Raw genomic sequence first — 115,343 nt, forward strand, 5'->3', positions numbered from 1 at the left:
GTTATCCCAGTCTTACAGGTAGGTTGCCCACGTGTTACTCACCCGTCCGCCGCTCGTTCCACAAACTTCACCCCGAAGGGATCCGTCTACTTCCCGCGCTCGACTTGCATGTATTAGGCACGCCGCCAGCGTTCGTCCTGAGCCAAGATCAAACTCTCCATAAAAGTTAGTTTGAATATGATTGACACCAATCAATCATCTATTGTCTTAGCTTTAAAAATTGAAATCAGGGTTTAAAAGTTTAACTTTTAACCTGTTTTCTTGACATACTGGTTGTTTTGTTCAGTTTTCAAGGAGCAAATTTCATTTCCGTCGCTCAAAATGGCGACTTTTTAAATATACCATCTTTCAAAGATAATGTCAATAATATAATTGATTAATTTTTAAAAGATGTTTGCGTTGCCGAATACTTTTAAATGAGCAACGTTATTTAATTTACCACGATTTCTTTTCTTAATCAAGGTTAAATTTTAATGAGTTTTGCCAGCGAAATTCGTTATGAATTTTTGCGACAGAATTAACTTTACCATGGCTATTATTTAAAGTCAATAATTATCTTAAGGCAATGAATCGTGCGTAGTATCAACAATAGAAGAGCTACAGTTCTAAGAAACTGAACCATAGCCCTGTATACCAATTTTTAATTAGAGAATTACTAGATTCATCATTTCCATCACTAATCATTAATACGATACTCCCGTTGATATACTCCTGCACCTTTTGTTTGAATTCTTTCCGCAATAAGAATTCCTTTCTCGGTTAAATAACTAAGCATCGCAGTTAAGTCTAATTGATACGGTGAAACTTTCCCGTTCTGTTTTAGTTCACCATGAGACCAACCATCCTCTTTAGTTTCCATAATACATAATAAATGTTTTGCAGATACTTCTGCTCTCGTACTAATAACAAAGTCAGAAGCGATTATCATGAGTTGCAGTCGTTTAGAAATAGCTTCATCACTTTGTATTAATTCGTCATATAATTTATACACTTCAGGATCTATTTGTCTTACTTGATTCCACAATGTTACTTCTGGATGATACCCCTTTTCAATTACTGCTAGTCTTGCTAAATAATGTAGTGAATGTACCATTCTGCTATAAGCATCTTTATATTGTTCTGATGCATAGAGATCCTTAACTTCACTGTAACTTTTAACTAACTTACCAAATTCCATCGCCTTGCGTAAGTCTCTTTTTTCATGTGGAAAGTTTCTCAGTTGATCTTTTAACTGCGAAAGGTATTCATTCCGATCAAAGATAACTTTTCCATCAATTATCCATTCAACTGCCTTCCGATATCCACTCGTATCAATCCATTCCATTAACAACTTTTCTGTCACTGTGTGCATTGCTGCAATTTTACCATCAAATTCGTAATGCTTTTCCTGCCACTCGCTTTCAGATTCGTCAACTATAATCAGTAATATAACATCAAAATTATCTGTAATCGGACTGTTTGGTTTTGTTTTTTCTATTATAACGATTCCTAATGTACTAGCATTCCCAGCTCGTTCTTGAAATATCGGTCTCAATAAATCTTCCATGTCACAAATCCTCCATTTACTTGGCAGCTAAAGAAGTATAAATACTTTCTTACTGCATAAGTGCATCTAAGGCTTTCACCATTAAAGCTTGGTGATAAGCCAAGTTTTCTAAACTACTATAATATATTTCGTTATAATTTTGTGAAATCCTTTTTTTAAAATCAAAAAAAACATGAAAATATGCTATACTACCCATGTAACATATAAGGAGGACAAACATGGCGCAACAATTAGTCTATTCAAGTAAAATTAATAAAATCCGATCTTTTGCTCTAATTCAGATATTCATCGGATTTGCATTCATGTACGGAGGAATCTTAACGAAGAAAATTGAATGGTTAATGGTAACATTCTTTATAATAGGTGTATTATTTGTGATTTTCAGCTGTGTTGTTTATTTCTGGATTGGTTTGTTATCAACTAAGGCTGTTCCAATCATTTGTCCAAACTGCGAAAATCCAACAAAGATGCTTGGCCGTGTAGATGCTTGTATGCACTGTAAAGAACCGTTAACACTTGATAAGGATTTGGAAGGTAAAGAGTTCGATGAAAAGTACAATACAAGAAAATATCGAAAAGAAGCAAAAGCTAATACGAAGAATAATGAATAAATCCGTCACTATGGCGGATTTTTTTAACAGTTAAGAAATACTTTCTGCTAAATTTGTAATAATACAGGCACATCCTGAAGTAGTCCGTACAGAATACGGGCTTAAACTTTTGGCGAAATTTGATAAAGAAAGTGGGCGATAGCTTATGTGCAGATTAACGTTTGATTTTACTGATCATAATGGAAAGAAAAACCCAATACTTTTCAAGGACCCACTGGAAATTATCGATGCTACATGCATTGAGGAAGTAAAACCAGCACTGAAAAAAATCCAGGAAGCTATTGATTCTGGTTTCTATGCAGCAGGATATTTATCTTATGAAGCTGCACCAGCCTTTGATAACGCCTATCAGGTTAATTCAGATTCAAAAATGCCGTTGCTATGGTTCGGGATTTTTCAGGATGCAATTCATGAAATAGAAAGCAAAAAAGCTTCCTATAATGTTAGTGAATGGAAACCAACTGTAGGTATAGAAGAATATAATTCCAATATTGATAGAATAAAAAATCATATTAAATTAGGCGAGACATATCAAGTGAATTATACAATTCGTATGGAATCTGAATTTGAAGGGGATGCTACCGCTTTTTACAATCACTTAGCCAGTGCACAAACTTCAGATTACAGTGCGTATATGGATATTGGTGATTTCTCCATTTTATCCGCTTCTCCAGAGTTATTTTTTAAAATACGAAATGGAAAAATTACAACAAAGCCAATGAAGGGTACAATCGGGCGAGGAAAATCATACAGTGAAGATCTCAAAAACGCTGAATGGCTTCACCAATCAGAAAAGAACCGGGCTGAAAACGTAATGATTGTTGACTTATTACGCAATGATCTGGGTATGATTGCGAAACCGGGTTCTGTGAAGGTACCAAGACTATATTCAATAGAGAAATATCCCACTGTTTATCAAATGACCTCAACAGTAACTGCAGAAATTAAGGATGGCACAAAAATACTCGATATATTTAACGCATTATTCCCATGCGGATCTATAACTGGCGCCCCAAAAGTAAGTACAATGAAGATTATATCTACTTTAGAACCTTCACCACGTGAGGTTTATTGCGGAACTATGGGTTATATCACCCCTAACCAGGAAGCGATTTTTAACGTGCCAATTCGGACAGTCATAATTGATAACCGCGATGGCAGTGCTCAATACGGCGTAGGCGGCGGAATTACTTGGGACTCCACAAAACAAGGTGAATATGAAGAAATTCTACAAAAAACAAAATTGTTAACGATGGACAAATGTGATTTTCAACTTCTAGAAACGCTAGGATTAATCGATGGAAAGTATATCGTTTTAGATTACCACTTAGAACGATTAGAAAATTCAGCTGCCTACTATAACTTTCAGATTGATTTAGCACAGGTAAGGAAGAGATTGATTAAATTTGCAGAATCACTTCCTAAAGATGAATATCGCGTACGTTTACTCGTATCAGCAGATGGAGAAATCTCTATAGAAAGCAATGTTGCTACTGTCCTTGATAAGCCTGTATATGTAAAATTGGCACCTAATCCCATCAACAAACAGAATGAGTTTTTGTATCATAAAACAACTAACCGTACAGTATATGAAAAGTTCGACAAGACTGGTGTATTTGATGTTTTGCTATGGAACGAGGAACGTGAAATAACGGAATTCACCATTGGTAATGTTGTAATCGAATTGAATGACAAGCTATATACACCACCTGTTGATTGTGGATTATTAGCTGGAACGTATCGGAAATACTTATTAGAAGAAGGCATTATAATGGAACGAAAGATATTATTGGAAGAGATTCATTTATGTTCGAAGGTTTGGCTTATAAATAGTGTGCGAAAATGGGTGGAGGTCAGATTTGAATAATATAAATAAACCCAGTTGCCCTCATCAGGCATCTGGATTTTTTATTTTTAATTAATGCTTTTGTGTTTGTAATTGTTGGCAGTCTTCACATTTACCATATATTTCCATTCGATGATGACTAACATCAAAACCTGTTACCTGCTCAGCCAACGATTCCACTTCATCCAAAGTTGGATAATGGAAATCAACTATCCTGCCACATGCGTCACAAATAATATGGTAGTGTTCCGTTGTATTGCAGTCAAAGCGGCTTGAGGAATCTCCATAAGTAAGTTCACGAACAAGTCCAATCTCACGCAATACACGTAAGTTATTGTAGACTGTAGCAACACTCATGTTTGGGAACTTTCCTTCTAAAGCCTTATAAATATCATCAGCTGTCGGGTGAATAGTCGAGTTAAGAAGATAGTCAAGAACGGCATGACGTTGTGGTGTAATCCGAACGCCAGAGTCTTTCAACGTATTAATGGCTTCATTTAATTTATTTTCAGACACCGTCATGCACCTCACTTTCAATTGTATGGTCGAAACTAATAATATTCTTATATTATAATCTTTATAATTAGTTTACCTGCTCGTGCAGTATTCTGTCAATATAAGTATATTGGAACTTTAAAGTTATTATAACCTGAAAAGAAAAAACGAACGATTCCAATATTTGAAAAGCGCTCGCTTTTATATAAATTAGATGTCTGCATATAATGGTATTTCTTTACCCTTCAAGCTTTGATTAACATACCTGGCGGCGACAAATAAAAAGTCAGATAATCGGTTTAAGTACGATACAACAAGTGGATTAACAGCTTCATCGCCCATTCCAACTGCTGTACGCTCCGCCCTTCTTGCCACAGTTCTTGCCGTGTGTAATGCACTTGATGCACTATGTCCCGACGGTAGAATAAAGTTTCGTAAGGGCTCAAGGGTTTTATCCCATTCATCAATTTGATCCTCAAGCTCCTGAATATGCTCTTTTTTCAGTTTCCAGGTAACTTCCTTATCCTTAGGCGTTGCAAGCTCCGCCCCAACATGAAATAAAATCGTTTGAATGCGGTGCATTTTTTCCAAAAACGCGTCCTTTTCCGACCAATCTTCTTTATCAAGAAAACTTAATGCCAACCCAATCATCGAGTTTGCCTCATCACATGTCCCGTAGGCTTCGACGCGTAAATCATCCTTCGGCACACGTTGTCCATAAATTAACGATGTTGTTCCCTTATCGCCTGATCTAGTATAGATTCGCATATTAATACCCCCTGGTTAGATCAATTTTATTAACATAATCATTGCGATTTTCCAGATATGTTTGAAGATTTGTTTCAAAAATATCCAATGCACGAGTCTGGTAATGTGGTGAAATACCTGATAGATGCGGGGTTACCGTAACATTATCTTCCTCCCAAAGAGGATGATTTTCTGGAAGTGGTTCCGTTTCAAAAACATCCAATACTGCATGAGCTATTTCCTCTTCCTGTATTGCTTTTAATATATCATCTCCACGAACCGCATCTCCACGTCCCATGTTTAGGAACACTGCATGATTAGGCATCATTTGAAAGTGTTCAAACGTAAAAAAGTCCTTCGTCTCAGATGTGCTGGGCAAAACAGACACAACAAAGTCTGCTTCCTGCAACACTTCTTCCATTGATTCATTTGTAAAATTATAATCAAAATACTCTACTGGACTGCCACTTCTGGAAATGCCGTATGTTTTCATTTGAAACGCTTTCGCAAGTCGTGCTACTTCTTGTCCAATAGCACCTGTTCCAGCAATTAGCAACGTTTTCCCGGTGATTTCATTCATTCGAACTGATCTGTCCCATTTATTTTCTGCTTCATTTTGTATTAGCTGTTTTCCCTGACGATATACTTGAAGCAGCGAAAAAATAGCGTACTCAGCCATTGGTTGCTTATGTATTCCTCTGGCGTTTGTAACAAGAATACCTTTTTCATGAATTGCTTTGAATGGCATTTCGTCCATTCCAGCAGAAATTACCATAATCCATTTCAATTGTGTTGCCTGGCTGATTAAATTCGTTGTAAGATCTTCACCATATGTTAGTAAAATTTCTGCTTTGTCTAAGTGCTCTTTAGCCTCATCCATATTCTTACAAAAAATGAACACTTCATCTGGATATTTTTCGTTAAGTTTTGTTTTATGTTTGTCTGATAGTTTTGCTGAAGATAAAATCACCCAGTCCAATACCTCCTATGTCTCTGTCTACTTCTATAGTAACCGTTTTCTTTTAAAATTTCCATTGATGAAAATATGTTTAATAGTACGGTATTTAATAATCATATCAAATTTAAGCGAACAATTCTTAATATAAAAAAGATCGTCCCTAATTTTCTGATCATGATTTTGATTCGTATTGCCATTTACTTGAGCAAATCCGGTAATCCCAGGTTTCACTTGTAACCGTTGTGCCTGATATTCATTATAGTATTCGACAATCTCTACAATTTCCGGACTTGGCCCTACAAGACTCATGTCTCCTTTAAGCACATTATATAGCAGTGGAAGCCGATCAAGGCGATATTTTTTAAGCCATCTTCCAGTGTGTGTCACATTTTGATAAGGATCGCGGTTAAAATTAAACTGATCCGGAACCCCATTGTTCCATGATTTCGGAAATGGATGCGGTGGTAATGATCGAATTACCTTTGATGGATTTGTGAGCGTACGGAACTTTCTAATTAAAAAAGGGCGATTATCTTTTCCCATACGAACTTGTCGAAAAAGTATCGGCCCCCCATCTTTTTTTAATATCCGATAACATATTATCAATAGCCATGGCCACAATATAAGTATCAGTATGAAACTTCCTATTATATCAACAACTCGCTTTACTATAAAAAACATATTGATATCTATATATGACGCAGGTTTAGATCGAACATTTTGACGAATTTCCATGCAACACACCCCGCTTTTATTGTATTCACTACATTTTATTCTGGTAAATGGGCTTGTATTACTATAGATACGAAAATGTAATATTAGAAAACCTGACTTTATGCAGTAAGTAAGAATTTATACGTATTTACTGCTAAAAAGAAGGCAGCCCATTTGAGATGAACTGCCCCCGCATAATTATTTATTTTCACGAATAAACTCCAACGCTTTTTCAACATGACCTTCAACTTTTACTTTACGGTATTCCTGCTGAAGATTGCCTTCTTTATCAATGATGAACGTAGACCGTTCGATACCATAATATTCTTTTCCAAAGTTTTTCTTCAGCTTCCAAACATCATAGTCTTCAGCTACCTTATGATCTTCATCTGCCAATAATAAAAATGGAAGATCATGCTTATCAATAAATTTCTGGTGTCGTTCAACTGGATCAGGACTAACTCCTATAATAACTGCATCAAGTTCGCTAAAGCTCTCTTGTGCATCACGGAAATCGCATGCTTCTGTTGTGCATCCTGGCGTCATATCTTTCGGGTAAAAATAAAGCACAACATGTTTTCCTTTAAAGTCGGATAAGCTAACTTCTTTTCCGTCCTGACTTGGTAATGAGAAATCTGCCGCTTGTTTGCCTATTTCTACACTCATTGTTATATCCCTCCATAAATTTTACGATTATCTTCACTATAGCATATCAGTCTACTCGTCTCTATTTTCTTGATTCGACTGTACAAGACGAAGTACGAAAGCAGTTGGAAGGATATAACCGATTATCGCCTGAACTAAGGCTATGAAACGTCCTACTCCAATTGGTGTAATATCACCATACCCAATTGTTAGCAATGTCACCCCACTAAAGTAAAGCGAATGACTGATAGAACCAATTACACTTACCTTCCTCAGCTCCCCATTCTCGACTAATAAAATATTGTTAATGGATAAAATAAAATAGATTAGACCAAAACCAAGAATAACAATAAGATAAATCACTAATAACGTGTAAAAAATTTCAGCAGAAAAACGGCTCTCACGCATCTGTATATTTACTCGCAATCTTCCTCCACGTATAAAATCGACAAGACTAGCCAGCAGTATAATACATATACCTATTATAATAATCCATAGAAATAAGCCCATAAGATCCCCCGCTCTACGATATACATATGCTTATCCACCTGTTCATTTGTCATTTATTTTTCGAGATTAATAAGATAGGATATAAATAGTTCCATAAAGGGGGTTCTCCCATAGAAAGTGGATTTCCATCCATAATACAGCAAAGCTAAAGAAAGCAATGTAATTTAGGAGGCATTTTAATGGATTTCACAAAATCAAAAGAACTACACGAGGAAGCACTTGAACATATTGTCGGCGGTGTAAACTCACCTTCACGTGCCTATAAAGGTGTTGGTGGTGGCACACCGATTTATATGGAACATGCTAAAGGTGCACACTTCTGGGATGTTGACGATAACAGCTACATCGACTATTTAGCGGCATATGGTCCAATTATCACGGGACATGCCCACCCACATATTGCAGAAGCAATAACACATGCTGCAACAAATGGTGTGCTTTACGGTACGCCTACGAGACTTGAAAATAAATTTGCAAAAATGCTTAAATCCGCTATTCCATCATTAGAAAAAGTGCGTTTTGTTAATTCAGGTACTGAAGCTGTAATGACTACAGTCCGTGTCGCCCGTGCATATACAAACAGGAATAAAGTTATCAAATTTTCAGGCTGCTACCATGGTCATTTTGACTCTGTATTGGTCGAAGCTGGTTCAGGACCAGCTACATTAGGAACGCCTGACTCAGCGGGTATCCCCAAGGCTGTAGCTGAGGATATCATTACAGTTCCATTTAATGATCTCGATGCATTCAAAGAAGCAATAGATCATTGGGGTGACCAAATTGCTGCAGTATTAGTCGAACCGATTGTTGGTAACTTTGGAATCGTAGAACCGCATGCCGGCTTCTTGCAGGCCGTTAATGACATGACACATGATGCAGGTGCATTAGTAATTTACGATGAAGTAATTACAGCATTTCGTTTCACATATGGAAGCGCGCAGCAGGTTTATGGAATTGAACCTGACATGACTGCAATGGGGAAAATTATCGGCGGTGGATTGCCAATCGGTGCATATGGTGGCCGTCAGGATATAATGGAACAAGTGGCGCCGCTTGGACCAGCATACCAAGCCGGGACAATGGCCGGTAATCCTGCATCGATGGCAGCAGGAATCGCTTGCCTGGAAATATTGCAGGAAGTTGGTGTGTATGAAAAATTGGATCAATTAGGAGCTAGATTGGAAACTGGAATATTGCAAAAGGCTTCTGAAGTAAATATCCCCATCTCTGTAAACAGATTATGTGGTGCATTAACCGTCTATTTCGGTGATGGTGTAATCACAAATTATGCTCAAGCTGAAGCAAGTGACGGCGAGGCATTTGCTCAATTCTTTAAATTGATGCTTGACCAGGGTATTAATTTAGCACCATCTAAATTCGAAGCATGGTTCATAACTACAGAACATACTGAGGAAGATATCGACAAAACAATTGAAGCTGTTGGACATGCATTTCGTGTAATGGCTGACAAGTAAATCAATACTAATACACTCTCCATTGGAGGGTGTATTTTTAATTTACTCTTTTTGGTAAGGTAAGTTATTTTAATGCCTCAGTAGATATAAGTTGTGACAAAATATATACCTATCCGGAAATATACTACGCTTTCCTTGGTCAACGCTTCATCTTTCTCGGAAGTAAAACCAGCTGCGTGGTCTCAGAGCCACACTACATACTACGAATTGGTTACACTTAATCTGTGTCGCAATAAATAGAGATAGCATCAGACTATACTAAAAGAGCCTTTACCTAACTAACACTTTAAAATAAAGCCTTCTTTTTACTAGAATCGAAACTCACAAAGAAAAAGTGGCATCAATTGAAAATTTTTTTCAGATGCCACTTTTTGCAGCTGGCGTTCGATAGTAGTTATAGATAATAGAAAAGCGGTTCTTTCACTATTATAAAAAAGTGACCTTTTCGAACTTATCCGGACACAGATGCCTTTATTTTAAATTTATCATGGTTAATATATGATATTTGTGTCAAATAAGGTCTCTGGTGTCCGCAAAATCTCCAATTTATTCAACGATTATTTGTATGAAAAACACATCTCTAATTCGTTTACAACATTTTCATGATAGATGGTGGCTGCGGATTCAGCAGTCATGGTAGTTTCTTAACTTAATAGAGATTAGGCATTCGTTAAGAAGTTCTTATGAAAGTATATTTTGCTATCTTAGAACCCCTTATACTCTTGAGTGCATGCCTTTGGGCGAATTGACTTCATTGCACTTATGCAGTAGAAACTGCGAACCCAAAGTGGCTATTTACCAAAAAACCCCTCCACAATCAAATGTGAAGGAGCTTCCCCGAAATTACGTGCCTATAGATTCATGATCATCCAGGTTTTGAACCTGATACAATTTATAATAATTTCCTTTTCGCTTCATTAATTCAGCGTGGGACCCACTCTCCTGAATTTCACCGTTTTCAATGACGACAATTCGGTCAGCGTGGGTAATTGTTGCTAATCTGTGTGCCACAATAAATGTCGTACGATCAGATGCCAGCTTTTCGACGGCTTCCTGAATGGTGTGTTCACTTTCTAAATCAAGCGCGGAGGTCGCTTCGTCAAAAATTAGGATAGGCGGGTTCTTTAAAAATACACGTGCAATTGCAATGCGTTGTTTTTGCCCGCCAGAAAGTTTAACACCTCGTTCGCCAACAAGTGTATCATATCCATGAACTAATCCTTCAATAAAGTCATGAGCGTTCGCAGCCTTTGCTGCAGCAATAACCTCTTCATCTGTGGCATCAGGGTTTCCCATCCGAATATTCATTGATATAGATTCACTAAACAATGTATTATCTTGTAAAACCATTCCGATGTTATCACGTAATGACCTTGCCTTAACATCTCTGATATCATTACCATCAACTTTTATCGATCCTTTTGTTACATCATAAAACCGTGGAATAAGGCTAATGAGGGTTGATTTACCTCCTCCACTCATCCCTACAAACGCTATCGTCTCACCTTGTTGAACATTTAGAGAAACATTGCGTAATACTTCCTCTTCCTCTTCTTCATACTGGAATGAGACATTTTCGATATCAATTTTTCCATCAACACGACCAAGTTGCTTCGCATTTTCCTTATCGACAATATCATATTTTTCGTTCATTAACTCGAAAACACGGTCAATAGATGCAATTGACTGCGTTAGAACAGTTGAGGAACTAACAAGTCGGCGTAGTGGGCTATATACTCTTTCCATATATCCAACAAACGCAACCATTGTTCCCATTGTCAGACTGCCGCTAATAACCTGATAACCGGCGAATGCAATTACTAATAATGGTGCAAGATCAGTAATTGTATTCATTACCGCAAATGTCTTCGCATTCCAGTCTGTATGATTCAATGCTTTTTGTAAGAAATTATCATTCCGTGAATCAAATTGATCTTGCTCATATTCTTCCAAGGCAAAACTCCGTGTAACTGGAATACCTTGTACGCGCTCATGCAGATGGCCCTGGACTTCTGCAAGCGACTGCGAACGATCCCGTGTTAGACGCCTGAGTTTTCCATAAAAGTACTTAACGGAAAACCCGTATAATGGGAATAACATAATCGATACAAGTGTTAACCATACGTTCATTGTTAACATAATTATAATTGCAATTAAAATAGTAATCATATCTAGCCAAATATTCATTAACCCAGTTATCACGAAGGTTTTTGTTTGTTCGACATCATGTATTACCCGGGAAATAATTTCCCCGGTTTTTGTCTTAGAATAGAACCGAAGACTTAGCTTTTGAATGTGGTCAAACAGCTTATCCCTTACGTCATAAAGGATTGTGTTCCCTATCCATTGAGCCAAATATTGTCGAATGTATTCAATGGGGGGACGTAAAACAAGAAATATTACAAAAGCTCCACCCATTAACCAGAAAAGATCATTGAGTTTCGCAGCATCTGTCATATCTTCTGCATTAATAATATCATCAATAACATATTTTAAAATTAATGGCATTAACAACGGAATACCGAATTTAACGATACCTATGAGCACCGTCCAAAGTATTTTCCATTTATATGGTTTAACAAACTGTAAATATTCTTTAGTACTACTCATATACTTCGCTTCCTTATTTGATTAAGACTTTAATTGAAATGCGTTGTAACAAAGGCTTTTTTACACACTTCCTGCATTATAAGACTTTACTGATACGAATTCAATTAATCGGTTTATCACCTATATGTCAGATACCGTTCATACCACTGATCGATAAAGTCAGGTGAAAAAGGACCTTTGCGTTGTCTAACCCAGTGCAGTAAATATTCAATGTTATTATGCAAAATGCGATCTAGAACAGCGGGGTAATTCATCTGCTGCTTATGCTCTTCATATTCATCTTCATCGAGCAAATCATATGTCATATCAGGGTACACTTTTATATCTAAATCATAATCAATATACTTTAATGCCTCATCATCATATACAAATGGAGAACTAATATTACAATAATAGTGTATCCCATCATTACGCAGCATACCTATAATGTTAAACCAATATTTTGAATGGAAATATGTAATAGCTGGTTCACGTGTGATCCAAGTTCTGCCATCACTCTCTTTTACCATTGTTTTATCATTTGCGCCAATTACAATTAATTCTGTTCCTTTCAAAACAAGACTGTTTTCCCATACACGATGTAGTTGTCCGTTATGTTTATAGCTTTGTATCTCCATTGTTGACCCTGCTTTTGGACAAGACATTCTATCTCTCCTTCTAATCACATCTCTTTATCCTTATATTATAAGGCCAAGAAAAGTATAGATAAAGCAAAGTCTTTTATAAGACTTGGCATTCGTTACAGCGATTCTTATGAAAGCATATTTTGCTTTCTAAGAACCCCTTTTACTTTGGAATGTATTCTTAATGGCAAGCGCCTTATTTGTACTATTTCAGAAAAATGTATTTAATGAAAAAAGAGCTTCCTGAGGCAGGAAGCTCTTTTGTGTCTAAAAATCGGGGATTGGTACGTTATTTTTTCTTTTGCTTAGATTGTTGGTTCTGCTTTCTAACTTCTTGAGCATTTGTTTCAGATGCAAATTCAGTACCGTACTGACCTTGCCCTTGTGCCGCTTTTTGATTTTGCTGTTTTACTTTTTGAACGTTTGTTCCAGCAGCTGATTTGTTAGGTTGTTGTTTCTTAGCCATCAGTATCACCTCCGCAATAATTAATTTCTCCATTTTAAAAATTGTTATCCATAATAACCGTAGTTAAAATTAACTTCAATTGGAATTAAATACCAATATCGAATAAAGGATGTATTTCTACATATAATAAGTAGGACAAGTATTCGTTAACGGAGGTTTTACAAATCGATACACCAAGAGATTTCGCCGAATTATCAATGATAAGCAAAAGACAGTGGAATAATAATGAATTGGATTATTTTCAGCATGCTCTCTCACAGCTTTTACCATATGTAAATGCAGAGGGATTGTCGATATTAAAGGAAATAAATAATGAAATGCATAGAAGAGGATAATCGTTCCATAAGTGAAGCTGCCACAATTAGATGGCAGCTCATTCTTCACGCATATATTTCATCATTTTTTGGTGCGAAACCGGGAAGGGATAATCAGCTAACCTATTTTTATCGACCAACTCAACCCTTTTATCAGTGACCTGTACACTTCCTGTAGTTGCTTCAATAATATCGAGTTGCCATATAAGATGAGAAAATACATGCTTTAATTTTCCTAACTTATTTCCTAAGTCAACCTGTACACCGTATTCCATCTCAACCCAATTTTCGATATGGTCCATCCCAATTTCATCTATAGGCACCATCGGAAATTGCCACATATTAGCAAGAAGACCTGTTTCGGAACGTTTTTCAATAACATATTGGTTCTTTTCATTTCGAATTAATAATGCAACATACGGAATTGTCTTCTGCTTTTTAGCTTTTGATTTTATTGGTAATTCCTGTTCAACACCTTCTTCAAATGCCCTGCATTGCTCTTGAACGGGACACAACATACACATAGGAGATTTTGGTGTACACACTAAGGCACCCAGTTCCATTATCCCTTGATTAAATGCAGATGGATCTTCATCCGAAATCATTTTTTTTGTATAACGCTCAAAATGCTTTTTCACTTTAGGCTGAGCAATATCCTCTTCTATTTTTAAAACACGTGATAATACACGCATTACGTTCCCGTCAACCGCCGGCTCAGGCTGATTGAAAGCAATTGATAGTATAGCCCCTTGTGTATATGGACCAACACCTTTTAAAGCGCCCAATTCTTTTGGATTAGCAGGAACTTTACTTCCATAAGCAGAAACAACTTCTCTGACAGCGTTTTGTAAGTTACGAGCTCGGGAATAATATCCAAGACCTTCCCATGTTTTTAAAACATCTTGTTGGTCAGCATCTGCTAAATCTTGTAACGTTGGATACTTTGTAATAAATCGTTGAAAATAAGGGATAACTGTATCAACTTTTGTTTGCTGCAGCATTATTTCAGAGACCCATACTTTATATGGATCCTGATCTTTGCGCCATGGAAGGTCACGTTTGTTGGCATGATACCAGTTAATTAAATTAGCCTGAAATTTAAAAATGTCGAAATTCTGTAATGTCTTATCAATCATACCTTTACATCCTTTATGTTATAATTATTAAGTGAAAAGTAATTCTCGACAAGTGACAGGCACCACCCGAAATTTGTCGAATTATTTTGTCTAGGAGGGCCTGGTTTTATGGATACTGGTACCCATATTGCTATGGGCGTTGCACTTGGTGGTCTAGCAACGTTAGACCCAGCAGTGCAAAGTGATCCTACATTGTTCAATGCTATACTTGTCGGTACAATTGTAGGTTCACACGCGCCAGATTTTGATACTGTCTTAAAACTTAAAAATAACGCTGTTTATATACGTCATCATCGTGGGGCAACTCACTCTATCCCGGCTGTGTTAATGTGGGGAGTCGTAATCGCTGGTCTTATCCATGCAGTCTTTCCAAGTGTTAATTTCTTACACCTATGGGCTTGGACTGCTCTGGCTGTCATCATCCACGTCCTCGTTGATATTCCAAATGCCTATGGAACACAAGCATATCGGCCATTCACAGATAAGTGGGTTGCAAAAGGGTTTATCAACACGTTTGACCCATATATTTTCCTGCTTCATATTGGAGGAATTGTTGCCTGGATGCTTGGTGCAAACCCTGGATTCACTATGTTAGTCATCTACGCGGTAATTTTATTATATTATATTAAACGTTATATAGATAAAAAAGATATCGTTCAGAAAATCCATGATTATTTTCCAGATACCGAGCAAATCGCAACTTCGCCTACCATAAAGCAAAATGAATGGCGTGTTGCTATTACAACAACAGACAAATTTTATGTAGGTTCAGTAATACACGGACACATTGAGATATTGGAAGAATTTGAAAAAGTCCAATTACCAAATAACAAATTAATGAATTTAGCCAAAAAAGATAAAAATATCTCAGCCTTTTTATCATTTTCACCTGTTTATCGGTGGGAAATTAATGATTACGATGATTTTACCGAAATTCGGTTTATAGATTTGAGATACCGTTCCAATGAGCATTACCCGTTTGTAGCCGTCGTACAAATAGACGATAACATGAGAATAATGACCTCCTATACTGGATGGATCTTCTCCGAACAAAAATTACAGAATAAATTAGATGTGGAAAATAATCCAATTTAAACAACAGCACGGAATACCCCCGCGCTGTTGTTTTACTTTTACTCCACTTTATCGCCTAGTAGTGAAATTGGAATAGCTTCTTCCTTTTCATACGTTTCATTTAGTAAATTAACTCGATGTCCCCAGGCAAACACACCATTTATATAATTTATTTTAAATTTATGACCAGGATCACCATTCAATTGATGTATGTCTGTAGCTTTAAAATCTTCCGGGTTAAGCATATAAGCCATTGCAACTTGTAATTTGCGCTCATAGATTGCCACTTCACTTATATTACCAAGCTGTTCAGCCTTCTGTGCTTTTTCCTTAAACTTACCAATCTCTTCTCGCAATTGTTCAAGCGAGTAATCACTATATCTTACATCCATTTTTGCATACTCCTTTCCTATCAGTTTACATTTTACCAAGAGTTTAAGAAAATAGAAATAATGATACTCACTATTCTAAGGAGGAAACTATATGCCAACTGTTGCAATTACAGGTGCAGGTAGTGGTCTAGGACGTGCACTTGCCTTACAATATGCCAGCCATAATTATAAAGTATTTTTACTGGGAAGAACCGACACAAAATTACATATGGTTCAAAATGACATCCTGAAAGGCGGCGGCCAAGCAGAGGTGATCCTCTGTGATGTTCAAGAACCAGCGTCAGTAAGTATAGCATTTCAACAAATAGGTGAACTAAATGTCTTTATCAATAATGCGGGAATTGGTATTTTCGGTCAGGTAGAGGATTATTCAATTGATGATATCGAATCAACATTAGACACTAATGTTAAAGGCACGATTTTGACAGTACAATCTGCTCTTCCGCAAATTCGTTCTAGTAAAGGACGGATATTAACGATTATTTCAACTGCAGGATTACGAGGGAAAGTAAATGAGTCAATTTATTGTGCGAGTAAGTTTGCTGTTAAAGGGTTCACAGAGAGCCTACAAAAAGAGTGGGAAAATGACTCCATTGCGATCACAGCAGTTTATATGGGTGGTATGAATACACCATTTTGGGATAAATCAACACACGTTGCCGATGCAACAAGCTTAAAAGGACCCGAAGTAGTTGCTGCGCAAATCTTCAGGGAAGATGATGGCAGGAAGGAAATATTTATTGATAAATAATTCCTTCACTTACTTGGATTAGGGGGGAGTTAATGAGCGAACCCCCTATCCTCACTCATCAAGCGAGGCCTCTAGGAATGTATCAATTAAATCGAAAGTAAACCCTTTTCTATACAAAGCTTCTTTCATCTTATTGCGTAATTCATAGCCTTCAAACTTCTGCTGGTGTTTACGAAGAAGCTTTTCACCTTGTTTCACAATCGCATCCCATTCAGCATCGTCATTTTTTTCTTCTTGTACGTCCGCCAGCACGTCCTTGATAACATCTTGTGTGAACCCTTTTTGCATTAATGTTGATTGCAGTTGCTGAACCTGTTGCTTAAATGAGTTGCTTTTACTTGTATTCAGTTTTTTCTCAACCCATTTTGTTGCTTTCACATGCTGTTCCTCATAGGTGAACAAATCAACCGCTTCACTAGCAATTAATTTGGAAACACCTTTATCCATTAATTCTTTTTTTACAAGCATCGGTCCCTTGCTTGCTGTTTGAATTCTTGTTCTGACAAATGAGTCAGCGAACTGCTTATCATCTATTAACCCCTCATCGAGGAGCTTGTCCATAATTTTCGTAATATGCTCTTCATCAACTTCTTTTTTAACAAGATAATCATAAATTTCTTTTTTTGTTCGCATTCGGTAGCTTAAAAAGTTTATTGCAAGGGTATGTGATTTATGTAATGTATCTTTTTGGATAAGTGTGGCGATCGTTGTATCGTCTAAATCAAGGTCTTTACGAAGCTTATGCTCGATTAATACCGCTTCATCTACACTGAAGCCGTATTTTTCACCTTGGCCCTCATCCAGAAAGATATTGAACCGATTCTTACGTTTTTTTTGTGTAGTGATCCGGGTAATTTTTGTCAATGTTTCTCACCCCTTTCCCTAATGATAACATGATTTTTTGCCCGGACACTACTGTAAGAATCGATATACTAAAAGCTCTAAAATAGAATAAACTAATATAGTAGTGATTAATTACTGGAGTGATAAAATGAATATATTAATTACAGGTGGAACCGGTTTTGTTGGCAGCCACCTTACAAAAGCTTTGAACGAGAAAGATCACCACGTTTACATACTCACACGCTCACCAGAAAAACATACAAACAGCGAAAAAACTTCTTTTATAGGTTATGATTATCAAGTTGAAAAACTCCCTACAATTCATGGAGTTATTAATCTTGCCGGAGATTCCTTATTTGGTTACTGGTCTAAGAAGAAAAAGGATGCTATTATAACCAGCCGAATAGAGACCACACAAAAAGTTATTGATATTATGAAACAGATGGACAAAAAACCAGACGTATTTATTACTGGATCAGCAATCGGTTATTATGGAACGTCAGAGGATTCTATTTTTACAGAAAGTACGACAGAACCAGGTGATGACTTTTTAGCTAAAGTAGTAGTGGATTGGGAGAAAACTGCAAAACAGGCTGAACAATTGGATATTCGAACGGTTTACACTCGATTTGGCGTCATTTTGGGTAAGGAAGGTGCCCTCCCTTACATGAAGCTTCCAATTAAAATGTTTGCTGGGGGGAAAATAGGTAATGGAGAGCAGTGGGTATCATGGGTTCATATTGAAGATGTTATCCAACTTATTCAATTCTGCTTATTTAATGCGCATATAAGTGGAGCTGTTAATATCACTTCCCCGTATCCAAAGCGTAATAATGATTTCACTAAAGTATTGGCAAAGGTACTAAAACGCCCATATTGGGTCTCTACCCCATCCCCTATAATCCGGACGGTAATTGGGGAAATGAGCCACCTGATTACAAAGGGACAATTCGTTTTACCACAACAAGCAAAAGATAATAATTATCAATTTTCATATCCATATCTTGAGGAGGCATTACGGGAGACAGAACGTGAATAGGTTGAAATGTATATATTTGTTTGTTGTGGATAATCCTAACACCAAAGCGTAAGCGAGGGGGTTGTCCTATGAAAAGTAAGCCAAAAGACCAGCGTGAAAAGTTTTTGTCCAAAACACAGGAAGTACTTTATCAGAAGGAATTTAAGCAGGCTGACAAGATACATGGTCAGTTATCTCAAAGAGGAAACCAAAGGTAATTCTTTGGTTTCTTTTTTATTTGGCTCTTTTCGTATAAGTCTCGCATATTCCAACTGCTGGTTTAAATGGTTTAATATCTTACTTTATCCATATGTGAATTTTTTTTAGGATCAAACGAGTCAAATCCAGCGCAGGAAATACACGGAGATTCCTGTGGGAACAGCAACAGCTGAAGATCCCGCAGGAAGCGTTTTTTGCTTCCGAGGAATCTGAGGCGTTGGCCACGGAAAGCGAAGTGTATTTCTGGAGCGGTGTCATAGCACTCGAGTTTTTTGGCATTATGTCGCAGTTTATATCTGTAGCAACAATCTTTTATATAACAGCCTCCTATTTATCCACAAATTTAATAACAGTGTTAATAACTCTTCAAAATCCCTCCACATATATGCCACTTATTCACAGTCTAGTTGTGCATAAAATTTTATCATCATGTTTATATTGTGGATATTTCACTAAAACGTTGTGTGTAAGTTGGCTTTAATGTTAATAACCTTGTGTATAATTATTTTCCTATTAAATTGAACCTTTTCACGTCATAATTCGTATATCGACTATCAACAACGATTGGAGTGAAATAACATGGAAGAAGCAACAATAATAGATATATTTAGCGAAATTAATTGGGCCATTATTGCACCTATAATTGTTATTCAGGGAATTTTACTTATTATTTCTGTAATTGATTTAGTGAGAATCGAAAAAACAAACGGACCTAAGTGGCTATGGTTCATTATAGTTATCTTCATAAACATAATTGGACCAATTATCTATTTTATTTTCGGGAGGAGACAGGATTAAATGGCGTTACTTACGGTTAATAATTTAACTAAGAATTATGACGGAAAACCTGCAGTTAATGAGATAAATTTTCAATTTCAGCCTGGTAAATGTATTGCTCTTATTGGACCAAATGGTGCTGGAAAGACAACAACGCTACGCATGTTGTCGGGATTAATTAAACCTTCCAGTGGATCAGTTACGTTTTCTGGTATGAAACAAAATGATGACATTAGAAAATACATTGGCTACCTCCCACAATATCCAGTCTTTTATGCATGGATGACCGGGAAAGAATTTCTGATCTATGTCGGTCGCCTTGCACATTTATCCAAAGAGGAAGCGAACAAGCGCACAGAAATGCTTTTGGAACGTGTTGGTCTGACTGAAGCTAAGAATAGGCGAATCGGTAAATATTCTGGTGGAATGAAGCAACGACTTGGCATAGCCCAAGCTATGATTCATCATCCAAAGCTTCTGATGCTTGATGAACCGGTATCATCATTGGACCCGATTGGGCGCAGGGAAGTCCTAACCTTAATGGAAGAGTTGAAAGAAGACATGACGATTTTATTTTCTACCCACATTCTAGGGGATGCAGATGAAGTAAGTGATGAGCTCTTGCTTCTACATGAAGGAAAAATAGTCGAATCTGGTTCCATGGAAGAACTTCGTCATAAGTATCAGACAGCTAAGATAGAACTAAGATTTCAGGATGATCTAGTAAACTATCGTGCCAAAATAGATAACCTGCCATCGGTCGTAACATGTTCCATGGATCGGAACACAATCCATGTGATGGCAACGGATATTTTAAGTGCGCGCAAAGAAATTCTCGCAGCTGCTTCTAAAGAAGAATGGCCACTAACATCTTTTGCTATTAATCGCGCGTCTCTCGAAGACATGTTTATGAAGGCGGTGAGCAACTAATGCAATGGATGACACTTTTTAAAAAAGAACTTTTAGAAAATATCCGGAATTTCAAATGGATATGGGTACCTTTAGTCATGATTTTAATCGCCACCATGGATCCAGTCTCGAGCTATTACTTACCACAGATTATTGATGCTGTTGGTGGGATGCCAGAGGGAACTGAATTCCAGCTACCCGATTTCACTCCAAGTGATGTTGTTATGATGAGTTTATCGCAAATAAGCAGTATTGGTGTACTTGTTATCGTACTTATGTCCATGGGGACAATAGCAGGTGAACGCAAAAGTGGAGTTTCTGAATTAGTTTTAGTTAAACCAGTATCTTATACAAACTATATTACCGCCAAGTGGGCTGCAGTACTATTATTAACTCTGACTGCCCTGGCATTAGGAATGCTTTCCAGTTGGTATTATGTAAATCTTCTGTTTGGTGAATTATCTTTTGGTGAACTTCTGCAAATTATTTTCTTTTATGGACTATGGCTTGCATTAGTTGTGTCCTTATCCATCTTTTACAACACATTATTAAAAATACCTGGTCTTGTAGCATTTCTTACGATTGCAACGATTCTGGTAATGAAACTGATTACAACTATCTTTTCACATCTACTCGAATGGAGTCCTAATAATATTTCAGGATATATTAACCAGATGCTTGTATCTGGCAATGTTCCATCTGAACTAACAGGTGCCGCAATTGTAACAATAGTTATAATTATTTTGTTAGTAGCAGGCTCGATTTTCACATTCAAGTCAAAGGAAATGGCAAGTTAAAGAAATGAGACAGGGACATAACTAAAACTTTAAAGATGGATAATAACAGGCTAGGATGTTTAGAAAGTTCATTTTCAATGGTTGGATCTATTACGTAGTTGATATAAACTGCGAAGTACATTTAAAAAGTTTGAGTGCTATTATGCCGCTCCGGAAATACACTTCGCGCACCTAGGGCGGCTGATGAGCCTCCTTGCTCCTACGTCGCTGCGTAGTCTCATCTAGGCCTCAGTTCCCACAGGAGGCTCCGTGTATTTCCTCCGCTGGGTTTTGCTCACTTTATCCTGTGAATTAATCAATTCTTATTGTGACAGTGCTTCTTATCCATAGGGAACACTCCAGCCCTATTCAAGATACCTCTTCCAGTTGAGGCTTTCTGATCAATGAGTAGTTATCGTCTATGAGTTCGTTGAGTTGTTCTAAGCTGCGGAAAAATGCGAGACTCCTATGGGAAAAGGAACAGTCTGAAGACCCCGCAACGAGCGTTTTTTGCTCGTGAGGAGGCTGAAGCGTTCCCCATGGAAAGCGAGTATTTTTCCGCAGCGATGGTTTAGCACTCATCTTATAAAGAATGCAAGGAATTAACGATAAAGTTACTGCGCAGTTTATACCTAATCTGCAACAAATATAAATCCGAACTAATTCGAATTCTATTTCAAGAATTTTGAATAATAGTTCGGATTTTACCCTGACTAAAACACCTTAGTTCCAGCCTCTCTATTTTACTTTCACAGTTGTAATCCTTCTTAAGAATAAAAAGGAAACACAATAAACTACGATTCCTAAACCTAACATTTGATAAAAGAATGCCAAATCAATCTCTGAAAATAGGTTAATAAAGAAATCGACAATCCAGCCCTTAGCAATACTTATAAGTAATAAAACTACTAATACTCCTAAAAAGCTTCCGCCTCCTGCAAGCCCATATTTAAAGAATAATAGCCCCACTACAAACATGAGTGCAAGAAAGAAGAACATGACTGATGTATCAATAAGGATTCTCGTATACCATGTGTTATCCACAAAATACGCCAGATGAAGAAATGAAAATGTATCAACGCCGGTCATCTCTGCCAATACTTTTACAATCTCCTGAAGAATACTAGCTGCTGTACCCATAAATAATGAGATAGCCAGAAAAAATATCCCTAAGCTAATAAATACGCTTTTACGAGTTGCTCCCATCTTTATGGAAAATGGAATTGATTCTTTTACCGTTAAGAACCCTAAGATTCCACAATATATATACATTGGTACAGTTAAACTAAACGTCATCATTCCATTCTCTACATCCATTAAAAAATAAGCGAATGCAAGTGAAACTACTAATATGCTTAGTAAAATCGTCCAGAATATTAGAAGTGAATAGCGAATATCAGTAATAAAGAAATAAAGTAGGCCTTTTAATTGTCTGCCCATCGTTATGCCCCCTTCTTTTCCGTTAAATAAATCATCAGTTCCTGAATAGGAATTCCCTCTGCAGATAGGCCTGCTGATTTTGCTTGTTCTATACTTCCATACACATAGGCTGTCATCATCCCAGCAAGATTCTTACTCTGAATTACTTCCTTACCTTTAACAAATTCTTCTACATCCTGAACTGTTCCGGAAACAGCACATGTATTGTTACGCAATTCTTCTGCTTCTTCTTTTAATACTAATTTTCCATCCTGCAGAATAAGAACTTCTTCAAACATTAGACTAACTTCATCAATTAAATGTGTGGAAAAAATAATTGTTCGTTTTTCAGATTCATATTCTTCCAATAAAATTTCATAAAACTTCTTACGTGCTGCAGCATCAAGTCCAATGTATGGCTCATCGAAAATTGTAATTGGTGCTTTACTTGCCAGCCCAACTATTATCCCTAGAGCTGATACCATCCCTTTTGATAAAGCTTTTACTTTGGCATTCAGATTTAAGTTATATTCAGCTATTAATTCATCAGCCAGCTCCTGATCCCATGTTGGATAAAAATATGAGTAAATACGGAGCACATTTTTTACTTTTAAATCTCTTTTAAAGTTGTTTCCTTCTTTAATTAAACAAATCGCTTCTGTTAATCGCTGGTTATCAAAAGGAGGCTCTCCATCTATCAAAATCTGTCCTTTCGATGCTAATATTTGTCCTGATAATATTTCCATAAAAGTTGTTTTTCCTGCCCCATTCCTTCCAAGCAATCCATAAATTTTAGGTTCATTAAGCGTGAAAGAAATATTATCAAGCGCATTTGTATCTTTATATTTTTTAGATACGTCTTTAACTTCAATTTTCATGATTTTCCCCTCTTTCCACCATTTCCAATAATTCTTCCTTACTGATGTTCAATTTGTTCGCTTCATTCTTAAGAGGTAGCATGTAGTTTTCATAAAAAGTTTTCTTCCGTTTCTTAATTAAAATTGTCTTAGCATGTTCTGTCACAAACATCCCAACACCCCTTCGTTTAACTAAAATTCCTTCATTAACAAGTTCATTTATCCCTTTTGCAGCTGTTGCTGGATTGATTTGATAGTAGCCTGCAAATTCATTTGTGGAAGGGACCCGTTCGCCCGGCTTAACCGATTCGTTGATGACTGAGTCTTCCAGCTGTTCTTTAATCTGAAGGAAAATAGGTTTAGTTTCATCTAACTGATTTTTCATAAATAAGCCCCTTAGTTATTTGGTTAATTAGTTATGTAACTAACTATATAACCATGCTGATCATTTGTCAATAAAAATTTCAGAAAACTTTTACAAAACTAAAAGTGAATTGTGATTGCATAAGTAAATTAGATAATTTGTCATTCGCGTTCAAGGGTTTCTTATGAAAGTATATTTCCTAAGGAACCCGGTCCTGTAAGTTGGAGCTGGACATGACTGATTCGGAAGTCTAGCTCCACAGCACTTAAATTTTATAGTTTCTTAAATTACAAAAAAATAGGCCCTGTACATATAAAATGCAGAGCCTATCAATCTTCTCCTATTTTTTTATCTTCCGTTTTTGGCAATCTTCCGGCTTTCATAGCTGATTCGCGAAGTAAGTATTCCACATGACTATTAACACTGCGGAATTCATCCTTGGACCAGGACTGTAAAATGTCATATAACTTGGGGTCTATTCTTAGCGGAAAGTTCTTCTTTTTAGCCATAGAATCCCTCTTTTTCTATTGATAAAGTGAACCTGTATTAACAACCGGCTGTGTACCGTTATCTGAAACGATTGATACTAGTAGATTATTAATCATCGCAGCACGACGTTCTTCATCCAATTCAACAATTCCATCTTTCTCGATCTGTTTAACCGCATCCTGTACCATTCCGACTGCACCTTCAACGATTTGCTTACGCGCAGCGATAATCGCACTCGCTTGTTGGCGTTGCAGCATAGCTTGTGCTATTTCGGTGGAGTATGCAAGGTGTGTTAAGCGTGCTTCGATAACATCAACACCTGCTACTTTTAAGCGTTCCTGCAGTTCTTTCGTTAGCTGGCTTGAAATTTCTTCAGCATTACCACGGAGTGTTAATTCTTCATCAGTAAAAGTATCATAAGGGTATTTGGTTGCAACTGCCCGAATAGCAGTTTCACTCTGGATTTCCACAAATTCCTCGTATTGGTCAACATCAAATACTGCTTTTGCTGCATCGACAACTTTGAATACTATTACTGCTGCAATCTCTATTGGGTTACCATTGACATCATTGACCTTCAATCGTTTACTGTTAAAATTACGTACCCGAAGTGATATTGTACGTCTCAATGAAAATGGAACTGTAACTACAATACCTTCTTTTCGTATACTTCCCATGTATTTTCCGAGAAAAATAACTACTACTGACTGATTGGGCTGTATTAAGGTGATGCCACTGCCCAAAATGATCGCAATAGCTAAACAAATGGCACCAATAACATATAATTCTTGAAAGAAGCTAACTACTGTAACGGCCAGCAGAACTGCAATAGTCAGGATACCAACATAGCCATTCATCATCCATGCATCTTTTTCACGTAACATGTTAACACACCTTCCCCAGAATAGTTGTTTTATTTTAATATTATAATGATATTATAATTGTTTAAAATTGTAAATTTATCCTGTGCTCAAATTACTTGTTGGATGCTTCTCAGTTTCAATCAGGTAACTTTCACCATCTGTACTAATCGTAATGTCGCCGAATATTGCAGTTGAGTATATAGCTGCATTAACATTGATTAAATTTTCGATAACTCGATCAACTGGGTGACCATAGTCATTCTTCTTACTATATGTAAGAATTGCAAGTTCCGGATTTACTTTATCTAAAAAATCCGACGTGGTACTCGTGTTTGAACCATGATGAGCCACTTTTATGATTTCGGACTGCAGATTATATTTTTTCGACAGTTTCTTCTCTTGTTCTTTTTCGACATCGCCCATAAGCAAAAAGTCTATTTCCTTAAAGCTGATTTTTAATGCAATCGATGAATCGTTATTATCTTTATTTCCAGTATGTGTATTTAAAATTCGTACTTTAAAAAATGGATCAATTTGAATCAGAGCATTTTGCTTAGCTATTTCAATAGGGATCCGTTGTTTCAGTATTTGACTGATATACTTGGCATATGTTTTGGTTGAATATAGTTTTCCCGAGTCAATAATCCGATCTACTTCGAATGACTTCATAACATGTGTCAGGCCGCCAATATGATCAATATCAGGATGTGTAGCAATAAGTAAATCAATTTTTTCAACGTTATGGTCTTCTAGGAACCCAACTACTTTTTTCCCAGCTTCAGGAGGTCCACCGTCAATCAGTATATTTTTATCAGAAGGCGTTTGTATCAAAATACTATCCCCCTGGCCAACATCAATGAAGTGGACATCCATTTCGGTTTGTTCCCCATATACGTTATGACCAGAACCGGTTAAAACAAAGAACACCAACAACATGGTCGAAGCACTCACTCGTAAGTATCTCTGCATGAAAGACATCCTTTATCAATTTTTAATCTCTATATAGTTTTTCACCGAAGTGGATTAATAATACGTAGTACCGTGGTTATTGCGGTGTCAATTAACGAAACTTCTTGAGGCAGGATTCGATAGTTGAATAAAGTCCTCTGCACATAAAAAGCCGCTGACACCTTATGTCAGCGGCTTCCTATTGTTAAATGTTATTCACTTTTTACGACAACAATGTCGCCATTTGTTACTTCTACTTGAACAGCCTTAACTATTTCTTCTTCCAAAATCAGATCTGTTAATTGATCTTCAATTTTATCTTGGATAACTCGGCGTAAAGGTCTTGCACCAAAACGGCGGTCATAGCCAAGTCTTGCTAATTCTCTTTTTGCATCATCAGATACTGTTATACTAATATCGTTTTCCTCAATTCTTTCTTCTAGTTCTGCAAGCATTAGATCAACAATCTCAATTAAATGATCCTCAGCTAGTTCATTGAAGTTAACAATACCATCGAAACGGTTTAAGAATTCAGGTTTAAAATAATCACTTAAGTTTTCAAGTGTTGAAACTGATTCATGTTCATCTTTGTTAAATCCAACATTAACTTCCTTCACACCAGTTCCAGCATTACTTGTCATGATAATTACGGTGTCTTTAAAACTTACTGTTCGACCATGTGAATCAGTCAAATGGCCATCTTCCATAATTTGCAGGAACATATTCTGTACATCTGGATGTGCTTTCTCGACTTCATCCAGCAAGATGATTGAATATGGGTTGCGTCGAACACGTTCTGTTAGCTGCCCCGCTTCTTCATGCCCCACATAACCTGGTGGTGACCCAATAATTTTAGACACTGCATGCTTCTCCATATACTCACTCATGTCAAGACGAATTAAGCTTTCACGGGAACCGAATAATTCTTCGGCGAGTGCTTTAGTCAATTCGGTTTTCCCTACACCAGTTGGACCAACAAATAAGAATGATCCAATTGGACGATATTTTGATTTTAAACCTGCACGACTGCGGCGAACTGCTTTGGCTACTTTGTTAACTGCTTCCGGTTGTCCGATAACTTTTGTTCCAATATTTTCTGCGATATTTTTCATTTTCTCTTGCTCGTCAGTTTGCAGCTTTGTTACGGGTATACCAGTTTTTTCTTCAATAATTAATTGAATATCAGCTACATCAACATCGACAACCTGTTCGTCGTTTTTAGCTGTTTCCAGTTGCTTTTGCAATTGAATTTCCTGATAGCGTAAATTCGCTGCTCGTTCATAATCTTCTTTTTCTGCAGCTTGTTCTTTTTCACTGACAATTTCGTCTATCTTTTGCTGAATTGAATTGGAATCTTTTTCTGCATTTGAAAGATTTAAACGTGAACCAACTTCATCCATAAGATCAATAGCTTTGTCTGGTAAGAAGCGGTCCTGAATATAGCGCTGTGATAATGTTACAAACGCCTTAACTGCCTCTTCAGAGTATCGAACTTCATGGAAGCTTTCGTAACGAGATTTTATTCCGTTTAGTATTTGAATTGCCTCATCTGCTGAAGGCTCTTTCACGATAATTGGCTGGAAACGACGCTCAAGTGCCGCATCCTTCTCAATTTTACGATATTCCTTTAATGTTGTAGCACCTATCAATTGCATTTCGCCTCGAGCTAATGCAGGCTTCAGAATATTTCCTGCATCCATCTGCGAGCTTTCTGCAGTACCAGCTCCTACTAATAAATGAATCTCATCAACGAATAAGATTACATTTTTACGTGATTGCAACTCTTGAACAAGTTGCTTCATGCGTTCTTCAAATTGTCCACGAACACCTGTGTTTGCTACAAGTGAAGCAACATCTAATAGATATATTTCCTTGTTCATAAGTTTGGCAGATACATTTCCCTCAGCAATTCGGAGGGCTAGTCCTTCAGCAATAGCTGTTTTACCAACACCAGGTTCACCTATTAGAACAGGATTGTTCTTATTTCGACGATTCAATGTTTCAACGACTCGTTTCACTTCATTGTCACGGCCGACAACTGGGTCAATTAAGCCAGCGCGTGCTGCATCTGTTACGTTTTTACCAAGCTGATCCAATAATCCATCGCCATTACCTGTTTGTTGTTGTGTCTTTGTTCCGGTATAGCTTTGACCATTTCCTTGGAAAAATTTATCCGAAAAACTATCTTGATTATTCTGAGCTGATCCATAACCACCGTTCATTAATTGACCTTGTATCTCTTTGAAACATTCATTACAAACGTGCATATGCATTTTCTCATTGTTGATTTGCATGGCTACATTAATTGATGCTGGGTGAATACCACATTGTTGACACTTCATATGTCACTCCTCCTTGTGATTTCAATTTATTATAAAAAGGTTTGACTTTGACTATATTTGACCTTTAACTTTATTATACTCTGACCAATTTTGACTTTCAAGTATTAAAGATTAATTTTTATTAAAAATCTTGATCATTATTTTGATATATCCGATCACTGATATTCTAAAACATATCTAATTGTTATTTTCCTTTTAATTTACATATAATAATGTTTAAAACATTCGTTAAAGGGTTCTTATGAAATCGTACCCCTTCAACTTTGAGGACAAGCCTTAAAATTGATAAACCTTAGTTGCACTTATGCAGTAAGAAAGTACCTATCAAAAAGACTAACTTTCGTCGGCAGCCTGAAGCGGAGGAATTATTGTGCACGATTTAAGATTGGAACGAAGGAAACAAAAAAGATCAAAAAAGCGAAGGAAACAATTACTGTATTCAGTTATCTTTCTTATAGTAATTATTATTGGAATTGGTAGTTACTTATTACTTCAAACATACAATACTGCTAAAGACTCCTATAGTGGATTAGATCGACCTGGAGGGAAATCCGAACTGCGGAGCGATACAGTAAAAATCGGAGAGGATCCTATTTCAATTTTGTTGATGGGGATTGAAAACTATTCTTCCGGCGGGAAAAATGGACGTGCCGATACGCAAATAGTCGTTACACTCAATCCAGACACGAACAAGATGACAATGACATCGATTCCAAGAGATACCAGAGTTGATTTACCGACAGAAGCTGTGGGACAGGAAAATGCAGGATCTCATAAAATTAATGCGGCATATACTTATGCCTCCCTTTCCGGTTACAGCGCACCAAAACTAACGGTCGAAACAGTGGAAAATTTGCTTGATATTCCAATTGATGAGTATGCTGTAGCCAACTTCGAAGGTTTTCGTGATATTGTTAATGCACTTGGGGGTGTAACACTAGACATTAAGAAAGGTTTTTGGGAGAAAAATATCTATAATAATGATAAGAGAATTTATTTTACGGAAGGTACCACAAATTTAAGTGGTGAAGAAGCACTGGCTTTCGTCCGAATGCGAAAAAGAGCAGTTAATAATACTTACCCTCGCGATGAAAGACAGCGCCAGTTTATTAAAGCAGCTATTAGCGAAGCAATATCAGTTGGTACTATTTTTAAAGTTGGAGAAATAACAGATATACTCGGTGAGCACGTTAAATCCAGCTTAAAACCAGCTGAAATTTATGCTCTAGAAAAGGAATATTCCTCAATAGATGCCACAGCTATTAAAACATTTGAAATATCAGGATCCAATCACCGGATAAATGGGATATCTTTTTTCATCCCTACTGATCAAGACCTTGCCGAGATATCCAGAAAACTAAAGAAGGAGTTGGGGTTGCCTGCTGATAAAGTTCAGGATGAATGATAATGATAAGAATAGAAAGGTCCAAACGTCGATTCCCCTCATTTTTATGACGTTTGACTTTAACTATTTCTTTTACTCACCAGCTCCTAATTAATTTGCATAAATCCATTGACTTGTTTTCTTTTTTCTGTAAAATAATAATTGAAAATGAAATTCATTATCAATTAAGTACATACACTTAAAACCAAAGGAGATTACTATATGAATAACAGATTCTTTATAATCAGCATGATCGGTTTATTATCTATATTTTCATTAGCTGCATGCGGAAATAATTCAGAGGATGGTGATTCTTCTGGGGAGTCTAGTGATGCTAAAGGAGAAATTAATCTTTATACAGGGCGTCATTATGAAACTGACCAAGAATTATATGACCAGTTTACAGAAGAGACAGGAATCCAAGTTAATGTTATTAAAGGTAAAGATGATGAGTTAATAGCACGTTTGGACCGTGAAGGAAAAGCATCTGAGGCTGATCTATTTATTACAGCTGATGCAGGACGTCTGCACATTGCAAAAGAAAAAGGGCTACTGCAGGAAGTAAAAAGTGACAAGGTTAATAAAAATATTCCAGATAAGTATCGTGATGAAGAAAATAATTGGATTGGATTAACGAAGCGAGCTCGTATAATTACTTATCATAAAGACCGTGTTAATCCTGAAGATATTCAAACATACCAAGATCTAACATCCGATACTTTCCAGGATAAAGTTCTAATTCGTTCATCTTCTAACATATATAACCAATCTTTATTAGCATCACTAATTGCTATCAATGGTGAGGAAGGTGCTACAAAATGGGCTTCAGGAATTGTAGATAATATGGCAAGAGACCCAAAAGGTGGAGATCGTGACCAGGCAATTGGAGTTGCTGCAGGTGAAGGTGATGTAGCAGTAATGAACACCTATTATTTAGGTAAAATGCTGAATTCTGAAGAGGAAGAACAAGTAAAAGCAGCTGAACAGCTTGGTATCATTTTTCCAAATCAAGAAACAACTGGCACCCATGTAAACATTAGTGGAATCGGTTTGACAGCAAGTAGTAAGAATAAAGAGAATGCTATTAAATTCATAGAGTTTTTAACAACTAAAAATGCTCAAGAGCAATTTGCCAAAGCTAACTTTGAGTACCCTGCCAATCCAGATGTGGAACCTACTGAGCTATTGAAATCATGGGGTGAATTCAAGGAACAGGATCTTAACCTAACTGAGTTAGGAGAAAATAACGATACAGCAATTAAGATAATGAATAAGGTTGGATGGAAATAACTTAACTTATCACTCATCCTTAATGGTGAAATTATAAATGACTTATGCAGCAAGAAAGTATTTCCTTAGCTGCTTAAAAATACTGCATCAGTATTTGAAAAAGATGCAGTATTTTTATATACATTATAATTGAGAACTGTTATCATTGATATATTAATACCTTTTTTATTATCATGTGTAGAACCTCATCCATGACTAAGGGAAGTGTACGTTTTTGAAGCTGTATCGAAAGTTACCTGGTTATTTGAACTTATGGACATTTTTATCCTTATTTATTGTTATTCTGATTTTGCTACCAAACGTTTCAATTTTATTGAACTTTTTTACGCAAGAAACTTCTAATTGGGAGCATATACAAGAATATATCCTGCCTCTATTGTTAAAAAACACTTCTATCATTATACTATTCACAGGCATACTTACTATTTTAATCGGAACCAGTTTAGCATGGCTTATCTCAGCTTATGATTTCCCGCTAAAACGTTTTTTTAAATGGGGGCTAATTTTACCGTTAGCAATCCCACCGTACATTGCAGCATATACGTATAATGGGATACTAAACTATACAGGAACCCTTCAAACAATATTACGGAATAAGTTTGATGTAACCGTAAATCAGGACTACTTTGATATAATGACATTACCTGGCGCAATTTTTATTTTCACAATATTTCTGTATCCATACGTATACATGATAACCCGTACTTTTTTAGCTAACCAGTCTTCTTCACTGATTGAAAATGCCCGATTACTTGGGGGAAATGCTTATACCGTTTTCTTTCGGATCGTTCTTCCAATTTCCCGAAGTGCAATTGTTGGAGGAGTCAGTCTTGTTTTACTGGAAGTATTGAATGACTACGGTGTTGTCAAATACTTTGGTATTCAAACTTTTAGTACGGCTATTTTTCAAACCTGGTTTGGAATGGGTGATTTAAATGCTGCTATTAAATTATCAGCAACACTTATGTTTATCGTCTTCTCTATTCTAATTATTGAAAAGCTCCTTCGTGCTCGTAAACGGTATAGTCAGACGTCTGCTAAAGTACGCCCGCTTTCCACAATACAATTAAATGGATGGCAACGCTGGATTGCATTTAGTTATTGCTCAATCATATTTGGGCTAGGGTTTTTAATTCCATTTATCCAATTGATTGATTGGATGCTTTTAACTTACAGAAAAATTATTGAACCAGCATTTGTAACATTAATTGGCAATTCAGTATTTGTAGCATTTGTTGGGTCACTTATTATTGTTACATTTGCTGTTATAATTGCTAATTTTGCACGTATGCATCAGAGCTTTGTTGCCAAGACTTCTTCACGTATCACTATACTTGGTTATTCAATTCCTGGCGCTGTAATTGCAGTCGGCATTATTACTGTTTTTATAAAGATTGATAATTTACTTTTTGGTGTTTATGAGTCTATTGGAATGCAACCTTCGCTATTCTTGAGCACTAGTTTGTTTATGCTTATATCTGCATATGTTGTCCGATTTCTGGCGGTTGGATTTAATGCGATTGAATCCGGTTTTGATGAGATCGGGAGTAAATATACAGAGGCATCACGTATATTAGGCATGGGAATAACAAAGACTTTTATTAAGATTGATTTTCCTTTAATAAAAGGTGCGATTCTTAGTGGGTTTTTATTATCTTTTATTGAAATACTAAAAGAACTCCCACTAACTTTAATCTTACGACCATTTAATTTTGATACACTATCGACTAAAGCATTTCAATATGCTAGTAATGAGCAGATACAAGAAGCTTCTTTAGCATCTATTATTATTATTATAATCAGCGGGATTGCGATTTATATATTTCACCAAGTTTTAGAAAAGGGGCCAAGATAACATGTATATTCAAATCAAAGATGTTTCCTTTTGCTACGCAAACTCAAAAGAGAATATTATACATCAATTTAACCTTGATGTTACCAAGGGAGAAATTGTCTCTATTCTTGGTGAAAGTGGTAGTGGAAAAAGTACTGTACTGCGTCTGCTTTCGGGACTTGAAGCTCCATTAAAAGGTTCAATTACAGTAAACAATGAAGTTATGACAGATGATTACCATTTTGTTCTACCAGAAAAAAGAGGCGTCGGTATGGTATTCCAGGACTATGCATTATTTCCTCATATGACTGTATCAGAGAATATTCAATTCGGTTTGAAGGGCCATACCAAGAAGGAAAAGAAGCAGCGTGTTGACGAAGTGCTTGGATTAGTCAACATGGCCAAATATAAAAAGCGCTATCCTCATGAACTCAGTGGTGGTCAGCAGCAGCGTATAGCATTAGCAAGAGCGATAGCTCCTAAACCCTCACTTCTATTGCTCGATGAACCATTCAGTAATTTAGATGCTGATTTACAAATTAGAATTAGGAATGAATTAAAAGATATAATTAAAAAGACGGGTATTACATCTATTTTTGTAACCCATGACAGAAGAGATGCACGTGCAATTGCTGATCGCATCATTACAATGCGTGACGGTGCAGCTTATGAATGGGAATCTATTTGTACCACTCATACTGTCGATAAAAAACGGTTAGAAGCAATTAAATGAATGACGAACTAAAATAACCCAACTGCTCTGATTAATGAGTAGTTGGGTCTTATTAACAGTAAAGCAGTAATCCCAAGTTTTCTGAACTTATTTTTTAATGCTTTCTTTCTTCCTCAACTCTACTCTTCTAATCTTCCCAGAGGTAGTTTTCGGCAATTCGTCAATAAAATCAATTTGTCTTGGATATTTGTATGGTGCTGTTAATTCTTTTACATGATTCTGAAGTTCTTGAACCAGATCAGGACTGGTTGGATCAACACCTGCTTGCAGTACAATAAATGCTTTAACTATATTTCCGCGAATTTCATCTGGACTTGCTACAACGGCACATTCTTGTACAGATGGGTGTTTGACCAAGGCATCTTCCACTTCGAAAGGTCCGATAGTATAGCCGGAACTAATAATGATATCATCACTTCGTCCTTCAAACCAAAAGTACCCGTCTTCGTCCTTCGATGCCTGGTCACCTGTCACATAATACTCTCCACGCTGTGACATTTTTGTTCGTTCTGAATCCTTGTAATATTCTCGGAACAGTGCAGGACAATCCAGTTTAACTGCAATATCACCGATTTCATTAGCTGGTAACGGGTACCCATTTTCATCAACGACTTCTACATCATTCCCTGGGGTTGGTTTACCCATTGATCCAGGTTTTACTTTCATATCCTTCATAAAACCTAACAATAATGTATTCTCAGTTTGCCCATAACCATCACGAACGGTCACGTCAAAATATTTCTGGAACGTATCGATAACTTCCCTGTTTAAAGGTTCGCCTGCTGAAACCGCACTGTGCATTGCAGGCAATTGATATTCAGTTAGATTATCAACCTTCGCCATCAAGCGGTACTCAGTTGGCGTACAGCACAATACATTAATGTCATTATCCTGTAAAAGACTTAAGTATGTTTTCGGATCAAATTTACCATTATAAACGAACCCGGTTGCACCTGTACCTAATACAGATAAGAATGGACTCCAAATCCATTTCTGCCAGCCTGGACCTGCTGTAGCCCATACCTTATCACCTTCATTAATACATAACCAATTATCGGCAGCTGTTTTCAGGTGGGCATATCCCCAGCCGTGTGTATGTACCACTCCCTTTGGATTCCCGGTTGTACCGGATGTATATGGCAGAAATGCGATGTCATCACTTTTGGTATCAGCCATTTCCAATTGATCAGAAGCCTGTTCTTTTAATGAATCCAAATCATGCCAGCCTTCAACTTGTTTCCCAACTGAAAACAATGCTAATTGATCATATTCTTTAATGTCTTTGTACTGATCTACAAATGGATAATAACTTACTACACCACTTACCTCACCATGGCTAATTCGATATTGCAGGTCTTTTGTTTTCAGCATTTCGGAACTCGGTATAATTATAATTCCCGTTTTCAATGCCGCCAAGTATACCTCATACGCTTCTATCATTCTGGGAATCATGATTAGGATTTTATCTCCTTTTTTTAAACCATTTTCCAAGAAGGCGTTTCCAATTTTATTTACATTCTTCATCAACTGTTCATAGGTAATCTCTTTTGATGCACCTTTATCGTCTTTCCAAATCAAAGCTTTTCTAGCTGGATCCGTTGCAAAACGCTCCATTTCAATTACAATGTTATAATCTTTGGGAGCAATTAAATCATCTCTGTTCATCTTATCAACTCCAATACTAGGTTATTGTAATAGTATAGCAAAAATTTAAGAAAATTTTAAATAAATTATAGACACAGCTACAGAATTCGACTTATATCGACAATTTTTTTCAAATACTATTTCAAACATAAAGCTTCTATATTACAATATAGTACATAATGGTAATTTTATACCATTGCGGTGAAGAAGGGATGATTAGTGTGGGAAACAATTCTGGCAAGCATGGGGCAAATCAATTATCATCATTATTCAAGAACAAGAAGGATGAAACAGCAGAAGATAATACAGACAAGAATCTGTTGCAACACTACTCTGTCTCACTAGCAATGTATCACCCGGACCTAATTGTAGTCCTTTCACCAAACGGGGAAATCCTCTCTCAAAATAGGGGCAGTATAAATGAATTCTTTGGGTACACTCCAAGTGAATCATTTGACCATGAAGAATTGTTGAGTAAAAAAGACTATCATCAATTAAAATCGGCACTCTATCAAGCATTAAAAGGCAAAACAATTAGAAATGAAATGACTTTTTTAAATAAATATAAAGAAACGTTACATACAAATCTTACGTTTATTCCTATTAAACATTTAAATGGAAGTATTGAAGGAGTAAGTATCATTGTTCGAGATAACACAACACATCAACAAACACTGGCAGAATTAGAGTTAAACAAAAGTCATCTGGAACATGCCCAGCAAATTGCTAAAATTGGTAGCTGGGAGTACGTAATTGATGATGATGAAATATTCTGTTCTGACTACACCTATGACATTTTTGGATTAGATAAAAGTCAATCTACCGTATCAATGGATACCCCATTTGAATTTATGCATCCGGATGATTACGAAAAGTCAAGAAATATCGTTGAAAGTGCAATCGCAAAAGGAACAAGTTATATTTCTGAGTTTCGAATTTATCATGGGAAGACTAATAAAATACGCTATTTAAGAGTACAAGCTGAAGTGATGTGGAAAAACAATAAACCATATAAGTTTGTAGGAGTTGTAAGAGACTATACAACCCAGCAACTATTAGAAATTAAAATGGACGAATCAAAACGAAACACCAGACGTCTACTTGATTATTTAGCAGTTGGATTTTGGCTGAAAGAATACGATACAGGTAAAGTAGAGTATATTTCAAAAGGAGCAGAAGAGATTCTTCAATATCCATTAAAAGAGTTATACAACGACCCAAAAATCTGGCTAAACATTGTTCACTCTTCAGATAAAGAAAAAGTGATGGAAAAACAAAGCATATTAACCAAGGGTAAATCACTTTCGCATAAATACCGTATTAATTGTGGGGACGGTACTACCAAATGGGTTTATGACCAAACAGTACCTTGGTTTAATGATGAAGGTGAATTAACCCACTTATTTGGAATGCTTGCTGATGCTACTAGTGAAATTGAAATGCAAGAACAGCTGAAACATTTTGCAACGCATGACACATTAACAGCTCTTCCAAATCAGCGCAGCTTATATGAAAAAGTAGATGATTTATGCAAGGATGAACCATCCAATAATTTTGCTTTATTTTACCTCGACTTGGATCGCTTCCAACTTATCAATGATTCACTTGGATATCAGATTGGTGATGAAGTCCTTAAAAAAGTCGCAAGCAGATTATTATCAGCAATACCAGATGGAGGCTATCTTGCCCGTATCAGCAGTAATGACTTTATTGTCCTTTTTGAAAAATACTCTTCAAAGGAGTTCATTTTTAACTTGGCTGAACAAATTATTGAAGCGATTGAAGAGCCAGTCACTGTTGATGGGTACGAAATGTATGTAACAACTAGTATCGGTATTAGCTTTTTTCCAGAGGATGGCGATAACAAGCTCACCTTAATTGAGAGTGCTCATGCTGCTTTATTCCACGCTAAGCAACTAGGAAAAAATAATTACCAGTTGTACTCATTCACACGAGATATTACCTCATATAAGAAATATGTACTTGAAAAAGATATGCGTAAAGCCATTGAAAAAGAAGAGTTTGAAATATATTATCAACCCCAAGTTGCGACCTCAACTGGTGTCATTAAAGGTGCAGAGGCGTTAATTCGGTGGAATCACGAGGAATGGGGAATGGTGTCACCTGGAGAATTTATTCCATTAGCTGAAGAAAATCATCTTATCCATCAAATTGGTGACTGGGTAATCGAAAATGTCTGCAAACAAATACGGATATGGAAAGATAAAGGATATACTGTTCGCCCTATTTCAATCAATGTATCGCCAATCCGGCTCATGAAAAAAGGATTGGTTGAATTTGTGGCAGACCTGCTCAATAAATATGATGTGCCCGCAAAATTCCTCGAGCTTGAAATTACGGAAGGGTCCTTATTGAAGAGCGAAAAGAATGTATTAAACACCCTTGACGGTTTGAGAGAATTGGGCGTTAAAATCGCTATCGATGACTTTGGAACCGGATTTGCATCGCTTACGTATTTAAGGGAATTTAATGCTGATACAATTAAGATTGACCAGGTTTTTGTCCAGAATATAAACGAGGAGAATAAAAAGGACACCGCTATTATTTCTTCCGTTTTACACTTGGCAAAAGGCATGGATATGAAGGTTATAGCTGAAGGCGTGGAAGAATATGAACAGCTTAATTTCCTGAAACAAAAAGAATGCGACGAAATACAAGGTTACTTATTCTCTAAACCAGTTTCATTGGATATATTTGAACAGATGCTGGAAACAGGTTATATTAAACCTACAAAACCTAAAGTAAATAAAATGCCTGAGGATGAACGGAGAAGTTTTTACCGATTGAAATTCCCTACTCCAGCCCTTGGCGAAATGACGATTATGGAAGTAAATGAGAAAAAGGTTAATTTGGGATCCGCTCAGGTATTAGTTGAGGATATTGGTCTTGGTGGGTTAAAAATACTTTCGTCACTTAAGCTGCCTGTTAATTCGACAATCAAACTTACTTTCGATATTGAATTAATGAGTGAGGAGTTTCAGCTTGATGGGTTATTAGTCTGGAAGGACGAGGCTAAGCGAGATACATTCCATTACGGTATAGAATTTAACATTAGCGAACCTGAAGAAGACCGTTTGGCGGGTGTTATAAACAGAATGAGCGTTCTACTCAGGCTTAATAAGCCTATACCTGACACAAACTTTATTAATCAAAATCCTTATACGTATATCCAAAAAAACAATACTTAGTGCCATAGGTCTGTGAATGACAGCTCTATGCACTTTCTATTATTTTGTATATACTTAATTTACTAAACTACTAAAAAGGTTCTGGTAACAAATGTTAAAGTTAGCTAAACTCTTGCTTTTTTATATACTTGGAGTTTTCGGAATTATTTGTATAAGTGTCTTCCCACAGTATTTTCAGACAACAGGTAGGGCTGATTCACAAAATTACTTCATACAATTGGGTTCATTTCTTCACACGTTTGTTCAGCCTGAATCATGGTTTTACAATGTAGCTGGTTCTCCTCGTGATTTTCCATTGTTAGGAACAATATGGGAACCGTTCATTTATTCCATGCAGATCCTTTCCAGTGCGCTGTTGCTCAGATTTGTACTGGCATTGGTGTAATTGTTTCAATCAAGCAAGTGCTCAGCTATACACATCTTGAAGATATGGTGATGTGGGAGAATCAAATTAAATATGTGAATTAGGGGGGCTAGATTATGAAGAAGAATGTTCTATTGTTTATTTCAGTTTCATTATTGTTTATTTTAGTGGCCTGTTCCGGAGAAGAGAAGATGACGAAGCCTCAGTATACGGTGGAGGAAGCGGTGAATGATGGTCATATTGTAGTTCAGCATCTGAGTCAAAATTTCGATGAAGTAAGGTTGGATGGTAAATTAGAGACGAAACAATTAAAGAAGATATTTGAATTTAAGAAGATGGCTGAACAGGGAAAGAAAACAGAAGTTAAGATTACCATTTTCAATAAAAATGGTACTTACGTTACGAGCAAATTGAACTTCAACGGAGAGAAATATGTTTTTGAAAACAACTTCACTGGATACAAATACCCTGAAGGGACATTTACATGTGACTACTTTACCTTAAGGCATGGCACTGCTGGACTACAAACGTGCAAAAATAAAGACGGCAAGCAGTTGAACCGAGTGACGGTACTATTAGGTGAGATAGATAAATTTAAGGAGTTGGAACGAGAGATTCTGCCATAGGATTGTGAAGAACGAAAATATAGGAATGATGCTTTGCGTTCGAATACGGGTGTGGGGTGAAAGCGGACAGCAGTCACTTATTTAAGATTAACTTCCCTCTTCACTTTACCGAAAGTACAATCGCGTTCTTCTTCAAAATTACACCTGATTCAATTTTCAGGTAGCTCTTTTTTACCATACCCGATTATGGTAGACTTATACCATTCATTCGAAAAAAGGTGATTGATGACAAATGATAAAACTAGCAAAAATCGCTGTTTTCTATTTACTAGGAGTTTTCGGAATTATTTGTATAAGTATTTTCCCATTGTACTTCCAGACATCAGGTCTGTCCGATCCATTAAATTATTTCAGGGAGTTATGGGCATTTATTCAAGCATTTGTTCAGCCTGATAAATGGGTCTACACAGTGCCCGGCTCACCTGGTGAGTTTTCGCTGCTGGGAACGTTGTGGGAGCCGCTCATTTATTCCATGCAAATCCTTTTCGGTGCGCTGTTACTCGGATTTTTGCTGGCATTCGTTTTTGCTTTTTTAACAAACTTCCTGCCTAAAAAGGCCATACATATTGTTAAACGGGTGCTTGATTTTCTGGAATCTATACCTGATATCGTCATTGCAGCCATCCTGCAGATACTCGTCATTTATGTATACAAAACGTTCGATTTTCAGTTATTCCAGGTTGCGTCTTACCGGGAGGACAAGGCATACGCCGGACCGATTATCACATTGGCGATTCTGCCGATGGTTTCCCTTTTTAAAATCCTGTTGTTAATGATTGAAGAGGAATTCACCAAAGATTATGTACTGTTCCTGAAAAGTAAAGGGATTAAAAAACTCGGTGTACTCGTAAAACACGTTTTACGAAACATTTTGCCCACGACGTTTCATCATACGAAAGTAATAATCTGGGCCACATTATCGAGTCAGTTTTTAATCGAACGTATTTTTAACGTGCATGGTTTCAGCTTTTTTATTATCGAAAGCTTCAATCCGATGACAATTGCTGTAACCCTCATATTAGTGTTCACCCCGTTCTTCATTATTTTTCAGTTTACTGATCTGTGGATGGGTCAAAATATTGAGGGCATTCAACATGATGCTAAAAATTACAAAGTTTCCTTGCCGTCTACTATCAAATACCAGCTAACAAGACTCGGCAAAATAAACTGGAAGAGATGGAAGCCCTGGAAGCTTATGACCGTACCATTAATGACGTTTATTAGGCATATGAAAAATTGGAAGTTTGCACTTGGCAGTCTGTTTTTTATTGTCATGATCAGTTACAGTGTTATTTATTCCACTACAACAGATAATCATATTGATCAGGCAAGAATTACCTATGAGGAAGATGGTGCCACAATTAAAAGTACACCACCACACCCACCCGGGACACCGTTTTTGCTAGGCTCGGATGATTTAGGCTTCAGTATTCTTGATATGCTCACAATCGGTGCCAAATATACATTAACCTTTGCACTGATTATTGCTTTTCTCCGTGTATTTATTGGTCTGGCCGGTGGTGTACTGTTTGCATTCGGGCTTGGTCTTAAACGTCAAAACTGGATTGAAAAAATAGTCGATTCCATTCATTTTTTACCGTTAAGTTTGATTGCCTATATACTGCTTAGACCAATACTGATGGAACAGGGCTTCGGTTTTTCCTATTCATTAACCCAGCGGATTATTTACGAAATCATTATTTTGACCATTCTTGTTGTACCGCTCACTGCGGTTCTTTCAGGTAATGAAATGAAGCGGGTGTTGAACATGGAATTTATTAAAAGTGCCCGGATTCTTGGAGGAAGCAATTTCCATGTTTTCCGAAAACACGTTATTCCGCATATTGGTCCGAGGATGACCATTCTGTTTGGTCAGCAGTTTATCCAGGTCCTGCTCATCTTTATGCATCTAGGTATCTTTGACCTTTACTTTGGCGGAACAAACAGGACGTTCGGCTTCGTCGGTGACCCACCACGGTCGATGACATATGAATGGTCGGGAATGATTGGATCAACAACCAATGCACTTTCAACAGGAAAGTATTGGATGATTGCCTGGGTGCTGCTCGCTTTTATACTCAGTATTTTTGCCATGCAGTTCATTATTCAGGGTGTCAAAGAGGTACAACAAACAAAAGTTGGTGTAGTTTATAATCTTCGTAAAATCAGAAAAAAATGTGGAAATTACCAGACGGGAACGGATTATGAGGTGTCACCAGAAAGCTTCCGGTTGATGAATGGCGATAGCAATAAAGCAAACGGTGCTCCGTAATTGGAGCACCGTTATTTTTTGGTTAATAGCCATAAATAGCCTCTGGCAACATATCTTTTAATACTAAATGGTCCAAGCTTTTAAACGTATAGCCTTGCTGTTTTAATTCCGTAATTAATTTATCCAATGCCTGTGCATTATCTGATGAAACGGTGTGGAGAAGAATTACTGCACCAGGATGAATTTGTTTCATTATATTTTCATATGCGTATTTCCAGCCTTTTTGCTCACTGGTTTTCCAATCAGTAAATGCCAGTGACCAGAAAATATGGATATACCCTAGCTCATTTGCCCACTTAAGTGTTCTTTCGTTAAAAACTCCTTTTGGCGGGCGCAAGTATTTTAGCTCCTTCTGGTTTGACACCTCAGCCACAGCCTGCTCCAAAGTTTCCAATTCCTTTTTCATCGTTTCTTTTGACACGATAGTGAAATCTGGGTGGTGATACGAGTGATTTCCAATAATATGCCCTTCATCAACCATTCGCTTGACAAGGTCTGGTTGGCTTTTTACATAATGGCCTGTCAAAAAAAATGCAGATGGAACGTTTTCTTTTTGCAGGACATCCAGAACTTCATCGGTATAGCCTTGCTCATAACCATTATCAAACGTTACATACAGCACTTTTTCACCAGAATCATCCGCATAGTAAGATCCGAATTTATCCAATATTTCTTTGTACTTTCCAATATCCGGAATTTTATGTTCTGTATTCTTTTTAAATCCCCATCCATAACTACTACTTGCAAGAATTTGCTCAGTATATGAAAAAAAAGTAAGGAAAGACAAGAAGATAATTAATGCTGAAAAACTACATTTTCGCATAACAACCCACCCATTTTTTCCTTACTTTTTCCATCTTAACCGTTAATTATTCATTTTATAGAATGATTGCACCAATCCATCCGAATATAAACAATGGTATGTTAAAGTGTATAAACGTTGGAACACAAGTATCCCAAATGTGGTGGTGCTTACCATCTGCATTTAGACCTGAAGTAGGTCCAAGTGTACTGTCTGAAGCTGGTGATCCCGCATCACCTAATGCTCCGGCAGTTCCGATTAATGCAGCAGTTGCCATCGGTGAAAATCCTGCGGCAATACAAATTGGTACATAAAGTGCAGCTAAAATTGGAATGGTTCCAAACGATGACCCGATACCAATTGTAACCACTAACCCAACAAGTAATAGAATAAATGCTATTAATGGTTTATTGTTCCCAAGAAACCCAGAAGATACTTCAACTAATGCGTCTACAGCTCCAGTTTCTGTTAAAATCTTTCCAAATCCAGAAGCAACAAGCATAACAAAGGCAATTGTCCCCATCATGGAAATTCCATCGCTAACAACTTTATCTCCATTATTAAATGGTACAACAAGCAGTAAGAACATAAGAACAAGGCCTGTTAATGCGCCGACAATTAAATTCTCAGTTATTAATTGGACAGCTAATGCAGCTACAATAGCAACCAATGTTAAGAGATGGCTTTTATTAAATTTAACTTTTTCCAATTTAGGAGCGTTAAAATCAACTTCCCCGCCACCAGCTTCAGGAACAGACTCACGATTTTTGCGATAGGTAATAAACACAGCAATCAATAAACCAACTATCATACCAAAGCCAGGTACTAACATCGATAAAGCTGATTCTGTAATCGTTATGTCAGCTCCGTTTTGCTTCATTCCATTAACTATTGTTTCGTGAAAAATAAGCCCAAACCCTGCTGGAATCATAACATATGGTGCTTTTAAACCAAATGTCAAGGCAGTTGCAACACCACGCCTGTCCATTTTCATATCATCAAAAAGCTTTAATAATGGTGGAATTAAAATAGGTATAAATGCAATATGAACTGGTACAAGATTTTGTGATAACGAAGCGACACCGGCAATTGCCAGTAGTGTCATTGTTTTCTTTCCAGTTAAAACACGAATTAAATAATTTACTAGAATAGTCGTTATCCCAGTATAACTAATTGCAACGGCAAAAGCTCCAAGCAGGACATAACTTAATGCTGTACTCGCTTGACCACCCATCCCGCTAACTAACATTTCGATTGATTCAATAGTGTTCATTCCAGACATTAAACCTGCTGTAATTGCTGCTGCAATAATTGCAATAATAACATTTACCCGCAGCAAGCTTAGAATGGTCATGACTAACACTGATACAACTACTACCCATTCCATAATCTATTTCCCCTCTCTCTATCTATTACCTTAACTTTTATAATCATTATTTTAACACTTCATCATGATAAAGTAATAAAGTGATAAAATCAACCCCTTTTTTATAAAATTATCAGATTGTGTCGATTCTTTTGCTGACTGTTTTCGTTTTCCGGTTGATATGTTCGTTTTCCGGTTGATATGTTCGTTTTCCGGTTGATATGTTCGTTTTCCGGTTGATATGTTCGTTTTCCGGTTGATATGTTCGTTTTCCGGTTGATATGTTCGTTTTCCGGTTGATATGTTCGTTTTCTGGTTGATATGTTCGTTTTCCGGTTGATATGTTCGTTTTCCGGTTGATATGTTCGTTTTCCGGTTGATATGTTCGTTTTCCGGTTGATAAAAACAACATTGCTCTTATCGTAGCTGAAAAGAAAAGGATACGTAATCCTGAATTGGGATCCATGCCCCAATTCCTTGTTTTGTTACATTTTTAATAACAAGTGATTTATTTGACCCTTTTAATTGGAAGTACACTTCTCCAAAAGTTACCTGCCCTTTCTCGTTGATAGCAGGCGCATACGCTTGCAAGTGACCGTACTTTTGGGCTGGGACATTGTAGGAATTTTCCTTCTTTGTATCTTTTCCGATTATGGTGCTATAGGAGAGCGGCAATTTTGTTCTCTCTTTTGATTTTAATAACATCATTTTTTTTATATCATCAGGGTTTGTGATTTTATTTGTTAATGCACCCTGTATTTCCTTCTTTTCCTTCTGGTTATAATGCATTTCCTGGTTTGATTCGCCACCAATATTATTTAACTCATTTGCATTTATTTTTTGGTATTCCCAGTTTATATTTGTCTCATCCGATTTGTAGTTGAGCGGCCATCGCCCAAGGTAAACCATACCACGATATCCGAATGCAATTGGTGATGGTTTTATAGATGTCTGGTTAAGCATTTTTATTAGGTCCGGATTTTCAACTGGTATATCTAGCTCATCAATCAAATCCTTAGTCAACCCGCTCGGTTCCACCACTTCCTGATCCTCAGTTGAATTCGGGAAGGTATTTTCTTTTGATATATCCAAAACATGACTTGGTATGTCATACTCATTTTCTGACTTTTCCTCTTCCTTTCCTAAGCTATTAAAAGGAAGTAAAAAAACGAAAACAAATATAATTAATGCTGTGATGAAAGATCTTTTTTTCATGTGTCCCATTCCTTTCCTTTTAGCTTAGTTTTTTCAGACACATGAATATTATACCTTTAATATTATTGACTTAGTTCAATTGTTTCTAAATGTTCCTCAATCTTTATACTATCTTCAACAGAGCGAATCATAGAACAGTTTTTTCTTGCTAGCGCTAAATTTTTACTTAGTTTGTCAGGGTCTAAATGGTAGCCCTTAATGGCATAATACAATACAACACGTTCAATTCGATTTGCTTCCTTTGGATTCCGTTCAACTTCTGCATTAATAGATAAATCTTCATATTTTATTCGCTGTTTAGATAAAATTTTCCGTAACACTGATCCACTGCATCCTGCAATTGACGCAATCATTAGCTGAAAAGGTCGAAAACCGTAGTCTTCATTACCTGATACATCCAATGATCCATATTCTAATTCAACCTGCATCCCATTCTCTTTTAAATAAAAATCCATTATAAATCTCTCCTTTATTTTATATGAACAGCTTATTTATATTTAGCCTATTTTGCAACCATCATAACCTATTTTGATTTAAATGTATTTGAATTGACCTTTTTAGCGAAAACAATTACATTGAATGGAACTGAACATGACATTTAATAAGTGAGATTGAAGGAGGAGAAATATGGCTTCAGAGCGAATAAGGTTTTGGATATTAATTTCTCTTGTTTCTATTTCAGGATTCTCCCAAGGTATGATTCTCCCTTTATTAGCAATTATTCTGGAACAAAGTGGTATAGCATCATCTGTTAACGGATTACATGCAACAGGATTATATATTGGCGTGCTTTTAGCATCTCCCTTTATGGAAAAACCAATGCGAAAATATGGGTTTAAACCTATCATTGTTGTTGGCGGAATGCTTGTATTTATCTCATTGGCCCTTTTCCCTTTTTGGGAGTCCTTATGGTTTTGGTTTATTTTACGCGTCACTATCGGTATTGGCGATAACATGCTGCATTTCGGAACACAAACGTGGATTACAACTACTAGCGCAAAAGAAACTAGGGGAAGGAATATCGCTTTCTATGGTTTGTTTTTCGGAGTAGGTTTTACAATAGGGCCACTTATGACACGTTTATTAGAGATCAGCCAAGCACTCCCATTTTTATTATCAGCAGTCCTCAGCATGCTTGTCTGGTCATCCATGTTCTTCGTGCGAAACAAATTCCCGGAAAAGGATGGGTTCACCACAAGCAGTACTGCAAGCTCGTTAGGCCGCTTTATTAAAACTGGCAAAATAGCATGGGTTGCTCTTCTGCCAGCATTCGGCTATGGCTTTTTAGAAGCTACATTACATAGTATTTTTCCAGTTTACGGATTACGGATTGGCCATAATGTGGAAATACTTTCAGTCATTATTCCTTGTTTTGCAGCTGGGAGTGTCATAACGCAAATTCCATTAGGTATGTTGAGCGACCGACTTGGAAGAAGAAATGTCTTATTAGCGGTATTAAGTTTCGGGATTTTTTGCTTCCTTGCTGCCGCATCGTTAGAAGACTCAGTGGCCGCATTGTTTATTACATTTACTTTAGCAGGTATGTTCACTGGTTCTTTGTTTTCTTTAAGTATTACGTTTTTGGCGGATATTTTACCACCTTCACTTTTACCGGCCGGGAATTTAATGACAGGAATTTCGTTTAGCATCGGAAGTATAAGCGGCCCATATTTGGGTGGCCTATTTATTGAATATTTCCCTGGAGTTTCCTTTTTTTATGTGATTGTCATTATGTTGGTACTTATTTTGACTGCAACATACATAAAGAAGAATGTCGAATTTCAATATAGTTAGACTTAACGCCAAGGCCTACTATAGATAAGTCTTAGTTGCGCTTATGCAGTTGGAAAGGACATAGTAAAGACAAAGGACACTCAAACCTCGAGTGTCCTTTGTCTTTTATAGAAATCTGCTATATCTAACTTCTAAACGATCCTGCATAAATGAAATGATTACACATATTGGCCAGTATATTAAGGCAACCAATATATATAATGTCATAGCATCGAATTCCCTGCCCACAACAATCTGCGTTTTTTGAAATAACTCTGGAACAGTTATTACTGCTGCCAGGGAAGTTGCTTTAACAATGTCCATAAACACATTTGTTAACGGAGGAATTGCTGTTCTAGTTGCTTGCGGCAAAATAACTTTCCTTAATGTGTTCCAATAACCTATATTCAGAGCTTTGGATGACTCCCATTGGCCACTGTCAATACTATTCAATGAGGCACGATTAATTTCTGCGATAAAAGCTGCGCTATTCAGTCCAAAGCCAGCTGAGGCAGCAACTAGCGCCGACAATTCTAATCCGACATATGGAAGTCCAAAGTATAATATAAATAGAAAAACCAGAATTGGCGTGCCACGCATAAAGGAAATATACGCCCGGGACGGCCAGCGCAATAAAATCTTATCTGAATTTCGCGCTAATGCCAAAAACAATCCTAGAAACATTCCAATTGCCATACCTGCGATTGCGACACCAAGGGTAGTAGGCAATCCACCTAATACAAAAGGTAAGCTTTCCAGTGCTAACTCAATATCAAACACTCCACCAAAGTCAAAACCATTAAAATTAATCATGTTCTATTATAGTTCCAATCCTTCTATTTCTTTTATTTCGCCTTCTGGCCTTTTGGAAGCATCTTCCTTATAAAACTTCTTGGCTAGTTCTGACAACGTCCCATCTTCCCGCATTTCTTCCAAGACTTTATTAATCTCTTCGGTTAATTTATCTGCTTCATTTGGTAAAATTGCTGCCTGTTCTGTTGGGTGAAACTTTAATTCAGGATGAAGCATAATATCAAAATCCGGAAATGCTGCCACACCAAATTTTGATAAATAGTAGTCATTTACAATTACATCAGTTCTACCATTATGTACGTCACGCAGATATGCTTCATTAGGTGCATTTCCGTATGTTTTAACTTTCGCTCCAAAATGTCTGGCAATCTCACTGTAGACAGTTGTTGCTCCGCCACCGGCTTTTTTACCTTCTAAATCTTCTAATGAATTTATTCCGGAATAATCTCCTTTACGAACAACCATCGTTGAATAAGAATATTTATAAGGATTGCTAAAGTTAAATTCTTCCTTTCTGCTACTCGTTATTTCAATATCGTTTGCAGCTACATCAATTCGTCCACTTTTAATAGCTGGAAGCATGCTATCGATCCCCATAATTTCATAGGAGACGTCTAGATCAAGACGATTTGCTATCTCTCTCATTACTTCAACATCGTAACCTGTTAATTGGTCTTCACTCTCGCCTTCACCCTTGTAATAGGAAGATGCGATAAGAGTTCCAGATGTTCCAACAACCAATTCCCCGGATTCTTGAATTTCAGCCCACTTACTATCTTCAGAATTACTGTTGCCCGTTTCTTGGTTGTCGTCATCACCACATGCTGCTAAGGCGAATACTGTTACTAGTAACATAAATACTAACTTCTTTATATACATAAATCCCACTCCTTTTCATTCACAACATTTAATTGTGTTATATCTAAAAGTTTATAATGATTGTAACAGTATAAGTCTATTGTTTCAACCGAAAACTAAACTGTATTCATGTTATGACGTACCTGTATTAGTATCCTGTATTTGCACTTGACTTTATTTTATCTCATGTTAAAATAATAATAAGTATTTATTTATAATAATTATAATCTGAGGGGTTCATAATAATGACGACCAATTCAAAAACATTACATTCGCCAAGGTCACATACGTTCAAATCTTTTTTTGCAAAAAATCCATTTAGACGCTTCATCGTGCATATAGAATTAATTGCTGCGCTGTTCAGCGGTTTGCTAATTTTGATTACTTGGTCACTAGAGGATACCATTTCAGCTACTGCATGGGTCATCCTGCACTTAATTGCCTTTGTAATTGGCGGCTACGCTAAAGCGAAAGAAGGAATTCAGGAAACAATAGCAAATAGAGATCTAAATGTGGAAATGCTGATGATTTTTGCTGCTATTGGATCGGCCTCCATCGGTTATTGGACAGAGGGTGCCATCCTCATATTTATCTTTGCATTATCTGGGGCTTTAGAAACCTATACATTGAAAAAAAGTGACAAAGCGATATCATCGCTTATGGATTTACAACCAGAACAAGCATTGAGGATTACAAATGGCCAGGAAAAAATTGTTCCCATTTCTGAACTAAAACTTGATGATATCATTTCGGTACGTGCTGGTGAGCGAATTCCTGCAGATGGTGTAATAGTTAAAGGGGAAACGTCAATCGATGAAAGTGCTATTACCGGAGAATCAGTACCCGTCAGTAAAATAAACAGCAATGATGTTTTTGCGGGGACAGTTGCACTGGACGGATCCATATCAATTAAGATCACCAAGCATGCGGATGAAACACTTTTCCAAAAAATCATTCAACTAGTTCAATCAGCCCAGGAAGAAAAATCTCCTTCACAGTTGTTTATAGAACGGTTTGAGGGAACATATGTAAAAGTAGTTCTTGCAGCGGTTGCTATAATGATGTTTTTACCCTACTTTATTTTCGGATGGTCATTATCAGAGAGTATTTACCGAGCAATGATCCTGCTAGTTGTTGCTTCACCTTGTGCCTTGGTAGCTTCGATTATGCCAGCCACACTTTCCGCCATTTCAAATAGCGCTAAAAGTGGCGTTCTATTTAAGGGTGGCGTTCATGTTGAAAATTTGAGTCATATTAAGGCGATAGCCTTTGACAAGACAGGTACGTTAACGAACGGGACGCCTGAAGTAACAGACACATACGTTCACACCGATTGGGAAAAGGAAAAGGTATTTGCTATTGCTGGAGCTATTGAAAAAGAATCCATACATCCATTAGCAAAAGCGATTTATGCCTTTAGCACAGATTATACAAACGTACATGATCTGAATATCCATCATGTTACAACAGTAAGTGGTCATGGTGTTTCTGCCTATGTAAATGATGAGACTTGGGAAATCGGTAAAGCTGGTTTTGTTGGTGAAAAGGATGCTTTCAATTTCCATGGGGGAGTAGCAAAGCAACTTGCTGAACAAGGTAAAACCATCGTATTCGTCAAAGCAAATGATGAAATCGTAGCACTTTACGCACTCAAAGATACAATCAGAAACAATACAAAACAAGCGATAGAAACCTTGAAAAAGCATGGTGTGCATACGATAATGCTGACTGGAGACAACGAAACAACTGCTAAAGCAATTGCTGCTGAAGCCGGTATAGACCATTACATTGCTGAGTGTCTCCCAGATGAAAAAGTAAACCATGTAAAGCAGCTGCGAACCGATTATGAAAATGTAGCGATGGTTGGGGACGGGATAAATGATGCCCCAGCATTGGCAAGTGCTAATTTAGGAATTGCTATGGGTAAAGGAACCGATGTAGCACTGGAAACTGCAGATGTCGTATTAATGAAAAATGATTTATCTAAAATAACAAATGCCATTAACCTGTCAGGCCGTATGAATAGAATTGTAAAACAAAATGTTGTGTTTTCTTTAAGTGTAATTCTATTATTAATAGCGTCAAACTTTTTACAAATAGTAGATTTACCATTAGGTGTAATCGGTCACGAAGGCAGTACTATCTTAGTTATTTTAAATGGGTTGCGGTTGCTAAAATAGCTATCACAAATTTGTAATAGCTATTTTTCTGTTCCCTTCCCTATTCCTTTGTTAAGTATTGCGTTAATCGCGCCACCAATCATAATAATAATTCCGGATAAATAAAACCAAATCATCAAGACGATGACGGTACCCAGGCTACCGTAAGTTGCTGAGTAATCTCCCATTGAACTTACATAAAAAGAAAATGCTAATGAGACTAGCTGCCAGCCAATCGTTGCAAAAAGTGCACCCCATACTGCATTTTTAAAATAAATCCGTTTATTGGGTGCGAGCTTATACAATGCGACTAATACAATGAAAAATACTACAGAAGAAACAACCCAACGCAATGTTTCCCATACACTGAGGAAACCAGCAGACAACCCAAAAAATGTGAAGATGTATACTCCAATCGTTTTCCCAAAAATAGGCAATAAAAATGCCATACCAATTATAAGCACCATAGCAATTGTCAACACAATCGCTATAAGACGGGATACAATAAATGAACGATCCTCATCGACATCATAGGCTCGATTAAACCCCCGCATGATTGCATTTATTGCATTCGATGCTGACCAAAGCGTACCGATAATGCCAATCGAGAGTAATTGTCCATTTTGATCATTCATCAACTCACTCACATTTTGATTTATCAGATCTGTTATTTGTCCAGGTGCGTATGTCTCAATAAAACTTATTACAGTTGCTTGATCAATTGGCAAATAACCAATTAAAGTCATTAAAAACAATAGGAAAGGAAAAAGGGATAGCAAGAAAAAGTAGGCTAACTGAGCTGATAAACCAAATATATCATCTTCCGTAATCCGTTGATAAAGTTCTTTTAAAAATGCCATAATCCTTTTCAATTTCTAACCACCCTTATATCAAAGCTTACAGTGTGTTTTCCAAATCCTTTTGCTCTTTATTTGCAAACTTGTCTAAGGTGTTTTCCACTTGTTCTAAAGCATTAATCGCATTTTCTGCACCGCTTGAAAATTCTTTATTGAACTTATCAAAACTTTCCTTGGCGCTTCGAACTGCCTCTGATGGATGTTTCACATAATAGCCTGACCTGTTTTTAGCGTAATTCATTTTTAGTTTTGTATAATTTCTTGCATCATTATTAAATAATGAAACTAATCCTCCTGCAATTGCACCCATCAAAACTCCAATAAATAAGTTTCGTTTACCCATTTTGTATCGCTCCTTTTATCTTATATGTTATTCTCAGTTCTAATATACCTTAGTAATTCATTACAGCCTTCAGAGATTAATTCGTATGTGTAATCAAAATTGCCTGTATAATAAGGGTCCGGTATATTTTCTTCTTGGGGATCCTGTACAAAATCCATCAGTTTGGCTAATTTTGCATCACCAGCTTTATTACTTAGATTTTGCATGTCTTTTCTATTCTGCTCATCCATCGCAATGATATAATCAAAATCTCCCCAGTCACTAAGATTTACCTGTCTAGCCTTTATTTCCTTATACCCTATTTGATACTTGTCTAACAATTCTCTAGTACCTTTATGAGGAGATTCTCCAGAATGCCAGTCACCAATACCTCCTGAGTCAGCATCAATTCTATCAGTTAAATTTTCTTTATCAACTAAATCACGAAATACTGCTTCAGCCATTGGTGATCGGCAAATGTTACCTAAACATACAAATAAAACACGAATCATATCCACATCCTACCCTTCATAAGTATTATAATCAATTATTATCTGCTGATTAAGTAAAATGTCATAAACGCTTTTCTTTACTCATTGTTCTAATAATATTCCTTTGGTACGCAATGCTTCACAAGCTTCATCAAGCTGACTCTGTGTTTCAGCCTCAATCGTATGTAAGTGAATACCTTCAGTAAGGTGGGATAGCAAAGTAGCCTTTGTTTGTTTCATTTCATCAAGAAAAGCATCAACATCACGGCGGTTTTTTAACATCAGTGATCCAGTAATATCTCCGTAAATAGGGTGCTCCACCATTACATTCTGAACCGATACTCCATGATCAACAAGTGTATACAATTCAATCTCCGTATCTTCTGACAGATGACAAACCGCGATTACCCTCTGGATCTTGGGATTCTTATTATTCTCCTGAAAATAAACATACCCGCGTGAGGTAGCAATTATGGGTTCACCTTTTGCTTTTAAAAGGGAAACATCCTGTACGATAACTTGGCGGCTGACATTCATCCGTTCCGCCAACATTTTGCCGGTCATCGGATCATTACGGTCTTTCAGCCACGTTAAAATTAATTTTCTTCTCTTTTCACCAAGTACCTTATTCCCTTCTTCTGTCATATAGATCCCCCTAGAATTGTCCTTTTACGTATTATATACTTCATTATACCGAACAAGTTTCTATCATGCATTAGACTTCAACTATTTTTTTAAAAGACTTATGATATCACTAAAGGAATGTTTCTGAAAGTGTACCTTACTTTTTTAGAAACCCCTTATATATTCTCCAAACTCATCTATATGAAGGCTGTTATTGTGCTTTTTCAACGTAGGTGATATAAATTGCGTCACAACTTCATCATGGTTTCTTTCCATCCTTTATAAGATGATTACTAATCCAACGCTACGAAAAAATACTCGACCGATGAGTGACCGTTCTTAGCCGATGACCCATTGGAATCTCGCATTTTCTTACAGATTAGAATAACTTCCAATGAAACGTTAATTTTATGGACTATAATCAGTAAATCTCTATCAGTGGAGGCAGAGACCGTGGCTAGTAAGACACTGCAAAAGCGCTAGCTTGAGCAGATGTCGCATTGGTACCCGGAGCGGTGAAAGCAAAGTATTCTGCCGGAACGAATTAAAGGACTCCACCATCATTAGAACGGGATAAAACGTCACAAAAGAGAATTCCCATTGTGTCGCAGTTTAAATCCATTACAAAGTAAAAAAAGTATTGCTTTTTCAGTTTCAATGTGTAAATATAAGTGTAAAGACACATGTAAATGTTATGCCGTTAAAAAATAATCATTTATCATAGTGTTATTAGTTTTGCTCATCATTTCACAAGGAAGGGGATTTACCGTAATGAAACATAATAAATCGAAAGTTGTGTGGGGCGTTCTTATTGTTTTCCTAATATTATTAGCCTATGTCCTTCCCTACACAGTCCTGTCAGGTGTTCAAGCCTGGTATGGAAGTTTCCTTTTATGGGGAATTATCGGATTACTAATCATCATTGCAAATTTCATGGTTACAAAGGATTGGGGGAAGTAAGTTGAATACAAATATGGTAATTTGGGGAATTGCACTTTATATTATACTAGCATTATTTGTTGCGTATAAGTCTCGTCGTGGTGACAGGACGGATATGTCAGGGTATTACCTTGGGGGTCGTCAAATGAACGGCATCCTTTCAGCATTAAGTTATAGCGCAACGACGTACAGCGCATTCATGATGGTTGGTCTGGCCGGACTGACTTATCAGGGTGGTGTTGGCGCACTTGGTTTTGAAATCGTTTATTTTACAGGGGTTTCACTAGTTGCATTGTTCGGGCGGCGTTTCTGGCTAGCCGGTAAAAAGTATGGATATGTAACACCCTCTGAAATGGTCGGCGATCGTTATGAAAGCAAACCTGCTGCATCTGCAATTGCACTCGTTAGTTGTTTATTTCTCATACCGTATTGTGCGGTACAACTTGCTGGAGTAGGATATCTATTACAAGGCATCACCGATAATGCTATTCCGTTTACAGCAGGTGTCGTGATTGCAACAGTGCTGGCAATTCTTTTTTCCTATGTAGCTGGTATTCGTTCTGTTATGTGGACAGATTCGCTGCAGGCTGTGATTATGATTATTACGTCAACAATTGTAGCGTTATTAGTAATCGATGGATTGGGTGGATTCGGACAATTCTTTGATACCTTGCAAACGAACCACTCAGATGCGCTTTCCGTACCTGGTAATGGCTATTTTAATATCCTAACCTTTCTTGGGATGACTCTACCATGGTTTTTCTTTAGCTTGTCTAACCCGCAAGTTAGCCAGCGAATGTTCATGCCATCCTCGTTAAAAGGGTTACGTCAAATGCTGATTGGCTTTCTTGTGTTCGGTCTCATTTACACCTTTGTATCGGTCTTATGGGGTTTTTCCGCGCTTCAGTTATTTCCGGATCTTTCAACGGCAGATCTGGCAACTCCCAAATTGTTGTCATCTGACCTTGTTCCACCTGTACTAGGTGTTATCGTAATGATCGGTATATTAGCTGCCGCTGTCTCAACGATTGATTCAATTATGCTGACATTATCTTCAATGTTTGCTCGAGATGTCTATGGTAATTTGAAAAAGCGTCCAGATGATAAGAAGCAATTGCAAGTTGGAAAAATCGTCATTCCAATAATCGCTATCTTAGCATATGCATTTGCGGAACTAGAATTAAATTTAATTGCTGTATTGTCAGTTGCTGCATCTTCTGGGTTAATAGTTGGCATTCCAGCTTTTTTCGGCACGTTCTTTTGGAAGCGTGGAACTGCTGCTGGTGTCATCTCCAGTGTATCTTTAACTGCAATTCCTGTTCTCATACTTGAATTTACTGGTATAAAACCACTAGGACTTGCTTCTGGTATTTGGGGGCTACTTGTTTCAACAATTCTTTTTATTGGGGTAAGCCTTCTAACAAAGGCACCAAAACAAAAAGCATATGCATTCATCAATATTTTAAAAACAGAATCAGAAAGCACCGAATAAAAGCCAAGGAGCCTCTTTTTATAATGAAAGGAGGCTCCTTTATATATGTGTACTATTCAGCTAAAGGGGCAATACATGCATCATCATTATTCTTAGCAGTATTTACATAGCTGGAAACATTATATGCATTTAATTTCTCCGCTTCAACGGTTTGCAAAAACTGATGTATTTCGTTTGGATGCTGTTTACCAGATGCAATCCATTCATCTTCTTGATTTTCAGGTAAAATAATCGGCATCCGATGATGGATATCCTGCATAAAGTGGTTCGCCTCTTTTGTAAGGATGGTACAAGTGAAAAGCTCTTTATCTTCTTGCTTCCATTTGTCCCATAGGCCTGCAAATGCGAATAATTTACGATCACTAACCTGAATTCGCTTTGGCTGTTTTTCTTTTCCATCACGCTTCCACTCGTAAAAACTATCAGCAACGATCAGGCAACGCTTTTGTGCCATCAACTTTTTAAAGCTTGGCTTTTCATGTGCTGTTTCACTTCTGGCATTAATCATTTTATAACCTATCTTTTCATCATTCGCCCATGAAGGAACCAACCCCCAGCGTAGATATCCTGCTCGCTTTTCATTCCCATCATGAATGATAGCCAATACATTTTGCCCAGGTGCAATATTGTAGCTTGGCTGATATGAATCAATAGCTTGTTCAATACCAAACTCATTCAAAATCTCCAGCTCATCAGCTAATAGCGTATAACGTCCACACATTGATTATCCCCCTTTTAGAAAACTTGCATATCACCACTTTAACGGTGAAAGCTTTAGTTGCACTTATGCAATTAGATAGTATAAATACTTTTCTACCTTCTAAAATATACTTAAATCCCATTGTTTTGCAATATGTCGCAACAGACGGATTCCTGCAATACTGTTCCCTTTGTCATCCAATGCAGGTCCATAAACACCGATACCGCAGCCATCAAGAAATGGTAATTCCTCTTCTCGCACCCTGGGCGGAACCGCAGCAAGTATACCACCGGAAACACCGCTTTTCGCTGGTATACCAACATATGTAGCAAATTTACCAGAGGCATCATACATGCCACATGTCAGCATGAGTGCTTTTGCTATCCGCGCGACTTGTCTTGGTATAATTTCCTCCTGTGTATCAGGATCTTCCCCGTCGTTAGCAAGGATCATACCAATTCGTGCCAAGTCATCCATTGTAACTTCGATCGAACATTGTTTAAAATAAGTCTCTAATGTTATATTCAAATCAGACTCCAGAAAACCAACTTCCAATAAATAGTATCCAATTGCCCTGTTACGCATGGATGAATCTCTCTCTGATTCATATACTTCAACATTTATAGCAGGGCGATAACCTAACATATCTTCTAAGAGTTCGAGTATTGGCTTTAGTTTTTCATCCGAAGTCTTTCCTTCCAATAGTGATGTTACTGTTATCGCACCAGCGTTAATTAGTGGATTAAACGGCTTTTTAACCTGTTTCATTTCCAAATGAATAATCGAATTAAACGCCTCACCTGCTGGCTCAACATCAACTCTATCAAGCATGTAAGCTACTCCGCGCTCCATACAGCCTACGATAAAGCTAAGCACCTTGGATATACTTTGCATAGTAAACGGAATACTATCGTCACCTGACCGTATCGTAATTCCATTTTTTCCGATAATCGTAATACCTAAATTATCCGGATCTGCTTCTTGTAAAACAGGAATATATGATGCTACTTCTCCATCAGTAGTATGTTTCCGATAAAATGCTACCCAATCGTCAACATAGCTCTGAAGCCATTCTTCGGTTTGCTCCGTATTCCAATTCGCTATACCTTGTACCATCTTATCACCTCTCATCTCGTAGTATGCCTATATTAAAGAGAGACTTTTGGCCGGATAAATTATCAGAATATTGCCTATTGTGTCCCTACTTATGCTACCATATATATAATTATTCTGTAAGAAAAGAAAAAATCTCGCCATTCTTATATTTTGGAATGCAATCTTTAATGGAGAGTACCATAGGTGCACCTATGAAGTAAGAAAGTAGGCTTTCTTAAAAATGCTTAACTTAAAATTAAATCTGTATTTCTCTGTTTTTATAAGCATCCCCACCATCTTAATGTGATATGTGATAAAAGCATGAATAATTTAATGATTTATTGCAGTCATCCTTATTTGATTGGTTTCCGCTAATTGGGTTCCTGAAACTGTATTTCATAAAAAAATTGGAGGTTAGCAAAATGAACAAAAGAGAAAGTATTTTGCAAGCATTGAGTGAGATCCAGCAAGAAGATCTTAACCCAAAAGGAGGCAATGTATGGGCGTACGTTTACGATAGTGGATTACGTGAAGCTGAAAGAGTAGCAAAGGAGGCACACAATATGTTTATGAATCATAATGGGCTTGATTTCACCGTTTTCCCTAGTCTTTTAGAACTGGAAAATAATATTGTAGCAGAAATCGCAGAACTCTTTTCAAATGATGCGATGTCGGTAGCAGGCACTTTTACCAGTGGTGGTACAGAAAGTATTATCCTTGCTGTAAAAGCAGCAAGAGACTATGCAAGTGAGCATAAACCAACGATTACAGCTCCAGAAATAATTCTTCCAACCACTGCACATGCGGCATTTCATAAAGCTGCACATTATTTGGGAATTAATACAGTAATCGTACCTGTAGATAATACAACATTTAAAGTTGACTCCTATGAAGTAGAAAAATCAATAACACCAAATACAATCATGCTGATAGGTTCGAGTGTCAATTATTCTCACGGGGTTAGCGATCCCATTTCTGAATTGAGCTTGCTAGCAGAAAAATATGAAGTTTGGCTGCACGTTGATGCATGCATAGGTGGTTTTCTACTAGCTTACTATAAAAAACTGGGACTTCCTGTTATTGATTTTGATTTCAACCTTCCTGGTGTTTCGTCCCTGTCGGTTGACCTGCACAAATACGCTTTCACACCAAAAGGGGCATCGGTGATTTTATATCGGGATAAACAATTACGTAAATATCAATATTATACTTGCACCAATTGGAGTGGCTATCCGGTTATTAACACAACAATCCAGTCGACCAAATCCGGTGGTCCTCTAGCTGCTTGCTGGGCGACACTTAAGTATATTGGTGACGATGGTTATAAGAAATTAGCCGAAACGATATGGCAGGCGAAGCAGGAAATTACCAAGCATTTTATGAGGCTGGATGATTTATATATTTTAGGAGATCCTGAAGGAAGCCTGTTAGCCATTGGTTCTGATACGCTTGATATTTTTCAGTTGGCAGACGAGATGAAAAAATCAGGATGGTATGTTCAAGTCCAGCCAGGTGATATTAATACACAACCCTCTATCCACTTAACAATCACACCTGTTAACCGAATAGATGAATTTTTTCAAGAATTGGAGGAAGCAATTACTCATGTAAAGTTATATCCAAGGAACTCCCTTAAGAATGAAGTAGCCTTACTGGTCAAGGATCATGGTATAACTAGTGAAACTATATCAACCCTCTTGCATGCTGCAGGAGTAAAAGCAGACGGAAGTCTCCCAAGCGAAATGGCATCCATCAATGAACTACTCCATTTATTACCCCACGAAATTACAAGTGAAGCTTTCCTCTATATAACAAATGAATTATTCACACCCAATAAATCCTTTACTAAAGGAGTCGAATAGCATGAATCGTTGGGTACACCTTACCGGCTATGCGCTACTCATATTCAGCTCACAAGTTTTATGGGTTACGTTCTCCCCCATTACAACTGATGTTGCAAAGGATATGGGTACAAGTCTAGGTAATGTGGGTACTTTAGCGGCACTATTCCCTATCATTTATATTATTGTAGCACTTCCCGCAGGGAGATGGCTTGACTCGCATTTTAAAATTGCATTAACTATTGGGGCCGTAACAATAGGATTTGGCGCGCTTGCAAGGTTAGCTGACCCTACAAGTTATTCCTGGCAGCTTGGAATTCAGGTTGTTATGTCAATTGGTCAGCCATTTATCATTAATTCAATTTCAGCGTATGCAAGCCGATACTTTCCGGAGAAAAACCGTTCAATGGCAATATCTATTTCAAGTGCCGCCTTATTTTTCGGTGTGATATTTGCCATGTTATTTAGTCCAATATTATATGTTCTTGGCGGACTTACATTAGTTTTAACAATATTTGCAATTCCATCGGTATTAAGTATGGTTTGGGTATTGTATACACTAGCTGGGGCAAAGACCTATACAGTTACGATTAAAAAGGAAGATACTCCTAAGCTTTCTGCTCTGCTGCGTGATAAATTCTTATGGACCCTCAGTGGATTGCTGGCAATTGGGCTAGGAGTATTCGATGCATTAAGCACCTGGGTCGAACCAATCTTTGACCAATATGGGATAGCCGGATCAACAAGTGGTCCATTATTGGCTTTAATGATTTTTTCAGGAATAATTGGATCTATCTTTATGCCTTCGTTAGTAGCCAAAAAAGATACTAGAAGAGCCTTCATAATAATTGCGGTAATTGTAAATGCAGCAACATTCTCGGCAATAATTATCTGGCAATGGGTACCATGGATTGCATTCTGGCTAATTGCTGACGGTTTCTTCCTACTTGCTGGATTTCCAATTATTATGGATTGGACAGAGAAACAATTCAGGCCGAGTCAACTAGGTACAGCAATAGGATTCGTAATGCTTACAAGTCATGCTGGAGGCATTTTATTAATATACCTTGTAAAAGTACTTTTGTCCCCACCATCATTAGCATTAGGCTTATTGGTTTTCATAAGCATATTGGGAATGCTACTAGCAGTAAAATTGCCAAAACGGCAAAAGCCAATAACAGATGTTCTTGAGAAAGATCAAAAAATAATTTAAAAAAATGAGGCTGCCATTTTCACTAATGGATAGCCTCATTTATTTCATACTTACCAAGATTTGCAGTGTCCTGAGAGCGAATGGTTTCCTGTATTGTCGTTTGGATACTCGCTGCAAGCTCTCCATGTTTCTTGTCCTGATAATCACTTGGATAAATTGGTTCAGTGATAGTCATCGTGATTGTCGATGGCTTTATTTTCCCCTTATCCTCCTCCATCATTTGGTAGGTTCCATTTATTGCTACTGGTACAATCGGGACTTTTGCTTTTGTTGCCAGCCGTAAACTGCCCGATTTAAATTCATTCAGATTGCTTCCCCTGCTTCTCGTACCCTCGGGGAAAACAACAATCGAATGTCCAATTTTAAGATGTGCAATTCCTTGGTTAATTGCCTTAACTGCCTGGCGACGGTCACTTCGATCAATGAATACACAATGAATCAATTCCATCCATGTACTTACTATAGGAAGCTTTTTTGTTTCTTTTTTTGCAATAAATCCAATTGGCTTCCCTAAATAACCAATCAAAACTAAGATATCAAATAGTCCCTGGTGATTAGCAACAAATAAAACAGCTTCGTCCGGTAGTTTTTCCTGTCCGTAAACATGAACGTCCGACTTCGTTTTTTGTATCACCTTCTGTGAAACCATCTTTGGTCCAGCAAATATTTTTTCTTTATTTAACTGATTACTCGATTGTGATGCGAGCTTTTTAGATTTGCGCAGTTTAAAACCGCTCCCAATCACAATGAATATAGCGTATATGTATATTTTCAAGCTACGTATCATTTATACCCCCCTCATCCAACAACTTAATTATACCGTCGAAATATGGAAGCGCAAGTGGTAACTGCTAAAAAAAGAGACCGACCGAAGTCAGTCTCTCAAAAGCTATTTACTTACCAATAAATTGTTGTGTCCAATAGTTACCTTGCTCTACATATCCTACTCCAATGTGCGTGAAGTCAGAATTCATGATATTTTTACGGTGACCCTCACTGTTCATCCAGCCATTCACTACTTCTTGTGGAGTGCGTTGACCTTTTGCAATGTTTTCACCAGCTGTTTGATATGAAATTCCAAATTGTTTCATCATATCAAAAGGAGAACCGTAAGTTGGGCTATTATGTGAGAAGTAGTTGTTTGTAGACATATCACTAGATTTCTCACGCGCAACCTTACTTAGTTCTGTATCAACCTTAAGTGGTTCTAATCCTTGAGCAGTACGCTCTTTGTTTGTTAGTTCAACCACTTGTTGTTCAAATTCATTTAATTGTTGTGATTGTGTTTGTTCTTGTTTCTCTGGTTGTTTAGTTGTTTCTTGCTGTTGTGGTGCTGGAGCTTCTGACTGCTCAATTGGTTGCTCTTGCTCCTGTTTCTCTGTTTGTTCTTGCTTTTGCTTATCTGGCTGTTCTTGCTTTTGTTTATTTGCCTGTGGTTGTTTTTCTTTAGGCTCAGGTTTTTGCTGTTTTTGTTCTTCTTTATTTGACTGTTCTTTAGGCTGTTTTTGTTGTTTTTCTATTTTATTCCGCTCAATTTGGAAATCTTCAAAGTAGTTGTTTAATAGATTATTAAGATTCTCTTTTGAGAATTGCTGCCCATTAATAGAGTAAAATACTTTATGTGATTTATCCTCCGATTGATCTGCGCTTGCAGATGCATCTGCAGAGGTTTGAAAAGCTCCACCAAATAGTAATGCTGCGGATAATGTTGTTACAATTATTTTGTTAAACATGTGTTTTACACCTCTCCTGTGGTTTTTTGTGTTGCAAAATAATCATACCACGTGTTTCTTGTAATAATTTTGGAAGCTATTGCCATACTGACTGATAAGACTCCTATCATTATAAACAATCCTATGATTATAGATTTAAAGATAGGTTACTTCCTAGATTATTAGGAAAAACTTAAAACTACAGGAAAAAATTACTATTTAATCCCTATTGACACTCTTGAAATCCAACCTGTTATATTACAAAAGACAACATTTTGTAATCATACTGTTACTTGATTTATTTTACAGGTTTCTCTGTTGTACTGGCTTTTAAAGGCAATATATGTAAGTTCTTTATCTACCCCCAAAAACTATGATAAAGTATAGAAATGATATAGAGAAAAACTGTCATCATTGGAGGAGCTTATATGTTATCTAATGCAGAGATTGGAATCGATTTAGGTACTGCAAATATACTTTTTTATTCAAAGACTAAGGGAATTGTCTTGAACGAGCCATCAGTTGTGGCTATTGATATGAATACGAAACAGGTCGTAGCTGTTGGATCAGAAGCAAAAGAAATGGTAGGTAAAACCCCACAGAACATAGTCCCAATAAGACCATTAAAAGATGGTGTTATCGCTGACTATGATGTGACTGCACAGATGCTTAAAGAATTTTTGAAAAAAGTAAGCAAAAAAATGGGGCTATCCATGCGTAAACCGACTGTTGTTGTATGCACTCCATCAGGAAGTACAACAGTAGAACGTCGTGCCATTCATAATGCCGTTACGAGTTACGGTGCAAAGCATGTTCATTTAATAGAAGAACCGGTTGCTGCTGCAATTGGTGCTGATTTACCTGTTGATGAACCAATAGCAAATGTTATTGTTGACATTGGTGGCGGCACATCTGAAGTTGGTATTATTTCATTTGGTGGTGTTGTTTCATGTAATTCCATCCGTATCGGTGGAGACAAGATGGACGAAGAAATAACCCATTTCATACGAAAAAAATACAATATTTTAATCGGTGAGCGTACTGCCGAAAATATTAAAATGGATATCGGCCATGCACATGAGGAACATACCGAGGAAAAAATGGAAGTACGTGGTCGAGACATGGTGACAGGTTTACCGAAAACCGTAACTGTTTCTTCGAAGGAAGTTTATTCTGCATTAAAAGAATCTCTTCAGCAAATCCTGGAAACAATTCGTGCCACATTGGAAGAATGTCCACCAGAATTAAGCGGTGATATTGTTGACCGCGGAATAGTGCTTACCGGAGGCGGCGCCTTACTAAATGGCATGAAAGACTGGTTAGCAGACGAAATAATTGTACCTGTCCATATTGCACCAAATCCACTGGAATCAGTTGCAATTGGAACAGGACGAGCACTCAAAATGATAACAAAATTACAAAAAGCAGCAAAATAATGCTAATAAAAGCCGTGTACCCAGCAATGGGCACGGTTTTTTTGAGCAACTAAGAGAGTCGATTTACCCCCCTTCTGTTGATTCACGCTCCTTTTCTGTTGATTCATGCCTCTCTTCTGTTGATTCATCCCCCTCTTCTGCAGATTCACGCCTCGCTTCTGTTGATTCATGCCTCTCTTCTGCAGATTCACGTGCCTCTTCTGCAGATTCACGCCCTTCTTCTGTTGATTCATCCCCCTCTTCTGCAGATTCACGCCTTTCTTCTGTTGATTCATCCCCCTCTTCTGCAGATTCACGCCTCGCTTCTGTTGATTCATGCCTCGCTTCTGCAGATTCACGCGCCTCTTCTGCAGATTCACGCCTCGCTTCTATCGATTCACGCCCCTCTTCTGCAGATTCACGCCCTTCTTCTGTTGATTCACACCTCTCTTCTGCAGATTCACGCGCCTTTTCTGGCACTTTTCCATCAAAATACTAGATAACTATTTACAAATTTTTCTGAATATAATACTATATAGATAGTGAATCATGTAAAAACGTCTCCGCGTTTATGACACATGATCGATAAAGCACGAATCAAATGAATGCTGCCTAATCTGTTTACAGTCCTATTCCAGTTCTGATTCAACAGGTAAAAGCCAGTTCAAATTGACTTACAGGGTAGTCTGTAGTCATTTTGGGGTGGCTTATTTTATTTAAGAAAGGAGTGAGCAAATGGCTGGAGCACTTGAAAATATCAAGGTTCTGGATTTGTCACGTGTACTTGCTGGCCCATACTGTACAATGATTCTTGGTGATCTTGGTGCAGAGGTTATAAAAGTAGAAGCACCCGGTGGAAGTGACGAAACGCGCAAATGGGGTCCTCCCTTTCAGAATGGAGTTAGCGCTTATTACCTTAGTGCCAATCGCAATAAAAAAAGTATAACTGTCGATCTAAAGTCGGAGGAAGGTATTGACGTTATTAAAAAACTCGTAAATGAAAGCGATGTCATCATTAATAACTTTAAATCCGGGAAAATGAAGCAATTTGGTTTGGACTACGAAACACTCGCAGAAATAAACCCTGGTATTGTATATTGTTCCATTACAGGATTTGGTGAAACCGGTCCATACAAGGATATGCCGGGATATGACTTTATTATTCAGGCGATGAGTGGTCTTATGAGCATTACTGGTGACAAGGAATCAGGTCCACAAAAAATGGGAGTAGCGATTACTGATATTTTAACAGGATTATATGCTTGTATAGGAATTCAGGGTGCACTGCTCGAACGTACACAATCAGGTAAAGGACAAAAATTGGATATTTCTCTTTATGACTCTGCCGTCAGTGCTCTCGTAAATATTGGCAGTAACTACTTAATGGCTGAAAAAATTCCGACTGCGCTTGGGAATCATCATGCCAATATTGTACCCTACCAGACTTTTAAAACAGTTGATGGAGAAATGGTCATTGCAGTTGGAAACGACAATCAGTTTAAGAGACTTTGCAATGTTTTAGGGAAACCGGAATATTCATCAGATAAGCGATTTCAAACAAATCCCGATCGTGTTGAACACCGGGATGAGCTTGTTCCGTTATTACAGGATGTTTTTTCAACCAAATCAACAGCATACTGGCAGGAAAATTGTGAAGAAAATAATATCCCATGCGGACCTATCCAGACAATTGATCAAGTAGCAAACGACCCGCAGCTTAATGAACGGGATATGTTTATTGATAGTATTCATCCGACTGCAGGAGCTATTCGAATGATTGGGAGTCCACTTAAACTTTCACGAACACCCTTTCAGCTAAAACACCACCCACCAGATGCTGGTGAACATACTGATGAAATCTTAAATCAATTAGGAATATCAAAAACGAACAATTAGGAGATGATTAGATGGATTTTAATTTTTCAGAAGAACAAACGATGCTGCGTACTACGGTAAGAAACTTTGTTGATAAAGAGATAATGCCTAATATTGCTGACTGGGACCGCGAAGGAAAATTCGACCCTTCCATTATGAAAAAACTCGCCAATCTTGGATTAATGGGAGTTTGTATTCCAGAAAGTTACGGTGGCAGTGGGATGGATTATAATTCACTTGCAATTGTCTGTGAGGAACTGGAGCGTGGCGATACAGCATTTCGTACTTCAGTTTCCGTCCATACCGGCCTTAACAGTATGTCCTTACTTCAATGGGGTACTGAACAGCAAAAAGAAAAGTACTTAATTCCGCAAGCAAAAGGTGAACAGGTTGGCGCCTTTGGATTAACCGAACCTGGTGCTGGATCAGATGTTTCCGCATTACAGTCCACTGCTGTTAAAGATGGTGATCATTATATTTTAAACGGTCAAAAAACATGGATTTCCTTATGTGATACGGCTGATAATTTTCTTGTTTTTGCCTATACCGACAAGGACAGTAAACATCATGGTATTTCTGCTTTTATTGTTGAACGAACATGGGAGGGTTTTTCCTCAAAAGCTACGAAAGGAAAGTTAGGTATTCGAGCAGGTAACACTGGGGAGCTTTTTTTTGACAATGTAAAGGTTCCAAAAGAAAACTTACTCGGTGAAGAAGGAGAAGGATTCAAAATAGCAATGGCATCACTTGATAACGGGCGATTTACAGTTGCTGCTGGTGCAGTCGGGCAAATAAGAGCATGCCTTGAAGCAAGTGTGAAATATTGCCATGAACGCGAAACATTTGGAAAACCAATCGGAAAACATCAGCTTGTTCAACGCATGATTGCTAATATGGAAGCAGGACTGCAAATGAGCAGCCTCCTCGTTTATCGTGCAGGTGAATTGAAAAACGAAGGAAAACGAAACACGCGCGAAACGTCAATCGCAAAATGGCAGGCATGCGATTTCGCCAACAAAGCTGCTGATGACGCTGTTCAAGTTCACGGGGCATATGGCTATTCAGATGAGTATCCTGTTGAACGTTACCTGCGTAACTCGAAAGCACCAGTTATTTATGAAGGAACCCGGGAAGTCCATACTCTAATGCAGGCAGATTATGTATTGGGTTATCGACAGGATAAGCAGTTAAATAAGATGTTGCCAGCTTGGGAAGGAAAATAGTCAAAGGAGGGTCTCACATATGTTCGAAAATGAAACAAAAAGTATTTTTATTAATGGTAAATGGCGAAATGTAGATTCACAGCAAACGGATACTATATACAACCCGGCTACACTGAAACCAATAACAAAAGTGGCTTATGGTGGAGCAAACGAAACTGAAGAAGCAATCAAAGCTGCATCAGAGGCATTTCAACTATGGGGTGAAATGACAGGTCGTGAACGATCACGCATATTATACAAAGCACATGAACTTATGCTTGAAGAAGTCGACCGATTAGGGGAAATTTTAACGATCGAGCAAGGCAAACCAATTAAAGAGGCAAAAGGTGAAATTAAAGGTGCTGCAAGCTTTTTACTTTGGTATGCCGAAGAAGCAAGTCGTGCGTACGGAGAATGGATTCCTTCTTCTAATAAAACTAAGCGACTGCTAGTTATTCCGCAACCTGTTGGCGTGGTCGGTGCTATTACACCGTGGAATTTTCCCGCATCCATGATAACCAGAAAAATAGCACCTGCATTAGCTGCTGGCTGTACGATTGTGTTAAAGCCAGCTCCAGAAACACCATTATCAGCCATCGAAATTGTCAAGATACTTGAACGCGCAGGCATGCCTAATGGTGTTGTAAATTTAGTGACTGGAGATGCAGAAGCAATCGGAAATACAATGCTAACGAGTAAAGAAGTTCGTTTGATAACATTCACTGGTTCAACAGAAGTCGGAAAACATTTAATGCGGGAAAGTGCTGATCACGTTAAAAAACTATCACTTGAGCTTGGCGGTCATGCACCGATTATCGTGTTTGACGATGCAGATATTGATAAAGCAACTACCCTTGCATTAGCAAGCAAATTCCGAAATAATGGCCAAACGTGTATTTGTGCTAATCGGATTTATGTTCATGATTCCGTTAAAGACATCTTTACACAACAGCTTACTAAAAAAGTCGAAAAGCTAAAGATAGGTTATGGGCTTGATGATGATACAGATCTCGGTCCACTAATCAATCAACAAGCATCAGAGAAAGTTCAGAAACATCTTGATGATGCTATTGAAAAAGGGGCAGCAATTGTTACAGGCGGTGATAAATGGTCCGGAGACATGGAGGGTTATTTCTATCAGCCTACTGTTCTATCAAGCATTTCGGATGATATGCTTATCATGAACGAAGAAACTTTTGGCCCCGTCATGCCAATTCAAACGTTTACAGACGAAAAGACAGCACTCCAAAATGCAAATAACACAGATTACGGATTAGCCGCCTATATTTTCACAGAAACAACAAGCCGCGCTATCCGTGTTTCTGAAAAGCTTGAATATGGAATTGTTGGTGTGAATGATGTATTTCCAGCGGTTGCTGAAGCGCCATTTGGAGGTATCAAGCAATCAGGTGTTGGGAAAGAAGGCGGGCATTACGGTATGGATGAATTTCTGGAGATGAAATATGTATCGATGGGGATAGAATAAAGTAGTGCTCCCACCTCGCTCTGGTGGGGGCACTTTAGTTACCCATATAATGCTCATACTGCTTATATAAATCATTCAATGCAGATGCCAACGCATTCCCAGCTTTACCTAAATAATGCTCCTTCACTTCGTCAACAGGCATTTCAATTCCATCCTGCAAGCTATGTCCTCTAAGTAATTGCTGCACAAATTGCCTTCCATGTTCTGTTGCCAGTGTACAATTAGCTGCTACAATCACGCCATATTTTTTGTCAATTTCAGCAGTGATGGTCAATGTTTCATACATATTTTTCGCAGCCATACCAGATGGAAGCCTGGCATGGCCAGCTATAAAGACTGTATTCATAACAATTCAGATCCCTTCGCAATTATAAATCTGGCCCGCGATAACCTAATTGCCTCGAAATAGTTTGAGCAGATTGCTTTGTCTTACTTTTTAGTAGTTTTAGGTTATCTCCTTCAAAATGACTGGATAACCCGCTGACAGCTAATGCGGCGATAACTTGGTTGCGAGAATCAAAAATTGGATAAGAAATTCCTGTCGTATCAGCATCTTGCTCCCCAATACTATATGCATATCCATCCTGGTAGATTGTTTCCAGTTGCTCCATTAATTGCTGTTTATCAATTGGAGTATGATCACCTAACCGATATAGTTCTGAATTACTTAATATTTCTTCCTGCTGTTCACGTGACATATTAGCAAGCAGCATCTTAGGACCAGATCCCACATACAGTGGTGAACTTTTTCCAATTCTAGTATACAATCGCAACGCTCTTGAACTGTCCACTTTTTCAATGTACGTCGCTTCATCCTGACTAGAGATAACCAAATGAATTACTTCATTAATCTCCTGTGCGAGCTCTTCCATATATGGTAAAGCAATCGTTCTTATCTCCAGTTGGTCTGATACGATTTGTCCCAATTCAAGTAACTTTAATCCCAATCGGTAGCGGCTATCATGTTCGTTTTCCTTTGTTTTATATAAAAAATCACTAGATTCCAAAGCGGATAACAGTCTGTATGCGGTTGGTTTTGGGATTTCAGCCTTATTAGCAATCTCTTTCAATGTTAATTCCGGTGTTTCCATTGTAAAGTAATTTAGTAGTTTTAATGCCTTTATCACACTTTGATTCATGGCCGAAGTCTCCTTGTTGCATCTATTTTCACCAAAACGCTGTAATTATAATAAAGAGGTTGCCTCATTTGATGTAGGACAACCTCAACAAATCCATTAAATATTTACATGCTCTTTTTCTGTATTACCTGTTTCCAGTATGTTTACATCTCTTTTTGCCATTTCCTTCATGTAAGTTTCACCCGGGACACACTGTTCTGGAGGGTATACACCTCGTTTAGAAATTGTACCATTTCCAATCATTTGTGCAACTACCGAAATGGTATTGGCTGTAGCACGGGCCATTGCTGTAACATTATTTACTCTATCTTTATAAGTCGTCATTTCGTATTCATATGTTTTTGGTCTTCCATCTTTTTCACCTGAAACTTTTATTCGTAATAAAACTGCATCGTCCTTCTCTTTTAGATCGACAATTGGATCAAGGACCTTTAACAATACCTCTCTTGGATTAATTTTTTGTCCATTGACATCTACTTGATAATCCATCCGCGTCAAATTAAGATCAACAAGTAATTTAAACTTTTCTGCATGACCAGGATAACGAATTGTTTTGTATTCCAGTGTTTTTAAGTTCGGATATGATATCGATAATGTAGATGTCCCACCAGATGTATGGAAAGCCTCCAATGGTCCAAATTTTTCAAAATAAACACGTTCAACCTCAGTCAACGATGAAATTTCCTGCTTCACTCCGTTTCGAACAATAAGGGATGGGTCTGTATAATGATCAAATACACCTTCCATGGAAAATACATGATTATATTCAAATGGTGGCTCTGGTTTAAGCGGGATACCGCCTACATATAGTTTAATTTCCTCTAGTTTATCTAACTTGCTAGCACCATGACCGGATAAAATGTTAATCATACCTGGAGCAACGCCCAAGTCAGGGATTAAAGTAACCCCTGCAGCTGCAGCATCCTCTTTCATCGCCAAAACTTTATCTGTCATGTGGCCAATGTGACCACCCAAATCTACTGAATTAACCCCAACTTTAATTGCTGTCTTTGCAACAATTTCATTAAACGAATAAAACAAGGCGTTTATGATCACATCAAACTGGCGCATATAGTTAGCCAATTCCTGCTCATCACTAGCATTTACCTGATAAGCTGTCAGTTTAGTAGAATTTAATTGATCACAAACCTGCTGGGCTCTCTCCAAATCAATATCTGCTAACCCTACAGCAGTTACACCTTCACTTTCTACTAAATCGCGTGCAGCTTCTTTCCCCATTAATCCAGATCCTAATACACCTATTTTCATACATCCTTCACACTCCCTGTATAAGATTTTATATTTAATTCCACCTTGTATACCTATTTTGAACAGTCGCTTTTGCTTTTCTTTGTCTGGCTGCGGCTCCTACCGACTAGTGGACTTCCTTCTCCTCCTTACGAAAATCAACGTCGTTTCGCTTACGCTCTTCGCGTTTCCTCTATCTCATACGGATCAGTCCACTCCATACGTCGCTGAACAGTCGCCTTCGCTTTTCTTTCTACTCAACGTCTATTTGGGCGCGTTGGAGTTTCCCGCTGAAATCCACATAGACTGCTTTCCATTCAGTGAATACATCAAGCGCCTGAACACCAGAATCGCGATGTCCATTACCGGTTCCTTTTGTACCTCCAAATGGCAGATGGATTTCTGCTCCTGTTGTACCTGCATTGACATAAACGATCCCTGTATCAAGATCACGTTGTGCTTTAAACACACGATTGACATCACCTGTGAAGATCGAGCTTGATAACCCAAATTCCACGCCATTATTTACTTCGATCGCTTCTTCAAAGCTTTTCACGGGTACCAATGAAACAACTGGCCCGAAAATCTCTTCTTGTGAAATACGCATTTCAGCTGTTGCGTCCGTGAACAATGTTGGGGCAAAATAGTGACCCTTTGCATGATCACCCTCATCCATAACATAGCCACCAGCCAGCATTTTAGCTCCTTCATCTTTGCCTATCTGAATATATTTTTTAATTTTTTCAAGACCTGCATTATTAATGATCGGTCCTACTTTTATTGACTCATCAAGACCGTCACCGATTGTTAATTTCTCCATTTCAACAAGCAGACGCTCTTCCAGTCTTTCTTTTACATCTTCATGAACAATTACGCGGCTGCATGCTGTGCAGCGTTGACCACTAGTTCCGAAAGCACTCCATAAAATACCTTCGACGGCAAGGTTAAGGTCCGCATCATCCATGACAATTACGGCATTCTTCCCACCCATTTCTAGTGATACTTTTTTCAGCTGTTCCCCGCATTTACTTGCAATGCTCCGGCCAGTATCGTTTGATCCAGTAAATGATATAACACGAATATCATCATGGTTTACCATTGCATCACCAACCGCTGATCCCTTTCCAAAGACAACATTCACAACACCTTTTGGCAATCCTGCTTCTTCAAATATCTTAGCGAGTTCAAACGCCATAATCGGTGTTTCTGTCGCCGGTTTCCAAACAACTGCATTACCAGAAACAATTGCTGGAAACGACTTCCATGTTGCAATGGCGATTGGAAAATTCCATGGTGTGATAATTCCAACAACACCAACAGGACAACGTTGGCTCATAGCAAATTTATCCTTTAGTTCTGCTGGTGTCGTTTGACCAAACATACGACGACCCTCTCCAGCCATGTAAAATGCCATATCAATTCCCTCTTGCACTTCGCCTCGTGCTTCTTCAATTACTTTTCCATTCTCCATTGTCAGTAATTGTGATAAACGTTCTTTACGTTCTTTCATGATGCTTCCAACACGGAACAGTACCTCCGCACGTTGTGGTGCCGGAACTAGCGCCCATTCCTTTTGAGCTGTTTTAGCAGCTTTAACAGCAGTGTTTACATCCTCACTGCCTGATAAAGGTACGTCAACAACTGTTTTTCCATTTGCTGGATTAATAACCGCGGTCGATTCATTAACATCGATCCAATTACCATTGATAAAGTTTTTAAGTTTTTCTGCCTTGAGTAATGTTTCAGTCATTCTAAATACCTCCTAAAAATTAGTGTGTAATCTATCTTGTAGCACGATCACGAATTTGCGTAATCGTGGATGAAACTGAAATCTGTTCTTTGTCGGTCAAAATCTCAATCACTGCTGGTCTGTTTTTTTCTAAGGCCATTTCAAGAGCTTCAGCAAACGCCTCTATTGTAGTAACCTGATAACCGTCAGCACCAACACTAATCGCTAAATTTTTAAAGGAAACAGTTCCTAAATCAGTACCAACCACTTTCTCCGGGTACTGAATTTCCTGGTGCATGCGAATGGTTCCATACATGTTATTATTAAAAACAAGACATATGACTGGAATATTATTTCTAACTGCTGTTTCCAGCTCCTGAACGGTCATCATAAAACCTCCGTCACCAGATAAAGAAACAACTGTTTTTTCCGGAAAGGCCAATTTCGCCCCAAGCGCTGCTGGCATTCCATAACCCATCGCTCCAGATGTTGGCCCTACATACGTATGTTTTTCGGTAAATGGATAAAAGGCATGCAGCCAACCAGCAAAATTACCCGCATCATTTGTTAATAAAGCATCTTTGGGCAACTTTTTTTCCATCAACGCAATAATATGTTTATTGATTACGTCATTATGAGAAACATTTAAACTGCTTACCTCCTCATGTGCTTGACGACGCTCTTTCACCCAATTAATCCATGAACAATCGACATCTATCTTAGCTAACACTTGTAATGCTTCACCTACATCAGCTACAATTCCTGCATCAGGTGCGTAAACCTTTCCGATTGTGTCATAACTTATATCAATATGGATAAGTTGTTTGTCTGCTGTAATAATTTGATAATCCTGTGTTGTTACCTCTGAAAGACGGGTGCCGAGTGCGATAACCAGATCTGCCTGCTCTACGGTTTGCAGCACTTTTTTATTGGTCCCAAGCCCAAGATGCCCTACATATAATGGATGATTATTCGGAAAAACATCCTGCCTGCGAAACGCTGCCATTACAGGGATTTTATACTTTTCAGCAAAAGCTACCAGATGTTCTTCTGCCTGCGAGCTTTTCACTCCACCTCCAGCTATAATCAATGGTTTCTTTGCTGATGAAAGCAATTCTTCAACATGGTCAATTTCCTGTTGCGCTGGTACTGGTGACGGATTAACGGTTACAGGTCCAAATTGCATAGCAGCTTCAACTGGGAGAACATCCTCCGGCAGCGAAATAATTACTGGTCCCGGTCTTCCAGTTTGAGCAATTCGGAATGCCCTCTGAACAATTTCAGGCATGCGCTCCGCATCCTTAACCTCCACTGCCCACTTGGCAATGTGCTGAAAATAACGGTCAAGATCAACTTCCTGAAATCCCTCTCTGCCTCTAAACTTGCTATGTACCTGTCCTAGAAATACGACCATTGGAGTTGAGTCTTGGTATGCAGTATGCACTCCAATTGATAGGTTTGCCGCCCCAACGCCACGTGTAGCAAGCACAATACCAGGTTTTAAGGTCGACTTTGCATACCCTTCAGCCATAAATGCCGCTCCACTCTCATGTCTTGCACTTAAAACACGAATACTCTTCTCGTCATGCAATGCGTCTAATACAGGCAAATAACTTTCACCAGGAACACAAAACACATTTTTAATCCCCTCTATTTTCAAGCATTCCACGATTGCTTGAGCTGCTGTTATGGTCTTCGTTATTCGTGTTGCTTCTACCGTACTCTTCACTTTTGGACCACCTCCTTAAAATCTAACTTTTGAATCCTTTCAATCACATCATCTAAACGTTCGGTAGTAACTGTCAGCGCTACTCTGATAAAGCCTTCACCACGTGGGCCGAACGCGTTTCCAGGTGTTACGATAACTCCTGCTTCCTCCAGTAATTTATTAGCGAATGACATGGAATTAAAGCCATCAGGAACCTTTGCCCAAAGGAAAATGGTGCCGTTCGGCTTATCAGCATAGATACCAAGTTCCTGGAAAGCATTGTGTAATTTCTCCATTCGTTCCTGATAAATCTTGTTATTCTTGGCTACTTGGGAAAAATTGCTTTTCAACGCAGTAGCAGCCGCTTTTTGAATAGGGAGGAATTGACACGTATCAATGTTGCTTTTAAACGTTGATAATGCCTTAATAACTTCTTTATTTCCAACCATGTAACCAATACGCCAACCAGTCATATTAAAGCTCTTTGACAAGGACCCGAATTCCACAGCATTTTCTTTCGCACCAGGAACTTGCATCACACTAGGCGCCTTGTACCCGTTGTAAGTAACCATGTCATAGGCGGCATCATGAACGAGCAAGAGATTATTTTTTCCAGCAAATGTAATCGCTTTCAAAAATGTGTTATAACCTACAGTTGCCGCCGTTGGGTTACTCGGGTAATTTAAAAGCATTAATTTTGCCCGTTTTACTGCAGCACCCTCAACTTGGTCATATAATGGAATATAGCCATTCTGTATATCCAATGGTAGTGGAACACTTTCTCCTCCAGCTAAATGAACAGCTGTCCGATAGACAGGATAACCAGGATCAGGAACTAATACCATGTCATTATAGTTTAGCGTAGCTTGCATTAAGTTGGCTATTCCTTCCTTTGAGCCAATTACAGCCATAACCTCCGTGAATGGATCTAAGTCAACATTATACTGTTTCTTATAAAAATCAGCTACTGCCTCTTTGTACTCTACGCATCCGCTATATGTCGAATACCGGTGATTTTCAGAAATCCTGGACTCCTCAGTCAATCTATCAATCACAAAATCTGGTGTCGGCAGATCAGGCGCACCAATCCCTAAATCGATTACATCTACTCCACTTGCTTCCAGTTCCTTTTTCTTTCGTTGAAACTCTGAAAATAAATAGGGTGGCAAATTCTTTACTTTGTCAGAAACAAAGTTCATTCTTTCCCCTCCACATTTCATATAGTAAAACGTTGTTTCATATCTAATTTAAGTATAAATCAGTATTTTAAAATTTGCAATTGTTTTTAATATACAGAATTCAAATGATTCAAAAGTCTTGTTTACTTTTCATTCCAATAATCAAAAGATATAAGTTTCAAACCCCCTCATTCATTGTTATTATGAAGGTGGTTAGAAAACTTGGCTTATCGCTAAGCCTTAGTTGTACTTTTACAGTAAGAAAGTATAAATCCTTTCTTAACTGTCAAAAAATTTCTGAACAAATGAGGTATGATAATATGAACACGGAGAAAACATATGCGAACCAATTAGATCAAAAAGATAACTTAAAAGATTTTCGTAAGGAGTTTTATATATCAAATGGGACCATCTATTTAGATGGTAATTCATTAGGGATCTTATCAATGCGAGCTGAACAAGCGGTAGATGACGCCGTTAACGCATGGAAAAAATACGCGATAGATGGATGGACTGAGGGAAAACATCCCTGGTTTTATTTATCCGAAAAATTAGGATCGATGACCGCACCTTTAATAGGAGCAAAAAAGGATGAAGTAATTGTAACGGGATCCACAACGACGAACATGCATCAGCTTGTTGCCAGTTTTTATAAACCGAACAACAAGAAAACCAAAATACTTGCAGATGAGTTAAACTTCCCTTCTGATATTTATGCTCTGAAAAGTCAATTAAAACTAAAAGGGTATGATCCAGATGAGCACCTTATTCAAATAAAAAGCAGAAATGGAAATACACTTGAGACAGAGGATATTGTAAAAGCCATGGCTGATGATGTAGCTTTAATTGTGCTGCCAGGAGTTCTCTACCGGAGCGGACAAATTCTTGATATGGAAAGGTTAACCAAAGAAGCACATAAACGCAATATTACAATCGGCTTTGATTTGTGTCATTCAATTGGTGCAATCCCACATCAACTATCCGAGTGGGGTGTTGATTTTGCATTCTGGTGTACCTATAAACATTTAAATGCTGGTCCTGGAAGTGTTGCCGGCCTGTATGTTAATCAAAAACATTTCGGCAATGAACCGGGACTTGCTGGCTGGTTCAGTTCTTCAAAAGAAAAACAATTCGATATGGAGCATACTTTGACACCGGCTGAGGACGCTGGTGCCTATCAAATTGGTACACCACACTTATTAAGTGCTGCACCATTACTTGGTTCTCTGGAAATGTTCAAGGAAGCAGGGATTAAACAGGTTCGCCAAAAATCTCTTGAGCTTACTCACTATTTAATGGAACTAATCGACAGTGAATTATCCGATTATAATTTTACTGTAGTTAGTCCGACAGATGAGGTTACTCGTGGTGGCCATATTTTCCTTGAGCACAAGGAAGCCGCTCGTATCTGCAAAGCATTGAAAGCCGATGGAATCGTACCGGATTTTCGGACGCCTAACGGAATTCGCCTTGCCCCGGTTGCTTTGTATAATACATTTGAAGAAGTGTGGAAAACTGTTCATATTCTCAAACAAATTATGAAGGAAGAACGCTATAAAAGATATGAAAACAAACGGGGGGTAATTGCATAATGACAGAATCAAAGTGGATTGATATCTCACAACCATTAACAAATGATATGGCACACTTTCCAGGAGACACGCCATTTGACTATTCACTTACCTATTCAATAGAACAAACCGGATCAGTTAATGTCGGGCAAATGACAGGAAGTTTACACACCGGAACACATATTGATGCACCTTTTCACTATGATTCAAAGGGAAAAACGATTGAAGAGCTTGACATAAATCTAGCGATTGGAAAAGCAAAAGTAATTGATGTTAGTGATGCAGAAAAAATTACAGCCGAAACATTTCAGGGTTATGACTTCAAAGGTATCTCGAGAGTGTTGTTGCATACCTCTCTGCCAAATAATCCAAACCGCTTCCCAGATAAAATGCCGGATTTAGACCCTGGTGTTGCTCCTCTTTTAAAGGAAAAAGGCGTAAAACTAATCGGTGTTGACATGCCTTCAGTTGATGCTCCTGATAGTAAAGATTTAGCCACCCATCATGCATTATATGACAATGGGATTTTTATTTTGGAAAACCTCATGCTCGACCATGTAGTACCAGGAGATTACGAGCTAGTTGCTGTCCCGCTCGCTATTACAGGTGCTGATGCTAGTCCAGTCCGCGCTGTATTAAGATCACTTAGTTAAAGGAGGAAATTTTTTGAGCGATAATAAGTTCACTAATGAAGAGGGGATTCATACCGATTTTATGGAAGATATGAACTACGGTGATTACTTGCAGCTAAATCAGTTACTGACTAGCCAGAAACGTTTATCTGGACATCATGATGAAATGTTATTTATCATCATTCATCATGTCAGTGAGCTTTGGCTTAAATTAATTATTCATGAGACGAAAGCTGCTGTGACCTCGATTCAGGAAGATGACCTGCAATCTTCGTTTAAAATGCTTGCACGTGTTTCTAAAATTCAGGAACAAATTATCCAGGCTTGGGATGTGCTATCAACATTAACACCTGCTGAATACATGGAGTTTCGTGACAAACTTGGCAATGCATCCGGTTTCCAATCCTATCAATATCGTTTGGTTGAATTTGTTTTAGGTTATAAAACACCACATGTCCTTAAGATTTACAAAAAGGACCCAGAGATCCATGCAATATTGGAAGATGCCTACTATAAACCAGGGCTTTATGACGTTTCGATTCAGGCATTAGCACGTAACGGTTTTGATATTAATCCAGATGTACTTAATCGCGATTTTTCCAAAACATATGAAAAGGATGACTCAGTTGAACAGGCCTGGATGAAAGTATATCGGAACGTATCCGACCATTGGGAGCTCTATCAGCTTGCAGAGAAATTGGTCGATGTTGAAGATTGGTTCCAGCAATGGCGCTTTCGCCATATGAAAACGGTCGAACGGATTATTGGACATAAAACGGGAACAGGCGGTTCATCTGGAGTCGGTTACCTAAAACAAGTATTGGATCACTACTTCTTTCCTGAATTGTGGGATTTAAGAACTAAAATATAAATCTTTGTCTATTTTTTTGCGCAAAGAGTAAATAATGATATAATACTGTACAACATTAAAGAAAAGGGAGGCAAAATATGAATTCAGAAAGAGATCAATGGTCATCCAGACTTGGCTTTATTTTATCATCAACAGGTGCGGCAATAGGTCTTGGGGCAATATGGAAATTCCCCTATATGACCGGAATGAATGGTGGCGGCGCCTTTTTTCTACTTTTTATTGCGTTTACAGTTATCATCGGCCTTCCTTTATTAATTTCTGAATTTATAATAGGACGCGGGGCACAAAAAGAAGCGATTAGTGCTTTCAAAAAACTTGCACCTGAAAGTGGCTGGTCAATAATTGGTCGTTTGGGTGTATTTGGATCATTTGTCCTTATGTCGTTTTACAGTGTCGTAGGTGGATGGGTACTAATTTATAGTGCATTATCCATCCCAGGTTTAATAATTAAAGACAACGCCAACTATGAGCAATTATTTGGTATGATTACCGGAAATCCTTTGATAACGATTTTAGGTTTAGGATTATTCTTAATCATAAATATTGTTGTTATTACATTTGGTATCAAAGGCGGTATTGAAAAGGCAAGTAAAATATTAATGCCATTATTGTTCATCTTTTTTATTGTATTAGTCATTCGCTCCGTCACATTTGAAGGAGCTTCGGAAGGATTGAGATTCTTTCTTCAGCCTGACTTTTCCAAAATAACCGGCGAAAGTGTTTTGTACGCATTAGGGCAGTCCTTCTTCTCCTTAGCAGTAGGTTTCTCGGTAATGGTTACGTATAGTTCCTACTTAGGGAAAGATGTTAGCTTACCGTTTTCAGCAGGTTCTGTATCAATTATGAATATTTTCGTTTCCCTGTTAGCTGGTTTAGCCATCTTCCCTGTTGTCTTCTCATTTGGACTTGAGCCAACAGCGGGGCCAGGATTATTATTCATGGTTTTACCTGAAGCATTTGCTCAAATGCCTTTTGGGGAAATATTTTTAGGCTTATTTTTATTATTATTCTTATTTGCTATACTAACGTCATCATTTAGTATGCTGGAGATTATTACGTCGGCTTTTACCGCCAATAAACAACGGTCACGTAAAAAAGTAGCATGGATTGCAGGTTTGATTGTCTTTATTGCAGGGATACCAGCTGCACTATCTTCGAGCACTTTAGCTAATTTTAAAATTTTCAACCTGACTGTTTTTGATGCAAGTGATTTTCTTGTGAGTAATATATTATTGCCTGGTGGTTGTTTATTAATTGCATTGTTCATTGGATTTAAGATGGACAAAACGTTGATGAGGCGAGAATTCAATGCAAGCAATAATTTGTCACCAAATATGTATCAGCTATGGTTCCAAATTATGCGATGGTTAGTACCTATTACAATTGTGATTGTATTCTTAGGTTCATTGGGAATATTATGATGAAAAGATGCCGACTATGGCATCTTTTTTTCATTGTTCTTTTGTTGTTGCTGATAGCATTCAAAGGGCCTTTGTTGAAAAACCCATTTATTAACGGAACGAGGATCCGCTTCGACTGTTTGACGGATCCTCATTCCGCTATTTGTCATTTTTGGCTAAAATTCGGCTGATATTTTGCTATTAACGGAACAAGGATCCGTCTCACCCTTCCGAGAGCACCTTTTCTACTATTTAGCGGAACGAGGATCCGCTTAGATTGTTTGGCGGATCCTCATTTCGAGTGGCAATACTTCATCCTTCTATTGTATAATCCTGCCAGTTTGAGTACAAACATACCAATACCCCTAAAACCTTTAAACAGCTTTATTCATAAATGATTAGTAAAATGGATTAAGGGGAATTTTAAAAATAGGAGGAATAAAAATGACAAATCAAATTATTATTGTCGGCGGTGTTGGTGGTGGAGCAACAGCTGCAGCACAAATTCGCCGAGTTGACAAAGAATCAGAAATTATACTTTTTGATAAAGGAAATTACGTAGCTTTCTCCAATTGCGGAATGCCTTATTACATTGGTGGTACCGTTGATGAACGGGATGACTTACTAGTTGATAATCATGAATTTGCCAAAAAGTATGATATAAACCTCAAAACAGATTCAGAAGTTGTTTCAATTAATCGTGAACAAAAGCAAATTGAATATAAAAATAATGGAGCAATCCAACATGAAACATACAATAAACTAGTCCTTTCACCTGGTGCTTCTGCAATTGAACCCAACTTGAAAGGATTAAATCCTAAACAGACATTTACGTTGCATACTATTCCAGATATGGACGACATCTATGCATTTATTAATGAACACAAGCCACGCACCTGTGCGATAATAGGCGCCGGTTTCGTTGGACTTGAAATGGTAGAGAATCTAAAATCCCTAGATATAGAATGTACTGTGGTTGACCGCTCTAAACAAGTAATGAAGCTAGTCGACGAAGACATGGCTACAATAATCCAAGACCACTTAAAAGCGAAAGGAGTTAACCTTATCTTAGAGGATGGTCTCGATTCATTTACCAATAATGGTTCAACTCTACATTTAAACAGTGGAAAAAGCATTCAGGCCGACATGACCATTCTAGCAGTTGGTATAAAACCGAATACCAAAATCGCTGAGGACAGTTCACTCGATATTGGTGAAACTGGGGCAATAAAAGTTAATGAATACATGCAAACAAATGACCCTGATATATATGCATTAGGGGATGTGGTTGAAACACAAGACTATTTGACTGACACGCCACGCCATGTAGCACTGGCTTGGCCAGCGCACAGACAGGCATTTATTATCGCAAACCATTTGCAGGATAACGATTTGGCCTATAAAGGAACACAAGGTTCAGCTATTTTTAAGGTCTTTGATTTGAGCGTTGCAGTATCTGGATACAGTAGTCATGCACTTAATAAACTAGCTATCCCATTTAAAGAAGTAACCCATGAATCGTTGTCACATGCAGGTTATTATCCCGGAGCTGAGAAAATTAGCATGAAAATCCTCTTTGAAGAAAATAATGGTCAAATTCTTGGAGCACAAGTCATTGGTGAAGATGGCGTTCATAAACGTCTAGCTGTAATTGCCACAGCAATGAAAGGGAAAATATCTGTTGAAGATTTGGCAGAACTTGAGCTCGGATATGCACCACCATACTCGTCACCCAAGGATCCTATAAATATAATTGGATACAAGGCAGGTAGTATGATGGATAAATAAAAAATTAAGCACCAGGAAAATTCCTGGTGCTTTTGAATATTATATTAGTTATTTTTTGATTTGTTGGCTTTTTCTTGTTTCTTTTCAGCCTTTTTCTCAGCTTTTTCTTGTGCCTTCTCGGCTTTTTCTTCCGCTTTTTCTAATTTCTTAGCTGCTTTCTCCTGTTTCTTTTCGGATTTCTTGGCAGCTTTCTCCTGAGCTTTTTCTAATTTCTTAGCTGCTTTTTCTTCTGCTTTTTCAGCTTTTTCTTGTGCCTTCTCTAATTTCTTAGCCGCTTTTTCTTCTGCTTTCGCTAACTTCTCAGCAGTTTTATCTGTTTCATTATCGTCATTTTCCACTTCGGATGCTACAACTGTTAACTCGGATTCTTCCTCATTTGTTGGTTCCTCTTCATCTGCTTCAGGTTCAGTAGTATCTTCTTCTGACTCTTCCACATTACCAGCACGCTTTTCAATCTTTTCTGCTAGTTTCGCAAAAGATTTTTGGATGTTTTTCAGAATTGCAGCTTGTGCATTCGGATTATCGATTTTCAGAAGTACAGCTGATAGAGCATCAATGTTATTTGCAAGATTTATTCTTACTTCGTCTGTTTCTTCATCTGTCTCTAGATCTGTGTCCTCTTCAGCGACGACATCATCTGTTTCCGTAGTATCTTCTTCTGGTGCATCGCCTTCTGTTGTAGTACCTTCTTCATTTTCTATTCCGTCTTCTTCTGTATTGGTACCTTCTTCAGTTGACGTATCGCTATCTGAATCTGCATCAGTCTCACTATCAGCAGTTTCATCTGAACCTTCAGAACTATCTAGCATATCTTCTGCCTCTTGCTGTGTTGCAGCTGCTTTTTCTAGAAGTTCAGCCGCTTCTTCTGTTTTTCCAGCGTTAATAAGTTCATTTGCTTCAGCAATACGCTCAGCAGCAAACTCAGCTAGTAATTGGCTTTCCTTATAATCATCAAGCGTAATCGCTAATTGAATATTCTCTTTTACTGCTTTAATAAAATAGAAGAAGTCCCCAGGAATTAAATTTGGTGCTTCAGCTTCCTCTTCACTTCCATCTTCTTCATTTGTGCCTTCTTCTGTTTCTTCTTCCGTTCCTTCTTCTGTTTCACCATCTGCTTCTTTGACAGTAAGTTTGTCGTCTACACTCGCAAACGCCATACCAGGTCCTGCTGTTAATGCGAATGTCACAACTAGCATCGCACTTACTACAATCTTAATAAATTTTTCGGATAATTGCATGAATATATTCCTCCTTTATTTAACTTAATACATCTTTCGAGTTTCTATAGGGGTTTATGTATGTTCCTGTAATATTTTTGTAAAAATACTGAAATATGCCTATAATAAAGTATGTATAAAGTCCCATAAACTGCAGAATCTCCTATAAGAGAATATTAGAGAGCTTGGCATTTGTTAAAGGAATTCTTATAATTATTTATGCATTCTTAACTGGTAAAAAACTCCTGAAAGTATATTTTTACCTTCAGGAGTAATTTCTACAGATCTTCTTCAAATCGATAAACTAATCTATATTTATCTTCATCTAAAACTTCACTAACATGAACCCGAACGCCATGACCGAAAACTATTTCGTTCTCTGTCATTGCAACAATCATTGCCTTTGTATTAGTTTGATTATCCAGATAAATGTCACCCACAACAGGCTTCATCTCACTATCTTTTTCTGCCAGAAACTCTGGAGATTCATCTTCTCGTTGTTGTTCTTCAGATACAAGCGCTTTATCATAATATGATATGTCTTCACTGTCTTCCGTTTTACCTGGTACCATAACAACATATTCACTATGTTTTACCCCATTATCTCTAGTAGTAACTACATTGCCATCTTCTACATTATCGACTTTTTCGATTTCATTTAATGAGTAATGATCAAGAAAATCTGGGGCGGGTTTAACAATTAAAATATAATCCCCTGGTTCAGGCTTTCTATTTTGATCAACTGTGTAGCGTTTACCATAAAAAATAAACGTATCCTTATGTTTTGGTTTATACGGATGTATTTCGCTCGCTTTGGATAATATCTGCTGCATATCTTTTAAACGATATAAGTGGACAGATTGTTTAAACATCGGCTTTACCGAATATACTTTATGAAGTTCATTTTTGTAAAAAACAAACTGACCCTTCCTTACCTGAAATAACTTCACTATAAGTTAACCTCCTTTTGTATATATTATTACATACTTATTTTCCCTTAATACTAACTAAATTAAACATGAGTCAAGAAAACCGACATGTGTTTCTGCCAGATAGAGATTTCTAAGCTACTTTATTGTTTTTGAGATAGCCTGTTAATAATGTTGCAATAGTGAGTCCAGCCATTATAGCATACACGAAAGCACCATGGTGCAAATTAAATAAGTCAATAACGAATGCATCTTCAGTGCTCATCTCCCCGGCAATCCAAGCAAGAATTCCAGCTCCAATTACATGCTATCCACGGCTGCTTTTCGTGAACTCGCACAATTAATGTTTTGGTAAACCCCTTTGTCGCCATAGCGATTACAACCGCATTATCACCGGATAATACAATAATTTTAAGTAAAAGCTATCATCAATTCAAATGTAAATTCAATTCCTGCTTATCGTCAAGCTTTAATGGCGAAAGCCTTAATTGAACTAATGCAGTAAGAAAGTAGTTATCTGCCTAGGAGTTGCCACCTTTCTACAAGACCGATTATATTATACTATGTTCTGTATAATTGTAAAGTGGACTAGAAGATTCTATGTGGTAATTTGGGATATATAATGTATTGTTCATCCAGGAGTGGTGAAGAGGATAGTAAAGGGTGATAATCATAGATTTCTCAGTATGCTTACCCAATATATTCGTGTGCTCGAATTTCCTGCTATGCTAGTCCTGCTAACTCATACTTGTTCAAGCATACCAATTGTCTTATCTCCTATTTGAATAGAACAGATTGTGACAGCTTTATCTTGCGTTTTCATCCATGTGAACAAAAGGTAAATCGGTGTCAACCTCCCCTAAAATACGTTTTGTTGTTATTTTTTCACCACTTAGCCATGCTGCGAAATCAAAGACAACAGGTTCCCGATCACCACCTAAAGCGAACCAGGCCTTTAGGTCTTTCGGGAAATATGCAGCAGTGTGAATTGTTCCCGACCAATTTTTATATTGATTGGAAAAAACACCCTTGTCCGTATCGTTCAGCATACGAAATGCTTTATAGGCATCAGTTGCAGTCTGTTGTTGTGCCCTAATAGCGTCCATTCGTTTGTATGAATCATCCAAGTGATGACGATTCTCATCCTTTATTACTTCAAAGTGATTCGTACAGATATTTGATTGGCGCACTTCCACCCCTCTTGGTGTTGCTTCAACTACAAATGTTTTTTCACTTTTATCCAGCACAATGTAGCTAAAAGAGTGACGATGTGGAATTTCCTTGAGCATCGAAACTGCCTGATTTACATCCGCACAGCTTTCCAAAATAAGCCGTCCAATCATATTGCAAATAAACCCGTCACCAGGCTTTTTACGGTGCATAAAATTATAGCCTAAAGCAAGACCTTTTTCATTCATTCCATCCATCCGACCCGTTATTCGCTGTGATGGACCAATTACAGCATAGCCATGATCACTTGGCTGAAATATAGTGTACCTGCCTTCGTACGTTTTAGGATGATAATCATAATTGCGAATCATATAGTCATTGCCTGTGAAAATGGAACAGCCGCTTTTAACGTATTCCAGCCTGTATCCGCCAAAGTCCTGAAGAATATCCTGCATGTCCCACTCAAGCGCATCCTGCATGCCTACAAGTTCATCCCAAACCCCTGGAGCAAACCTTTTTATAGCCTGCTTTACTTCATTTATGTCAATTATGAAACGTGGTTTTCGCACCCGCCATTGCTTCTTGCGATTCTTAACCGTTAACGTGTTTTTCAAAAGTTCTCCCTGTCTATGTCCGAAATCGTAATGTGTGCCTTTAAATTGCAGAATGTCACTATATATTTTTTTCAAAAATAACGCCCCAATCATGAAACTTATTTCATCTAATTCCGTATCTATATATGTAACATATCACAACATAGGAGCTGAAATCATGACAGGAATCTTAACAACTACTATTTTATCATTCATATTATATGTGGTGCTAGCTGGTATCATTATTGCCAAGAATAATAAATCAAAAGTAGTCACAAGTAAAATCGCAGGAATCGTATTTGTTGTTCTATTTATAATCGGTGGAATCATGAATTACTTTATTCTGCTGCCAATTACCGTGCCAAATATGGTAATTTCTAATATTGCAATAGCTGGTGCAGGGATCTTTTTGGTATTTGGAATGACCTCCACCAAACTTCAAAAGAAGGCAAAAGGAACATATGAAGCTGTATTAGGGCTAATTATTATCCTTGCTGTATTGGCTGTTCCAACCATAATCGTATTAGGAATTCTTACATTGGATGACACGTATGAATCAATTGAAAAGAAAGATGTTGAAGAAGCAAAACCACTGGATGAGGATGCTACGCCAATAGCAGTATCGCCTGAGGTAGCGCGTAATAAAATCCAAAAATCAATGGGCGTTGTTCCCAATACACAATTTTACGATCTAGGTAAATTACAAGTTCAAAAGATCGATGGTCAAGTTAAGTTTGTTGCTCCCCTTGAGTTCACAGGGTTTTGGAAGTATTTCCGCGGAAAAGAAACGGAAGGATTTTTCACCATATCTGCAACCAACATCAATGCTCAGCCTGAATTCATCGATAGTAACATGAAGTACACCAATTCCAGTTACTTAAATCATAATGTTCAACGTACTATATATGGTGCTTTTCCGAACTATATTCCAAGCGGTGAAGCTCAAATCGAAGTAGACGAAGATGGTAAGCCATGGTATGTCCAAACGTTATATCAGCCAATCGGCATAACGAACAAACCGGACATGCAAAATCTGCAGGTTGCTATTGTTGACCCTGTTACAAGTGAAGTTAGTAAATACAAAACAGATGAAGCGCCAGAGTTTGTCGATGGATCAGTTAGTTCTGAAGTTGCTACAGATGAAAATGAGTATTTCGGTAAATATGTCCACGGATGGTTAAATTCTCTCTTTGGTAAAAAAGATGTAAAAATACCGAATGAATCAGGTACTGAAAGCAGTGTAACACCTATTTTTGATGAACAGGGAGATATGTATTACTTTACCGACATGGCGTCGCCGAGGGAAAATATTGACTCTGCTTTAGGTTATACACTAATAAATGCGCGTACAGGTGCACTAACCTATTACAATGGAAAGAAAAACAATGGAATTATGGACAGTAAAGGTGCAAAAGAAATCGTAAACAAACAATATCCGGAGAAAAACTGGACCGGATCTATGCCGATACTCTATAACATTGACGGTAATCCAACATGGGTTGTTAACGTACTGGACCCAAATGGTTTATTCAAACAGTATGCATATATCAAAGCAGGCGATGCAGACTTTGTTGTGTTTGGGGAAACAGCAAGAGAAACATTGGAAGCATATCGGCTGCAGCTTGCTCAGGATCCAAGTAATGTCGAGGCATCCGATGAATCAGCATTTGAGACTATTCGCGGAGAGGTTAACCGTGTATTAGTAACAACAACACAGAAAACAGGTCAAGTCATTCAATTCCTGTTAAAAGATGACCAGACGATTTATACCGTTAATGCTGGAAAGGAACCACTAGCCTTATTCCTGCAAGCAGGAGATAACGTAAAGCTTAAAGCAAACATACGGGATAACGGAACTGGCATTGTTGATACAATAGAAATTGATCAATTGTCGAAGTAAGGAAGTATTTATACTTTCTTAACCGCAAAAAATGTGGCTTGGACAAAATTGTTTTAGTCAAAGTAAAATCCGAACTATGATTCAAAATTCTTGAAATAGAATTCGAATCAGTTCGGATTTTTTTGTTGCTGTTTAGCGTTAAATTGCGACACAATTTGAAAAGTAATTTATGTGCGATGACACCGCTTCGGAAATACATTCCGCTTTCCGCGGGCAACGCTTCAGCTTCCTCGGAAGCAAAAACCGCTTCCTGTGGGATCTTCAGCTGTTGCTGTTCCCGCAGGAGTCTCCATGTATTTCCTACGCTACTATGCTTATTTCACCCTAGAAATTAACAAATAATTATTGTGATGGATAATAACAAAATTTTAAATTTAAACCAGCAGTTGGAATATGCGAGACTCCTGTGGAGCGAGGAGGCTCGTGGTGAGCCCACGGAAAGCGAGTATATTCCAACTGCGTGGTTAGAGAGCCACACTAAATACTACAATCGGTTATCCTAGTATGTGTCGTATTTTATATCACTACGGATTAGATACAACTTATGAAAATCAACGTTCTAAACATCCTATCCTGTTATTATTCGGCTTTAAAGTGGAAAGTTTTAGTTATGTCCTATCTCATTTTTACTTTCCTTTTATTTCTTCCATTAACACCGAAAGTGCTTCCCAGCGTTCCATTTTTTCCTGCAGCTTATCCTCAGCTTCCTGTTGCTGTTCATAGAACTTTTGTACTTTTTCAAGGTCACTCCCTGCATTATCAATACCTTCCTGTAACTCCTCAATTGCAGCTTCCAATTCGGTTATCTCATCCTCAATTGTTTCCCATTCCTTCTGATCTTTATAGGACATCTTTTTCCGATTCTGTTGTCTTCTGGGTTTCTCCTTAACAGAAACGGATGAGTGTGATTCTTTTTGTTCTGTTTCATGCTCCAGAAACTCACTGTAATTCCCCTGATAACGCTCAATGGATTCATTATTTTTAAAAACCAGTAAATGATCAACAACACGATCCAAAAAATACCTATCGTGGGAAACAGTGATTACAACACCAGGGAATTGATCCAAATATTCCTCAAGCACTCCTAACGTTTGGGTATCCAAATCATTTGTTGGCTCATCCAAAAACAATACATTCGGCTCAGTCATTAGTACTTTCAGTAAATAAAGACGTCGTTTCTCCCCGCCGGAAAGTCTGCTAATATAGGTCCATTGCTCGGAACGTGAGAATAAGAACCTTTCTAGCATCTGTTCGGCAGTGATTTCTTCACCGCCTTTTGTATGAACTACTTGTGCAACTTCCTTAATAAAGTCAATTACCCGCTTATTCGTATCGAGTTCTTCCTCACCTTGTGTATAATAGCCGATTTTTACTGTTTCTCCAATTTCGACTTCTCCTTGATCAGGGAGGACGCGTTCAGCCATGATATTCAATAACGTTGTTTTCCCGGAACCATTCGGCCCAATAATACCAAGTCGTTCACCAGGTACAATGAGATAATCAAAGTCAGCTATTAGTTTTTTGCCTTCATATGATTTCTCAATCCCCTGAACTTCAATAACCTTTTTGCCCAGACGGGTAGAGCCTACTTGGAAAGAAACATTTTGTTTACTGGTATTAAAGTTCTTTTCCTGCATGTCATTCACACGATCGATACGTGCCTTTTGCTTGGTTCCCCGTGCTTTAGGTCCACGTTTAAGCCAGGCAAGCTCTCTCCTCAGCGTATTTTGGTGTTTTAACTGATCACTAGCCTCAAGAGCCTCACGCTCTGCCTTTTTCTCGAGAAATAATTCATAATTGCCTTCATATACATATAGATTGCCGTTATCGAGCTCATATATATGATTTGTCACACGGTTTAAAAAGTAACGATCATGGGTGACAAGCAGCAATGCTCCTTTATACGTAACTAAAAACTTCTCAAGCCACTCAACTGTTTCATTATCCAGGTGGTTTGTCGGCTCATCCAAAATCAATAAATCTGCAGGCTGAATAAGTGCTTTTGCTATTGCCACGCGCTTTTTCTGCCCACCGGATAATTCAGTAACATTCTTATGAAAGTCAGTAATTCCCAGCTTTGTCAGAACTGTTTTGGCAGAAGTGTTAGCCTCCCATGCCTCCTGATCATCCATTTGCTGTTGCATGTTGAGCAGATGTGTTTGAGCCTTTTCACTATCTGAGTCTTGTTCCAAGGCCTGAAGAGCTGTTTCATATTCTCGCATAACCTTCATTATTGTTGATTCACCATAATATATTTGTTCTATTACTGTCAGATTCGGATCGAGTTCCGGATCCTGTGCCAAATACTCAATTTGGTAGTCTTTTGCATGTTTTATCGTCCCTTTTTCAGGTTTATCCATTCCTGCAATTACCTTTAAAAAAGTCGACTTCCCAGTGCCGTTTACGCCTATCAGCCCAATCCGGTCATTTTGTGTAATCGTACATGTAACATCCTGAAACAATAATTTATCGCCATATGATTTATATAAATTTTCGATAGTGAGCATAAACATTACCTTCCTATTGTTGAATCCTCGTCACCTTTACGACCTTTCAGTATCTTCTTCAAAAAAATAATGATTAAAAATAATAGCCACGATGTTCCCATATAAAATATAACCTTGCTTACCTCATCCATTTCTGAGAAAAAGAAAGCCATACCTATCCAGATAACACCTAACCCTAAGATTTGGTACCCTAAAAATTTAATATCTATCTCCCCTTACAAAGATATTCAGATGTCGGCTATCAGTCAACTTCAATTTCCCTCACAACATTTGCTGTTTCAATTGCGGCTACTGCTGCATCTGCACCTTTATTCCCTGCTTTTGTACCTGCACGCTCAATAGCTTGTTCAATTGTTTCGGTCGTTAACACACCAAAGATTACAGGCTTACCAGATTGAACTGATGCATTGGATACGCCTTTTGCTGCTTCATTACATACATAATCAAAATGTGGAGTAGAGCCACGAATAACTGTGCCAAGCGTTATAACAGCATCATAATTATTACTCATCGCCATCTTTTGGGCAACTAAAGGGATTTCAAATGCGCCTGGCACCCAAGCAACATCAATATTTTCCTCATGTACACCATGTCTTTGAAGCGTTCCAACAGCCCCATCCAGTAACTTACTTGTTATAAAGTCATTGAAACGTGCGACAACTATTCCTATCTTCAAATCTGTTCCTACTAACTTGCCTTCAAACGTTCTCCCCATTATAATCATCTCCTTTAGTTATTATGAAAGTTGAATAAGTGGCCCATTTTATCAAATTTTGTATGCATGTATCTTTCGTTTTCTTTTCGTGTGCCCGTTTGGATTGGAATACGCGCACCGATTTCTATTCCATACGACGAAAGTGCAGTCATTTTTTTCGGATTGTTGGTTAACAAATCCACCTTTTTCACACCTAAGTCCTTTAAAATCTGTGCACTTAAGTCATATTCCCGTAAGTCTGGTGCAAACCCTAACTGTTCATTTGCCTCAACCGTATCCATTCCAGCATCCTGCAGCTGATATGCTTTAAGTTTATTAATTAGTCCGATTCCCCGGCCCTCCTGGCGCATATATACTAAAACACCTGCACCTGCGTCATTAATCTTATTCAAGGCTTCGTGTAACTGTGGTCCGCAATCACAACGGTAAGAACCAAATATATCGCCAGTCAGACATTCTGAATGAACTCTTGCCATCACCGTCTCATCAGAATGAATATCACCTTTAACAAGCGCAACATGCTCCTTATCATCAAGATCGTTTGTATAGCCGTATACTTTAAATATCCCAAATTCAGTAGGTAAAATTGTTTCAACAGCACGAGTTACATGAACTTCATTCTGCTTTCGGAAAGCCTTCAAATCTTCAATTGTTATGAATTTAAGATCAAATTTCTCAGCCATTTGCTTCAAATCAGGAACGCGTGCCATTGTTCCATCCTCATTGATAATTTCACAGATCACACCTGAAGGAAACGACCCACTTAACGCTGCTAAATCAACCGATGCTTCTGTATGACCAGAACGAGTCAATACGCCTCCGTCCTTAGCAACAAGTGGAAATACATGACCAGGCTGTTTAAAATCAGCAGCACCGACACCCGAATCAAGCAATGCTCTAATTGTCTTGGAACGTTCTGCCGCACTAATACCAGTTGTTGTATCGACATGATCAATACTTACGGTAAAAGCAGTTCCAAATGGATCACTACTCTGACTTGTCATCATAGGCAGGTTGATTTTTTTAGCCAAATCCGCCTTGATTGATGTACACACCAATCCTTTAGCATGGGTTATCATAAAATTGATTACTTCTGGTGTAGCCTTTTCAGATAAGGCAACAAGGTCCCCCTCGTTTTCTCTATCCTCATCATCGACTACGATTACTGGTTTTCCTGCTTGTAGATCTTTTATCGCTTCCTCTATTGTGTTAAACATATTCTCCACTTCCTTCGCTTAAATGAGTCCATTTCTATTTAGGAATGCTTGATTAAAACCATTATTATGATCGTTCAATTGATGATTAAGTAGATTTTGTACATGTTTTGCGAGCATGTCACATTCAATATTTACAACATCACCCTCATCTTTATCACCTAGAATAGTTTCTTCTACTGTATGCGGGATAAGTGATATCGTAAATGTACTTTGCCCAACATCAAATACAGTCAAGCTAATACCATCTACAGCAACAGAGCCTTTCATCATGAAATATTTCGCTAATTCTTCCGGAATCTCTATATCATAATAAATAGCATTTTCCTGCTTTTGTTTCCGAGTGATTTTTCCGATACCATCAACATGGCCAGATACAAAGTGTCCACCAAACCGGCCATTCGCCGCCATTGATCGCTCCAGGTTTACCTTTGAACCTTCTGTTAAAACATTTAATGAAGTAGACTTAATTGTCTCCGGCATGACATCAACTTGGAAATCATTTGAAGAATAATTCGTGACCGTTAAACAAATTCCATTTACTGAAATACTGTCACCAACATGAACATCTTCCATAATTTTAGTTGAACTTAACGTCATTTCCACCGACTGCTCAGAAGCATGTTTCATTTTTTTGACGGTGCCCAGCTCTTCAATTATTCCTGTAAACATCTGCTTCTTCCTTTCGCGGTTCCGCAATAATTTTTATATCCTTATCAATCATTTCTACATGCTTAATCTCAAGTGACAATGTATCTGCCATCGATTGAAATCCATTACCTTCAATGAAAGTTGGAGCTGTTTTACCACCAATAAGCTTCGGCGCCATATAGGTTATCAATTGATTAATTCGCCGTTCTTCCAAAAAAGAACTATTAACCGTAGCTCCACCTTCCACAAACAAAGACATTATTCCTTTAGATCCTAAATCAAGTAGTACATCTTCAATTGTTAATCGTTCCATTTTGATAACATCTATTCCACTTTTCTCTTTAAAAGGTGCCATATCTTGCTCTGTGACATCCTTCCCGGTAAAAAGCCATGTATCTGCTTGCTGATCATTTAAAATAGCAGCATCTAAAGGTGTACGGAGTGATGTGTCCAGAATAACTCGTATTGGGTTCTTCCCACCATTTGGGATACGCGTTGTAAGACTCGGATTATCAGCAATAACAGTTTCTACACCAACAAGAATTGCATCATGTTTATGTCGATAGTGATGTACATCGAGTCTTGCAGCTTCTCCAGTTATCCATTTGCTGCCACCAGTTACAGTGGCCGTTTTGCCATCTAAACTAACAGCGGACTTCATCGTGACATATGGTGTTTTCGTATTAGTATAGTGGAAAAAAACACTGTTTATCTCTGCTGCTTCTTTTTCCGCGACACCAAGTTCGACTTCTATACCAGCTGCTCGCAGCGTTTCAATCCCACGTCCAGCTACTTTTTCATTCGGATCCGTAACAGCTATAACTGCTCGACTGATTCCTTTTTCAACAATAAGGTCCGCACAAGGCGGTGTTCTGCCATGGTGGCTGCAAGGCTCAAGTGTGACATAAATCGTTGCACTCTTTGCTTTATCACCAGCCATGTTCAGCGCATGAACCTCTGCATGTGCCTCACCAGCTTTTACATGTGCACCAAACCCTAACATCTCACCATCTTTTACAACTACAGATCCCACCGGAGGATTAGGACTTGTTTGGCCAGATACTGACCTTGCAAGGTTTAAAGCAAATTTCATATAATATTCATCGTTCATCTCTTGATCCTCCCTATCGTAACCAATTAAAAATGCCCCTGAATAAGCTTCAGAGGCATAAGGGTAGAATTTTTTAGTATAGCGCATCTTCAAAATGTTTGACTAAAAATGAATACACAAATAACAAATAACATTGCCTAGTCATTTTTAGTCAAACATGCGAACTACCTGAAAAATTCCTTCTCCCATCCAGACTATAACTGTCGGCTCTGGAGTTTCACCAGATCCACCGCTTGGTTTTAGTTGCACCATGCAATAAGAAAAAATTCTAACTGCTAAAAACCGCACGGGTCACGGACTAAGAAGTATTCACTTCATCACCGCCGATTGGGAATTTCACCCGACCCCGAAGGAATATTACGTATTTTGTTCAAGAATAGTATAGCACTGAACATTTTGGAAATGCAAAAATATAGCTTACGGTATCCCTCCTACTATTACAATCGAACGCGAACAGCAAAAAGTGTCATGTTATTATTTAAAAAATCATGACACTTTTTTGGGGCTGAGATTCGATTATAGGTGTAGAACCATTAACTTTCTTTTATACGTTTTTTCGAACACTGTAACCATACAATACTACTCCACTTAAAAGCACAATTGCTCCGATTAATAGAAAGTTATACATTGATGTAGCCGTATCAGGTAATAGCTGGCCGACACCTGAAGATATGGTTTCTTCAGATATGTTTGTCATAGAAAATGTGAATTCAAATTTACTGCCTAACCCTTGAAATTCATTGCCAAGCTTATAAGGCATTAAAATTTTAAATCTGATCACTTCTGAATCGCCATCAGTTAAGTTACGTTGCTCCAGCGTAGTAAAATCTTTCAACATACCATCGAATAATACAGACGATTCATCTTTAACGGTCAAATGAAATTCATCATATAGCTTTTTAGATCCATCAATAAAAGTGTTTGTAAATTTATACTGAATCCCCTGATTACCATCATTTGATACGGTTAAATTTTTAATAGCATAATCCCCGGGCTTCATATTATTGAGGTTAAAAAATATACTGCTGGGGCTAGTTGCTAAGTCGATTTCTTCAATTTCATTCACATTACCTTCAGAAGCATAACTATTAATTGGAAAAATCAAAATCAAAACTATTGTAAGAAGCACTATTATCACTTTATTTTTTCTCATAAAATCCCCCCAGCAATGTTTAAAAATTTCACATCATACATTTCTAACTTCTATCTTCGCCGGACATCTGAGTTGCCTCGAATATTAAGTCAAGATTTATACTCTCACCTTGGAATTTATTTTGTTCCATAAAAAGACTATTAGGATATTTTTTCACATTGTTTACAAAGCTAATTTCAATGTCGATACTCATATTAGCACCGGATTCCAACGCTCCCCCTTCTGAACCCATAATCACTTTACCTGAATTTAAATCAGCAAGAGTTCCATTGAATACTTCTGTTTCGCCTTGATTAACTATTACATTAAATTGTTCTAAAAAGTCATCCACGGTGTTCATACCGTTATCTGGTAACTTTTGGTTTGTCTTATCTATCCAACTTCCTTCTATTGCCATCGAGCTCATTAAAATTTCTTTAATTGCCAATGACCCGTTGTTCTTTAAAGTTATGGTTTTAGTAAAGGATTCTCCAGGTTCCAAATTGCTGAATTCAAATGACGTTTTTTCTTGTCCTGTTAAGACCAAATCCAACGTTCCTGCAGTAAATGTGTTATCAATTTTTTCTACGTCATTAAAAGCTGCAAACGTTCCAGATCCTACTAGTGATAATCCTAGAGCTCCTGCTAAAATAACTGTGCCCATCTTCTTCTTAATATTCATTACTTATTCCTCCTAAAATTTCTGCCCGCATGGGTATATTTATTTTTGTAAATCTTCTTATTGTAAATTGATCGATTTTGTTCTTGATTCAATTTCTTTAATCGTTGCACGAAAGGTTAGAATTGCATAACCCAGTAACAACAATCCAGGTACGATTAAGAGAATTGCAACTCCGATTGGTGAACCAGCATAATTAACTAAATAGCCTGCAAACGGAACAGTGAATCCAGTGTATTTTGAAACCACATTCTCTGGTAAAACAAGGTTCATGTCAGCATTTTCGTTATTGTCCCCTTTCGTTCTATATAGGGTTAATCCATCATTCTTTACAGCTTCAACAACTCTATGGGTTACAAAATTATTACCATCTTGGTTAAATGTGATTACGTCACCTTTTATAAGTGTACTTGTGTCATTGATCCGCTTCACCAAGATGATTGAACCTGTACTAAATTCAGGATCCATTGACCCGGAAAGCACTGTCTTAAACTGATAACCGAAAAGCTGTGGTTCATCACCAGAAACCCTAGCTGAAATAACTAATAAAGTCATGCCGATTAACGTTACAATCAGAAGTGTCGAGATTATCCTGCTTATTCGATTCATCTTATTCTTTTTCCACATCTTTTCCCACCCCTTTCACTGCTTCCCTCCAATAGATTAGTGTGCGTTCTTCTCATCATAAAAATCGGCAGTATCCTCTTTACTTACTTGGTTATTTGCTTCTTGTCCCTTATTAGCAGATTCTTTCGCTTCTTCTGCATCAGTCTTATTTGATTTCTTTGTGAGATCTACGTCTTCATCAACTGCTTCCTTGTCCGTGTTATTATTCAATCCCTCATTGCTAGATTTACTGCTTTATTCTGTCTGCGTAGACAAGGCTATGCAACTATTGATTTCCTCTTGCGTAATTGTGATTTCCTTATTACCCCAAATTTCCATCAATGGTCCATCAGGGTTATCATTATTCGGATCCCCGTGTCCTGGTCGTTGATATGCCTTAAACTTATATTTGCCTGGTTCCAAATCATTAAGATTATCAGGTTCAAATTTTAAGATGATTGATTCACCAGTTTCTAATGGTTGTATCACACCTGAATACACAACATCTCCAAGTCTATTTTTGTTAGGGGCTTTGTCTTGATGATAATGAACATCATACGCTGATTCTCCATTCATATCACCGTCACCACCATTTATCACACCTGAAAATAACCCGGATACATCTCGTTCACAAAAACCATATTCAGCGTTTTCGCCCGAAAATTTCAATGAACTTTTATCCCAATATTCTTCCTGAGGTGGATATTTTACATCATCAAGCTCCCAATTAACGTGCAATTCTCCATTAATTTCTTCAATGTCATTAAAACTTGCGTTCGTATGAGAATTGAAATAGGTTCCTGCTATTAAGATGCAGCACCAAATTATAAATACTTGTATGACAGTAGCAGTCTTATTATAGCTAGTAAGATGTTTTCTCGTCCGTTTTTTCCTCATTGTTCTCCCACCTTCCACTACGTTCTTTTTAATGAACGATAACATTAAAAAAATTAGTCTTTGTTTCTACTTAAAGTCAAGGATTCACTATGTAAATTATCAAATCGTTCTATATAATGAACTTTAAATGAAGTATATGTCAAAATACCTAGATTGAAAAACCTCAAATTCACCCGAATATTACGGTTATGAGCATCTATGTATCTTAAATACGCTTTTTCCTCCATTTTTCTTATTATTACGTATTTTTTAAAGAACATATTATATTTTATAAAGAACGAATTAGCAAGAAGTGTATTGGTCATCAAATCGCAGTCCACCATGTTGTTGGTGATTATTATGGAGAGATTTCACTTAATAATGAAGATACGCTGTTGGTTGATGCCCTGCTTGGGTGTATTGCAGAACATAATGCGAAGTGGCAGGAAAGTTCCTATTGATGATTAGGAAAATCACCCTCTTTCCGTGGACGAACAATCAGATCTAACAATAAAAAACTGTTAAAAACTGATTAAATCACGCCGGGAAAGCCTGAATCCGGGCTTTCTGAGCCATGATTGGGGGGGATTATGACTCCTGCGAAAAAATGGGCTGGCGAGCCTCCGTATAGAGGGGGGATACGAACGAGGAGTAGGGGGGACATCCTGAAAATCCGATTACTCGCCCCATCGACCTCATGTCGTGTGTGGCCGAGAAAAGCGAGCACATCCCCATTCCTAACCGAACTACATATGCTCCTTTATGCTAGTGGTAATGTAAACCAGAAAGTGTTTATGTTTTTTTCGGAAATAACTCCGATTTCTCCGCCATGCCGGTCTATTATTTCTTTAGCTATAGCAAGCCCTAAGCCGCTTCCACCTGTTTTGCGGCTTCTGGATGTATCCAGTCTATAAAACCGTTCAAATATATTTTCCCGTTCATGTTCTGGGATGAAATCACTTGGACCACTTACAAGGATTTGATAAACAGAATTTTGCTGTTCGCCAAGTACATGAATTCCACCCTCACCATTGTAATAATGGATAGCGTTCTCTAAGAGGTTACTTATAATTTGCTGAATACCTTCCTCATGAATATGTAACTTACATGAGGATACATTTATAGACAAGCCAATATCTTTTTCCTCCATTTGCAATTTAAACATTGCAACACACTGATCAATCAGATTAGCAATATCGACTTCTCTACTTTGGGAATAGGTTTGGGAAGTTACATAATCCCATTCCTTAAGTTGTTCCAATTGTTCTATCATAACTGTAAGACGTTGCGATTCCTGGTACAACGCCTTGTAAAGCTCCTGATTCCCTTGAATATCGCCTCGTTCCAATGACTGAAGATATCCATTTAAATTAGTTAAAGGCGTACGAAATTCATGTGATAGATCAGATACAAGCTTTTGGCGGTGTTGCTCGTTCGTATGCAGTTGTTGAATAAGAGCATTAAATTGTACAGCAAGCTCGCCTACTTCATCCTGAGATGTCACCTCAACAGGATCGGGATAATTGCCTTTTTTTAATTGCTTAGTGGATTCTATTAAGCTGCGAATTGGTCTGATTAGTTTTTTTGTCATATAAAAATGCAATAAACTCCCCATAACAATCGCTGTAATTATAAAGATCCACAAGTAATTAAATAGCGTTGCATTGAATTGCTGCTGGCGTTGTTCCTCCAACCCACCCATGGCGTCCACTAAAAAACAAGCAGTATTATAAGTCGCCAGTCCACTCACGACAATTGCAGAAGCAACAACAAGGAAATTTAGCGCAGATAAACGCCATAAGAATCCTTTAGGAAATTTTGATATAATCCGTTTACGTATTGACAAACTTATACCCCATTCCCCGAACAGTCTGGATACGCTTGGGTTTGGATGTGTTATCCTCAATCTTTTCCCGCAGCTTTTTGATATGCGCATCAATCGTGCGATCCAGCACTGTATGATCTGCATATGGATATATTTGCATGACTAATTGTTCACGACTAAGCACCATATTCGGATTTTGCATTAAAAAATAAAGAAGATTAAATTCAAATTTCGTTAGCTTAATCGATTTATCGTAAAGAAGCACTTCACCTTTTCGAGGCTTAATACATAACCCGTCATATACAATTTTTTGGCAAAATTGACCTGTACGTCGCAATACTGCTTCGACGTGTGCCATGAGTTCATTTGGATCGAAAGGCTTCGTGACATAATCATCTGCTCCCATTTTCAGCCCATCAATCTTATCTTCAATCTTCGCTTTTGCTGAAAGCATTATAATGGAAACCTCATTACGTTCCTGAGCACGTACCCATGCACAGAAATCTTCGCCACTAACTTTAGGCAACATTAAATCAAGGATGACCAAACAAGGATGATGTTTTAGAAAAATACCTTTTGCTTCCTCACCATCAGCGGCTTCTACCACATCATAATCATTTTTTTCCAAATGTATTTTTATTAGTTCACGAATCATCATATCGTCTTCTACGACTAAAATTGTTTGTTTCATATTGAACACCTCTCTTCTATTTTAAACTAAAAAGAGGATCTATTTCATCTTTTCAAACTCCTGAACCATTAACTCATAATTCATAGCACCTAATGCCTTAAACTGAATTATTCCGTTCGAATCAATCATGTATGATGTGGGAATAGGCTGTATTTGATATTGATTTGCCACTTCCACTGTTTCATCCATTAATATTGGAAATGTCAGTTCAAACTTTTCCACAAAATCGGATACATCACTTTTCGTGCTCTCTGTTTCAGTAAGATTAATCGCTAAAATTGTAATATCTTTATTTTGATGAAATTTCTCCATATCTGGCATCTCCGCGCGACATGGAGGACACCAAGTTGCCCAAAAGTTAACAAGAACTCGCTGACCACGAAAATCGGAAAGCTTGACTGTCTTCCCTTTCAAAGTCGTAAGTTCAAAATCGGGTGCCATATTTCCTATTTCAAGTCCAACTTTATTGTTACCTTCGCTTTCCTCACTTGTACTTTCTTCTTTAGTGTCATCCTCTACAACATAATCTCCACTATCAGCCGTTTCCTCAGAGCTGTTTAGTACATCGTATACTGCCCAGGCAAGCATCCCGGTAATTATGAGGATTATAATTGTTTTTTTCATAATTTAAACCTCCAATTTTTATCCTAAAATAGATAACCACGTATCCTGAACGAGCCTTAATAGAAAAATTGAAATACGTGTCATTTGCATTTGCCAAGCCAAATTGTCAAACCTGCAGCAGCATCAATATGAATTCTTCCTTCTATGGTGATAAGTCAACAGTGCCAAGCTTATTACAAAAATAACTATTAAGAACCAGCGAGCCATCATATAGCCAAATAATGTTGTAAAAGGCAGTATAAAGGATAGAAGCAATTGCCCCAAACTCCACCCGACAAAAAAACCACCTGCTGCCGTACGAGATGATATCCTCTCGTGCACGAATACATAAATGAAAGTCAATACTATGAGTAATAGCAAATGCCCCCATGCTAAGGTGCTTTCGTTCCACATAATATCGATAAATTCATAAACAAACGATGCCCCCAAGAAAACTGGAACAAATGATGCCAGTAAAGGAATTGTATCGATATTTTTTCGTTTTGCCTTATAACCAACGTTTATTATCAGAAATAATACTGCAACGTAAAAGGCGTGTGAATTACTAGGGTACGCTAGTATGGCAAGTGGATCTTTTACAAATACAGATAAGTTTAAGAGAACCTTTCCAATCCATATAAAAATGACAAAATTAATAAGTAATGATATTATTTCTTCCAATTGTTGCTTTTTCATTGTTTTCTTTAATGGACTTATTATGTAAAAAAACAACAGACCAGAAAGAACACTTATTACAATAATCGCAACGTTGGTTAATACCCAAGCTGATGGCATAGTATGACCTCCATGTTCCCATTTCGTTATTCATTATAAAGAAGTTATGTGAAAGTTTAATGAAAGAATTAATTTTCTTTAAAACAATTCTACTTGGAGTTTATACAAATAATTAAGCAATACATATATCTGCTATAATACTGGTAAAATAACAGAAATTTAAGGAGTGATTCAGATGCAGTTACCTAAAGGAAAATCCAATTGCATTACCGATGTTGAGGGGGTGCAGGTTGGACATGTAACTTTGTACGAGAAATTGAATGAACAAGATACGGTTTGTACTGGTGTTACTGCTATATTGCCCCATAAGGGTAATATTTTTTCAAACAAAATACGTGCAGCAAGCTCGGTTATTAATGGATATGGAAAAACTGCAGGCCTTGTCCAAGTAGAGGAGTTAGGCTTACTTGAATCACCAATTATGCTTACCAACACGCTCAGTGTAGGAACTGTCTGGCAAGGAACACTTCAGTATATGCTCAACGAAAATAAAGAAATTGGAGACTCAACAAGTTCACTTAATATCGTTGTTGGTGAATGTAATGACAGCTACCTGAATTCAATACGACTGCAATCCGTGAAGCCTGAGCACGCGATTCAAGCCATAGAGAGTGCTAACAGTAATCCTGTTGAAGAAGGTGCGATTGGCGTAGGAAAAGGGATGGTGTGTTTCGGGTATAAAGGGGGAATCGGCACAGCATCACGACTTGTAGATACGTACACTGTTGGCTGCCTCGTATTAAGTAATTTTGGCAAACGGGATGATGCCTTATTTGCAGATTTCGGAAGCAGCATAAAATTGGATACACCTGATGGATCAATTATGATGGTTGTAGCAACAGATGCACCGCTATATGACCGGCAGCTGAAACGGCTTGCCAAACGATGTGCAGCGGGGTTGGGCAGAACTGGAAGCAATATCGACAATGGCAGCGGCGATATAGCAATCGCTTTTTCAACAGCGAATACATATGATCATAACGCCACTGTACAGCTGGAGTCGATGTCATTTATACGTGATGACCACCCTATTATGAGTAAACTTTTTCAAGCCGTAATTGAAGTGACTGAGGAAGCTGTTATCAGTTCTCTGAAAAATGCCGATACAACAGAAGGACGAAGTGGGCGAGTTGTTGAAAAAGCACCGCTCGGTTTGTAACCTTTATCGATTCTATGTCGAACTTTATCTATTCCGAGTCGATGTTTATCTATTGCGTGTCGAATATTACCGTTTCGTTGTCGATCTTTATCGATTCACCATTTGGCATTCGCTAGCCTTAGCAACACTTATGCATTAATCAAAGAGGTTCTTTTATAAAAGAACCTCTTTGATTAATGCTTTCTTCATGGATTCAGCTGAATAAGTTTCTGGTAATGTCAGCATAACAAATTTATTGTTAAAGCGATTAATTTCATCTAGTTTGTCTTCAATGGTATCTGCTTCATTATTCTCCTGAAAGAATTTAGTTGCACTTATCATTTCATTTATTTGAGAAATAATAGAACGCTCACTTGTTGGAGCATAATTCACGTCATCACATTTTTTCATATATGTTTCCACAACTTTTTCAGCAAATCCCTCAGCCAATAGGTTTTTACGTATTCCTTCTTTAACTAGTGAAGAAAACTGACTAAATTCTTTTTTTCTGAGACTGCCAATAATGAAGTTATAACGTGTGCTGTTATTCATAACGATGCAGTATTTTTTTCGGTTATAGTAAAAAATATGTGCATGCCATGAGTACAGTGGTTCGTTGTCTGCTATCTGTTCATTAGATGTTTTTATTTTTAATTCATCGGCCAGCTTTTTTGTACATTGAATTTGTAAAATATGAAACACACCTCCTATGTAACACTATTTTGATTTTGCAAAAAATGACCCTGGAACATCTGCTTCAAACCGCATTAACTTACCTGACGTAGGGTGATTGAAGGACAATACCTTCGCATGAAGGCCAAGCCTCCTGATTTCATTCGTTTTGGAGCCATATTTTTTATCACCTACAACTGGGTTTCCCAGATCCTGCATATGAACGCGAATTTGATTTTTCCGCCCGGTTTCCAGCTGAATTTCAACTAATGAAAACTTTTTGTTCGATTGGATTACATTATAATGTGTAATTGCATGTTGTCCGTCATTCTTATTGGGGCTGGAATATACCAAATGTGTACTGCTTTCTTTCAGCCACGATGATATGTAGCCTTTCGATTTTTTTACTTCCCCTTCGACAAGTGCAACATATGTACGTTCTTTAACATTTTCCTTCCAGGCATCCTGCAAGGTCCGCTTAACTTTTTCATTTTTAGCGAACATCATAACTCCCGATGTATCCTTATCAAGACGATGTACAACAAATATTCGATTTGCGGGATCTTCACGGCGCACATACTCCATCAATTGATGGTGCGCAGTTCGTTCCTTTTCTTTTTCGGTGGCAATAGAAAGTAAACCAGCCTCTTTGTTGATGACGATGATATCTTCATCTTCATGAACAATATTCATGCCAATTAGTGCACTCTCTTTAACAGAAGCTTTATTTTTTAAGATGGTTACTTCCTGTCCTGGGTTCAGTTCATAATTGTATTGTGTTTCCATATGTTCATCAACTGTTATCTGACCGCGCGCAAGGATTGACTTAACTGAGTTCCGGCTGCGGTTGGGCATGACTTTTATCAGAAATTTTAAAAGCTCAATAGGCTCCTCAACTGTATATACAATTGATTTTCCGTTTTTCGTGGTTTGGTGGTTTTTGGGCATGGACAATTGCTCCTCTATGTAATTTATATCTAATCTTCATCCTTCACATCGGGGTCTTCCGGAAGTGGTTCATTCAGGTAATCTTGAATCATTTTTTTATAATTATCCATTTGCTCTAGATGTGTACTAAATTGATCCTTGTTAATAAGGTATCTATCTCCATCATAAACAGAACGTATACGACCTTGCAGTACAAACGTTTTGACTTTTGATTCTTCAATTGATAAATATTCAGCTGTTTCCTGGATGGTTAAGTACATATTATTAGTTCCCTTTTTTCAGTAGTTTATTTTTGATTAATCTTTTCATAGGGTATATTGAGGTCGTTCATCCAATCGAAAATGGCTTCCTTTGCATCACTTTGTTCAAAGGTATACCATTCAATTCATCTTCAATACCAAGTTCAATAACCTTGTCCTTGAAATTTCGAAATGGCTTTCTACGGTTCAGTACATCAATCAATTTCTCAGCTACAGCGGGTTCCTGTTTTTCTGCAAATCTATCCATTGAATCATATGCTTCATTTGATGTAATTTGTGGAATTGGTAAAAGATTATCAGTTGCGTCCTCGTCATCCCAGTCAATCCCTGGTTCTCCTGTTAATGATTCAGGAGCATCCATTAGAACTTGTCCTTTATTTGTGTCCAATACATAGTTTATTTCAAAGTCGTTATGCAAATACGCATTCGTTGATTAAATCCATGCTCTCTTCTCCTAACCCTCCAGCACATCGTGATATTCAGGCGTTTTCTCCATTTTATCTTTGGCATATGAGCATGTTGGGTCAATTTTCTTTCCCTCTTCTCTAGCATATGTAACAACTTTATCAACTAGCTTCCCTGCGAGACCTTGTCCACGAAGCTCATCTGATACATACGTATGGTCAACTATTAATACATTATCACCTGATGGCTCAAATGTGATTTCACCTAATGGGTTCTGTTCATCTTTGCCAACATAAAATTTGTTATTACCTTTTTTAATTTCAGTCATTAATTAGCCTCCTTTGAATTATGTTCCTGTCGTACCGATTGCTTCTTTTTTTTAAAATTATTAAAAAGTATATCTACCTTATTAAATGCCCACTGAAGTGCTAAACCTTGTATTGCAATCCCTATTATAGATATTCCTGTTAAAATCCAAATTGAAACCTGACCCTCGATTTCAAAGACACGATGACCGAAAAAAAGTAAATATCCCAATATTACATACAATGCATCATAGTATGCGACAATCGAGCTTTCCAAGTTCCAAATAATGAAGGATGCTGCAATCATTAATGAAAGAAGTATTGATACAATTAGTGATTTGGATTGAAAAGTAAGCTTTTCGGCATATGGCACAATGTAGTACTTGGCAATAGTTTTGATCCGAAATAAGTAGATGACCCTTACCACCCTGGCAACCTGGAAAAACTGATCCAATGGGATAATCGCTATCAGAAGAAATGGATTTTGTTTAATGAAGTCCCACTTTTTCTTTGCAGTCAGTAATCGAAAGAAGAAGTCAATAAAAAAGACACCCCATACAATCCAATTGATTGTTGAACTGTATGTGTTTTCAGTCCATAGTGTAATGATTGTCAGCATAACGAGCAGAATCATAATACTCTCATATACTATTTTCGCCATTTTCTGCATAACATATCCCTCTTCTAAATTCCTCTTAACCTATTATATTAGAAAAAGCGAAGAAGTGTAACCTTGACAACTTTATGATGACAAACCTAAGGTCAATTAAAGGAACAAAGGCGCAAGCGCCTGTTCAGTGCCGTATGGACTGGACTGACCCGTGTGAGATAAAGGATACACGAAGAGCGTAAGCGATTCGATGTTGACTTATCGTAGACACGGGGAGGGAAGTCCAATAGGCGCTTGGCGCTGGAGCTGGACGTGGCTGATTCTGGAGTCCAGTTATCCACAGCACTTAAATATTATAGTTTCCGAAACTATAAAAAACTTCGATAAACTCCAGTAATACTGGGTGCTTATCGAAGCAGGAACTCAGCGCAAACATGTTGAAGCCGGAAAATAAACTGAATCAGAATTGCTGTACCGCTCGTCCAATCCTAATTGCTGGCATTTTTTATAATGCTTGAAACCAATTTCTGAAACTTCCAGTGTCTTACAAATAGTATCTAAAGGATATTGACTCTGAAGAGCATCAATCGCTTGATATCTTTCTTCAATACTATGATGAGACATGCCAATAAACTTTTTTAGTATGTCTAATTCCGACGATAATTCCTCAATTAATTTATCCGGTGATGCTGAACTTTGCTCTCTATAAGGATGACCAAAATTACGATCGAATGCAGAGGCACCTTCCTTGTGGTACTTCTTAATCCACACATAAATATTATCTCTATGACGAATTCCTAAATCGTTCAGCACTGCCTGAACAGGCTCATCTTTATCAAGTACACGCCTAACTGCCTCAAGTTTAGTTTTCTTTGTATACCGCTGATACTTTGGCTGCTTTCCCATAGCCTCTACCTCCATACTGTATATGTACTTTGTCCGTTCATATACTCATTGTAGCGCGTATGGTATGCAAATAATTGTGTAGCTAAGAATTATTAGCCAAACCATGGAACAGTAGCGATAATCATGATGATAAAGATAATCATTAAATAATTCACGGAGTACAGAAACATTTTATTAGCCCAATTTAAATCGTCCTTGGTAAAAAAACCGCTAATTCCAAGTATCAGCCACCCAATATTTAACAGGGTTGCGATCACCATAAACGTTGTTCCCAATGAGGCAAGATAAAATGGTAACGGAAGTAAGCAGGCAATATAGATAACTGTTTGCCGTTTAGTAATAGCGAGTCCATGTACCACCGGAAGCATTGCCACCCCTGCAGCCTTATATTCGTCATATTTCCGTATGGCGATGACAAACGTATGGGGGATTTGCCAGATAAATAAGATAAGAAACATGATAATCGGAACAGTATGATTAGCAGGCTCTAATGCAGCCCAGCCTATTAAAGGTGTTACTGCGCCAGATACACTTCCAATTACAGTATTAAGCGTATATTTACGCTTGGACCATATCGTGTAGAGAAACACATAAATAAACCAGCCAATGAAAGCATATAAAGCTGCTTCTATCGTTGTGAACAATAACAGGATTAAACCAACTACGGAAAAAATAATTCCCATTGTCAAAACAGCTTTTAACGAAAGATTTCCAGTTACTGTAGGGCGGTTCTTTGTTCTTTCCATTATCGTATCAATATCAACATCGTACCAATTATTGAGGATAAGTGCGCCAGCCATCACGCATGTACTGCCAGCCATTGTTAACAGGAACAAGTCCCAACTTGCAGTAAAGGTCGAGTTAGTAAAATAAAGAGCAAGCCAGAACCCAGCAAAAACAGGGAGTACATTAAAAATTAATACTACCGCCTTAAAAAGTTCTTTTAAATCAGACAGAAAAGTATTGGGATTTTGTTGAGGCGATATAACAGTTTTCTCATCTTTCTTCATTTACATTTTCCTCCCAATCCTTCAATTACATCTAATCCATTTTAACATTTATCATACCCAATCACATGGATGAAAACTAGTAATACAGTTATACCTTTAGAATACTTGTCTTATCACCTTAATAGTGAAAGCCTTAATCGCACTTATACATTAAGAATGCTAAAAAACAGACAGGTAATCTGTCTGTTTTACAGTGTTAATTGTATTAGACCCTATTATTATCTGTCATATCTATCAAGCATTTTTTTGCAGGTTAATACACAGCTGCTGATAGGCGTCCGATTCGTGATTTAACCCTTTATCCCGATAGGCTTTAGATAACCATTGAAGTGGTTTTGGTTGAGTAGGCTTAAGCTCCATTTCCCAGCTAAAGCATTCAATTGCCTTATCCAACAGATTAAACTCATAATACAACTCTCCAAGAGTCTGCATTTGATCCAAATCATCACTTAGCCTTTCCATGGTATCAATTTTTCTAATTATCTCCAGATTTCCATGATTTTCTTTGAATGGTTTTAATAAACTCTTAATATATGCTACTTCATGGTTTTCCAATAACGAGACAACGTATTTATTAAGAAGTTTTTCAGCTTTTTCAGGGGATACGTTAATAACTGATTCCAATATAGTATTAAGCATTTCTGGATGTGAAGAATATGTTCTTGAATCAAGATGTTCAAGCAGTTCTCCAAAGGTTTGAATCTGAGCATTACTTAGTTTGAAATCACGATTCTGCATCATATGGAAGACTTTTTCAATTTGGTGGGTTTTTACATATTTATTAAATAAATCTTGCTGTAGTGGAAGAAAGGCTGGTAACTGATTGTCTAAACGTTCTAAAATGAATTCCGCTTCATTTTCGTTTAAATACTGCTCCAGTAAATTTGCCAGAGACCTGTAGTAGTCAGTTGCAGGGGATATTGATAATTTGTAACAATACAAGGCAACCATATCAGTCCATCGTGATTCTTTTTCCAAATGGGTGATTAGCTGCTGGAACCGTTGATCATCATCTTTCTTGGAATAAAGAACTTTTTCAGCAAAGATTAAATCCTTCGCTAACAGCTCATCTGATTGGTTGTTATACTGGTCATCATATTTTTTAAAAATAGGATCATTGGAGACCTGTGTCACGAAACTGTGCTTCGGTGCAAAATCCATTAAAATACGAATAATCTGATAGCCCAGGAAGCCTTGGCCGTTACGGCGATAAACATAAAATATTGATTTGATCTCTTCAAATAGATGTTTTTTTGGAATAAATGATTCAAAGAAGGTAAGTATAAACGCTTTTTCTTGCGGAGTATAGTTTGTTTCGAGTTTCTTTAGCAATGGCTTAAAACCGATGATTTTACATGGGTGATTGGATGAAAGCAGCTTGTTGATAAACGGGTGTGGGGCGTTATAAACAATTCCTTTTGTAAATGCTCGCTCGATGAATGATTGTCGACGAAGCCGCTTGGCTTTTGCTGCAGTGAGGAAATTGTTTTTATAAAAGAACAGGTAATACATCTCATTGTTCTCACTAATCGCTTCGATAATTTCACTTTGCATATACAACGAAATTCTTTCTGGCTGCACTCGGACCTGTTTCTGCTGATCATAAATTAAAAATTGACCCATATCCATATCGCACACTCCCTAATCGCTTTCTCTAATTATAACATATGAAGACAGGTTCGTCGTCCCAGGCTAATGAACGGGACATAGGGGACAGGTTTATTGTCCCAGATTGCTACTATCTTTATAAGACAGACGCAGCTAGAACATAATAGGCGACCATCCTTTAGGACAATCGCCTGTTAATTTTATTTTTTGCCATCGTTTAATTTTTCGACTTCTTCAGGGCTAGCCATTTTTGTTGACCCTTTATAACGAAGACCAACATCCCGATCTGATTCCACGCGTCCGCTTTGTTTCAGCTTTTTTTCTTGACGGTCTCTTCCCATTATTAAGCACCTCCTATACTTAAAATGAGAATAGTGATGAAGATTTATTCATACCGAGAATATTATTTAGCACACAAAAATCAGTACTGTTTTTTCCTTCTATTCTCTGAAACCATCTCAGTAGCCATATCATACATTCTCTCAACACCCTTTTCAGAAACTTCAAAGTTAAATGCATTTTGTTCAACAATTCCAATATTATTTGCTTCTTTTGCAGCATCAATATTGGCACCCATAAAAATAAATTCCCAGCTATATTTATCCTGTTGGTGTTTTATTAGTTCTTTAACTTTCTTATAGGAAAACTCACGGCTCGCATTTTCCATGCCATCAGTTGTAATAACAACTATAACATTGTCTGGTTGCTGCTCTTCACGGGCTCTCGATAACCTGTAACCCACATCCAAAATTGTCTTTCCCACTGCATCCAATAACGCTGTCGTCCCTCTTACATAATACTCGCTCTCTGTAAGCCTTACACTATTAGCATCAACACCATTCCATAATACTTCATATTTGTCATCAAACAGAACTGAAGTTAGAATCGTTTCCCCCTCAAGTTGGCACTGCTTATCAATGAAAGCATTAAACCCACCAATAGTATCACTTTCAAGCCCCGCCATTGACCCACTTCTATCCAACAGGAAAATAATTTCTGTTACAGTCTTATTCATATTTATCATCTCCTCAAATTTTTAATCTGTTATAATATTAACTGTGATTATCCGTGTTTTGGTCGCCTGATAAGCGACATATTTGGGAGGTGGACAATGTGCTTGATGAAAAGTTTTTTCTGGAAATGCAGAAGTATGTAGAGAATCATATAGGTATAATTCCAGTTGATGTTTGTGAATCCTCTGAGAAGGTTGACTACAGTATTCATAAAGAAATAGAACTTGTTGAATTAAAAGACTTTATTGAAGATAACCGTAAGCCTACACTCAAAGAAGTATTGTTTAACTTAATTGATGAAAAAGATACTAGTGACTCTGACATATACAAAAAGGCCGGAATTGATCGCAGGCATTTTTCAAAAATACGATCTAATTCTGATTACCAGGTTGGAAAAAACACCGTTATTGCCCTTGCTTTAGCTCTTGAACTGAATAAAGAAAAAACCGACAAGCTACTAAGCTCTGCCGGCTACTCATTGTCTGAAAGTGATACCTACGATTTAGTTATTCAATTCTGTATTGAGAAAAAGGTATTCAATATCCACGATGTAAATCAGGCGTTAGACTATTTTAGTTTAAAACCATTAACGGGTTTGCACTCCTAGGAAGGGACTAGAGAAATGGCCTTATTTACGGAAGATGGACAAAAACCTATCCAAAGTTCCTTTAGGTTTTGTCATCGATTTTTCTAAACGTTTGTTAAAATCACTTTGTAATCGCCATTCTTTTTTCTGTTCGTCCCGCATATTCTGTATCTCTTTTTGTAAGAATTCGCTTTTTTCTTTTTCTTGTTGCAGCAATGACTCATAGTGGCTATTCTGTTGTTCAGTTAATTTCTCAATTCGAGCAGTTTTTTGTGCCGAGTTTCCGATACCAGAACTTATAACGTGATGATCTTGCTGGAGCTGGGAAACCGTAGTTTTAAGTTGAGACATATCGTTTGTCAGTTGGACATTCATTTCACGTGTGGCTGCTAGTTCATTAGCTAAAAACATTAAAGACTCTTTTAATTGATTGAGATCTTGGGGTGAATTATCAGTTGTATCAGATATCGTTATCTCTGTTTCATTGAATCCTTCTAATCTTAATTTTTGTTGATTTACAAGATATGTAGCTGTTACGTCTAAGGGCTTGTCCGTATCGCGTATCGCTATAAGCGATTCGATGTCAGATCGAACGAAAATCCGCCGATCGCCATCTTTAAAAAACTCGTATCCATTACGCTCTAGTACTTGACCATACTTTCTAACAGTGGGTGTCGCAATTCCCAGCTCGTCTGCTACTTCTTTGGTAGTATAAGATCGTTCATTTGGCTGTATATCATGTCGCATATCGGATCTCCTTTCTATTAAAATATGTGGGTTTTCGATAAGTTCACAAGTTGTATCGCCCGGCGATATGAAACGCACAAACGGGCAGACCAATACTATTTTTGATGAATTTAATAAAGACTTATCTTGTCTTATCTAAGATTCTAAATCGCTCCAAATCCCATTTTTTACGTCCATATCGCATAGCGCTATAAGCGATACGAAGATATCCAATCCCCAATATATTGCTCTTAAATTTAACCGAAATTTCTAGCAGGAAGGATTCCCCCCACTCCTTAGAAAGGTAATTACAACTCATTCTAGTTTGTATATATCATGTCATATATTGAATCTCCTTAACTATTAAATATGAAGGATTTTTGATAAATTTGCAAGTATATCGCCTAACGATATGGAGGGACAAGAGGGACAGGTTCATCGTCCCAGATTGTTATTTTCGATTGTATTTAACATATCATATATCGGATTCCTTATCTTTATTTAATATGAAGTATTCGAAAAGTGTGTGTATCATATCGCCCGGCGATACGACACATAAATAGAGTTAACTAGCACATTTTCTTGAGGAATTATTAAAATCAATCTTGTGTTGTCCAATAGTTGAAATCTTCCCTCACCTGTGTTTTAAAAAAGACATGCTGTCCATATCGCGTGCCGCTATATGCAAACACGATGAGGGATAAGAGGGATAGGTTCATCCTCCAAGCTTGTTATTTTCGGATGTATCTATCATGTCATATATCGGATTCCCTTATCTGTTAAATTATGAAGTTTTCGAAGAGTTGGCGTACCATATCGCCCGGCAATACGACACACATAAATAGAGTCAACTACCTCATTTTATTTAGGAAGAAATCTTGTTTTGTCCAAGTATCAGATCTTCTTGTAACTGGGGGTTACAGAAGATATGCTAGCCCATATCGCGTGTCGCTATAAGCGATACGATGAGTGACAGGTTCATCATCCGAGATTGTTACTTTCGAGTGTATCTATCAAAGTCACATATCGGATTCCCTTATCTATTAGATTATGAGGTTTTCGAAGAGTTGGCGTATCATATCGCCCGGCGATACAACACGCATAAAACGAGTCAACACGCATGTTTTTATTTAGGAAGAAATCTTGTTTTGTCCAAGTATCAGATCCTCTTGCATCTGGGGGTTACAGAAGATATGCTAGCCCATATCGCGTGTCGCTATAAGCAAATACGATAAGGGATAAGAAGCATAGGTTCATCCTCCCAGATGTTATATTCGGATGTATCTATCATGTCATATATCGGATTCCTATCTTTTAAGATATGAAGTTTTCGAAGAGTAGGTGTATCATATCGCGTGGCGATACGACACACATAAAACGAGTTAACCGCACGTTTTTATAGGAACATCGGAAGTGTCCAGTCCGCCCCGCACCAGGCTGTACAAAGGATACGCCCGTCCATATCGCGTATCGCTATAAGCATACGGTAAGGGATAAGAGTGACAGGTTCATCGTCCCAGGTTATGGTTTTGGAAGGTGTTTACCCCCTTCCCAGATGTCCATTCCTTACCACAGCACTTTTTTACTTTTTGCAACTTCCACATATACATGGATCATTACGACCAGCTTTGATATTCTTTCTTATCAAAATCACATTTGACTCCTTGTCACTCCCTAAAGATTCAGACTGTTCTACTGGAAATAAATCGCTAGGTAATTATTTCGAAACTCTTTTAACATTCTATCCATTTATTTATCACCTGGGATTTTTTAATACCGACCCTTCTTCACTCACTGCTATATGTTCACTTAAAATCATGTTCAGCTTCTCTTTCATTTCATCTGTGGTTACAATACAGCTTATAAAATAGAATTTTGTCTTAATCCTCAATTCATATCTATTATTAAGCTCTTTTGATGATCCATAGTATCTATGGTTTAAATCAATAGGGAGAAATTGAAACGACTTTACTTTTTTCCAAGTAACAAAGCGACTTCCACAAAGTACACCGTCACCAATTACCGCAAACAAGTTTATAAAACTATATGAATTGATAAGAAGGATAGTCATCAATGGATAGAAAGACCAATTAATCCCATCTAAAAATACTCCTAAGAAAAACATGACTATCACAAACACGAGATTAAGAGAGTAAGCAATGATTCCTATCTTTTGTTCAGAATATATCGGGAAATTCACTACTTTTTGAGGGTATTTTCTAATGGAAGCAATCTCTTCATTGGTTGTTGGTAAAATAATGTCTTGCCTCATTTTTATCATGACTTGAATAAACTTGTAGCTATAGTACCCAATAACAATTAAAAGTAATATATCAATAAATAACTTCAAACAAATCACCTCTTTGCTATGTAACGAACTATAAAGGACAAGAGGGACAGGTTCATCGTCCCAGATTGTTGTTTTAAAAGGGATATACCCCTGCCCCCATGTCTCAATGTTTTTTTCAATCAGTATATTCAAAAATCATCTTTTTACTTTTTAATTCTTCACCGCCTTTGATAACCCTTTCTCCATTAACCGATAAATTACGTTTCATATACTCATCATTCTAAGAATCGAGTGAAGCAAATATCTTTTCATATGCTGTTCTAAATTATTTATGCAGCTTTTAAAGTAGGGCTCATTAGTGTACTAATTTCCAGATGATTTACAGTAAGTTTTTCTCACTCTGAGCCCCCGTCGCCTCAGCATTTTTTCGTTCAAAGTTATCGAGCAATGCACGCACTTCATCTGTTGACTCTGTACTCATTAATTGATTTCTCAACTCACCAGCCCCTGGAATCCCACGGACATATACCTTGAAAAATCGACGAAGAGGCTTGATCTGCCGTGGTTCTAATTTTGAATATTTATCATGAAAATCCAGATGCAACCTTAAGAGATCAAGTAATTCCTTACTACTATGATCTTTTGGCTGCTTCTCAAAAGCAAATGGATTTTTAAAAATACCACGCCCGATCATAACCCCATCGACACCGTATTCATGAGCGAGCTTCAAGCCAGTTTGTCGATCAGGAATATCCCCATTGATTGTCAAAAGTGTATCTGGTGCCACCTGGTCACGAAGTTTCTTAATCTCCGGGATTAGTTCCCAATGAGCATCTACATCACTCATTTCCTTTTTTGTACGCAGATGAATAGAAAGATTAACAATATCTTGTTTCAAGATGTGTGTTAGCCAGTCGTGCCATTCGTCTACATCAGTGTAACCAAGCCTTGTCTTCACACTTACGGGCAATCCTCCCGCTTTTGCTGCTTGTACTATATCTGCAGCAACTTCTGGACGACGAATTAGGCCACATCCCTTCCCCTTCTTTGCCACATTATGCACAGGGCAGCCCATATTGATATCTACACCCCTAAACCCTTGTTTTGCCATACCAATACTCATTTGCCGAAAGTATTCAGGCTTATCTCCCCAAATATGGGCTACAATTGGTTGTTCATCCTCTGTAAAAGTCAAACGCCCACGCACACTCTGGATCCCCTCTGGGTGACAATAACTATCTGTATTTGTAAACTCTGTAAAAAACACATCAGGTCTGGCTGCCGCGCTTACTACGTGGCGAAAAACAACATCCGTCACATCTTCCATTGGTGCCAGTATAAAAAACGGTCGTGGTAAATCACGCCAAAAATTATCTACCATATCTTAATTCAAATCCTCTCACTATGGAATACTAGGTCAAACGCTTATTCCAAAATTAAAAAGCAAAAAAGCCCCTGCTTCTTTTACACTTATATCATGTTTAAGCACTTTATATCAAACTGATCAGAAATGTTTATTTTTACAAGGTACTGTATATTTTAACTAGACACTCGCTGTACACCCGAAATAAACTTTTCCGAATCTCCATCTCAAACCCTCATTCCACCTTTGGAGTTAAAATAGAGTTTTCCGATCACCCCCCATTTTTTCAATTATACCTATATAACATAAAAAATCAGCAAAAAATAAAGAGCCACTAAGAAGGCTCTTCATTAAGGAGGTTTGAATTCATTTTCAAGTTTATAGTGGTATCATGGTTTAGTAATAGAAGGATGCACCGACGATAATTAAAAGGATAAATAGTACGACAATTAACACAAAGCTGTCATTATATCCACATTTACTCATAAAGAGTCACCCCCTTTAAAAGTTGATAAAACATATTATTCGAATTTTTACTTTTCGTTTGGGCATACACAATGATCTTATTCTTTATAGATCTCTGCTTTAAAGCAAAAACTTCATCACGCATATCAGTGTTAATTTTCTCATAGTTCAACACATAGCCAATATCCAAAAATAATTCACTAGTAAAGTCAGAGTT

112 protein-coding genes, 1 rRNA gene and 1 riboswitch (1 of these 114 running past the window's edge) are annotated in these 115,343 nt (G+C 37.6%); of the genes, 35 read left to right on the top strand and 78 right to left on the bottom strand.

The genetic code is table 11. The features are described from left to right. Both BLS02_RS17150 and BLS02_RS17155 read right to left on the bottom strand, forming a co-directional pair. Positions 1-164, bottom strand: a 16S ribosomal RNA gene (locus BLS02_RS17150); the annotation flags it as partial. Between the two features lie 512 nt (positions 165-676). Then, positions 677-1,546 carry a nucleotidyltransferase-like protein gene (locus BLS02_RS17155; RefSeq protein WP_092494254.1) on the bottom strand — a complete coding sequence of 290 codons (870 nt, stop codon included), beginning with the start codon at positions 1,544-1,546 and terminating at the stop codon, positions 677-679. Positions 1,547-1,764: 218 nt separating this feature from the next. On the opposite strand from BLS02_RS17155, the gene BLS02_RS17160 reads away from it, so the two are divergent. Both BLS02_RS17160 and pabB read left to right on the top strand, forming a co-directional pair. Then, a complete protein-coding gene (locus BLS02_RS17160) occupies positions 1,765-2,157 on the top strand; it encodes a YgzB family protein (protein WP_092494255.1) in 393 nt (130 codons plus the stop codon). Positions 2,158-2,302: 145 nt separating this feature from the next. After that, entirely contained in the window at positions 2,303-4,024 is a 1,722-nt protein-coding gene (gene pabB / locus BLS02_RS17165) for an aminodeoxychorismate synthase component I (protein WP_092494256.1), read from the top strand. A gap of 51 nt (positions 4,025-4,075) precedes the next feature. Here the strand turns inward: pabB and perR are convergent, their stop codons facing one another. The 6 genes from perR to BLS02_RS17195 form a co-directional block, all read right to left on the bottom strand. Beyond that, positions 4,076-4,525 carry a peroxide-responsive transcriptional repressor PerR gene (gene perR, locus BLS02_RS17170; protein WP_092494257.1) on the bottom strand — a complete coding sequence of 150 codons (450 nt, stop codon included), beginning with the start codon at positions 4,523-4,525 and terminating at the stop codon, positions 4,076-4,078. Between the two features lie 183 nt (positions 4,526-4,708). Next, positions 4,709-5,266 carry a cob(I)yrinic acid a,c-diamide adenosyltransferase gene (locus BLS02_RS17175; protein WP_092494258.1) on the bottom strand — a complete coding sequence of 186 codons (558 nt, stop codon included), beginning with the start codon at positions 5,264-5,266 and terminating at the stop codon, positions 4,709-4,711. Between the two features lies 1 nt (position 5,267). After that, a complete protein-coding gene (locus BLS02_RS17180) occupies positions 5,268-6,215 on the bottom strand; it encodes a D-2-hydroxyacid dehydrogenase (protein WP_245736159.1) in 948 nt (315 codons plus the stop codon). Positions 6,216-6,248: 33 nt separating this feature from the next. Then, positions 6,249-6,938 carry a sugar transferase gene (locus BLS02_RS17185; protein ID WP_092494259.1) on the bottom strand — a complete coding sequence of 230 codons (690 nt, stop codon included), beginning with the start codon at positions 6,936-6,938 and terminating at the stop codon, positions 6,249-6,251. A gap of 177 nt (positions 6,939-7,115) precedes the next feature. Then, on the bottom strand, positions 7,116-7,583 hold the full coding sequence (gene bcp / locus BLS02_RS17190) for a thioredoxin-dependent thiol peroxidase (RefSeq protein ID WP_092494260.1): 468 nt from the start codon (positions 7,581-7,583) through the stop codon (positions 7,116-7,118). Between the two features lie 51 nt (positions 7,584-7,634). Beyond that, complete coding sequence (locus BLS02_RS17195) at positions 7,635-8,072, bottom strand: potassium channel family protein (RefSeq protein WP_092494261.1); 438 nt, start codon at positions 8,070-8,072, stop codon at positions 7,635-7,637. Between the two features lie 179 nt (positions 8,073-8,251). On the opposite strand from BLS02_RS17195, the gene BLS02_RS17200 reads away from it, so the two are divergent. After that, positions 8,252-9,547, top strand: a complete 1,296-nt coding sequence (locus BLS02_RS17200) for a glutamate-1-semialdehyde 2,1-aminomutase (RefSeq protein ID WP_092494262.1) — start codon at positions 8,252-8,254, stop codon at positions 9,545-9,547. 843 nt (positions 9,548-10,390) lie between these two features. Here the strand turns inward: BLS02_RS17200 and BLS02_RS17205 are convergent. The 4 genes from BLS02_RS17205 to mutY form a co-directional block, all read right to left on the bottom strand. Continuing rightward, entirely contained in the window at positions 10,391-12,157 is a 1,767-nt protein-coding gene (locus BLS02_RS17205) for an ABC transporter ATP-binding protein (RefSeq protein WP_092494263.1), read from the bottom strand. Between the two features lie 116 nt (positions 12,158-12,273). After that, the gene (ntdP, locus tag BLS02_RS17210; protein ID WP_092494264.1) at positions 12,274-12,801 is read right to left on the bottom strand and encodes a nucleoside tri-diphosphate phosphatase; all 528 of its coding nucleotides are present in this window, start codon (positions 12,799-12,801) and stop codon (positions 12,274-12,276) included. 268 nt (positions 12,802-13,069) lie between these two features. Beyond that, positions 13,070-13,246: a gamma-type small acid-soluble spore protein gene (locus BLS02_RS17215; RefSeq protein ID WP_092494265.1), complete on the bottom strand. Its 177-nt coding sequence runs from the start codon at positions 13,244-13,246 to the stop codon at positions 13,070-13,072. A gap of 373 nt (positions 13,247-13,619) precedes the next feature. Further along, entirely contained in the window at positions 13,620-14,696 is a 1,077-nt protein-coding gene (gene mutY / locus BLS02_RS17220; RefSeq protein WP_092494266.1) for an A/G-specific adenine glycosylase, read from the bottom strand. A gap of 108 nt (positions 14,697-14,804) precedes the next feature. Here mutY and BLS02_RS17225 point away from each other — a divergent pair, with 108 nt between their 5' ends. After that, a complete protein-coding gene (locus BLS02_RS17225) occupies positions 14,805-15,791 on the top strand; it encodes a metal-dependent hydrolase (RefSeq protein ID WP_092494267.1) in 987 nt (328 codons plus the stop codon). A 38-nt stretch (positions 15,792-15,829) separates the two neighbouring features. Here the strand turns inward: BLS02_RS17225 and BLS02_RS17230 are convergent, their stop codons facing one another. After that, positions 15,830-16,162 carry a YfhH family protein gene (locus tag BLS02_RS17230; RefSeq protein WP_092494268.1) on the bottom strand — a complete coding sequence of 111 codons (333 nt, stop codon included), beginning with the start codon at positions 16,160-16,162 and terminating at the stop codon, positions 15,830-15,832. 91 nt (positions 16,163-16,253) lie between these two features. Here BLS02_RS17230 and BLS02_RS17235 point away from each other — a divergent pair, with 91 nt between their 5' ends. Next, complete coding sequence (locus BLS02_RS17235; RefSeq protein WP_092494269.1) at positions 16,254-16,913, top strand: SDR family NAD(P)-dependent oxidoreductase; 660 nt, start codon at positions 16,254-16,256, stop codon at positions 16,911-16,913. A gap of 51 nt (positions 16,914-16,964) precedes the next feature. Here BLS02_RS17235 and recX read toward each other — a convergent pair whose 3' ends face one another. Next, complete coding sequence (recX, locus tag BLS02_RS17240) at positions 16,965-17,777, bottom strand: recombination regulator RecX (protein ID WP_092494270.1); 813 nt, start codon at positions 17,775-17,777, stop codon at positions 16,965-16,967. Positions 17,778-17,904: 127 nt separating this feature from the next. On the opposite strand from recX, the gene BLS02_RS17245 reads away from it, so the two are divergent. The 5 genes from BLS02_RS17245 (at position 17,905) to BLS02_RS17265 (ending at position 21,476) form a co-directional block, all read left to right on the top strand. Next, positions 17,905-18,795 (top strand): TIGR01777 family oxidoreductase, encoded by an 891-nt coding sequence (locus tag BLS02_RS17245; protein WP_092494271.1) that lies wholly within the window; start codon positions 17,905-17,907, stop codon positions 18,793-18,795. A 68-nt stretch (positions 18,796-18,863) separates the two neighbouring features. Continuing rightward, complete coding sequence (locus tag BLS02_RS17250; protein WP_092494272.1) at positions 18,864-18,992, top strand: YfhE family protein; 129 nt, start codon at positions 18,864-18,866, stop codon at positions 18,990-18,992. A 580-nt stretch (positions 18,993-19,572) separates the two neighbouring features. After that, the gene (locus BLS02_RS17255; RefSeq protein WP_092494273.1) at positions 19,573-19,791 is read left to right on the top strand and encodes a PLDc N-terminal domain-containing protein; all 219 of its coding nucleotides are present in this window, start codon (positions 19,573-19,575) and stop codon (positions 19,789-19,791) included. Continuing rightward, complete coding sequence (locus BLS02_RS17260; protein ID WP_092494274.1) at positions 19,792-20,700, top strand: ABC transporter ATP-binding protein; 909 nt, start codon at positions 19,792-19,794, stop codon at positions 20,698-20,700. Further along, entirely contained in the window at positions 20,700-21,476 is a 777-nt protein-coding gene (locus tag BLS02_RS17265; RefSeq protein ID WP_092494275.1) for an ABC transporter permease, read from the top strand. Before BLS02_RS17260 ends, BLS02_RS17265 begins: the two co-directional genes overlap by 1 nt. 717 nt (positions 21,477-22,193) lie before the next feature. On the opposite strand, the gene BLS02_RS17270 is transcribed toward BLS02_RS17265, so the two are convergent. The 7 genes from BLS02_RS17270 to BLS02_RS17300 form a co-directional block, all read right to left on the bottom strand. Continuing rightward, positions 22,194-22,895, bottom strand: a complete 702-nt coding sequence (locus tag BLS02_RS17270) for a hypothetical protein (protein WP_092494276.1) — start codon at positions 22,893-22,895, stop codon at positions 22,194-22,196. 2 nt (positions 22,896-22,897) lie between these two features. Continuing rightward, complete coding sequence (locus tag BLS02_RS17275) at positions 22,898-23,752, bottom strand: ABC transporter ATP-binding protein (protein WP_092494277.1); 855 nt, start codon at positions 23,750-23,752, stop codon at positions 22,898-22,900. After that, complete coding sequence (locus tag BLS02_RS17280; protein WP_092494278.1) at positions 23,742-24,116, bottom strand: GntR family transcriptional regulator; 375 nt, start codon at positions 24,114-24,116, stop codon at positions 23,742-23,744. The genes BLS02_RS17275 and BLS02_RS17280 overlap by 11 nt, the downstream gene beginning before the upstream one ends. Before the next feature lie 308 nt (positions 24,117-24,424). Next, positions 24,425-24,604, bottom strand: a complete 180-nt coding sequence (locus tag BLS02_RS17285) for a type II toxin-antitoxin system antitoxin (RefSeq protein WP_092494279.1) — start codon at positions 24,602-24,604, stop codon at positions 24,425-24,427. Between the two features lie 15 nt (positions 24,605-24,619). Then, positions 24,620-25,468, bottom strand: coding sequence for an SPFH domain-containing protein (locus tag BLS02_RS17290; protein WP_092494280.1), 849 nt, complete (start codon positions 25,466-25,468; stop codon positions 24,620-24,622). 75 nt (positions 25,469-25,543) lie between these two features. Beyond that, complete coding sequence (locus tag BLS02_RS17295; protein ID WP_092494281.1) at positions 25,544-26,416, bottom strand: ComEC/Rec2 family competence protein; 873 nt, start codon at positions 26,414-26,416, stop codon at positions 25,544-25,546. 191 nt (positions 26,417-26,607) lie between these two features. Beyond that, positions 26,608-28,737, bottom strand: a complete 2,130-nt coding sequence (locus BLS02_RS17300) for an ATP-dependent Clp protease ATP-binding subunit (protein ID WP_092494282.1) — start codon at positions 28,735-28,737, stop codon at positions 26,608-26,610. Between the two features lie 370 nt (positions 28,738-29,107). Here BLS02_RS17300 and BLS02_RS17305 point away from each other — a divergent pair, with 370 nt between their 5' ends. From BLS02_RS17305 to BLS02_RS17320, 4 genes are all read left to right on the top strand, one after another. Then, entirely contained in the window at positions 29,108-30,142 is a 1,035-nt protein-coding gene (locus BLS02_RS17305) for an LCP family protein (RefSeq protein ID WP_092494283.1), read from the top strand. A 201-nt stretch (positions 30,143-30,343) separates the two neighbouring features. Next, on the top strand, positions 30,344-31,411 hold the full coding sequence (locus BLS02_RS17310; RefSeq protein WP_092494284.1) for a Fe(3+) ABC transporter substrate-binding protein: 1,068 nt from the start codon (positions 30,344-30,346) through the stop codon (positions 31,409-31,411). A 220-nt stretch (positions 31,412-31,631) separates the two neighbouring features. Continuing rightward, the gene (locus BLS02_RS17315) at positions 31,632-33,266 is read left to right on the top strand and encodes an ABC transporter permease (RefSeq protein WP_092494450.1); all 1,635 of its coding nucleotides are present in this window, start codon (positions 31,632-31,634) and stop codon (positions 33,264-33,266) included. Between the two features lies 1 nt (position 33,267). Continuing rightward, positions 33,268-33,978, top strand: a complete 711-nt coding sequence (locus BLS02_RS17320; protein WP_092494285.1) for an ABC transporter ATP-binding protein — start codon at positions 33,268-33,270, stop codon at positions 33,976-33,978. Between the two features lie 87 nt (positions 33,979-34,065). Here BLS02_RS17320 and mbcS read toward each other — a convergent pair whose 3' ends face one another. Next, positions 34,066-35,643 carry an acyl-CoA synthetase MbcS gene (gene mbcS, locus BLS02_RS17325; RefSeq protein WP_092494286.1) on the bottom strand — a complete coding sequence of 526 codons (1,578 nt, stop codon included), beginning with the start codon at positions 35,641-35,643 and terminating at the stop codon, positions 34,066-34,068. Between the two features lie 200 nt (positions 35,644-35,843). Between mbcS and BLS02_RS17330 the strand changes: the two genes are divergently transcribed. The 3 genes from BLS02_RS17330 (at position 35,844) to BLS02_RS17345 (ending at position 42,093) form a co-directional block, all read left to right on the top strand. Continuing rightward, entirely contained in the window at positions 35,844-38,831 is a 2,988-nt protein-coding gene (locus BLS02_RS17330) for an EAL domain-containing protein (protein WP_175559521.1), read from the top strand. A gap of 480 nt (positions 38,832-39,311) precedes the next feature. Beyond that, positions 39,312-39,821 carry a hypothetical protein gene (locus BLS02_RS17340; protein ID WP_092494289.1) on the top strand — a complete coding sequence of 170 codons (510 nt, stop codon included), beginning with the start codon at positions 39,312-39,314 and terminating at the stop codon, positions 39,819-39,821. 232 nt (positions 39,822-40,053) lie between these two features. After that, positions 40,054-42,093: an ABC transporter permease subunit gene (locus BLS02_RS17345; protein WP_092494290.1), complete on the top strand. Its 2,040-nt coding sequence runs from the start codon at positions 40,054-40,056 to the stop codon at positions 42,091-42,093. Positions 42,094-42,115: 22 nt separating this feature from the next. On the opposite strand, the gene pdaA is transcribed toward BLS02_RS17345, so the two are convergent. From pdaA to BLS02_RS17370, 5 genes are all read right to left on the bottom strand, one after another. Beyond that, entirely contained in the window at positions 42,116-42,916 is an 801-nt protein-coding gene (pdaA, locus tag BLS02_RS17350; RefSeq protein WP_092494291.1) for a delta-lactam-biosynthetic de-N-acetylase, read from the bottom strand. 55 nt (positions 42,917-42,971) lie between these two features. Then, positions 42,972-44,282: a Na+/H+ antiporter family protein gene (locus tag BLS02_RS17355; RefSeq protein WP_092494292.1), complete on the bottom strand. Its 1,311-nt coding sequence runs from the start codon at positions 44,280-44,282 to the stop codon at positions 42,972-42,974. A 112-nt stretch (positions 44,283-44,394) separates the two neighbouring features. Next, complete coding sequence (locus BLS02_RS17360; RefSeq protein WP_092494293.1) at positions 44,395-44,727, bottom strand: hypothetical protein; 333 nt, start codon at positions 44,725-44,727, stop codon at positions 44,395-44,397. Further along, positions 44,679-45,476: a YfkD famly protein gene (locus tag BLS02_RS17365; protein ID WP_092494294.1), complete on the bottom strand. Its 798-nt coding sequence runs from the start codon at positions 45,474-45,476 to the stop codon at positions 44,679-44,681. Before BLS02_RS17365 ends, BLS02_RS17360 begins: the two co-directional genes overlap by 49 nt. 62 nt (positions 45,477-45,538) lie before the next feature. Then, the gene (locus tag BLS02_RS17370) at positions 45,539-45,931 is read right to left on the bottom strand and encodes an OsmC family protein (protein ID WP_092494295.1); all 393 of its coding nucleotides are present in this window, start codon (positions 45,929-45,931) and stop codon (positions 45,539-45,541) included. Positions 45,932-46,103: 172 nt separating this feature from the next. On the opposite strand from BLS02_RS17370, the gene BLS02_RS17375 reads away from it, so the two are divergent. After that, the gene (locus BLS02_RS17375; RefSeq protein ID WP_092494296.1) at positions 46,104-47,270 is read left to right on the top strand and encodes an MFS transporter; all 1,167 of its coding nucleotides are present in this window, start codon (positions 46,104-46,106) and stop codon (positions 47,268-47,270) included. A gap of 105 nt (positions 47,271-47,375) precedes the next feature. On the opposite strand, the gene BLS02_RS17380 is transcribed toward BLS02_RS17375, so the two are convergent. Next, positions 47,376-48,062 carry an amino acid ABC transporter permease gene (locus BLS02_RS17380; RefSeq protein ID WP_092494297.1) on the bottom strand — a complete coding sequence of 229 codons (687 nt, stop codon included), beginning with the start codon at positions 48,060-48,062 and terminating at the stop codon, positions 47,376-47,378. 6 nt (positions 48,063-48,068) lie between these two features. Continuing rightward, positions 48,069-48,941: a transporter substrate-binding domain-containing protein gene (locus BLS02_RS17385; RefSeq protein ID WP_092494298.1), complete on the bottom strand. Its 873-nt coding sequence runs from the start codon at positions 48,939-48,941 to the stop codon at positions 48,069-48,071. A 224-nt stretch (positions 48,942-49,165) separates the two neighbouring features. Between BLS02_RS17385 and BLS02_RS17390 the strand changes: the two genes are divergently transcribed. Further along, positions 49,166-51,100 (top strand): heavy metal translocating P-type ATPase, encoded by a 1,935-nt coding sequence (locus BLS02_RS17390; RefSeq protein WP_092494299.1) that lies wholly within the window; start codon positions 49,166-49,168, stop codon positions 51,098-51,100. A 20-nt stretch (positions 51,101-51,120) separates the two neighbouring features. Here the strand turns inward: BLS02_RS17390 and BLS02_RS17395 are convergent, their stop codons facing one another. From BLS02_RS17395 to BLS02_RS17410, 4 genes are all read right to left on the bottom strand, one after another. Continuing rightward, a complete protein-coding gene (locus tag BLS02_RS17395) occupies positions 51,121-51,951 on the bottom strand; it encodes a YihY/virulence factor BrkB family protein (RefSeq protein ID WP_175476840.1) in 831 nt (276 codons plus the stop codon). 25 nt (positions 51,952-51,976) lie between these two features. After that, on the bottom strand, positions 51,977-52,279 hold the full coding sequence (locus BLS02_RS17400; protein ID WP_092494300.1) for a hypothetical protein: 303 nt from the start codon (positions 52,277-52,279) through the stop codon (positions 51,977-51,979). A gap of 20 nt (positions 52,280-52,299) precedes the next feature. Continuing rightward, complete coding sequence (locus BLS02_RS17405) at positions 52,300-52,770, bottom strand: low molecular weight protein-tyrosine-phosphatase (RefSeq protein ID WP_092494301.1); 471 nt, start codon at positions 52,768-52,770, stop codon at positions 52,300-52,302. 81 nt (positions 52,771-52,851) lie between these two features. Then, positions 52,852-53,394, bottom strand: coding sequence for a transcription repressor NadR (locus tag BLS02_RS17410; RefSeq protein WP_092494302.1), 543 nt, complete (start codon positions 53,392-53,394; stop codon positions 52,852-52,854). Positions 53,395-54,144: 750 nt separating this feature from the next. On the opposite strand from BLS02_RS17410, the gene BLS02_RS17415 reads away from it, so the two are divergent. Both BLS02_RS17415 and BLS02_RS17420 read left to right on the top strand, forming a co-directional pair. Further along, positions 54,145-54,333 (top strand): hypothetical protein, encoded by a 189-nt coding sequence (locus BLS02_RS17415; protein WP_092494303.1) that lies wholly within the window; start codon positions 54,145-54,147, stop codon positions 54,331-54,333. Between the two features lies 1 nt (position 54,334). Beyond that, a complete protein-coding gene (locus BLS02_RS17420) occupies positions 54,335-55,804 on the top strand; it encodes a sodium:solute symporter family protein (RefSeq protein ID WP_092494304.1) in 1,470 nt (489 codons plus the stop codon). Positions 55,805-55,856: 52 nt separating this feature from the next. On the opposite strand, the gene BLS02_RS17425 is transcribed toward BLS02_RS17420, so the two are convergent. Next, positions 55,857-56,525 carry an SOS response-associated peptidase gene (locus BLS02_RS17425; RefSeq protein WP_092494305.1) on the bottom strand — a complete coding sequence of 223 codons (669 nt, stop codon included), beginning with the start codon at positions 56,523-56,525 and terminating at the stop codon, positions 55,857-55,859. Between the two features lie 99 nt (positions 56,526-56,624). Continuing rightward, positions 56,625-57,620 carry a glutaminase gene (locus BLS02_RS17430; RefSeq protein WP_092494306.1) on the bottom strand — a complete coding sequence of 332 codons (996 nt, stop codon included), beginning with the start codon at positions 57,618-57,620 and terminating at the stop codon, positions 56,625-56,627. A gap of 401 nt (positions 57,621-58,021) precedes the next feature. Here BLS02_RS17430 and BLS02_RS17435 point away from each other — a divergent pair, with 401 nt between their 5' ends. Beyond that, on the top strand, positions 58,022-59,461 hold the full coding sequence (locus BLS02_RS17435; RefSeq protein ID WP_092494307.1) for a pyridoxal phosphate-dependent decarboxylase family protein: 1,440 nt from the start codon (positions 58,022-58,024) through the stop codon (positions 59,459-59,461). A gap of 1 nt (position 59,462) precedes the next feature. Then, positions 59,463-60,653, top strand: a complete 1,191-nt coding sequence (locus BLS02_RS17440; protein WP_175559522.1) for an MFS transporter — start codon at positions 59,463-59,465, stop codon at positions 60,651-60,653. Between the two features lie 22 nt (positions 60,654-60,675). Here BLS02_RS17440 and BLS02_RS17445 read toward each other — a convergent pair whose 3' ends face one another. Continuing rightward, positions 60,676-61,440, bottom strand: coding sequence for a lysophospholipid acyltransferase family protein (locus tag BLS02_RS17445; RefSeq protein WP_092494309.1), 765 nt, complete (start codon positions 61,438-61,440; stop codon positions 60,676-60,678). Positions 61,441-61,546: 106 nt separating this feature from the next. After that, complete coding sequence (locus BLS02_RS17450) at positions 61,547-62,386, bottom strand: CAP domain-containing protein (RefSeq protein WP_092494310.1); 840 nt, start codon at positions 62,384-62,386, stop codon at positions 61,547-61,549. 407 nt (positions 62,387-62,793) lie between these two features. Between BLS02_RS17450 and mreBH the strand changes: the two genes are divergently transcribed. Then, positions 62,794-63,801 (top strand): rod-share determining protein MreBH, encoded by a 1,008-nt coding sequence (mreBH, locus tag BLS02_RS17455; RefSeq protein WP_092494311.1) that lies wholly within the window; start codon positions 62,794-62,796, stop codon positions 63,799-63,801. Positions 63,802-63,864: 63 nt separating this feature from the next. Here mreBH and BLS02_RS17460 read toward each other — a convergent pair whose 3' ends face one another. After that, entirely contained in the window at positions 63,865-64,260 is a 396-nt protein-coding gene (locus BLS02_RS17460) for a hypothetical protein (RefSeq protein WP_092494312.1), read from the bottom strand. A gap of 255 nt (positions 64,261-64,515) precedes the next feature. On the opposite strand from BLS02_RS17460, the gene BLS02_RS17465 reads away from it, so the two are divergent. From BLS02_RS17465 to BLS02_RS17475, 3 genes are read left to right on the top strand one after another with little or no spacing between them, the layout of a single operon-like run. Further along, a complete protein-coding gene (locus BLS02_RS17465) occupies positions 64,516-65,676 on the top strand; it encodes a CaiB/BaiF CoA transferase family protein (RefSeq protein ID WP_092494313.1) in 1,161 nt (386 codons plus the stop codon). Positions 65,677-65,687: 11 nt separating this feature from the next. Then, the gene (locus tag BLS02_RS17470; RefSeq protein WP_092494314.1) at positions 65,688-66,878 is read left to right on the top strand and encodes an acyl-CoA dehydrogenase family protein; all 1,191 of its coding nucleotides are present in this window, start codon (positions 65,688-65,690) and stop codon (positions 66,876-66,878) included. A gap of 19 nt (positions 66,879-66,897) precedes the next feature. After that, complete coding sequence (locus tag BLS02_RS17475; protein ID WP_092494315.1) at positions 66,898-68,343, top strand: NAD-dependent succinate-semialdehyde dehydrogenase; 1,446 nt, start codon at positions 66,898-66,900, stop codon at positions 68,341-68,343. Positions 68,344-68,377: 34 nt separating this feature from the next. Here BLS02_RS17475 and BLS02_RS17480 read toward each other — a convergent pair whose 3' ends face one another. The 6 genes from BLS02_RS17480 to BLS02_RS17505 all read right to left on the bottom strand — a co-directional run bounded on the left by BLS02_RS17480 (position 68,378) and on the right by BLS02_RS17505 (position 75,366). Beyond that, positions 68,378-68,689 carry a DUF3870 domain-containing protein gene (locus BLS02_RS17480; protein WP_092494316.1) on the bottom strand — a complete coding sequence of 104 codons (312 nt, stop codon included), beginning with the start codon at positions 68,687-68,689 and terminating at the stop codon, positions 68,378-68,380. A gap of 22 nt (positions 68,690-68,711) precedes the next feature. After that, positions 68,712-69,482, bottom strand: a complete 771-nt coding sequence (locus BLS02_RS17485) for an IclR family transcriptional regulator (protein ID WP_092494317.1) — start codon at positions 69,480-69,482, stop codon at positions 68,712-68,714. A 96-nt stretch (positions 69,483-69,578) separates the two neighbouring features. After that, positions 69,579-70,751: a saccharopine dehydrogenase family protein gene (locus BLS02_RS17490; RefSeq protein ID WP_092494318.1), complete on the bottom strand. Its 1,173-nt coding sequence runs from the start codon at positions 70,749-70,751 to the stop codon at positions 69,579-69,581. Positions 70,752-70,983: 232 nt separating this feature from the next. Then, positions 70,984-72,480 (bottom strand): aldehyde dehydrogenase family protein, encoded by a 1,497-nt coding sequence (locus tag BLS02_RS17495; protein ID WP_092494319.1) that lies wholly within the window; start codon positions 72,478-72,480, stop codon positions 70,984-70,986. Between the two features lie 31 nt (positions 72,481-72,511). Next, the gene (locus tag BLS02_RS17500) at positions 72,512-74,188 is read right to left on the bottom strand and encodes a thiamine pyrophosphate-binding protein (protein ID WP_254788809.1); all 1,677 of its coding nucleotides are present in this window, start codon (positions 74,186-74,188) and stop codon (positions 72,512-72,514) included. After that, positions 74,185-75,366, bottom strand: coding sequence for an aminotransferase class I/II-fold pyridoxal phosphate-dependent enzyme (locus BLS02_RS17505; RefSeq protein ID WP_092494320.1), 1,182 nt, complete (start codon positions 75,364-75,366; stop codon positions 74,185-74,187). Before BLS02_RS17505 ends, BLS02_RS17500 begins: the two co-directional genes overlap by 4 nt. Positions 75,367-75,650: 284 nt before the next feature. Here BLS02_RS17505 and kynU point away from each other — a divergent pair, with 284 nt between their 5' ends. The 5 genes from kynU (at position 75,651) to BLS02_RS17530 (ending at position 81,607) form a co-directional block, all read left to right on the top strand. Beyond that, the gene (gene kynU / locus BLS02_RS17510; RefSeq protein WP_439144728.1) at positions 75,651-76,937 is read left to right on the top strand and encodes a kynureninase; all 1,287 of its coding nucleotides are present in this window, start codon (positions 75,651-75,653) and stop codon (positions 76,935-76,937) included. Then, positions 76,937-77,569, top strand: a complete 633-nt coding sequence (gene kynB, locus BLS02_RS17515; protein ID WP_092494322.1) for an arylformamidase — start codon at positions 76,937-76,939, stop codon at positions 77,567-77,569. Before kynU ends, kynB begins: the two co-directional genes overlap by 1 nt. A 13-nt stretch (positions 77,570-77,582) precedes the next feature. Next, positions 77,583-78,419 carry a tryptophan 2,3-dioxygenase gene (gene kynA, locus BLS02_RS17520; RefSeq protein ID WP_254788810.1) on the top strand — a complete coding sequence of 279 codons (837 nt, stop codon included), beginning with the start codon at positions 77,583-77,585 and terminating at the stop codon, positions 78,417-78,419. A gap of 77 nt (positions 78,420-78,496) precedes the next feature. Further along, a complete protein-coding gene (locus BLS02_RS17525) occupies positions 78,497-79,840 on the top strand; it encodes a sodium-dependent transporter (RefSeq protein ID WP_092494323.1) in 1,344 nt (447 codons plus the stop codon). Between the two features lie 423 nt (positions 79,841-80,263). Continuing rightward, positions 80,264-81,607: a CoA-disulfide reductase gene (locus BLS02_RS17530; protein ID WP_092494324.1), complete on the top strand. Its 1,344-nt coding sequence runs from the start codon at positions 80,264-80,266 to the stop codon at positions 81,605-81,607. A 44-nt stretch (positions 81,608-81,651) separates the two neighbouring features. Here BLS02_RS17530 and BLS02_RS17535 read toward each other — a convergent pair whose 3' ends face one another. The 4 genes from BLS02_RS17535 to BLS02_RS17545 all read right to left on the bottom strand — a co-directional run bounded on the left by BLS02_RS17535 (position 81,652) and on the right by BLS02_RS17545 (position 85,612). Beyond that, on the bottom strand, positions 81,652-82,845 hold the full coding sequence (locus BLS02_RS17535) for a DUF5667 domain-containing protein (RefSeq protein ID WP_092494325.1): 1,194 nt from the start codon (positions 82,843-82,845) through the stop codon (positions 81,652-81,654). 257 nt (positions 82,846-83,102) lie between these two features. Continuing rightward, a complete protein-coding gene (locus BLS02_RS17540; RefSeq protein WP_092494326.1) occupies positions 83,103-83,774 on the bottom strand; it encodes a hypothetical protein in 672 nt (223 codons plus the stop codon). Between the two features lie 112 nt (positions 83,775-83,886). Continuing rightward, complete coding sequence (locus tag BLS02_RS19375) at positions 83,887-84,018, bottom strand: hypothetical protein (protein ID WP_281243731.1); 132 nt, start codon at positions 84,016-84,018, stop codon at positions 83,887-83,889. 541 nt (positions 84,019-84,559) lie between these two features. Next, positions 84,560-85,612: a C45 family autoproteolytic acyltransferase/hydrolase gene (locus BLS02_RS17545; protein WP_092494327.1), complete on the bottom strand. Its 1,053-nt coding sequence runs from the start codon at positions 85,610-85,612 to the stop codon at positions 84,560-84,562. A gap of 82 nt (positions 85,613-85,694) precedes the next feature. Between BLS02_RS17545 and BLS02_RS17550 the strand changes: the two genes are divergently transcribed. Beyond that, positions 85,695-87,416, top strand: a complete 1,722-nt coding sequence (locus BLS02_RS17550) for an ECF transporter S component (RefSeq protein WP_092494328.1) — start codon at positions 85,695-85,697, stop codon at positions 87,414-87,416. 626 nt (positions 87,417-88,042) lie between these two features. Here BLS02_RS17550 and BLS02_RS17560 read toward each other — a convergent pair. The 14 genes from BLS02_RS17560 to BLS02_RS19075 all read right to left on the bottom strand — a co-directional run bounded on the left by BLS02_RS17560 (position 88,043) and on the right by BLS02_RS19075 (position 100,821). Further along, entirely contained in the window at positions 88,043-89,923 is a 1,881-nt protein-coding gene (locus BLS02_RS17560) for an ABC-F family ATP-binding cassette domain-containing protein (RefSeq protein WP_092494330.1), read from the bottom strand. 241 nt (positions 89,924-90,164) lie between these two features. Next, entirely contained in the window at positions 90,165-90,638 is a 474-nt protein-coding gene (ribH, locus tag BLS02_RS17570) for a 6,7-dimethyl-8-ribityllumazine synthase (RefSeq protein WP_092494332.1), read from the bottom strand. Between the two features lie 14 nt (positions 90,639-90,652). After that, positions 90,653-91,855: a bifunctional 3,4-dihydroxy-2-butanone-4-phosphate synthase/GTP cyclohydrolase II gene (locus BLS02_RS17575; protein WP_092494333.1), complete on the bottom strand. Its 1,203-nt coding sequence runs from the start codon at positions 91,853-91,855 to the stop codon at positions 90,653-90,655. An 18-nt stretch (positions 91,856-91,873) separates the two neighbouring features. Further along, positions 91,874-92,524 carry a riboflavin synthase gene (ribE, locus tag BLS02_RS17580; protein ID WP_092494334.1) on the bottom strand — a complete coding sequence of 217 codons (651 nt, stop codon included), beginning with the start codon at positions 92,522-92,524 and terminating at the stop codon, positions 91,874-91,876. Next, positions 92,505-93,614, bottom strand: coding sequence for a bifunctional diaminohydroxyphosphoribosylaminopyrimidine deaminase/5-amino-6-(5-phosphoribosylamino)uracil reductase RibD (ribD, locus tag BLS02_RS17585; RefSeq protein WP_092494335.1), 1,110 nt, complete (start codon positions 93,612-93,614; stop codon positions 92,505-92,507). Before ribD ends, ribE begins: the two co-directional genes overlap by 20 nt. A gap of 173 nt (positions 93,615-93,787) precedes the next feature. After that, positions 93,788-93,972: riboswitch (FMN riboswitch) on the bottom strand. Between the two features lie 186 nt (positions 93,973-94,158). Next, a complete protein-coding gene (locus tag BLS02_RS17590; RefSeq protein WP_092494336.1) occupies positions 94,159-94,767 on the bottom strand; it encodes an LPXTG cell wall anchor domain-containing protein in 609 nt (202 codons plus the stop codon). Positions 94,768-94,810: 43 nt separating this feature from the next. Continuing rightward, positions 94,811-95,428 carry a TasA family protein gene (locus BLS02_RS17595; RefSeq protein WP_092494337.1) on the bottom strand — a complete coding sequence of 206 codons (618 nt, stop codon included), beginning with the start codon at positions 95,426-95,428 and terminating at the stop codon, positions 94,811-94,813. A gap of 57 nt (positions 95,429-95,485) precedes the next feature. Beyond that, positions 95,486-96,034 carry a signal peptidase I SipW gene (gene sipW, locus BLS02_RS17600; protein WP_092494454.1) on the bottom strand — a complete coding sequence of 183 codons (549 nt, stop codon included), beginning with the start codon at positions 96,032-96,034 and terminating at the stop codon, positions 95,486-95,488. A gap of 54 nt (positions 96,035-96,088) precedes the next feature. After that, the gene (locus BLS02_RS19070) at positions 96,089-96,262 is read right to left on the bottom strand and encodes a hypothetical protein (RefSeq protein ID WP_175559524.1); all 174 of its coding nucleotides are present in this window, start codon (positions 96,260-96,262) and stop codon (positions 96,089-96,091) included. Positions 96,263-96,286: 24 nt separating this feature from the next. Continuing rightward, the gene (gene tapA, locus BLS02_RS17605; RefSeq protein WP_175559525.1) at positions 96,287-96,928 is read right to left on the bottom strand and encodes an amyloid fiber anchoring/assembly protein TapA; all 642 of its coding nucleotides are present in this window, start codon (positions 96,926-96,928) and stop codon (positions 96,287-96,289) included. A gap of 739 nt (positions 96,929-97,667) precedes the next feature. Then, the gene (locus BLS02_RS17615) at positions 97,668-98,753 is read right to left on the bottom strand and encodes a sensor histidine kinase (RefSeq protein ID WP_092494340.1); all 1,086 of its coding nucleotides are present in this window, start codon (positions 98,751-98,753) and stop codon (positions 97,668-97,670) included. Beyond that, a complete protein-coding gene (locus BLS02_RS17620) occupies positions 98,740-99,423 on the bottom strand; it encodes a response regulator transcription factor (protein WP_092494341.1) in 684 nt (227 codons plus the stop codon). The genes BLS02_RS17615 and BLS02_RS17620 overlap by 14 nt, the downstream gene beginning before the upstream one ends. Before the next feature lie 39 nt (positions 99,424-99,462). After that, complete coding sequence (locus BLS02_RS17625; RefSeq protein ID WP_092494342.1) at positions 99,463-100,047, bottom strand: peroxiredoxin family protein; 585 nt, start codon at positions 100,045-100,047, stop codon at positions 99,463-99,465. A 123-nt stretch (positions 100,048-100,170) separates the two neighbouring features. Continuing rightward, positions 100,171-100,821 (bottom strand): hypothetical protein, encoded by a 651-nt coding sequence (locus BLS02_RS19075; RefSeq protein WP_175559526.1) that lies wholly within the window; start codon positions 100,819-100,821, stop codon positions 100,171-100,173. Positions 100,822-100,996: 175 nt separating this feature from the next. Between BLS02_RS19075 and BLS02_RS17635 the strand changes: the two genes are divergently transcribed. Further along, entirely contained in the window at positions 100,997-101,980 is a 984-nt protein-coding gene (locus tag BLS02_RS17635; protein ID WP_092494343.1) for a DmpA family aminopeptidase, read from the top strand. 153 nt (positions 101,981-102,133) lie between these two features. On the opposite strand, the gene BLS02_RS17640 is transcribed toward BLS02_RS17635, so the two are convergent. The 11 genes from BLS02_RS17640 to BLS02_RS17690 form a co-directional block, all read right to left on the bottom strand. After that, a complete protein-coding gene (locus tag BLS02_RS17640) occupies positions 102,134-102,661 on the bottom strand; it encodes a DUF6933 domain-containing protein (protein WP_092494344.1) in 528 nt (175 codons plus the stop codon). A 15-nt stretch (positions 102,662-102,676) separates the two neighbouring features. After that, on the bottom strand, positions 102,677-103,579 hold the full coding sequence (locus BLS02_RS17645) for an RluA family pseudouridine synthase (protein ID WP_092494345.1): 903 nt from the start codon (positions 103,577-103,579) through the stop codon (positions 102,677-102,679). Between the two features lie 29 nt (positions 103,580-103,608). Then, positions 103,609-103,839 carry an excisionase family DNA-binding protein gene (locus BLS02_RS17650; protein ID WP_092494346.1) on the bottom strand — a complete coding sequence of 77 codons (231 nt, stop codon included), beginning with the start codon at positions 103,837-103,839 and terminating at the stop codon, positions 103,609-103,611. Between the two features lie 67 nt (positions 103,840-103,906). Beyond that, positions 103,907-104,257 carry a UPF0158 family protein gene (locus BLS02_RS17655; RefSeq protein ID WP_092494347.1) on the bottom strand — a complete coding sequence of 117 codons (351 nt, stop codon included), beginning with the start codon at positions 104,255-104,257 and terminating at the stop codon, positions 103,907-103,909. A 36-nt stretch (positions 104,258-104,293) separates the two neighbouring features. Beyond that, positions 104,294-104,572, bottom strand: a complete 279-nt coding sequence (locus BLS02_RS17660; protein ID WP_092494348.1) for a GNAT family N-acetyltransferase — start codon at positions 104,570-104,572, stop codon at positions 104,294-104,296. Then, complete coding sequence (locus BLS02_RS17665; RefSeq protein WP_092494349.1) at positions 104,572-105,219, bottom strand: transporter; 648 nt, start codon at positions 105,217-105,219, stop codon at positions 104,572-104,574. The genes BLS02_RS17660 and BLS02_RS17665 overlap by 1 nt, the downstream gene beginning before the upstream one ends. A gap of 363 nt (positions 105,220-105,582) precedes the next feature. Then, positions 105,583-106,065: a transposase gene (locus BLS02_RS17670; protein ID WP_175559527.1), complete on the bottom strand. Its 483-nt coding sequence runs from the start codon at positions 106,063-106,065 to the stop codon at positions 105,583-105,585. Positions 106,066-106,157: 92 nt separating this feature from the next. Further along, positions 106,158-107,075: a heme o synthase gene (cyoE, locus tag BLS02_RS17675; protein ID WP_092494351.1), complete on the bottom strand. Its 918-nt coding sequence runs from the start codon at positions 107,073-107,075 to the stop codon at positions 106,158-106,160. 234 nt (positions 107,076-107,309) lie between these two features. Then, positions 107,310-108,704, bottom strand: coding sequence for a hypothetical protein (locus tag BLS02_RS17680; RefSeq protein ID WP_092494352.1), 1,395 nt, complete (start codon positions 108,702-108,704; stop codon positions 107,310-107,312). Between the two features lie 179 nt (positions 108,705-108,883). Beyond that, complete coding sequence (locus tag BLS02_RS17685) at positions 108,884-109,024, bottom strand: YpzI family protein (RefSeq protein WP_092494353.1); 141 nt, start codon at positions 109,022-109,024, stop codon at positions 108,884-108,886. Positions 109,025-109,104: 80 nt separating this feature from the next. After that, positions 109,105-109,698 carry a vWA domain-containing protein gene (locus BLS02_RS17690; RefSeq protein WP_092494354.1) on the bottom strand — a complete coding sequence of 198 codons (594 nt, stop codon included), beginning with the start codon at positions 109,696-109,698 and terminating at the stop codon, positions 109,105-109,107. A gap of 98 nt (positions 109,699-109,796) precedes the next feature. Here BLS02_RS17690 and BLS02_RS17695 point away from each other — a divergent pair, with 98 nt between their 5' ends. Then, complete coding sequence (locus BLS02_RS17695) at positions 109,797-110,303, top strand: hypothetical protein (RefSeq protein ID WP_092494355.1); 507 nt, start codon at positions 109,797-109,799, stop codon at positions 110,301-110,303. Positions 110,304-110,324: 21 nt separating this feature from the next. Here BLS02_RS17695 and BLS02_RS17700 read toward each other — a convergent pair whose 3' ends face one another. The 5 genes from BLS02_RS17700 to BLS02_RS18840 form a co-directional block, all read right to left on the bottom strand. Then, a complete protein-coding gene (locus BLS02_RS17700) occupies positions 110,325-111,029 on the bottom strand; it encodes a hypothetical protein (RefSeq protein WP_092494356.1) in 705 nt (234 codons plus the stop codon). A gap of 1,735 nt (positions 111,030-112,764) precedes the next feature. Then, entirely contained in the window at positions 112,765-113,358 is a 594-nt protein-coding gene (locus tag BLS02_RS17705; protein ID WP_139180813.1) for a hypothetical protein, read from the bottom strand. 319 nt (positions 113,359-113,677) lie between these two features. Then, positions 113,678-114,679 (bottom strand): tRNA dihydrouridine synthase, encoded by a 1,002-nt coding sequence (locus BLS02_RS17710; protein ID WP_092494358.1) that lies wholly within the window; start codon positions 114,677-114,679, stop codon positions 113,678-113,680. A gap of 378 nt (positions 114,680-115,057) precedes the next feature. Next, positions 115,058-115,147 (bottom strand): YjcZ family sporulation protein, encoded by a 90-nt coding sequence (locus BLS02_RS17715; protein ID WP_092494359.1) that lies wholly within the window; start codon positions 115,145-115,147, stop codon positions 115,058-115,060. Continuing rightward, on the bottom strand, positions 115,140-115,343 hold the 3' portion of the coding sequence (locus tag BLS02_RS18840) for a staygreen family protein (protein ID WP_139180814.1). 3 nt of this gene lie beyond the right edge of the window; 204 of the gene's 207 nt are visible here — the last part of the coding sequence; the start codon falls outside the window, past its right edge — the gene reads right to left on this strand; it ends in the stop codon at positions 115,140-115,142. Before BLS02_RS18840 ends, BLS02_RS17715 begins: the two co-directional genes overlap by 8 nt.

The organism is Virgibacillus salinus, from assembly GCF_900102415.1.
GTDB lineage: Bacteria > Bacillota > Bacilli > Bacillales > Amphibacillaceae > Lentibacillus > Lentibacillus subterraneus.

Coding starts and splice junctions, on each gene's coding strand:
- BLS02_RS17270 (WP_092494276.1), bottom strand. CDS start 22,895: ATGGGCAGACAATTAAAAGGCCTACTTTATTTCTTTATTACTGATATT.
- pabB (WP_092494256.1), top strand. CDS start 2,303: ATGTGCAGATTAACGTTTGATTTTACTGATCATAATGGAAAGAAAAAC.
- BLS02_RS17490 (WP_092494318.1), bottom strand. CDS start 70,751: ATGAAAATAGGTGTATTAGGATCTGGATTAATGGGGAAAGAAGCTGCA.
- BLS02_RS17700 (WP_092494356.1), bottom strand. CDS start 111,029: ATGCGACATGATATACAGCCAAATGAACGATCTTATACTACCAAAGAA.
- BLS02_RS17290 (WP_092494280.1), bottom strand. CDS start 25,468: ATGTTACGTGAAAAAGATGCATGGATGATGAATGGCTATGTTGGTATC.
- BLS02_RS17445 (WP_092494309.1), bottom strand. CDS start 61,440: ATGATACGTAGCTTGAAAATATACATATACGCTATATTCATTGTGATT.
- BLS02_RS17280 (WP_092494278.1), bottom strand. CDS start 24,116: ATGAAAAATCAGTTAGATGAAACTAAACCTATTTTCCTTCAGATTAAA.
- BLS02_RS17590 (WP_092494336.1), bottom strand. CDS start 94,767: ATGAGAAAAAATAAAGTGATAATAGTGCTTCTTACAATAGTTTTGATT.
- BLS02_RS17480 (WP_092494316.1), bottom strand. CDS start 68,689: ATGAATACAGTCTTTATAGCTGGCCATGCCAGGCTTCCATCTGGTATG.
- BLS02_RS17385 (WP_092494298.1), bottom strand. CDS start 48,941: ATGTATATAAAGAAGTTAGTATTTATGTTACTAGTAACAGTATTCGCC.
- BLS02_RS17430 (WP_092494306.1), bottom strand. CDS start 57,620: ATGGTACAAGGTATAGCGAATTGGAATACGGAGCAAACCGAAGAATGG.
- BLS02_RS17715 (WP_092494359.1), bottom strand. CDS start 115,147: ATGAGTAAATGTGGATATAATGACAGCTTTGTGTTAATTGTCGTACTA.
- ribE (WP_092494334.1), bottom strand. CDS start 92,524: ATGTTTACAGGAATAATTGAAGAGCTGGGCACCGTCAAAAAAATGAAA.
- BLS02_RS17345 (WP_092494290.1), top strand. CDS start 40,054: ATGATAAAACTAGCAAAAATCGCTGTTTTCTATTTACTAGGAGTTTTC.
- BLS02_RS17370 (WP_092494295.1), bottom strand. CDS start 45,931: ATGGATTTTTATTTAAAAGAGAATGGGATGCAGGTTGAATTAGAATAT.
- BLS02_RS17505 (WP_092494320.1), bottom strand. CDS start 75,366: ATGAACTTTGTTTCTGACAAAGTAAAGAATTTGCCACCCTATTTATTT.
- BLS02_RS17195 (WP_092494261.1), bottom strand. CDS start 8,072: ATGGGCTTATTTCTATGGATTATTATAATAGGTATATGTATTATACTG.
- BLS02_RS17200 (WP_092494262.1), top strand. CDS start 8,252: ATGGATTTCACAAAATCAAAAGAACTACACGAGGAAGCACTTGAACAT.
- BLS02_RS17275 (WP_092494277.1), bottom strand. CDS start 23,752: ATGAAAATTGAAGTTAAAGACGTATCTAAAAAATATAAAGATACAAAT.
- BLS02_RS17440 (WP_175559522.1), top strand. CDS start 59,463: ATGAATCGTTGGGTACACCTTACCGGCTATGCGCTACTCATATTCAGC.
- BLS02_RS17525 (WP_092494323.1), top strand. CDS start 78,497: ATGAATTCAGAAAGAGATCAATGGTCATCCAGACTTGGCTTTATTTTA.
- BLS02_RS17360 (WP_092494293.1), bottom strand. CDS start 44,727: ATGGATCCCAATTCAGGATTACGTATCCTTTTCTTTTCAGCTACGATA.
- BLS02_RS17710 (WP_092494358.1), bottom strand. CDS start 114,679: ATGGTAGATAATTTTTGGCGTGATTTACCACGACCGTTTTTTATACTG.
- BLS02_RS17340 (WP_092494289.1), top strand. CDS start 39,312: ATGAAGAAGAATGTTCTATTGTTTATTTCAGTTTCATTATTGTTTATT.
- bcp (WP_092494260.1), bottom strand. CDS start 7,583: ATGAGTGTAGAAATAGGCAAACAAGCGGCAGATTTCTCATTACCAAGT.
- BLS02_RS17660 (WP_092494348.1), bottom strand. CDS start 104,572: ATGACTGAAATTAAAAAAGGTAATAACAAATTTTATGTTGGCAAAGAT.
- BLS02_RS17690 (WP_092494354.1), bottom strand. CDS start 109,698: ATGAATAAGACTGTAACAGAAATTATTTTCCTGTTGGATAGAAGTGGG.
- mutY (WP_092494266.1), bottom strand. CDS start 14,696: ATGATTGATAAGACATTACAGAATTTCGACATTTTTAAATTTCAGGCT.
- BLS02_RS17425 (WP_092494305.1), bottom strand. CDS start 56,525: ATGTGTGGACGTTATACGCTATTAGCTGATGAGCTGGAGATTTTGAAT.
- BLS02_RS17230 (WP_092494268.1), bottom strand. CDS start 16,162: ATGGATGTAAGATATAGTGATTACTCGCTTGAACAATTGCGAGAAGAG.
- pdaA (WP_092494291.1), bottom strand. CDS start 42,916: ATGCGAAAATGTAGTTTTTCAGCATTAATTATCTTCTTGTCTTTCCTT.
- BLS02_RS17365 (WP_092494294.1), bottom strand. CDS start 45,476: ATGAAAAAAAGATCTTTCATCACAGCATTAATTATATTTGTTTTCGTT.
- BLS02_RS17410 (WP_092494302.1), bottom strand. CDS start 53,394: ATGACAGAAGAAGGGAATAAGGTACTTGGTGAAAAGAGAAGAAAATTA.
- BLS02_RS17685 (WP_092494353.1), bottom strand. CDS start 109,024: ATGGGAAGAGACCGTCAAGAAAAAAAGCTGAAACAAAGCGGACGCGTG.
- BLS02_RS17680 (WP_092494352.1), bottom strand. CDS start 108,704: ATGGATATGGGTCAATTTTTAATTTATGATCAGCAGAAACAGGTCCGA.
- BLS02_RS17250 (WP_092494272.1), top strand. CDS start 18,864: ATGAAAAGTAAGCCAAAAGACCAGCGTGAAAAGTTTTTGTCCAAAACA.
- BLS02_RS19075 (WP_175559526.1), bottom strand. CDS start 100,821: ATGCCATCAGCTTGGGTATTAACCAACGTTGCGATTATTGTAATAAGT.
- BLS02_RS17235 (WP_092494269.1), top strand. CDS start 16,254: ATGCCAACTGTTGCAATTACAGGTGCAGGTAGTGGTCTAGGACGTGCA.
- cyoE (WP_092494351.1), bottom strand. CDS start 107,075: ATGAAGAAAGATGAGAAAACTGTTATATCGCCTCAACAAAATCCCAAT.
- BLS02_RS17320 (WP_092494285.1), top strand. CDS start 33,268: ATGTATATTCAAATCAAAGATGTTTCCTTTTGCTACGCAAACTCAAAA.
- BLS02_RS17225 (WP_092494267.1), top strand. CDS start 14,805: ATGGATACTGGTACCCATATTGCTATGGGCGTTGCACTTGGTGGTCTA.
- BLS02_RS17415 (WP_092494303.1), top strand. CDS start 54,145: ATGAAACATAATAAATCGAAAGTTGTGTGGGGCGTTCTTATTGTTTTC.
- BLS02_RS17205 (WP_092494263.1), bottom strand. CDS start 12,157: ATGAGTAGTACTAAAGAATATTTACAGTTTGTTAAACCATATAAATGG.
- tapA (WP_175559525.1), bottom strand. CDS start 96,928: ATGAGGAAAAAACGGACGAGAAAACATCTTACTAGCTATAATAAGACT.
- mreBH (WP_092494311.1), top strand. CDS start 62,794: ATGTTATCTAATGCAGAGATTGGAATCGATTTAGGTACTGCAAATATA.
- BLS02_RS17245 (WP_092494271.1), top strand. CDS start 17,905: ATGAATATATTAATTACAGGTGGAACCGGTTTTGTTGGCAGCCACCTT.
- BLS02_RS17450 (WP_092494310.1), bottom strand. CDS start 62,386: ATGTTTAACAAAATAATTGTAACAACATTATCCGCAGCATTACTATTT.
- BLS02_RS17625 (WP_092494342.1), bottom strand. CDS start 100,047: ATGAAAAAAACAATTATAATCCTCATAATTACCGGGATGCTTGCCTGG.
- BLS02_RS17185 (WP_092494259.1), bottom strand. CDS start 6,938: ATGGAAATTCGTCAAAATGTTCGATCTAAACCTGCGTCATATATAGAT.
- BLS02_RS17175 (WP_092494258.1), bottom strand. CDS start 5,266: ATGCGAATCTATACTAGATCAGGCGATAAGGGAACAACATCGTTAATT.
- BLS02_RS17285 (WP_092494279.1), bottom strand. CDS start 24,604: ATGGCTAAAAAGAAGAACTTTCCGCTAAGAATAGACCCCAAGTTATAT.
- BLS02_RS17255 (WP_092494273.1), top strand. CDS start 19,573: ATGGAAGAAGCAACAATAATAGATATATTTAGCGAAATTAATTGGGCC.
- BLS02_RS17435 (WP_092494307.1), top strand. CDS start 58,022: ATGAACAAAAGAGAAAGTATTTTGCAAGCATTGAGTGAGATCCAGCAA.
- BLS02_RS17215 (WP_092494265.1), bottom strand. CDS start 13,246: ATGGCTAAGAAACAACAACCTAACAAATCAGCTGCTGGAACAAACGTT.
- BLS02_RS17405 (WP_092494301.1), bottom strand. CDS start 52,770: ATGATTCGTGTTTTATTTGTATGTTTAGGTAACATTTGCCGATCACCA.
- BLS02_RS17355 (WP_092494292.1), bottom strand. CDS start 44,282: ATGGAATGGGTAGTAGTTGTATCAGTGTTAGTCATGACCATTCTAAGC.
- BLS02_RS17550 (WP_092494328.1), top strand. CDS start 85,695: ATGACAGGAATCTTAACAACTACTATTTTATCATTCATATTATATGTG.
- kynU (WP_439144728.1), top strand. CDS start 75,651: ATGAGGTATGATAATATGAACACGGAGAAAACATATGCGAACCAATTA.
- BLS02_RS17495 (WP_092494319.1), bottom strand. CDS start 72,480: ATGACTGAAACATTACTCAAGGCAGAAAAACTTAAAAACTTTATCAAT.
- BLS02_RS17475 (WP_092494315.1), top strand. CDS start 66,898: ATGTTCGAAAATGAAACAAAAAGTATTTTTATTAATGGTAAATGGCGA.
- BLS02_RS17470 (WP_092494314.1), top strand. CDS start 65,688: ATGGATTTTAATTTTTCAGAAGAACAAACGATGCTGCGTACTACGGTA.
- BLS02_RS17160 (WP_092494255.1), top strand. CDS start 1,765: ATGGCGCAACAATTAGTCTATTCAAGTAAAATTAATAAAATCCGATCT.
- BLS02_RS17620 (WP_092494341.1), bottom strand. CDS start 99,423: ATGAAACAAACAATTTTAGTCGTAGAAGACGATATGATGATTCGTGAA.
- BLS02_RS19375 (WP_281243731.1), bottom strand. CDS start 84,018: ATGAGCACTGAAGATGCATTCGTTATTGACTTATTTAATTTGCACCAT.
- BLS02_RS17310 (WP_092494284.1), top strand. CDS start 30,344: ATGAATAACAGATTCTTTATAATCAGCATGATCGGTTTATTATCTATA.
- BLS02_RS17465 (WP_092494313.1), top strand. CDS start 64,516: ATGGCTGGAGCACTTGAAAATATCAAGGTTCTGGATTTGTCACGTGTA.
- BLS02_RS17535 (WP_092494325.1), bottom strand. CDS start 82,845: ATGCAATTATCCGAAAAATTTATTAAGATTGTAGTAAGTGCGATGCTA.
- BLS02_RS17380 (WP_092494297.1), bottom strand. CDS start 48,062: ATGATTAATTTTAATGGTTTTGACTTTGGTGGAGTGTTTGATATTGAG.
- ribH (WP_092494332.1), bottom strand. CDS start 90,638: ATGGGGAGAACGTTTGAAGGCAAGTTAGTAGGAACAGATTTGAAGATA.
- BLS02_RS17400 (WP_092494300.1), bottom strand. CDS start 52,279: ATGGGTAAACGAAACTTATTTATTGGAGTTTTGATGGGTGCAATTGCA.
- BLS02_RS17560 (WP_092494330.1), bottom strand. CDS start 89,923: ATGCTCACTATCGAAAATTTATATAAATCATATGGCGATAAATTATTG.
- BLS02_RS17155 (WP_092494254.1), bottom strand. CDS start 1,546: ATGGAAGATTTATTGAGACCGATATTTCAAGAACGAGCTGGGAATGCT.
- mbcS (WP_092494286.1), bottom strand. CDS start 35,643: ATGAACAGAGATGATTTAATTGCTCCCAAAGATTATAACATTGTAATT.
- BLS02_RS17645 (WP_092494345.1), bottom strand. CDS start 103,579: ATGCCCAAAAACCACCAAACCACGAAAAACGGAAAATCAATTGTATAT.
- BLS02_RS17670 (WP_175559527.1), bottom strand. CDS start 106,065: ATGGGAAAGCAGCCAAAGTATCAGCGGTATACAAAGAAAACTAAACTT.
- BLS02_RS17635 (WP_092494343.1), top strand. CDS start 100,997: ATGCAGTTACCTAAAGGAAAATCCAATTGCATTACCGATGTTGAGGGG.
- perR (WP_092494257.1), bottom strand. CDS start 4,525: ATGACGGTGTCTGAAAATAAATTAAATGAAGCCATTAATACGTTGAAA.
- BLS02_RS17650 (WP_092494346.1), bottom strand. CDS start 103,839: ATGTACTTAACCATCCAGGAAACAGCTGAATATTTATCAATTGAAGAA.
- BLS02_RS17390 (WP_092494299.1), top strand. CDS start 49,166: ATGACGACCAATTCAAAAACATTACATTCGCCAAGGTCACATACGTTC.
- BLS02_RS17260 (WP_092494274.1), top strand. CDS start 19,792: ATGGCGTTACTTACGGTTAATAATTTAACTAAGAATTATGACGGAAAA.
- sipW (WP_092494454.1), bottom strand. CDS start 96,034: ATGAATCGAATAAGCAGGATAATCTCGACACTTCTGATTGTAACGTTA.
- kynB (WP_092494322.1), top strand. CDS start 76,937: ATGACAGAATCAAAGTGGATTGATATCTCACAACCATTAACAAATGAT.
- BLS02_RS17665 (WP_092494349.1), bottom strand. CDS start 105,219: ATGCAGAAAATGGCGAAAATAGTATATGAGAGTATTATGATTCTGCTC.
- BLS02_RS17300 (WP_092494282.1), bottom strand. CDS start 28,737: ATGAAGTGTCAACAATGTGGTATTCACCCAGCATCAATTAATGTAGCC.
- BLS02_RS17375 (WP_092494296.1), top strand. CDS start 46,104: ATGGCTTCAGAGCGAATAAGGTTTTGGATATTAATTTCTCTTGTTTCT.
- BLS02_RS17295 (WP_092494281.1), bottom strand. CDS start 26,416: ATGCAGAGATACTTACGAGTGAGTGCTTCGACCATGTTGTTGGTGTTC.
- BLS02_RS17595 (WP_092494337.1), bottom strand. CDS start 95,428: ATGAATATTAAGAAGAAGATGGGCACAGTTATTTTAGCAGGAGCTCTA.
- BLS02_RS17265 (WP_092494275.1), top strand. CDS start 20,700: ATGCAATGGATGACACTTTTTAAAAAAGAACTTTTAGAAAATATCCGG.
- BLS02_RS17485 (WP_092494317.1), bottom strand. CDS start 69,482: ATGAATCAAAGTGTGATAAAGGCATTAAAACTACTAAATTACTTTACA.
- ribD (WP_092494335.1), bottom strand. CDS start 93,614: ATGAACGATGAATATTATATGAAATTTGCTTTAAACCTTGCAAGGTCA.
- BLS02_RS17530 (WP_092494324.1), top strand. CDS start 80,264: ATGACAAATCAAATTATTATTGTCGGCGGTGTTGGTGGTGGAGCAACA.
- BLS02_RS17575 (WP_092494333.1), bottom strand. CDS start 91,855: ATGTTTAACACAATAGAGGAAGCGATAAAAGATCTACAAGCAGGAAAA.
- ntdP (WP_092494264.1), bottom strand. CDS start 12,801: ATGTCTTGTCCAAAAGCAGGGTCAACAATGGAGATACAAAGCTATAAA.